Origin of the sequence: Providencia sp. PROV174 (assembly GCF_028480685.1) — a bacterium.
GTDB lineage: Bacteria > Pseudomonadota > Gammaproteobacteria > Enterobacterales > Enterobacteriaceae > Providencia > Providencia rettgeri.
Genome location: NZ_JAMPOT010000002.1, coordinates 57,672 through 166,812 on the forward strand (window position 1 = coordinate 57,672; position 109,141 = coordinate 166,812).

Annotated in this window: 100 protein-coding genes, 1 tRNA gene, 2 pseudogenes and 1 riboswitch (1 of these 104 running past the window's edge); of the genes and pseudogenes, 52 read left to right on the plus strand and 51 right to left on the minus strand. The window is 41.5% G+C overall.

Features of this window, described 5'->3' with window-relative positions; translation table 11 throughout:
• Positions 1-106: riboswitch (FMN riboswitch) on the minus strand; it reaches 46 nt to the left of the window's first position.
• 258 nt (positions 107-364) lie between these two features.
• Entirely contained in the window at positions 365-628 is a 264-nt protein-coding gene (ubiK, locus tag PSE60_RS00480; RefSeq protein ID WP_210835414.1) for a ubiquinone biosynthesis accessory factor UbiK, read from the plus strand.
• A gap of 46 nt (positions 629-674) precedes the next feature.
• On the opposite strand, the gene PSE60_RS00485 is transcribed toward ubiK, so the two are convergent.
• From PSE60_RS00485 to PSE60_RS00505, 5 genes and pseudogenes are all read right to left on the minus strand, one after another.
• On the minus strand, positions 675-1,040 hold the full coding sequence (locus PSE60_RS00485) for a type II toxin-antitoxin system HicB family antitoxin (protein ID WP_272664278.1): 366 nt from the start codon (positions 1,038-1,040) through the stop codon (positions 675-677).
• Positions 1,033-1,310, minus strand: a pseudogene (locus PSE60_RS00490) (type II toxin-antitoxin system HicA family toxin). Before PSE60_RS00490 ends, PSE60_RS00485 begins: the two are co-directional and overlap by 8 nt.
• Positions 1,311-1,455: 145 nt before the next feature.
• On the minus strand, positions 1,456-2,883 hold the full coding sequence (gene hldE, locus PSE60_RS00495; RefSeq protein WP_272664280.1) for a bifunctional D-glycero-beta-D-manno-heptose-7-phosphate kinase/D-glycero-beta-D-manno-heptose 1-phosphate adenylyltransferase HldE: 1,428 nt from the start codon (positions 2,881-2,883) through the stop codon (positions 1,456-1,458).
• Positions 2,884-2,975: 92 nt separating this feature from the next.
• On the minus strand, positions 2,976-5,822 hold the full coding sequence (glnE, locus tag PSE60_RS00500; protein ID WP_272664281.1) for a bifunctional [glutamate--ammonia ligase]-adenylyl-L-tyrosine phosphorylase/[glutamate--ammonia-ligase] adenylyltransferase: 2,847 nt from the start codon (positions 5,820-5,822) through the stop codon (positions 2,976-2,978).
• A 12-nt stretch (positions 5,823-5,834) separates the two neighbouring features.
• Positions 5,835-6,797 (minus strand): CYTH domain-containing protein, encoded by a 963-nt coding sequence (locus tag PSE60_RS00505; protein WP_272664282.1) that lies wholly within the window; start codon positions 6,795-6,797, stop codon positions 5,835-5,837.
• 280 nt (positions 6,798-7,077) lie between these two features.
• On the opposite strand from PSE60_RS00505, the gene PSE60_RS00510 reads away from it, so the two are divergent.
• The gene (locus tag PSE60_RS00510) at positions 7,078-7,692 is read left to right on the plus strand and encodes a TIGR04211 family SH3 domain-containing protein (RefSeq protein WP_272664283.1); all 615 of its coding nucleotides are present in this window, start codon (positions 7,078-7,080) and stop codon (positions 7,690-7,692) included.
• Positions 7,693-7,706: 14 nt separating this feature from the next.
• Positions 7,707-8,948, plus strand: a complete 1,242-nt coding sequence (locus PSE60_RS00515; RefSeq protein ID WP_272664284.1) for a multifunctional CCA addition/repair protein — start codon at positions 7,707-7,709, stop codon at positions 8,946-8,948.
• A gap of 46 nt (positions 8,949-8,994) precedes the next feature.
• On the opposite strand, the gene folB is transcribed toward PSE60_RS00515, so the two are convergent.
• Positions 8,995-9,354: a bifunctional dihydroneopterin aldolase/7,8-dihydroneopterin epimerase gene (folB, locus tag PSE60_RS00520; RefSeq protein ID WP_272664328.1), complete on the minus strand. Its 360-nt coding sequence runs from the start codon at positions 9,352-9,354 to the stop codon at positions 8,995-8,997.
• 108 nt (positions 9,355-9,462) lie between these two features.
• On the opposite strand from folB, the gene plsY reads away from it, so the two are divergent.
• A complete protein-coding gene (gene plsY / locus PSE60_RS00525) occupies positions 9,463-10,119 on the plus strand; it encodes a glycerol-3-phosphate 1-O-acyltransferase PlsY (protein WP_004908566.1) in 657 nt (218 codons plus the stop codon).
• A 275-nt stretch (positions 10,120-10,394) separates the two neighbouring features.
• Positions 10,395-11,927 carry a methyl-accepting chemotaxis protein gene (locus tag PSE60_RS00530; protein ID WP_272664285.1) on the plus strand — a complete coding sequence of 511 codons (1,533 nt, stop codon included), beginning with the start codon at positions 10,395-10,397 and terminating at the stop codon, positions 11,925-11,927.
• Positions 11,928-11,994: 67 nt separating this feature from the next.
• Here PSE60_RS00530 and tsaD read toward each other — a convergent pair whose 3' ends face one another.
• Complete coding sequence (gene tsaD / locus PSE60_RS00535) at positions 11,995-13,014, minus strand: tRNA (adenosine(37)-N6)-threonylcarbamoyltransferase complex transferase subunit TsaD (protein WP_210835442.1); 1,020 nt, start codon at positions 13,012-13,014, stop codon at positions 11,995-11,997.
• A gap of 330 nt (positions 13,015-13,344) precedes the next feature.
• Between tsaD and rpsU the strand changes: the two genes are divergently transcribed.
• From rpsU to rpoD, 3 genes are all read left to right on the plus strand, one after another.
• The gene (gene rpsU, locus PSE60_RS00540; protein WP_001144069.1) at positions 13,345-13,560 is read left to right on the plus strand and encodes a 30S ribosomal protein S21; all 216 of its coding nucleotides are present in this window, start codon (positions 13,345-13,347) and stop codon (positions 13,558-13,560) included.
• A gap of 171 nt (positions 13,561-13,731) precedes the next feature.
• Positions 13,732-15,477, plus strand: a complete 1,746-nt coding sequence (gene dnaG, locus PSE60_RS00545) for a DNA primase (RefSeq protein WP_272664286.1) — start codon at positions 13,732-13,734, stop codon at positions 15,475-15,477.
• Between the two features lie 102 nt (positions 15,478-15,579).
• Positions 15,580-17,508 carry an RNA polymerase sigma factor RpoD gene (gene rpoD / locus PSE60_RS00550; protein ID WP_272664329.1) on the plus strand — a complete coding sequence of 643 codons (1,929 nt, stop codon included), beginning with the start codon at positions 15,580-15,582 and terminating at the stop codon, positions 17,506-17,508.
• 69 nt (positions 17,509-17,577) lie between these two features.
• Here the strand turns inward: rpoD and PSE60_RS00555 are convergent, their stop codons facing one another.
• The 3 genes from PSE60_RS00555 to PSE60_RS00565 all read right to left on the minus strand — a co-directional run bounded on the left by PSE60_RS00555 (position 17,578) and on the right by PSE60_RS00565 (position 20,917).
• Positions 17,578-19,038, minus strand: a complete 1,461-nt coding sequence (locus PSE60_RS00555; protein ID WP_272664287.1) for an MFS transporter — start codon at positions 19,036-19,038, stop codon at positions 17,578-17,580.
• Between the two features lie 148 nt (positions 19,039-19,186).
• Positions 19,187-19,585, minus strand: coding sequence for a hypothetical protein (locus PSE60_RS00560; RefSeq protein WP_272664288.1), 399 nt, complete (start codon positions 19,583-19,585; stop codon positions 19,187-19,189).
• Positions 19,586-20,917: an MFS transporter gene (locus PSE60_RS00565; RefSeq protein WP_272664289.1), complete on the minus strand. Its 1,332-nt coding sequence runs from the start codon at positions 20,915-20,917 to the stop codon at positions 19,586-19,588.
• Positions 20,918-21,016: 99 nt separating this feature from the next.
• Here PSE60_RS00565 and PSE60_RS00570 point away from each other — a divergent pair, with 99 nt between their 5' ends.
• Positions 21,017-21,916 (plus strand): LysR family transcriptional regulator, encoded by a 900-nt coding sequence (locus tag PSE60_RS00570; RefSeq protein ID WP_210840067.1) that lies wholly within the window; start codon positions 21,017-21,019, stop codon positions 21,914-21,916.
• Positions 21,917-22,027: 111 nt separating this feature from the next.
• On the opposite strand, the gene PSE60_RS00575 is transcribed toward PSE60_RS00570, so the two are convergent.
• The 13 genes and pseudogenes from PSE60_RS00575 to PSE60_RS00635 form a co-directional block, all read right to left on the minus strand.
• Complete coding sequence (locus PSE60_RS00575; protein ID WP_210840066.1) at positions 22,028-22,327, minus strand: HdeA/HdeB family chaperone; 300 nt, start codon at positions 22,325-22,327, stop codon at positions 22,028-22,030.
• A gap of 235 nt (positions 22,328-22,562) precedes the next feature.
• On the minus strand, positions 22,563-23,858 hold the full coding sequence (locus tag PSE60_RS00580) for an MFS transporter (protein ID WP_210840065.1): 1,296 nt from the start codon (positions 23,856-23,858) through the stop codon (positions 22,563-22,565).
• A 93-nt stretch (positions 23,859-23,951) separates the two neighbouring features.
• On the minus strand, positions 23,952-24,413 hold the full coding sequence (locus PSE60_RS00585; RefSeq protein ID WP_272664290.1) for a RidA family protein: 462 nt from the start codon (positions 24,411-24,413) through the stop codon (positions 23,952-23,954).
• Between the two features lie 9 nt (positions 24,414-24,422).
• Entirely contained in the window at positions 24,423-25,583 is a 1,161-nt protein-coding gene (locus PSE60_RS00590) for a M20 family metallopeptidase (RefSeq protein WP_272664291.1), read from the minus strand.
• Between the two features lie 15 nt (positions 25,584-25,598).
• On the minus strand, positions 25,599-26,666 hold the full coding sequence (locus PSE60_RS00595) for an alanine racemase (protein ID WP_210840062.1): 1,068 nt from the start codon (positions 26,664-26,666) through the stop codon (positions 25,599-25,601).
• Between the two features lie 11 nt (positions 26,667-26,677).
• Positions 26,678-27,337 (minus strand): helix-turn-helix transcriptional regulator, encoded by a 660-nt coding sequence (locus PSE60_RS00600; RefSeq protein WP_210840061.1) that lies wholly within the window; start codon positions 27,335-27,337, stop codon positions 26,678-26,680.
• 284 nt (positions 27,338-27,621) lie between these two features.
• Positions 27,622-28,722 carry an ABC transporter substrate-binding protein gene (locus tag PSE60_RS00605; RefSeq protein ID WP_272664292.1) on the minus strand — a complete coding sequence of 367 codons (1,101 nt, stop codon included), beginning with the start codon at positions 28,720-28,722 and terminating at the stop codon, positions 27,622-27,624.
• 78 nt (positions 28,723-28,800) lie between these two features.
• Positions 28,801-31,002, minus strand: coding sequence for a TonB-dependent siderophore receptor (locus PSE60_RS00610; protein WP_272664293.1), 2,202 nt, complete (start codon positions 31,000-31,002; stop codon positions 28,801-28,803).
• Positions 31,003-31,225: 223 nt separating this feature from the next.
• Positions 31,226-31,996, minus strand: a complete 771-nt coding sequence (locus PSE60_RS00615; protein ID WP_140171562.1) for a class I SAM-dependent methyltransferase — start codon at positions 31,994-31,996, stop codon at positions 31,226-31,228.
• 13 nt (positions 31,997-32,009) lie between these two features.
• Positions 32,010-32,360, minus strand: coding sequence for a cupin domain-containing protein (locus tag PSE60_RS00620; RefSeq protein WP_272664294.1), 351 nt, complete (start codon positions 32,358-32,360; stop codon positions 32,010-32,012).
• Between the two features lie 35 nt (positions 32,361-32,395).
• On the minus strand, positions 32,396-33,136 hold the full coding sequence (locus PSE60_RS00625) for an ABC transporter ATP-binding protein (protein WP_272664295.1): 741 nt from the start codon (positions 33,134-33,136) through the stop codon (positions 32,396-32,398).
• A pseudogene (locus tag PSE60_RS00630) lies at positions 33,133-34,151 on the minus strand (FecCD family ABC transporter permease). Before PSE60_RS00630 ends, PSE60_RS00625 begins: the two are co-directional and overlap by 4 nt.
• Positions 34,144-35,232, minus strand: coding sequence for an ABC transporter substrate-binding protein (locus tag PSE60_RS00635; protein WP_272664296.1), 1,089 nt, complete (start codon positions 35,230-35,232; stop codon positions 34,144-34,146). Before PSE60_RS00635 ends, PSE60_RS00630 begins: the two are co-directional and overlap by 8 nt.
• 95 nt (positions 35,233-35,327) lie before the next feature.
• On the opposite strand from PSE60_RS00635, the gene PSE60_RS00640 reads away from it, so the two are divergent.
• The gene (locus PSE60_RS00640) at positions 35,328-36,044 is read left to right on the plus strand and encodes a Crp/Fnr family transcriptional regulator (RefSeq protein WP_272664297.1); all 717 of its coding nucleotides are present in this window, start codon (positions 35,328-35,330) and stop codon (positions 36,042-36,044) included.
• A 39-nt stretch (positions 36,045-36,083) separates the two neighbouring features.
• Here PSE60_RS00640 and PSE60_RS00645 read toward each other — a convergent pair whose 3' ends face one another.
• Positions 36,084-38,141 (minus strand): TonB-dependent receptor family protein, encoded by a 2,058-nt coding sequence (locus tag PSE60_RS00645; RefSeq protein ID WP_272664298.1) that lies wholly within the window; start codon positions 38,139-38,141, stop codon positions 36,084-36,086.
• 258 nt (positions 38,142-38,399) lie between these two features.
• Here PSE60_RS00645 and PSE60_RS00650 point away from each other — a divergent pair, with 258 nt between their 5' ends.
• Positions 38,400-39,944 carry a S8 family serine peptidase gene (locus PSE60_RS00650; RefSeq protein ID WP_272664299.1) on the plus strand — a complete coding sequence of 515 codons (1,545 nt, stop codon included), beginning with the start codon at positions 38,400-38,402 and terminating at the stop codon, positions 39,942-39,944.
• Positions 39,945-39,976: 32 nt separating this feature from the next.
• On the opposite strand, the gene PSE60_RS00655 is transcribed toward PSE60_RS00650, so the two are convergent.
• The 6 genes from PSE60_RS00655 to PSE60_RS00680 form a co-directional block, all read right to left on the minus strand.
• A complete protein-coding gene (locus PSE60_RS00655; protein ID WP_272664330.1) occupies positions 39,977-40,570 on the minus strand; it encodes an ATP-binding cassette domain-containing protein in 594 nt (197 codons plus the stop codon).
• A gap of 14 nt (positions 40,571-40,584) precedes the next feature.
• Positions 40,585-41,361, minus strand: coding sequence for an ATP-binding cassette domain-containing protein (locus tag PSE60_RS00660; protein WP_272664300.1), 777 nt, complete (start codon positions 41,359-41,361; stop codon positions 40,585-40,587).
• The gene (locus PSE60_RS00665) at positions 41,355-42,167 is read right to left on the minus strand and encodes an ABC transporter permease (protein WP_210837704.1); all 813 of its coding nucleotides are present in this window, start codon (positions 42,165-42,167) and stop codon (positions 41,355-41,357) included. The genes PSE60_RS00660 and PSE60_RS00665 overlap by 7 nt, the downstream gene beginning before the upstream one ends.
• Positions 42,164-43,132, minus strand: coding sequence for an ABC transporter permease (locus PSE60_RS00670; RefSeq protein WP_210837702.1), 969 nt, complete (start codon positions 43,130-43,132; stop codon positions 42,164-42,166). Before PSE60_RS00670 ends, PSE60_RS00665 begins: the two co-directional genes overlap by 4 nt.
• Positions 43,132-44,685, minus strand: a complete 1,554-nt coding sequence (locus tag PSE60_RS00675; RefSeq protein ID WP_272664331.1) for an ABC transporter substrate-binding protein — start codon at positions 44,683-44,685, stop codon at positions 43,132-43,134. Before PSE60_RS00675 ends, PSE60_RS00670 begins: the two co-directional genes overlap by 1 nt.
• A gap of 240 nt (positions 44,686-44,925) precedes the next feature.
• A complete protein-coding gene (locus tag PSE60_RS00680; RefSeq protein ID WP_042851525.1) occupies positions 44,926-45,816 on the minus strand; it encodes an AraC family transcriptional regulator in 891 nt (296 codons plus the stop codon).
• Between the two features lie 414 nt (positions 45,817-46,230).
• On the opposite strand from PSE60_RS00680, the gene PSE60_RS00685 reads away from it, so the two are divergent.
• The 7 genes from PSE60_RS00685 to ureG are packed head-to-tail and all read left to right on the plus strand — an operon-like array spanning position 46,231 to position 51,242.
• Positions 46,231-47,067: an urease accessory protein UreD gene (locus PSE60_RS00685; protein ID WP_272664301.1), complete on the plus strand. Its 837-nt coding sequence runs from the start codon at positions 46,231-46,233 to the stop codon at positions 47,065-47,067.
• 20 nt (positions 47,068-47,087) lie between these two features.
• Positions 47,088-47,390: an urease subunit gamma gene (locus PSE60_RS00690; protein ID WP_272664302.1), complete on the plus strand. Its 303-nt coding sequence runs from the start codon at positions 47,088-47,090 to the stop codon at positions 47,388-47,390.
• A gap of 8 nt (positions 47,391-47,398) precedes the next feature.
• Complete coding sequence (locus tag PSE60_RS00695; protein ID WP_272664303.1) at positions 47,399-47,725, plus strand: urease subunit beta; 327 nt, start codon at positions 47,399-47,401, stop codon at positions 47,723-47,725.
• Positions 47,725-49,428 (plus strand): urease subunit alpha, encoded by a 1,704-nt coding sequence (gene ureC / locus PSE60_RS00700; protein ID WP_272664304.1) that lies wholly within the window; start codon positions 47,725-47,727, stop codon positions 49,426-49,428. The genes PSE60_RS00695 and ureC overlap by 1 nt, the downstream gene beginning before the upstream one ends.
• 23 nt (positions 49,429-49,451) lie before the next feature.
• A complete protein-coding gene (gene ureE, locus PSE60_RS00705) occupies positions 49,452-49,928 on the plus strand; it encodes an urease accessory protein UreE (protein WP_109911748.1) in 477 nt (158 codons plus the stop codon).
• Positions 49,929-49,949: 21 nt separating this feature from the next.
• Positions 49,950-50,615, plus strand: coding sequence for an urease accessory protein UreF (locus PSE60_RS00710; RefSeq protein ID WP_210837690.1), 666 nt, complete (start codon positions 49,950-49,952; stop codon positions 50,613-50,615).
• Positions 50,616-50,624: 9 nt separating this feature from the next.
• On the plus strand, positions 50,625-51,242 hold the full coding sequence (gene ureG / locus PSE60_RS00715) for an urease accessory protein UreG (protein WP_004908472.1): 618 nt from the start codon (positions 50,625-50,627) through the stop codon (positions 51,240-51,242).
• 44 nt (positions 51,243-51,286) lie between these two features.
• Here ureG and hypE read toward each other — a convergent pair whose 3' ends face one another.
• The 12 genes from hypE to hypF all read right to left on the minus strand — a co-directional run bounded on the left by hypE (position 51,287) and on the right by hypF (position 64,002).
• Positions 51,287-52,312: a hydrogenase expression/formation protein HypE gene (hypE, locus tag PSE60_RS00720; RefSeq protein WP_272664305.1), complete on the minus strand. Its 1,026-nt coding sequence runs from the start codon at positions 52,310-52,312 to the stop codon at positions 51,287-51,289.
• The gene (hypD, locus tag PSE60_RS00725) at positions 52,313-53,425 is read right to left on the minus strand and encodes a hydrogenase formation protein HypD (RefSeq protein WP_272664306.1); all 1,113 of its coding nucleotides are present in this window, start codon (positions 53,423-53,425) and stop codon (positions 52,313-52,315) included. It lies immediately after the preceding gene.
• A complete protein-coding gene (gene hybG, locus PSE60_RS00730; RefSeq protein WP_004908461.1) occupies positions 53,409-53,705 on the minus strand; it encodes a hydrogenase maturation factor HybG in 297 nt (98 codons plus the stop codon). The genes hypD and hybG overlap by 17 nt, the downstream gene beginning before the upstream one ends.
• The gene (hypB, locus tag PSE60_RS00735) at positions 53,696-54,736 is read right to left on the minus strand and encodes a hydrogenase nickel incorporation protein HypB (protein ID WP_272664307.1); all 1,041 of its coding nucleotides are present in this window, start codon (positions 54,734-54,736) and stop codon (positions 53,696-53,698) included. Before hypB ends, hybG begins: the two co-directional genes overlap by 10 nt.
• A gap of 90 nt (positions 54,737-54,826) precedes the next feature.
• A complete protein-coding gene (hypA, locus tag PSE60_RS00740; protein ID WP_210837683.1) occupies positions 54,827-55,168 on the minus strand; it encodes a hydrogenase maturation nickel metallochaperone HypA in 342 nt (113 codons plus the stop codon).
• Positions 55,161-55,652: a hydrogenase-2 assembly chaperone gene (gene hybE, locus PSE60_RS00745; protein ID WP_210837681.1), complete on the minus strand. Its 492-nt coding sequence runs from the start codon at positions 55,650-55,652 to the stop codon at positions 55,161-55,163. The genes hypA and hybE overlap by 8 nt, the downstream gene beginning before the upstream one ends.
• Positions 55,642-56,139 carry a HyaD/HybD family hydrogenase maturation endopeptidase gene (locus PSE60_RS00750; RefSeq protein WP_210837679.1) on the minus strand — a complete coding sequence of 166 codons (498 nt, stop codon included), beginning with the start codon at positions 56,137-56,139 and terminating at the stop codon, positions 55,642-55,644. Before PSE60_RS00750 ends, hybE begins: the two co-directional genes overlap by 11 nt.
• Positions 56,139-57,842, minus strand: a complete 1,704-nt coding sequence (gene hybC, locus PSE60_RS00755) for a hydrogenase 2 large subunit (RefSeq protein ID WP_272664308.1) — start codon at positions 57,840-57,842, stop codon at positions 56,139-56,141. Before hybC ends, PSE60_RS00750 begins: the two co-directional genes overlap by 1 nt.
• Positions 57,839-59,026 (minus strand): Ni/Fe-hydrogenase cytochrome b subunit, encoded by a 1,188-nt coding sequence (gene hybB / locus PSE60_RS00760; RefSeq protein ID WP_210837675.1) that lies wholly within the window; start codon positions 59,024-59,026, stop codon positions 57,839-57,841. The genes hybC and hybB overlap by 4 nt, the downstream gene beginning before the upstream one ends.
• Complete coding sequence (gene hybA / locus PSE60_RS00765; protein WP_272664309.1) at positions 59,010-59,996, minus strand: hydrogenase 2 operon protein HybA; 987 nt, start codon at positions 59,994-59,996, stop codon at positions 59,010-59,012. Before hybA ends, hybB begins: the two co-directional genes overlap by 17 nt.
• A gap of 2 nt (positions 59,997-59,998) precedes the next feature.
• A complete protein-coding gene (gene hybO, locus PSE60_RS00770) occupies positions 59,999-61,117 on the minus strand; it encodes a hydrogenase 2 small subunit (RefSeq protein WP_210837671.1) in 1,119 nt (372 codons plus the stop codon).
• 590 nt (positions 61,118-61,707) lie between these two features.
• Positions 61,708-64,002: a carbamoyltransferase HypF gene (gene hypF / locus PSE60_RS00775; RefSeq protein ID WP_272664310.1), complete on the minus strand. Its 2,295-nt coding sequence runs from the start codon at positions 64,000-64,002 to the stop codon at positions 61,708-61,710.
• Between the two features lie 488 nt (positions 64,003-64,490).
• Between hypF and PSE60_RS00780 the strand changes: the two genes are divergently transcribed.
• The gene (locus PSE60_RS00780) at positions 64,491-65,420 is read left to right on the plus strand and encodes an MBL fold metallo-hydrolase (RefSeq protein WP_196718185.1); all 930 of its coding nucleotides are present in this window, start codon (positions 64,491-64,493) and stop codon (positions 65,418-65,420) included.
• A gap of 90 nt (positions 65,421-65,510) precedes the next feature.
• Here the strand turns inward: PSE60_RS00780 and PSE60_RS00785 are convergent, their stop codons facing one another.
• Positions 65,511-67,229, minus strand: coding sequence for an arylsulfatase (locus tag PSE60_RS00785; protein ID WP_231136910.1), 1,719 nt, complete (start codon positions 67,227-67,229; stop codon positions 65,511-65,513).
• A 660-nt stretch (positions 67,230-67,889) separates the two neighbouring features.
• On the opposite strand from PSE60_RS00785, the gene PSE60_RS00790 reads away from it, so the two are divergent.
• From PSE60_RS00790 to PSE60_RS00800, 3 genes are read left to right on the plus strand one after another with little or no spacing between them, the layout of a single operon-like run.
• A complete protein-coding gene (locus tag PSE60_RS00790; protein WP_196718187.1) occupies positions 67,890-69,242 on the plus strand; it encodes a hypothetical protein in 1,353 nt (450 codons plus the stop codon).
• Positions 69,243-69,270: 28 nt separating this feature from the next.
• Positions 69,271-70,152, plus strand: coding sequence for a 5'/3'-nucleotidase SurE (gene surE, locus PSE60_RS00795; protein WP_272664311.1), 882 nt, complete (start codon positions 69,271-69,273; stop codon positions 70,150-70,152).
• Between the two features lie 31 nt (positions 70,153-70,183).
• Positions 70,184-71,362, plus strand: coding sequence for an anaerobic sulfatase maturase (locus PSE60_RS00800; protein WP_196718189.1), 1,179 nt, complete (start codon positions 70,184-70,186; stop codon positions 71,360-71,362).
• Between the two features lie 80 nt (positions 71,363-71,442).
• Here PSE60_RS00800 and yidA read toward each other — a convergent pair whose 3' ends face one another.
• Together yidA and PSE60_RS00810 are read right to left on the minus strand one after the other, a co-directional pair.
• On the minus strand, positions 71,443-72,252 hold the full coding sequence (gene yidA, locus PSE60_RS00805) for a sugar-phosphatase (RefSeq protein WP_036958009.1): 810 nt from the start codon (positions 72,250-72,252) through the stop codon (positions 71,443-71,445).
• 126 nt (positions 72,253-72,378) lie between these two features.
• Positions 72,379-73,206 (minus strand): PRD domain-containing protein, encoded by an 828-nt coding sequence (locus PSE60_RS00810; RefSeq protein ID WP_196718190.1) that lies wholly within the window; start codon positions 73,204-73,206, stop codon positions 72,379-72,381.
• A 734-nt stretch (positions 73,207-73,940) separates the two neighbouring features.
• On the opposite strand from PSE60_RS00810, the gene PSE60_RS00815 reads away from it, so the two are divergent.
• The 16 genes from PSE60_RS00815 to PSE60_RS00890 all read left to right on the plus strand — a co-directional run bounded on the left by PSE60_RS00815 (position 73,941) and on the right by PSE60_RS00890 (position 90,684).
• Positions 73,941-75,857 (plus strand): beta-glucoside-specific PTS transporter subunit IIABC, encoded by a 1,917-nt coding sequence (locus tag PSE60_RS00815; protein ID WP_272664312.1) that lies wholly within the window; start codon positions 73,941-73,943, stop codon positions 75,855-75,857.
• A 17-nt stretch (positions 75,858-75,874) separates the two neighbouring features.
• Positions 75,875-77,356, plus strand: a complete 1,482-nt coding sequence (locus PSE60_RS00820) for a glycoside hydrolase family 1 protein (RefSeq protein WP_272664313.1) — start codon at positions 75,875-75,877, stop codon at positions 77,354-77,356.
• Between the two features lie 328 nt (positions 77,357-77,684).
• Positions 77,685-77,999, plus strand: coding sequence for a nitrite reductase small subunit NirD (nirD, locus tag PSE60_RS00825; RefSeq protein ID WP_210835855.1), 315 nt, complete (start codon positions 77,685-77,687; stop codon positions 77,997-77,999).
• A gap of 2 nt (positions 78,000-78,001) precedes the next feature.
• On the plus strand, positions 78,002-78,310 hold the full coding sequence (locus tag PSE60_RS00830) for a recombinase-like helix-turn-helix domain-containing protein (RefSeq protein ID WP_210835857.1): 309 nt from the start codon (positions 78,002-78,004) through the stop codon (positions 78,308-78,310).
• Between the two features lie 57 nt (positions 78,311-78,367).
• Entirely contained in the window at positions 78,368-79,408 is a 1,041-nt protein-coding gene (locus tag PSE60_RS00835; RefSeq protein ID WP_272664332.1) for an aromatic ring-hydroxylating oxygenase subunit alpha, read from the plus strand.
• Positions 79,401-80,156, plus strand: coding sequence for an SDR family oxidoreductase (locus PSE60_RS00840; RefSeq protein WP_210835859.1), 756 nt, complete (start codon positions 79,401-79,403; stop codon positions 80,154-80,156). Before PSE60_RS00835 ends, PSE60_RS00840 begins: the two co-directional genes overlap by 8 nt.
• A gap of 33 nt (positions 80,157-80,189) precedes the next feature.
• Positions 80,190-80,966, plus strand: a complete 777-nt coding sequence (locus PSE60_RS00845; RefSeq protein WP_004908423.1) for an IclR family transcriptional regulator — start codon at positions 80,190-80,192, stop codon at positions 80,964-80,966.
• 108 nt (positions 80,967-81,074) lie between these two features.
• Positions 81,075-81,992: a VOC family protein gene (locus tag PSE60_RS00850; RefSeq protein ID WP_198635220.1), complete on the plus strand. Its 918-nt coding sequence runs from the start codon at positions 81,075-81,077 to the stop codon at positions 81,990-81,992.
• Positions 81,993-81,996: 4 nt separating this feature from the next.
• Positions 81,997-83,214 carry an NAD(P)/FAD-dependent oxidoreductase gene (locus tag PSE60_RS00855; protein ID WP_272664314.1) on the plus strand — a complete coding sequence of 406 codons (1,218 nt, stop codon included), beginning with the start codon at positions 81,997-81,999 and terminating at the stop codon, positions 83,212-83,214.
• 20 nt (positions 83,215-83,234) lie between these two features.
• Complete coding sequence (locus PSE60_RS00860; protein ID WP_272664315.1) at positions 83,235-84,515, plus strand: MFS transporter; 1,281 nt, start codon at positions 83,235-83,237, stop codon at positions 84,513-84,515.
• Positions 84,516-84,540: 25 nt separating this feature from the next.
• Positions 84,541-85,053, plus strand: a complete 513-nt coding sequence (locus PSE60_RS00865) for a cupin domain-containing protein (protein ID WP_004257990.1) — start codon at positions 84,541-84,543, stop codon at positions 85,051-85,053.
• A gap of 15 nt (positions 85,054-85,068) precedes the next feature.
• Positions 85,069-85,908 (plus strand): alpha/beta fold hydrolase, encoded by an 840-nt coding sequence (locus PSE60_RS00870; RefSeq protein ID WP_272664333.1) that lies wholly within the window; start codon positions 85,069-85,071, stop codon positions 85,906-85,908.
• A 10-nt stretch (positions 85,909-85,918) separates the two neighbouring features.
• Positions 85,919-86,713: an SDR family oxidoreductase gene (locus tag PSE60_RS00875; RefSeq protein ID WP_272664316.1), complete on the plus strand. Its 795-nt coding sequence runs from the start codon at positions 85,919-85,921 to the stop codon at positions 86,711-86,713.
• An 11-nt stretch (positions 86,714-86,724) separates the two neighbouring features.
• Positions 86,725-87,516: an aspartate dehydrogenase gene (locus tag PSE60_RS00880; RefSeq protein ID WP_272664317.1), complete on the plus strand. Its 792-nt coding sequence runs from the start codon at positions 86,725-86,727 to the stop codon at positions 87,514-87,516.
• A 13-nt stretch (positions 87,517-87,529) separates the two neighbouring features.
• The gene (locus tag PSE60_RS00885; RefSeq protein ID WP_272664318.1) at positions 87,530-88,999 is read left to right on the plus strand and encodes an aldehyde dehydrogenase; all 1,470 of its coding nucleotides are present in this window, start codon (positions 87,530-87,532) and stop codon (positions 88,997-88,999) included.
• 41 nt (positions 89,000-89,040) lie between these two features.
• A complete protein-coding gene (locus PSE60_RS00890) occupies positions 89,041-90,684 on the plus strand; it encodes a thiamine pyrophosphate-binding protein (protein ID WP_272664319.1) in 1,644 nt (547 codons plus the stop codon).
• Between the two features lie 120 nt (positions 90,685-90,804).
• Here PSE60_RS00890 and PSE60_RS00895 read toward each other — a convergent pair whose 3' ends face one another.
• Together PSE60_RS00895 and PSE60_RS00900 are read right to left on the minus strand one after the other, a co-directional pair.
• Positions 90,805-91,299, minus strand: coding sequence for a nucleoside deaminase (locus tag PSE60_RS00895; RefSeq protein ID WP_210835867.1), 495 nt, complete (start codon positions 91,297-91,299; stop codon positions 90,805-90,807).
• 400 nt (positions 91,300-91,699) lie between these two features.
• Positions 91,700-91,776, minus strand: a tRNA-Ile gene (locus PSE60_RS00900).
• A gap of 359 nt (positions 91,777-92,135) precedes the next feature.
• Between PSE60_RS00900 and PSE60_RS00905 the strand changes: the two genes are divergently transcribed.
• Positions 92,136-93,209 (plus strand): NAD(P)H-dependent amine dehydrogenase family protein, encoded by a 1,074-nt coding sequence (locus PSE60_RS00905; protein WP_272664320.1) that lies wholly within the window; start codon positions 92,136-92,138, stop codon positions 93,207-93,209.
• 45 nt (positions 93,210-93,254) lie between these two features.
• Here PSE60_RS00905 and PSE60_RS00910 read toward each other — a convergent pair whose 3' ends face one another.
• The gene (locus PSE60_RS00910) at positions 93,255-93,851 is read right to left on the minus strand and encodes a GNAT family N-acetyltransferase (RefSeq protein WP_272664334.1); all 597 of its coding nucleotides are present in this window, start codon (positions 93,849-93,851) and stop codon (positions 93,255-93,257) included.
• A 223-nt stretch (positions 93,852-94,074) separates the two neighbouring features.
• Between PSE60_RS00910 and PSE60_RS00915 the strand changes: the two genes are divergently transcribed.
• On the plus strand, positions 94,075-96,096 hold the full coding sequence (locus tag PSE60_RS00915) for an NADPH-dependent 2,4-dienoyl-CoA reductase (protein ID WP_272664321.1): 2,022 nt from the start codon (positions 94,075-94,077) through the stop codon (positions 96,094-96,096).
• 108 nt (positions 96,097-96,204) lie between these two features.
• On the opposite strand, the gene sstT is transcribed toward PSE60_RS00915, so the two are convergent.
• Complete coding sequence (gene sstT / locus PSE60_RS00920) at positions 96,205-97,458, minus strand: serine/threonine transporter SstT (protein WP_272664322.1); 1,254 nt, start codon at positions 97,456-97,458, stop codon at positions 96,205-96,207.
• Between the two features lie 263 nt (positions 97,459-97,721).
• Positions 97,722-98,681 carry a TerC family protein gene (locus PSE60_RS00925; protein WP_272664323.1) on the minus strand — a complete coding sequence of 320 codons (960 nt, stop codon included), beginning with the start codon at positions 98,679-98,681 and terminating at the stop codon, positions 97,722-97,724.
• A gap of 613 nt (positions 98,682-99,294) precedes the next feature.
• On the opposite strand from PSE60_RS00925, the gene PSE60_RS00930 reads away from it, so the two are divergent.
• The 5 genes from PSE60_RS00930 to PSE60_RS00950 all read left to right on the plus strand — a co-directional run bounded on the left by PSE60_RS00930 (position 99,295) and on the right by PSE60_RS00950 (position 101,837).
• On the plus strand, positions 99,295-99,963 hold the full coding sequence (locus PSE60_RS00930) for a DedA family protein (RefSeq protein WP_272664324.1): 669 nt from the start codon (positions 99,295-99,297) through the stop codon (positions 99,961-99,963).
• Positions 99,964-100,199: 236 nt separating this feature from the next.
• Positions 100,200-100,505 (plus strand): DUF883 family protein, encoded by a 306-nt coding sequence (locus PSE60_RS00935; protein WP_210835876.1) that lies wholly within the window; start codon positions 100,200-100,202, stop codon positions 100,503-100,505.
• 6 nt (positions 100,506-100,511) lie between these two features.
• Positions 100,512-100,919 (plus strand): phage holin family protein, encoded by a 408-nt coding sequence (locus PSE60_RS00940; protein WP_272664325.1) that lies wholly within the window; start codon positions 100,512-100,514, stop codon positions 100,917-100,919.
• Positions 100,906-101,205 carry a YqjK-like family protein gene (locus PSE60_RS00945; protein WP_210835879.1) on the plus strand — a complete coding sequence of 100 codons (300 nt, stop codon included), beginning with the start codon at positions 100,906-100,908 and terminating at the stop codon, positions 101,203-101,205. The genes PSE60_RS00940 and PSE60_RS00945 overlap by 14 nt, the downstream gene beginning before the upstream one ends.
• A gap of 236 nt (positions 101,206-101,441) precedes the next feature.
• Positions 101,442-101,837, plus strand: a complete 396-nt coding sequence (locus tag PSE60_RS00950) for a DoxX family protein (RefSeq protein WP_210835881.1) — start codon at positions 101,442-101,444, stop codon at positions 101,835-101,837.
• Between the two features lie 382 nt (positions 101,838-102,219).
• Here the strand turns inward: PSE60_RS00950 and PSE60_RS00955 are convergent, their stop codons facing one another.
• The gene (locus tag PSE60_RS00955; RefSeq protein WP_210835883.1) at positions 102,220-103,113 is read right to left on the minus strand and encodes a LysR family transcriptional regulator; all 894 of its coding nucleotides are present in this window, start codon (positions 103,111-103,113) and stop codon (positions 102,220-102,222) included.
• Between the two features lie 123 nt (positions 103,114-103,236).
• On the opposite strand from PSE60_RS00955, the gene PSE60_RS00960 reads away from it, so the two are divergent.
• The 7 genes from PSE60_RS00960 to PSE60_RS00990 all read left to right on the plus strand — a co-directional run bounded on the left by PSE60_RS00960 (position 103,237) and on the right by PSE60_RS00990 (position 109,036).
• A complete protein-coding gene (locus PSE60_RS00960) occupies positions 103,237-103,944 on the plus strand; it encodes a pirin family protein (RefSeq protein ID WP_272664326.1) in 708 nt (235 codons plus the stop codon).
• A gap of 135 nt (positions 103,945-104,079) precedes the next feature.
• A complete protein-coding gene (locus PSE60_RS00965) occupies positions 104,080-106,050 on the plus strand; it encodes a BglG family transcription antiterminator (protein WP_336298599.1) in 1,971 nt (656 codons plus the stop codon).
• A 482-nt stretch (positions 106,051-106,532) separates the two neighbouring features.
• Complete coding sequence (locus PSE60_RS00970) at positions 106,533-106,871, plus strand: PRD domain-containing protein (RefSeq protein ID WP_004908366.1); 339 nt, start codon at positions 106,533-106,535, stop codon at positions 106,869-106,871.
• A gap of 32 nt (positions 106,872-106,903) precedes the next feature.
• Positions 106,904-107,269, plus strand: coding sequence for an SFCGS family glycine-rich protein (locus tag PSE60_RS00975; protein ID WP_004908363.1), 366 nt, complete (start codon positions 106,904-106,906; stop codon positions 107,267-107,269).
• A complete protein-coding gene (locus PSE60_RS00980) occupies positions 107,269-107,565 on the plus strand; it encodes a DUF4312 family protein (protein ID WP_004258180.1) in 297 nt (98 codons plus the stop codon). Before PSE60_RS00975 ends, PSE60_RS00980 begins: the two co-directional genes overlap by 1 nt.
• 26 nt (positions 107,566-107,591) lie before the next feature.
• Positions 107,592-108,383 carry a DUF4311 domain-containing protein gene (locus PSE60_RS00985; protein WP_102137903.1) on the plus strand — a complete coding sequence of 264 codons (792 nt, stop codon included), beginning with the start codon at positions 107,592-107,594 and terminating at the stop codon, positions 108,381-108,383.
• Positions 108,384-108,385: 2 nt separating this feature from the next.
• Positions 108,386-109,036 (plus strand): DUF4310 family protein, encoded by a 651-nt coding sequence (locus PSE60_RS00990; protein WP_004908356.1) that lies wholly within the window; start codon positions 108,386-108,388, stop codon positions 109,034-109,036.
• Positions 109,037-109,141: the final 105 nt, after the last annotated feature.

Sequence of the window (109,141 nt, forward strand, 5' to 3'; positions counted from 1 at the left end):
ACTGGGTCTGCTGACCTTTACCACAAAATGGTAAAGCGCTCGCGGGCTTCATGCGTGATGCATGTTTACCGCCGGTGGGGACTTTCACCCCGCCCTGAGATATACGCAATTAATATAACGCCAATAATTCAAGTTCGCAACGTTGATAATCAAAATTGGCGAATGACTCACACTTTTAGTCAAAAAACATGAATAAAAACTTAGAGTTATCACGGTTAATTTCACTACCTTAGACGAATAGCAAGCTGCTTTCGTCACAGATAATACAACGAGGCCTTTTCACTAACTAATTCGAGCTAGCACAAGGCGAAAAGAGGTATTACACTACACTTAATATTATCTTGATTAACTGAAGGACCCGCGAATGCTCGATCCGAAAAAAATTGAACAAGTTGCCCGCCAAATTCAAGGCGCTTTACCGCAAGGCGTACGTGATTTAGGTGAAGATTTCGATAAAAAACTGCGTTCACTATTACAATCACAACTGGGTAAATTAGACTTAGTCAGCCGTGAAGAATTTGATATTCAAACTCAAGTTTTATTACGTACCCGCGAAAAATTAGCGAAAATGGAACAACGTGTTAGCGCACTCGAAGCTCACTTTAGCGAAGAAAAAAACACACAGTAACCTAAAAATTAAAAGTGACGCCTAATCATAAGGGTCACTTTTGACGTTATTTTACCACCGAGTCAGACAACAATTCTCGTTCAATCAATTCGACAATATACTGATTTTTCGAAATATTATAAGCTGCTGTCGCTGCATTTAAATATGCTTCTAAACGGCTCGGGTAACGTAACGTAAATGATTTTACTGTTTCTTGTTCTTTGAACGGATCAATTCCTTCTTCTTTGCAAACTGCAATATATTCCGCCAAAGAAATACGAGCTTCTTTTTTTAACCCTTCAATGCTATCAGCTACAAAATCACAGTAACCACTGACATCTAAAAATTTGCCACGAAAGGCTTTAATTTCAGCATCATAGATAACTGATGCAGGGTGACCGTCTATCGTCATCACATTACTGCTTTTAATCATATTCCACCCCTATCGTATTTTCTAGCCACTCACGTAAACCATTCACAGCGCCTTTATCCAATGTATTCCCTGGATGAGGCTGATGTGTCAGAAATAAAGAACCTTGTAAAACAAACCTGCGACGTGAACCACTTCCATACTTTATAGCACCGCCGAAATGCTCAACTAGACTTGTTACATCACCCCATTTGATCCCTGACTTTGGTGGAATTGTGAGTATATCCACCATCGTTTACGGTGCTTGGAACTCAGTTCCCTCATTTTTATCATCGTCTATTCCATGACGTCATATTGTGATATCACAATTTAAAAAAAATATGACGTCAACAATTGACGTCAAACTAATTCTAGACAAATAAAAACCTCACTTGGCTTGAAGTTCCATAGTGAGGTTTTTTTTATAGCTAATAATAAATTAGCTGGTTTTCATAATATTTTTGATAATATTGGTTGTTGAGATACCATCTTCAAAGTTAAGTACTTTGACCTCGCCTCCCGCGGCCCACACTTCCGCACTGCCCGCTATCTCTTCAGGGCGGTAATCCCCCCCTTTAACTAAGATGTCTGGCAGTACTTCTGCGATTAAGCGTTGCGGCGTGTCTTCTTCAAAAGCCACGACCCAATCCACCGCGCCTAACGCCCCTAGAACGGTCATACGTTGCTCCAGTGGGTTGACGGGACGTGTTTCACCTTTTAAGCGGCGTGTCGATGCGTCGCTATTTACAGCCACAATCAGACGGTCTCCCAATTTACGTGCATTGGCTAAATACGACACATGACCTGCATGGAGAATATCAAAACAACCATTCGTCATCACCACACGCTCACCGCGCTGCCTTGCATTCGCAACGGCTTGTTTCAATTCACTTTCGGTCATCACACCAAACCCGGTGTCAGCACGGCCACGAATGGCATTTTCCAATTCAATTGGCGAAACCGTGGAGGTCCCTAATTTACCCACGACCACGCCTGCTGCGGCATTAGCCAATGCGCAGGCTTCATGTAATGGCCGGCCAGATGCAATAGATGCTGCAAGTACGCCGATTACGGTGTCCCCGGCTCCTGTTACGTCAAACACTTCTTGCGCCTGAGTCGGTAAATGCAATGGCGCTTCATCACGACGAATTAAGCTCATACCTTGTTCTGAGCGCGTAATTAACAGTGCCTTAAGCTCCAATGACTGAAGCAGCTTCATGCCTTTTTCTTCAACGTCTTGATTGTTTTTACATGGCCCAACAATCGCTTCAAACTCAGACATATTTGGCGTTAGTAATGTTGCCCCGCGGTAACGTTCGAAATTGTTGCCTTTCGGGTCAATCAAGACGGGAACATTGGCCTTGTTGGCAAGCGCTATCATCTTCTCAACATGAGTTAATGCCCCTTTCGCGTAATCAGATAACACCAGAGCACCAATATGAGGTAACGCCTGTTCAATGCGTTCCAACACAGGTGCGACATCAACATTGTCAAAACCTTCTTCAAAATCAAGACGGATAAGTTGCTGATTACGTGAAAGTACACGTAATTTAGTAATCGTTGGATGGGTTGGAATAGCGACAAAATCACAACGCACCTGCACCGCATTTAAGTTTTCAGTCAGTGCTTTTGCCGCGTCATCAATCCCAGTTAACCCGACAAGACGTGAATTTGCCCCTAACGAGGCAATGTTCATCGCGACGTTAGCCGCACCACCGGGACGCTCTTCTACCATCGTGACTTTAACGACCGGAACAGGGGCCTCTGGCGAAATACGGTTTGCAGGACCATGCCAATAACGGTCTAACATAACATCACCAACCACCAGCACACCGGCTTGTTTATAATCCGGAAGAGTTACTTTCATCCTGCACTCCAGTTTTAAAAAGGAAATCTGATAATAATTAGCAACAATACTAGCATATTGCGCTATTTAGCTAAATAAAATGCGTTTATTCCTTATTCCTCAAGCCATTTTTGCCAACTCGCTAAAACTTGTTCACGTTGTTGAGTAAATTGGGTCATTTCAACACGGCTTGGCAATGATTGTAATGCTAAGTGATGAAGTTCATTACGCATCGTAACATACGCTTGAGTTAAGACATTCGCTTCATCTTCTGGCATAAAGCCATATTGCGCCATCAACTCGAAAATACGCACATTATCGGACCAACGGGTTAACACATTATTTACTGTGGCAAAACGTAAAACTAAGTATTGTGCGATAAATTCAATATCAGTGATCCCACCGGGATCGGCTTTTAAATCGAACTCATTGGCTTGATGGCTTCCTAAGTGCTGATGCATTTTCAACCGCATATCACGCACTTGCTGCTGCAAAGTGTGAGGGTCTCTTGGCATACACAGAGTTTCGTGGCGAGTCTGTATAAATTGCCGTTGTAAATCCTCATCACCAAATACCATTCGGGCTCGTATGAGCGCTTGATGCTCCCATGTCCAAGCCTCATTTTTTTGGTAATCATCAAATGATTGTATCGTACTGACTAACATCCCTGACTCACCGGAAGGCCTGAGCCGCGCATCAACTTCATACAACACGCCTGAAGGTGTTCGAGTGCTAAACAAGTGGATAATGCGCTGAGCAACACGTAAGTAAAATTGGCGTGCATCAATGGAGCGTTCACCATTGGTAACCACATCTAAAGGGCAATCAAAAAGAAAAACGAGATCTAAGTCAGAGCCATAGCCCAATTCCCAGCCGCCTAGCTTTCCATAACCTAATACCGCAAACCCATATTGTTTTTTGTCACTTTGCGCTAGATGTGCTGGCTCACCATAACGTTTTACCATTTTTTGCCATGCTTGGTGTACTACCGCATCAATAATCGCCTCGGCGAGATAAGTCAGATGATCACTGACTTTCATTACGGGTAAAACACCTGAAATATCTTCAGCAGCGATACGCAATAACTGGGCTTGTTTGAATTGACGTAATGCTTCCAGTTGTTGTTCTTCGTCATCTTCAGGAACGCGCATTAAATATTGGCGCAACTCGTCACGGTAAGCGGTTAATGGTAGAGGTTGGTATAACGATTGAGGATCGAGCAATTCATCAAGTAACAATGGGTGACGGGCTAACTGCTCTGCTATCATTGGTGAAGCCGCACATAGGCGAATAACGTGCGTCAAAACTTCATCAAATTCAAGCATTAGCTCTAGGTAAGTTGTGCGGCTAACAATGCTCAATAACAGTGGTGTGATACGCTCAATAACTTGTCCTGCATCATCACGCTCACCGACTTTAGCCAATAATTTAGGCATTAATTCATCAAGTACATCCCGTCCACGAGGGCCAATTGTGCGTTTATTGAGGTCATGACGGAACATCACTATGCCATGAATAATGCGTTGTGCAATCTCTTCATTTTTAGACGGTAAATAGGTGGCTAATTCTTCTTTTGATAATTCACTTTGCCATAATGTGATGTAGATTTCATCAAATACATCATTGTTCTCAGTGTCATCTTCCTGGCCTATTTGCTCAGTAAATATTTGATGCACTGCCGCCATTTTCTGACTCAAAACCTGATAAAATGCAGGCCAATCAGCAAACCCCATTCCCCACGCTAAACGCGCTTGGTTTAAAGCATCTTCAGGGAGAGTTTGTGTCTGTTGGTCATCGATACTTTGCAGTAAATTTTCGGCTCTACGCAAGAAAAGGTAGCTATCTTGCAGAATATTAACTTGATCTTCGGTTAATAATGCGAGTTCTCGGATGCCTTGTAACGTTGAAAATAAGGATTGTGACTGTAAAACAGGTTCCCGTCCCCCTCTAATTAACTGGAAAACCTGTGAAACAAATTCAACTTCACGAATGCCTCCAGCCCCTAATTTGATGTTATTGACCAAACCACGGCGCCGAACCTCCCGCTCAATCATATTTTTCATATTGCGTAAGGATTGGATCACGCTAAAGTCAATATAGCGACGATAGACGAAAGGACGCAAAAGTTTTCGCAAACACTCCTCATAATGGAGGCTATCAGCGCCCATAATACGAGCTTTAACCATCGCGTAGCGTTCCCAATCGCGCCCTTGTTCTTGGTAATAGTCCTCAAGCGCGGAAAAGCTAAAAACCAGCGGCCCGCTATCACCAAATGGCCGCAAACGCATATCGACCCGATAGACAAAACCATACTCAGTCACTTGATCAAGTACACGAATTAATTTTTGCCCTAAACGGGTAAAAAATTGCGCGTTATCTAACTCTTTTTTGCCACCTTGGGTAACCCCATTTTCTGGGTATGCAAAAATCAGATCAATATCTGAAGAAAAATTGAGCTCTCTGCCCCCTAATTTTCCCATTCCTAAAATCAATAGCGGCTGAGGTTTTCCTTCTACATTACAAGGCGTTCCCCATAACTGACGATATTCTTGATACAACCAGTCGCGCGCCGCAACAACCAAGGTTTCCGCCAATACACTGAGCTGATAAATCGTTTCTTTTTGCGAGCTTATTTCCAGTACTTGCATCCATGCGCAGCGCACTAACATATGATGACGAAATGAGCGCAGCACTTGCATCAAGTGCTCTTCGTTGTTAACAGATGACAAGTCTTGAGCTAACCATGACGCATAACTTTTCCATTCATCGGCTTTGGGTGGTTGAGAGCGAATTTCAAGTAAAAACCGAGAATGTGCCAATACCTGCTTTAACACAAAATCACTAAAAGTAAGCACTTGAATTTCTTGTTCATTTAACGGTAATAATTCATTCGCTTGTTCTGCTAATTGGCTTAAAACGCGTTCACCTTGGCTTTGCAATAATTCAGGAAAAGCATGCATGTTATCAGTACCTTAATGGGCTTCTTGATAGGTTAAAGCACTTAACCATTGGATAAAGGCTAATTTACATTTTAACCACTGGCTGCTATAGCAAAAATCGTCAGCGCTAACCGCTTCATCGGCAATATCTGAACGTAATTGCTCTAGCGGAGTGTCATGAATAAAATGAGGCGCTGAATTTTGGTAATGAACTAAAAATGCCTGAACAAAGCGTAAAAACTCACTAAAGCCTTGGCGCGCATTGCTGCCATTGGCTAGCCAATAGGCTTCATGCTGTTGACAAAGTAATTGCATATGAGTTAATGACTTTTCGAGAGGTTGCTCTTCATAGTCAAACAACGAGTCTGGGCGAGTTAATGGTTCTGTTGGCGGCGATAACAATGAATATCCGCGCGCAGCTTTGCTAAGTGATGACAAATGCAGACCATCGATATCTGCAAATTTCTTTGCTAAATTAAGTACATCAGCAATAAAGCCTTTTTTGAGCTCTAATTCAAACTCTTGAATAGGCAAATCCTTTGCGCCTGAGGAAATTTCGCCTTGATCAAAAACCACTTCTATTTCGCTATCTTCAAAAGTCACTAACCATTTTTCACGGGTAAAATTAGTGCTAAAGAGGATATTCAATTCAGGCTGAAGCTGAGAAATATCAGTTCCTTCGGGCCAAATTTCAGCGGGTAATGCAGCTAAATCAAGCTCTGGCGAATCAATGTCAACATTATATTCAGGCCGTTGGTGTAAACCGCCAATCGCCTGCCCTGCTGTTTTCATGGTCATTTCATAACGACCATCACAACCTCGGATGCGTAAGCCCATATCCCACTGACGTAGCTGCTTATTTGCCGTATCAAAGTAGATATTAGTTAACTTCATCGGCTCACTGTATTGGTGAGACAATGTCGATAGACACTGCCGTACAGCCTCTATTGCGGAACTCTTAGCGGCAAGTTTGAGTTCAACCTCTACGTGGCTCATACATATCCTTATTTAATTATTTCACTTCTCTCATATTACCCCAATCGAGCTAAGCTGAGAAAAGAATCTGTATGGGAATCAAAAATTCTACCTGTCATATTTCTTTCAGTGAGTTATATTGAAAATAGAGTAAAAATAAGGGTAATTTAGACAGTTAGGATAGTTCTCATTCTCCTTTAGAGTGTAGAGACATCTGCGTTTAGGGTTTGCACCCTTACACTTTACTCATTAATATTCAAATAATATAAAACTCACTCACCATCAAAAGACTGTAAATACCATGCGAAAAATTCCATTATTATTAATTTCAATCATGGGGCTAGGCCTTTCCTTAAATTCACATGCAGCAGAAAAACGTTATGTGTCAGATGATTTATCCACATACGTTCATAGTGGACCTGGCACAAAATATCGTATTGTAGGCACGCTCAATGCCGGGGAAGCGGTTGAATTGCTCTCCACAGATAACAAGTTCGCACAAGTCCGTGATGAAAAAGGCAAAACGGTCTGGTTACCCGTTGACCAACTCAGCAATACGCCAAGTATGAAAACCCGAATTCCAGAACTTGAAGCTGAGAACCAAAAACTACGCCAACAGCTCGACAATATTGACAGCACGTGGAATACACGAACGGCTGATATGCAGCAAAAAGTCGCTGATAATGACAATATCGTCAGCCAACTGAAAGCTGAAAATGAAAAATTAAAAAACGAGTTGATCAAGTCAGGTAAGAAGCTGGAAATTGCAGAAGTTAACTTAGACGATCGCCGTCGCGAATTGATCTTACAATGGTTTATGTATGGTGGTGGTGTTGCTGGTGTTGGCTTAATTTTAGGCCTAATTTTACCGCACATTATTCCACGTCGTAAAAAACGTAATGACGGCTGGATGTAATTGAGGCCATTCAAATGAAAGTATATCTCGTGGGTGGAGCAGTACGTGACCAACTGCTTGGGCTGCCTATTTCAGACAGAGACTACGTGGTGGTTGGCGCAACCCCCGAGGCAATGCTATCGCAAGGTTTTCAACAAGTCGGAAAAGATTTTCCTGTTTTTTTGCACCCAAAAACCCATGAAGAATACGCTTTAGCCCGAACAGAACGTAAAATTGGTGCAGGCTATACCGGTTTTAGCTGCTATAGCGCACCGGATGTCACTATCGAAGATGATTTACTGCGTCGTGATTTAACGATTAATGCGATAGCACAAAGTGAGTCAGGTGAAATTATTGACCCATACCACGGTGTCATTGATCTCGATAAGCGCATTTTACGCCATGTTTCCGATGCGTTTTCTGAAGACCCTCTACGGGTCTTACGGGTTGCACGTTTTGCCGCTCGCTACTTTGAGCATGGTTTTACTATCGCACCAGAAACACTCGCCTTAATGCAAACGATGGCCGCTACAGGGGAGTTATCTCATCTCACCGCCGAGCGAGTTTGGACGGAAACAGAAAAAGCGCTGAAATCAAATTCTCCCCAGGTGTATTTTGACGTCTTACGCCAATGCGGTGCTTTAACTGTACTTTTTCCTGAAATTGATGCGCTATTTGGCATTCCGGCCCCTGAAAAATGGCACCCTGAAATTGATACAGGTATCCACACTCTAATGGTACTGAAAGTGATTTCCCGCTTATCTAAGGATGTGGATATTCGCTTTGCCGCATTGTGCCATGATTTAGGCAAGGCTCTGACACCACCCGATATTTGGCCAAGCCATCCAAACCACGGTGAAGCGGGTATTCCATTAATAGAAGCACTCTGTGCAAGATTAAAAGTACCAACCACGGCTCGTGACTTAGCTCGTCTAGCGGCACGATATCATGATAAAATCCATGTTATCAATAAATTATATGCTAATGATCTAGTTGCGATTTTTGATGGACTTGATAGTTGGCGTAAACCAGAACGTATTGAACAACTGAGTTTAATCAGCGAAGCGGATGCTAGAGGTCGATTAGGCCTTGAGCAGCAGGCTTACCCACAAGGGCAGTATTTCAGACAAGCTTTTTCCATTGCACAATCAGTTGAGGTCAAACCTATTGTTGAGCAAGGTTTTCAAGGCCCTGAAATTCGCCAAGAACTCACCCGACAACGTATTGAGGCTATCGCCAACTGGCAGCAACAACAAATAATCGTGCCTCATGTATAAATACGTATTGCTGGCGATTCAATACCGCCAGCAATTATTTAAACAGTTAAACGGTTTTTGTGCCTCTTTCTATCAAGACACCCATATTGTGTGCTCTGGCGACAGCCCCCGGCTTAGATACTCTTAGCCTTACCCATGGCATTTTGAATCTTCCCATCAATAATTGGGCAACTTCTTCCGCCACTCGCTCAACTAACGCAAATTTATTGTTCTCTAGGTGCTCAACAATACAATTAGTCACTTTTTCGTAATCTAAGCAAAATTCAACATTATCGCTCATCGCGGCCTGTTTATTGTCCCATCCCATTTCGATATCGAGCACGAGTTTTTGTTCAATACCTTGTTCCCAGTCATATACACCAATCGTGGTGATGACTGATAATTGCTCAATAAATACGATATCCATCACGTCATTTTCTCATTTATGTACTGAATTGATACCACTTCAGCAAAAATATGCGTATTATCCAAGACTGAAGTGAATTTATGGCCTTAACCGTTTTTGGAGCTAGCTATGAGTGCAACCGCGCTTGGCATGATAATCTTCGCCTATCTTTGCGGCTCAGTTTCGAGTGCGATACTGATCTGTCGTTTGGCGAGACTACCCGACCCCCGTCAACACGGCTCTGGTAACCCTGGTGCAACTAACGTATTACGTGTAGGCGGTAAAGCAGCCGCTGCCGGAGTACTCATTTGTGACGTATTAAAAGGGATGATCCCAGTTTGGCTTGCTTATTATTTAAATGTGCAACCATTCTATCTTGGCTTTGTTGCAATTGCAGCCTGTCTTGGCCACATATATCCCATTTTCTTTCGCTTCAAAGGCGGAAAAGGGGTAGCAACCGCATTTGGTTCAATTGCTGCTATTGGTTGGGATCTTTCTGGTTTAGTCGCAGGAACATGGTTACTGACGGTGTTGCTTAGTGGTTATTCGTCACTAGGAGCGATTGTCAGCGCCTTACTTGCCCCCTTTTATGTTTGGTGGTTTAAACCTGAATTCACCTTCCCGGTCGCTATGCTATCTTGTTTAGTGTTAGTTCGCCATCACGGTAATATACAGCGCCTTTGGCGTGGTCAAGAAAGTCGTATTTGGCAAAAACTGAAAAATAAAAAACGAAAAACCAATAAAGAAATAGCCCAAGAAGCTAAAGAACAAGAACTCGACGACTAATGGTGACATTTGATTTTCCCTAAGAAGAGCTGATTTCAGCTCTTTTTTATGCTATTTACCTTGTTTAAAATTTCCTAAAAAACTCCATTGATAACAACAGCGTGATATCCCTCCTTAAAACTGTACTGGTAGCAATTTGTGCTACGTTACATTTTTGCCATAACTAGCGCACACTTTTAAAAAAAAGTTAAATTATTGCAAATTTATTACTAAGGAATATTTAAAAACTGTCGACTATATAAAAGGAAAATTAAACAATAATAATGGTATTTATAATGAGCAGAACTCCTTATATCACTCAAAATGAATATGTGTTAGATGAAAATATCACATTAATGACAACCAGCGATTTGCAAGGAAACATTGTTCACGCTAATGATTTCTTTGTGCAGGTTAGTGGCTATGAATTAGATGAATTATTAACACGTCCACACAATATTATCCGCCATCCGGATATGCCCAAAGAAGCTTTTGCCGACATGTGGGCAACACTTAAAAAAGGAGAACCCTGGACTGGCATTGTGAAAAATCGGCGGAAAAATGGTGACCACTACTGGGTTCGAGCCAATATTGTCCCAGTGGAGCGCAAAGGTGTTATTACAGGCTATATGTCCATTCGAACTCGAGCAACACGCCAAGAAATTGCAACGGTAGAACCGCTCTATGCAGCAATGAATGAAAATAAAAGCCAACAAAAAATTTTTAAGGGGATTGTGCTTTCTAAAAAATTACCATTTCACTTTTCAACATATTCAACACGTTCACGTATCCGACTCATCATGAGTCTTTTATTTATTCTTTGGCTCATTACGGCTAGCTTTATTTTGCAGCCAAACGCACCTCTACTGCTGATGAGTGCCTGTACATTTATCATACTATTGGCAGGTAATGTGATACTTGAAAAAATGCTAGCAACTCCACTGGAAAACATGACCAAACAGGCACTTGGTATTGCACGAGGAAATCGACATAGCGTTAACCATATGCAGCGCACAGACGAAATTGGCTTAATATTACGTTCTATCGGGCAACTTGGGCTAATTTGCCGTTGGTTAATCAAAGATGTCTCCGAACAAGTTGATAACGTTCGCAAAGGCAGTGAATCTTTAGTCTCCGATTGTCGCGAATTAGAAACTCACACTCAGCAAACCGTCGGCTATATGCAACAAACCGTTGCAACAATGAACCAAATGGCCGTTTCCGTAAAAATGAATGCTGATAACACGATTCAAGTTGACCAACTTTCGAATACAACGAGCAAAACAGCAGTGAATGGGGGCGCCATGATGGAAGCCGTTGTAGATACCATGGATGAAATTGTCAGCAGCACCAGCAAAATTAACTCCATCACTGACGTGATTAAAGACATCGCATTTCAAACCAATATACTTGCGTTAAATGCCGCGGTAGAAGCCGCACGAGCAGGTGAACAAGGCAAAGGCTTTGCCGTTGTCGCAAATGAAGTTCGTAGCCTAGCAAGCCGCAGTGCAAGCGCGGTGAATGATATTCGCGAATTAATTAATGATTGTGAAAAGAAAGTCAATTCAGGGAAAAATCAAGTCCATACGGCAGGGGATACCATGAAGGAGATTGTTGACCAAATACAAAACGTCACGCAATTGATCACCCATATTAGCCAAGCGACCTCTGAACAAGCGGCAGGGATAGCCGATATTACCCAAGCAGTCAGTGAGCTCGAAACTATCACACAACAAAGCACATTACTGGTAGAACAAAGCACAGAGACATCGAAGATGGTAAAAGAACGGTCAAGCCGGCTGGAAGATGCGGTCGTTATTTTACATTAGTACTTAACTGAATAACAAAGGGCTGTTATCCCAGCCCTTTTACAAAAATAGGAGTACACCAACAACACTATTTTTCTAACGGTGGCAATTCTGCCAAAGGCCAACGTGGGCGAACCGTCACCCCAAGCCCTGTCGAGGTTCCACCTTTAAGGCGAATAAGCCCCGCCAACGCGATCATTGCGCCGTTATCCGTACAAAATTCAGGGCGTGCATAAAAAACTTCACCGCCACGCTGTTTGAGAACGTCTTCCATTTTAGCTCTAAGTGCGCGATTAGCACTAACGCCCCCCGCCATCACCAAACGTTTAAAACCAGTTTGTTCTAAAGCACGTTTGCATTTAATTGCCAAGGTATCTACCACAGCATCTTCAAAGGCTCTCGCAATATCCGCACGGGTTTGGTCGTCATCCGCATTTTCACGGATGGTATTGGCTGCAAAGGTTTTTAGTCCTGAGAAGCTGAAATCCAGCCCTGGTCTGTCGGTCATTGGGCGAGGAAACACAAAACGACCCGCAGTACCCTGCTCCGCCATGCGAGATAACACTGGGCCACCAGGGTAGTCTAAACCTAATAGTTTTGCTGTTTTATCAAACGCTTCGCCTGCTGCGTCATCGATGGATTCGCCTAGCAGCTCATACTCACCAATTCCCGTCACACTGATAAGCTGAGTATGCCCACCAGAAACCAGTAACGCGACAAAAGGAAATTCAGGGCTTTTCTCTTCTAACATCGGTGCCAATAAATGGCCTTCCATATGGTGAACGGCCACGGCGGGAACATTCCATGCAAAAGCTAATGAACGCCCTACTGTTGCGCCAACCATTAAAGCCCCAACCAAACCTGGACCCGCAGTATAGGCCACTGCGTCGATGTCTTGGCTTGTTAAATTGGCTTCTTTCAATGCTGCTTGAATTAACGGCACTGTTTTACGAATATGATCGCGTGAAGCCAATTCAGGCACGACACCACCGTAGTCTGCATGAACTTTAATTTGGCTGTATAATTGATTGGCTAATAAGCCATGCTCATCATCATAGATTGCGATACCAGTTTCATCGCAAGAGGTTTCGATACCTAAAACACGCATTGCACTACCCTTGTTTATTGCATAACCGCAAGTCTATCACTATTTTCGTTCAATCGCGTAATTAATGTTGTCAAAAGGCTGACTTTCCTGACTGTATAGTCTATAATCAGTCCCCTGTAATAAAAAATTTCGTGTGGCTAATTCTCATTATTATCTGGTTTTGTTTGCTTTTTCATCAAATGAACTGCAAATCAGGTAATCTTGTGTGATTCAATTTTATACGGCACTTTACAAACCCGTACTCATTGAAGTAAAATTCCGCACCATTTTAAATGAAGGCTGGTGAATCAGTACCAGCAACAAACCGATTTCTATTGAGGTGAGAGGCACATGCCGGTAATTAAAGTACGTGAAAACGAGCCATTCGACGTTGCACTGCGTCGTTTCAAACGTTCCTGTGAAAAAGCAGGTGTTTTAGCTGAAGTTCGTCGTCGTGAATTCTATGAAAAACCAACGACTGAACGTAAACGCGCTAAAGCATCAGCTGTAAAGCGTCACGCTAAGAAACTGGCTCGCGAAAACGCACGCCGTACTCGTCTGTACTAATTGTTTGCGGTGAAAGCCGCATTCATTGTAGACGATAGCTAATACAAAACTTTAGTTTCTCTTGTAGTCACTCCAGTTTTTGTAGTAGTAAATAGCTAAGCAGTTAAAGGCCGTGCTTTCCTAAAGGAAGCGCGGCTTATTATCGTTCATCAACAGGCGAAAAAGAGGCTTATGGCTGGACGAATTCCGCGTTCATTTATCAATGACTTGTTAGCAAGAACCGACATCATTGATTTAGTCGATGCAAAAGTCCCGTTAAAAAAACAGGGTAAAAATCATCACGCTTGTTGCCCGTTCCATAATGAAAAAACACCTTCTTTTACCGTAAATGGTGAAAGACAATTTTATTACTGTTTTGGTTGTGGTGCTCATGGCAACGCTATCGATTTTTTGATGAACTATGACAAACTCGATTTTGTTGAAGCCATTGAAGAATTATCTGCACTACATGGCCTTGATGTCCCTTACGAAAAAGGAACAGGTTCAAGCCAAATAGAACTTCATCAACGGCAAAATTTATATCAGTTGATGGAAAGAATTAATCAATTTTACTGTGCTGCCTTAAGTCATTCTTCGGCTAATAAAGCGAAAGAGTATTTAAGCCAACGTGGTTTAACTGCCGAAATTATTGAGCATTTTTCGATTGGTTTTGCCCCTGCGGGCTGGGACAATTTGCTCAAAAAATTCGCTGTAAACCCAGAAAGTCGCAAACAGCTTGATGATGCAGGCATGTTAGTGACAAATGATAATGGCCGAGTCTATGACCGCTTTAGAGAGCGTGTCATGTTCCCAATTCGGGATAGACGCGGTCGTGTGATTGCCTTCGGTGGGCGCGTATTAGGAGATGCTCTCCCTAAATACTTAAACTCCCCCGAAACAGATATTTTCCATAAAGGCCGTCAGTTATTTGGCCTCTATGAAGCAACACAAAACAGTAATGAATTATCAAAATTACTGGTAGTTGAAGGTTATATGGACGTTGTTGCACTTGCTCAATACGATATCCGCTATGCGGTTGCTTCACTTGGCACATCAACAACCTCAGAACATATTCAGTTACTTTATCGTTCAACAGATACGGTTATTTGCTGTTATGATGGCGACCGCGCTGGCCGAGAAGCGGCATGGCGAGCACTTGAAACAGCACTGCCTTATCTGACTGACGGTCGTCAATTGCGCTTTATGTTTTTACCAGACGGTGAAGACCCTGATTCATTAGTTCGAAAAGAAGGCAAAGACGCTTTTGAGCAACGCATGAAAGATGCTCAAACCCTTTCTGCTTTTTTATTTGATTCACTTGTGCCGCAGGTAGATTTAAAAACGCAAGAAGGGAAAGCAAAATTTAGTAAACTGGCTATCCCTTTGATTAAACAAATACCTGGTGAAACACTGCGCCTTTATATGGCACAAGAGCTAGGAAATTTTATTGGTATACCGGATATTTCTCAAGTTCTTGCTATGATTGATAGAGAGAGTACAGAACAAGTTAACTATCAGGCACCCAAATTAAAACCAACCACAATGCGAATACTTATCGCGCTGTTGGTACAGAATCCGAACTTTTCGGAACTTGTTCCCTCATTAGAGGGAATTGCCCATATTCAAATGCCGGGGCTTTCTCTATTTCAGGAATTGGTCGATGTCTGCCGTTCCACCCCCGGAATGTCAACTGGGCAGTTGCTAGAGCGTTATCGTGATAATAAATTTGCGAAACAGCTTGAAAAACTAGCAACGTGGAACGATATAGAAATAGAGGAGATAGCGGAAAATACTTTTATAGATGCCTTAAACCATCTATTTAACAGCGCACTCGACGAACGTTTTGACTACTTGATAGCAAAAGAACGAACTGAAGGGCTGACCCCAGAAGAGCGCGAAGAAGTCCGCTTAATCACTCTCTCTAGAGTGAAAACATAGTATCAACCCAAAACAGAATTAGTATTTTAAACGGCTTAAGTGCCGATAAACACAAGGCAGATGCCTGTAAAATGCTACGAAAAATAAAGGGCGTAGCAAATAATAAATGTTCCCTTTGTATGTTCTTGTTGGCCGAATGTTTCGCCGACCGACACCAATCTAAATACTCAGAAGTGTGGATACCGTCTTATGGAGCAAAACCCGCAGTCGCAGCTTAAGCTACTCGTAACCAAGGGTAAAGAGCAAGGTTACTTAACCTATGCTGAGGTCAACGACCATCTGCCGGAAGATATCGTCGATTCAGATCAAATCGAAGATATCATTCAGATGATTAATGACATGGGCATCCAGGTCATGGAAGAAGCACCTGATGCCGATGATTTAATTTTGGCTGAAAATACTTCCGATACTGATGAAGATGCAGCAGAAGCCGCTGCACAAGTGCTGTCCAGTGTTGAAAGTGAAATCGGCCGTACAACCGACCCTGTCCGCATGTATATGCGTGAAATGGGAACCGTCGAACTTCTCACCCGTGAAGGTGAAATCGACATAGCTAAACGTATCGAAGATGGTATCAATCAGGTTCAGTGTTCTGTCGCTGAATACCCTGAAGCGATTACCTATCTTCTGGAACAATATGACCGTGTTGAAGCAGGTGAAAGCCGTTTATCTGATTTAATCACTGGTTTCGTTGATCCCAACGCAGAAGAAGATCTCGCACCAACTGCAACTCACGTCGGCTCTGAATTACCACAAGAAGAGCTTGATAAAGATGATGACGAAGAAGATGAGGAAGAGGAAGAAGAAGAGGACGATAACAGCATCGATCCTGAATTAGCGCGCCAGAAATTCTCTGATCTTCGTGAGCAGTACGAGAAAACACGTCAACATATTAAACAATATGGTCGCAGTGATGCAAAAACAGCTGCGGCAATTGAACAACTTTCAGAAGTGTTCAAAGAGTTCCGTTTAGTCCCTAAACAGTTTGACTATCTGGTCAACAACATGCGTGAAATGATGGATAGAGTTCGCTTGCAAGAGCGTACCATCATGAAATTGTGTGTTGAGCAGTGCAAAATGCCGAAGAAAAACTTCATCACGTTATTCAGCGGTAATGAAACCAGCGAGACTTGGTTAACTGCTGCAAAGGCAATGAACAAGCCTTGGTCAGAAAAATTACTTGAAGTTGAAGAAGAAATTCTGCGTTGCCTACAAAGACTGCGTCAAATTGAAGAAGAAACTGGCCTGACAATTGAGCAGGTTAAAGACATCAACCGTCGTATGTCTATCGGTGAAGCGAAAGCTCGTCGTGCGAAAAAAGAGATGGTTGAAGCAAACTTACGTCTGGTAATTTCTATCGCTAAGAAATATACCAACCGTGGCTTGCAGTTCCTTGACCTGATTCAAGAAGGTAACATCGGTCTGATGAAAGCCGTTGATAAGTTTGAATATCGCCGTGGCTATAAGTTCTCAACTTATGCAACTTGGTGGATCCGTCAGGCTATCACTCGCTCAATCGCTGACCAAGCACGTACTATTCGTATTCCGGTTCACATGATTGAAACTATCAATAAACTGAACCGTATCTCTCGTCAAATGCTGCAAGAAATGGGCCGTGAGCCATCGCCAGAAGAACTGGCTGAACGCATGCTGATGCCGGAAGATAAAATCCGTAAAGTACTGAAAATTGCTAAAGAACCGATTTCAATGGAAACCCCTATTGGTGATGATGAAGATTCACATTTAGGCGATTTCATTGAAGATACGACTTTAGAGTTGCCTTTAGATTCTGCAACTTCAGAAAGCTTACGCTCTGCAACTCACGAAGTATTAGCGGGTTTAACCGCTCGTGAAGCGAAAGTGCTACGTATGCGTTTTGGTATCGACATGAATACTGACCACACCCTTGAGGAAGTTGGTAAACAGTTTGATGTTACCCGTGAACGTATCCGTCAGATTGAAGCGAAAGCACTGCGTAAATTACGTCACCCAAGCCGCTCAGAAGTGCTACGCAGCTTCCTTGACGAATAATTGATTCATTTATATCTAAAAACACCTGCTTTGGCAGGTGTTTTTTTATGCCCGCTAATCCAATATTCACTAATTTTCTGATTTATGCCTTGCCATTAGGCATAACGTCATCATTATTGCTATCGCACTACCTAACATCGCCAGATTAAAACCAGAAACAAAAGCGGACCGTGTGACTTGCTCAATAAAGTTAGATGGCATCACCGAGGAAGTTTGAATCAAACGTTCGATTTCCTGTGCCGACAACATCGTGGCCAGCTTGTCGTCCTGTAATAGCCGCTCTACAGCGCGATGTGTCATCAATGTCCCTAAAAGAGCAATGCCAAGAGTCATACCTGTTTGCCTCAATGCATTCATGACCGCAGAAGCAATGCCAGAGTAAGCCTTATCAACACTCGCCATAACGAGTGCCCCAATTGCTGGAGTAGACATCCCCATTCCGGCTCCCAAAATAAATAAGGTTATCGCAATAGGAATATAAGGTGTTTCAGCATTCACACGGGTTAATAATAATGAAGCCAGTGCAATTAAAATAAAGCCCAAAATCATGAGGTTTCGCACGCTTAAACGGCGAGACAGTTTACCAAAAGAAAATGAAAAAATAGCCATGGCAATAAACTCAGGAGCCATGCGGATCCCTGCTTCAAATGCCCCCCACCCTTGGCCTTTTTGCAAAAATAGTGCAATGAAGAATATATTACTGTAAGTTGCAAAACCTAAAGCAAAAGACGCCATATTATATTGAAAGAAAAAAGGATTTTTTCTGAATAAAAAAAGCGGTAATAGTGGTCGAGTTACGTGAAGTTCAACCCAAATAAACCCTATGCATGCAATAATCGCAATGACTAACCCACTCAATGTTAGGTAACTGCCCCAGCCGTGTTCTCCAGCTTCGATTAAAGCAAAGGTTAACCCACCTAACGCAATGATACTTAAAACTTGTCCCATTGGATCTAATGCGGCTTTATCTGGATCCGCACTTTCTTGTATACCTAACCAGCCTAGCAGCAATGTTAGTAATCCAATCGGGATATTAATTAAGAATATCGTTGTCCAATTGAAGCTATCGACTAAAAACCCCCCTAAAATAGGGCCAATAATTAAGGAAAGTGCGCTCACCGCTGACCAAATACCAATAATTCTGATGCGCTCGATATCATTAGAGAAAGCTTGCGTAATAATAGAAAGAGCCCCAGGTATTAAGGCGGCAGCAGCGATCCCTTGGATAACCCGCCCCGCTATCAACATATGTGGCGAAGTAGAAAATGCACAAATTGCAGATCCTAGAGTAAAAATAACAATTCCTGTTAACCAAATTTTTTTACGCCCATAACGGTCGCTTATCGGACCAACAGATAGGATCAACGCTGACAGACATAACGCATAGGCGTCAATAATCCATTGTAGCATTGACATATTCGCCTTGAGGTCACGCCCAATAGCAGGTAGTGCAACATTTACAATACTGATATCTAACGTTGCCATAAAGGTACCCAAGCAAACCGCTAGGATCAAAAAAAGCCGTCTCATTTTTTATGCCTCATCATCGATCATAGTAATATGATAATACTCGACCGACCGACGGTCAATGAAAATGAGAATAAATATCATCTATTAAATTATGTATTTTTGTCGGTGATAAAACAGTCATCACGCTGTTTTATCACCACTACAATATCTAGTTTTGCATTACTGGAGTTTCATGTAAGTAAACCCACTCGCATTTTTCCGCTTCTACTCTAATACAGGCAACTGACGTTCTTAGCGTTTCCCCCCCTACAACCAACTGTTTTTCTTGGTATTGAACCCAGCAATAACCATTGTCTTCGCGTAATGGCATCAGATTAACACACTCTATTGTAAGGGCTTTTCGAGCTCCTACATTCTGGCTAAATAACTTGATGACGTCATTTAAACCAATGCAATGACCTTGTATTGTGACCATTTTGAAGTTGTCATCAAAACTGCTTAATAAAAGAGATAGGCTTTTATCGTCATTTCGTCCCGTAAAAACATCTTCAATTAAAACATGTAAATCCACTACGCTTTGCAGCGCTTTTTTCATTGTTTCACTCATTTATTTTTCCTTGATCACTGAAATTAATGCAAGCAACCCGAGTATTGATGCAATAAGGAAGGTGTATTGATAGCGTAATAAATCACTAGAGAAAGTCGTTAAGCTAAATATAGAAATAAATACGACTGCGCCAACACTAAATGCCACTTGTCGATTAATATTCCACAATACGCTACCTTGAAGTAAATCTTTGTCTTTGAAATCCATTAACGAGCTAATTTGTGCGGTATTGGCGCTCAATCCTCCCCCCATTCCCATCAATAAATAAGCGATTATCAATAAACTGAGCTGGTTTGAAGATGAAACCCAATAAAGCAGAAAAATACCAAAACTATGCAGTGTAATACCAATAATAAATAATCGTTTTTTTCCTATCTGCAAATAAAGGCGCCCACCGGTTAGCATTGATATTACTGCCCCCAATGCATATAGCACCATAAATAGCCCGGTTTGTGCCGCACTGAACCCCATATTTTCTTGTAGATTAAAAATATTGAGTAAATTAACCCCCGTAAAAATACCGGGAACAGCATAGTAAACAATAAAAGCGTTGCGTAGATTGGCGTTCTTTAATAACTGAAAATTTAAAATAGGTTCTCGACATTTTTTAGCGTATTTAAGATAAACAATAAATACGAGGGCTGAAGTAAAAAAGCTCACCAAAGCCAATAATAAATTGTGATAATCATTATAAAAAGAGAATGATAATAATAGGCTTAACAAACTTAAACTCACCATTATTAACCCCAAAATATCTGGTTTTTCTCTTATTTTTTTCTCATCATTTTTTATCCATAATAAGGCTAGTGCGGCCGTTAGTAATGAGAAAGGCAAATTAGAATAAAAAACCCAATGCCAAGATAAAGAATCAATAATTAGACCGCCAATTGCAGGCGAAAATGCGGGAGCAATTAATGCTACAGTCATAATTAATGTTGATATACGTTGGCGATCATTATTGGGAAATAATGCGAAAACTAATGCCTGACCTACCGGAATTAATAACCCTCCTGCAGCCCCTTGGATAAAGCGCCAAAAAATTAAGCTATAAATTGAATCACTACTCCCACTGAACCAAGCAGCAACAGAAAAAAGTAGCATGGAATAACACAGTAATTTTTGGTTACCTAACCTACCTGCTAGCCATAAGCTGATTGGCATCACCAAAACTAAACCTAAAATATAGGCATTGGCAACCCATGCAACTTGAGATTGACTTGCTGAGAATAACGATGCAATGTCAGGTAACGCTATCGCTGACATAAAAATGTTAATACAATCAATAAAGAAACCAAGTAAAAATACTGTGGCAATTTTGTATCGATAAGTCATGGACTTCCTCCGGTGGCAAAGAATAAGTTTTAGTCCTTTCTTTGTCGATACAAGGGAGGTAACATGATTGTTTAATAAAAAAGAACAATCATTGTTATTATGCAAAAAAATCTCAAAAAGATTATCAGTTTTCTACAAGTTGTTGATTCGGGCTCATTCACTAAAGCCGCAGATATTTTAGGGCTAAGCCGTTCTATGGTGAGTGTCGATATCAAACAATTAGAAGCTCAGCTTAATGTAAGCTTGCTAACACGAAATACGCGAAATATTGCATTAACAGAGGTGGGAAAACATTTTTATGACGACTTTAAACGTATTCAAAGTCAAATAGATGAAGCCTTCGAAAAAAGCCAAAATTTAGGAACTAATATTGTAGGTTTGCTGCGTTTTTCATCAACAAGTGAATTTGGCCAACGTTTTATTTTGCCACTACTTCCTGAATTTTGCCGCCTTTATCCTAAGCTAAGATTACAGTACTCATTTAACTCATCCTTAGATGATCTCATCACAGAGAAACTCGATTTATCCGTTCGGTTAGGTAATTTAAAAAATTCATCCCATAAAATGAAAAAACTGGGTGAATATGAGATTTACTTAGTCGCTACCTCTGAATTTCTAAAAAAACACCCAATCAAACAACTCACTGATTTAGCAAATGTTCCATGGATTAACCATGCGCTATTAAACTGGCAAGATCCTCAATATTTTTTACAGAATTCAAAAAATGAAAAATATTACTTACCTTTAATTAAAAACCAATATGAGTCTAATTCTGCCGCCGTTATTCACCATATGGTGTTAGCCTCATTAGGTATTGCAATATGCCCAGCTTGGATGGTTGATGATGACTTGCGGTATGAACGCTTAGTTCATGTATTACCTGAATACCGTTTACCGAAACAAAATATTCAATTACTTTACCCAAATACTTTTGTTTTACCGGCTAAGACACGTGCATTTATCGATTTCTTAACCGATAAATTAGCGGTAAAAAAATAAAGATAGGTCGGTTCAATGTTTCTAAAATAGAGTTTCTAACCTACCACAGTATAATAGCCATTTTCCTAGTCGGAAATGGCTATTATGCCCTCCATGGCATAATAGTTTGCTTTATTTCTTAGATGCTAAATAATCTTGTAGAGTGCCTTCCGGCTTTTTCTTACAAAACTCAACAATCTGAGGGGCTTCGGCAATACTTTGCTCTGTCAGCGCAACATAATCTCCACCTTTAAATTGTGTTTCTTGATTTGTTACCCATAACGCAATAGGTGCCCAGCTCTGAGGGTCTAAATTAATAAATTGCTGGCAAGTCATATTTTCAGGTGTAACCGTATTTTTGTCTGCTGCCATTGAGTTAAATGAAATTGTAGATACAGCAAGTAATACGCTAGATATAATAACCTTTCTCATTTTGAACTCCTTTGAAAAATTAAAAATACAGAATCATGTACCGGAATATTATTAGCATATTATTTATGGAACTTACATATTCTAATTTTGATGATTAAATTTATACTGAGACAAAAATTCGAATAATAAATAATAAAAACAACTAACTATGAATAATTGCTTAATTAGACCATCAATATACGATTTGTTTTTTTATAAAAAAGCCACTGATACAAAGTGGCCATGAATATTTAATTTAGACTGTTTTTGCTTCCATCTCTGCAGGGTCTCTAATTGGTTCATTAACAAAGAAGAAATAAACCAATGATGCTAGGAATGCGACAGTTGCACAAACCACAAGCGCTAAGGTAAATGAGTGTGTTTGGTCAATAATAATACCGGTAATAATCGGAGCAAACGACCCTCCAATAAAACCACCGAAATTTTGAATACCACTTACAGAAGTGATTAAGCGAGAAGGCACTGAAACTAAAATCAATCCCCAAGCAGAAGTCCCCGCAAAGTGAATAGAAAATAGTGCCATACTAATACACGCAACGGCTGAAAAGGTACTGTCAGTATAAGCGGCAGGCAATGTAAACATCGCAGCAAACAGCAAGCCTAAGCAGATCATCCACTTACGGCTTTTCATTTTGTCTGCACCACGTTTCACCACATAGTCTGCAACAACACCATTTACCAGCATTCCCAGCGCACCAAATAAAAAGGGTATTGCTGCAACCCAGCCGGTTTTTTCTAGACTTAAGCCTCGGGAGTTTTCAAGATAAGCAGGCAACCATGTTAGGTATAGCCAAACCATATAACCCACACCATTAAACCCAATGATCATTCCCCACAAAGAACGTTGTTTAAATAATGACGCCCATTCTTTGAAAGAAACTTTATTCGTTGAAGATGGTGGAGCACCGTCATTTAAATAGTTTAATTCATCATCTGTTAATTCTAATTGTTCACGATTACGATAGAAAATAAACCAAAGTATAGACAGAATAATCCCACTAATACCGATAATAATAAACATTGTACGCCAGCCAAAAGCTAACATTAATGCAATGAGCAAAGGTGGAGCTAATGCTTGAGCTAGCGTAGAGGACATATTTACAATCCCCATTGGCAGACCACGCTCACGGATATTATACCAATCATTAACGACTTTAACGCCTGTCGGTAAATGCGGTGCTTCACCAATACCTAAAATAACCCGTGCAATAATTAAATGGGTAAATGAAGATAATAGCCCTGTCACGGTTTGAGCTAACGACCATAAGAACAAACCGAAGCCATAGATCTTTTTAACCCCAAAGCGTTCCATTACCATACCTATAGGTAGTTGGCATAACGCATAGCCAAATGAAAATACCGATAACAGTAATCCCATTTGAGTTGCACTAAATCCTAATTCTTTACTTATTGTAGAGTTAGCAATAGAGAGTGATGCTCTATCTAAAAAATTAATGATACCTGCTATCAACAAAAATGTAAGCGCAATAAGCTGCCAGCGCTTTAGCCTTTTACTCGCATGTAGTGACATAATTAAGTACCTTTAAGACGTAACAGGATCCCGCGGAATAAAATTTACTCCGCAGATTTATTTTATTAATAATCTTTATTTTTTATCTATTATTTACGACTTTAGCTTTAATATTAATTCTATTTCCACTGGCGTATCAAAAGGTAATGTATTCGTACCTATTGCTGAACGTGCATGCTTACCTTTATCACCGAGTATTTCAATTAAAAAATCTGAAGCTCCATTCATGACTTGTGGCTGGTTTTTAAAATCATCAGTACTTTGCACAAAACCTAATAATTTTATACATTCATCAATTCTATCTAAATCTCCTAAATACGCTTTCAATGAAGAAAATATATTAACAATACATTGCTTTGCTGCTTCTTGACCTTGCTCGACTGTTAATTCTTTACCTAATGTACCACTATAAATTAAGACACCATCTTTTTGGCAGTCATGGCCTGATGTATATAATAAATCCCCATACTGCTTAATGGATACATATGAAAATTTTGGTGCCCCTGGTGTGGCAAGTTTAATCCCTTTATCTTCTAATTTTTTTTCAATATTCATTCAATTTTCCTATTTATTGAGCAAGATATTAGCCATGTCATAATAAATTTCCGCAGCAAGGTATAATTCTTTTATTTCAACAAACTCATCTTTAACATGAGCTTGAGCTAATCCCCCTGGCCCCATAATAAGTGTAGGGATCTCACTAGTAACCGAGAAAAAAGGCGCCTCACATGTCGCTTCAAATATTTCTGGTAGCGCTGGTTTTTCTGTAAAACGGCTCACTGTATCTAATGCAACTTTAGTTAGCTCATGATCCGCAGGGATATCTGAAGCAGGAATAAATAAGTAATTATCTAAGTGATAATCTATCTCTTCACCTTTATTATATTGCGCAATAGCTTGATGCAATCTCGCCTCTATTTCTTGCCTTTCTTCCCCTGGAACGAGTCTTCTATCTATTTCAATATCACAATGCTGTGGAACGATATTCGGAGCTGTACCACCATTTATGGTGGTAATAATCATTGAAGCATTTCCTAATAGTGGGTGACTAATTTCCTCAACAGAAGTGCGGTGTTGCTCTATCGCAGGTAGTATTTTGGCCATCTTAGAAATGGCACTATCAGGATAACGAGTTTTTGCTGCATGACCCGCGGTGCCTTTAGTACTTAAGTTATAACGGCTAACGCCTTTATGTGCGATGCAAACACCAAGAGACGTTGGCTCACCAATAATGGCATAATCTGCAGAAATTCCATCTTTAATGTAATGCAGCATGCCAAGATTAATTCTCTCTTCATCCACATTAAATACTAATGTTAAATTACCTGAAAATGCATCTTTATTACGCTTTAATAATGTTGCCGCATACATCATTGCAGCAACACCAGACTTCATATCTGCGGCTCCTCGCCCAAAAACTTTGCCATCTTTAATCACTGGGTCGAATGGCTCGGTACTCCAACCACAACCACAAGGCACAACATCTATATGACCGTTAAATAATAAATGTTTACCTTTTCCTGAACCTTTTAAATAGGCAATAATATTTGGGCGTCCAGGAGCAACCTCTTGCATTTCAACATCAATATTTTCTTGTTTAAAGTAGTGATATATAAATTCAGCAACTTGTTGTTCTTCCCCTGGTGGGTTTTCAGATTTATGCCGAATTAAGGCACAAAGAAGCTCTAGCAACTCATATTGTTGCTGTTCATTTAATTTATACATTTTATTCTCCGATATTTAATATCGTGCGTCTGGTATAATAATATGGTCTATTTCATTATTATTTAATGCATATATCTTGTTTGTTAAATTAGGAATAACACAACTGTGATTCGGTATAATATTTAATACATCACCAATATTTAATTTAATTTTTTTTGGGTCATAGCGAAGATAGCCATGCTCTTCATTTAATTTAACTAGTTTTATATTTGGGTCTTCCACTATATAACCAAACCCTGGTTCTGCGGATTGATCAGAAGTTAATGTTTTGGTCCCTGCATCTACTGTTGCATACCCCTCAATAGGAATACTTACAACAGTTGTTCTTATTGTTAAAGCGCAATCTTCAGGAGTATAAATACCACCATAGATAGCATTCATATCGCCAAAAATAAAGTTCCCAGCCCGTGACTCTGTAATCCCTTTTAATTCATCAGCATAGAATGAAGATAATGTTGAGCCGCCAGATGTCCGAGGCGCTTCGATACCCAATTTTTCTAACCGTTTTTGGCAAGATAATAAAAGCTCTGCTTCTGCTTTTGCCGCTTTACGTATTTCAGGCTCTGTACGGTATTGGTATATTGTTCCAGCATAAGTAAACACACCAATAATTTTCAGATTAGGTAATTTTTGTATTGCCAGTGCAAATGGCTCTAAATCATCTAATTGAATTCCTTCCCGGTGAGCACCATAATCAACAGCAATATAGACCTCAATAATTTGGCTCTCTTGCTTTGCCGCTGCTGATAATTGTTCAGCTCCTTGTAGGCTATCAATAATCGTTCTTAATTTAATTTTTTTAGCTAATTCAATAAATTGCTGACACTTTTGTTCACCAATCATTGGGTAAGCAAGCAGAATATGACCAATTCCGCCTTTTGCCATAACTGCCGCTTCTTGCAATGTGGCACACGTAATTCCTTTTGCGCCACAGGCAATCTCAAATTTTGCTAATTCTACTGATTTATGTGTTTTTATATGTGGCCAGTGTTCAATACCTTGCTGTGTTAGCTTGCCTGTCATGCCTCTGACATTTTTTTCAAGTTGCTGTAAATCTAAAGCAACGTAAGGCGTTATTGGCATAAAAACCTCTCTTATTCTTCATTATTTTCTTCCCCTTTTAATTCCGCTAAATAGGTATAAAGGGTATATTTGGAAATATTTAAAAATTCACAGATTTTCTCACCTGCTTTTTTGATTAAGAAAGCACCTCTATCATCAAAGAATTTAATTGCATCCATTTTATCTTTTTTGCCCATATTGATGACGGGGACTTTAATAACCTGCATACATTCTTGAATAAGGTGATCTAAAATTTCATTAACGTCCGTAACAAAAACTTCCTTAACCGTATCTTGCTCAATGCTATTGCGCTGTGTAATGCCTTGAATAGCTTTTTCTGCAGCAATAAATTCTGAAATATCTTGATTAATACAAAGTGCCCCAGAAACTTTGCCAGTTTCATCACGTAAATAAATTGAAGTTGAACGCAACATTTTCCCATCTTTGGTTTGGGTAAAATAATTGTATTTGTCGCCATCAACATCAGTGCCGCGCAATACCTCAAGCCCTAAATTACTACTTGGGTCTCCCACCTTTCGTTTCGTTACATGACCATTAATAATTGCAACAATACTGCTTTCTAGCCCTTTACTATGGTCATGTAATACCACTTCACAAGTGTCGCCAAATTGGCCCGCAATCCCTTTCATAACTGCCAATAACATTTCAAAGTTGTCTTGGATAATTTTCATTTTCTACCAAACTTATTTTAAGCCTAACTAAATATTAGTTAGATCATAATGGAGACTCAATCAAGATTTGAGCAATTTGTGATCTATATCTTGATTCTAGCTAACAATTTTTTAGCTGCTATAACTAACATAGCAATAATCCCAGTTTATAAAAAAACTGGGAGATAAGATAGAACAAGGGATTTCAGAGAGTTTATTAATGAATGGAAAGCTATATGGAGATAAACTGACAGCCTAACTTTTTGTTAGTTTCTATTACCAACAAAAAGTTAGCGACCCTATTTTTATAAATTCACCCAGAACACCCCTGTTTCTCGGATTTCTGTAAACTGCTTTTGAAAGTCAATTAAGTTTTGTTCTGGATTTAATGTACTAAATCGCTCTGGATGCATAAATTTAGCCATCGCTTCAATGGCAAATATGTTCATCGGATTGTTGTAGAAATTATGGTAAATCGCCATAACCCGTTTTTCTTTAACTGCCGTTAATGATGAAATCCCTTGCCTATCCATTAATACTGATAACTGCTTCTGAACATTAGCTTTATTTGCATTATATCCTAAGCTTACTGCAAGCGAGCGCCGATTAAAATTGTGCCAATCGGCGCCAGTCAGTAAATAAAATTCTGGGTTTAATGTAATAATATTCTCAATGGAGCTTTCAGCCCCTTTTGCAGGAAAGCTATCTGCAACAAGGTTATTTCCACCTGCCAAGGATGCTAAAACACCATAACCTGAACGCCCATAAAGCTGACAGCAATTATCCGCAAATAACCCTGCATTCGCTTCAATCAGAACAGTTGGAAATGGCTGAGCTAATTGGCTTTCAATGGCATCTAATTTCTCTTGGTACAGCGTTGCAAACTGTCCCGCTCTTTCTTGTGTTCCGAATAATTCACCTAATAATAAAATGCTTTTCGGCGTGTTTTTCGCAATATCCATTCGAAAATCAATAAAAATGACTTGGATACCTGCGGCTTCGAGTTGCGGTAAAATTTGGCTATCACGCATCGCACCATAATTAGCCTTATGCATAACTACCACATCAGGCATTAACTCGATCAACTTTTCAACTTGGAGACCGGCTTCGCGTGTTTTCTTTAACGTTGGAATTTTGCCTAATTCAGGCAATACACTGAAATAAGCTTGTTTTAAATCTGGTGCGTATTGCGTAAGCGAATCACTCCAACCCACAATGCGTGATATCCCCGCTTTACCAGCAGCAATATCCACTGGCAAAATATCACGACTATCTACCAAAAATAATTTTTCGACAGGAAGATTAACTGTAACTTCACGACCTTGTAAGTCAGTGATCACCGTTGATGTTTTTGCCTGTGCCCAAAAACTAAGCAAGCACAATAACCCTATAAGAAATGATTTCATGGAATATCTCATTACTTTTTATTGCTAATAATCTGCTAGAAATAAGTCACTAATACATAGTGACTTATTTTCAATTAATTAAAATGTCACACTGTAATTAAGAGCAAAGGTTCGGCCACGGCCTTTATAATCGTACAGGTTGGCAGCTCCGTATTTCGGGCTATATAAACTTTGTGCCCGCTGTCCCCAAATTGTGGAGTAATTTTTATCCAGTAGGTTTTCAACTGCAAAGCTGACTTTACCCACTGGCAGCATATAACTTCCTAATAAATCAACGGTATTATAGCCATCAAGTTTCTTACCCGCCGCATCCGTTAAATTGAATGTTTGTTGGCTTTGTAAGCGTAGTGCCCAATCATTCGGTTCCCAACCAATATAAGCATTCACTTTTGACGGGCTCGCGAAGTCAACGCTCCATTTTTCCCAGCTACCATCAACTTTAGTTTCTGATTTTTGCAGATTGAAATTACTTCCAACACTCCAATCTGAGTCAGCAAAGAAGTAATCCACCGCGCCTTCAACCCCATAGATACGGCGTTTATCGGTTTTCATATAGATAGTCATGTCATCTTTATTAATGCCATAACTTCTATCAGACAGCGAATAATAGGTGGCAACTTGTGTGCGCAGGTTTTCCCCTGTGTAACGCCATCCTAACTCAAACGAGTTAACCTTAATTCCTTTTACCTTGGTATCATTAATGTTAACACTTTTATTGAGATGGTAGTGGCCATTGGCATCTGGGGTCTTCGCATAGTCACCTGTTCCGTAATACTTAGCAATATCAGGAATTTCAAAGCCTTGAGAGAAATTAAACCATGTTTGTTGCTCTTCGGTTAGGTTAACCAGCAACCCTGCATTAAACAGTAAGTTGTTGTAATCCGTTTTCCCACCCGGTACTGCATCCGCTGATTTACCTTTACCATTAGCAATCGCTTCTTGCTGCGCATAACCAATAAAATCATCCACTTTATTTTCAGTATATTGGTAACGCACACCACCGCTTAACGTGAACATCGGCGTAATGTCATAACTACTTTGTAAAAATGTCGCCATATTGGTGGTGGTATAACTTGGATAGCGGCCGATTTGGAAAGCTTTAGTTAAATCCATTCCCCCTGATTCTTTCGCTTTATCTAAATCAAAAAACATTTGGTTAGCACGAAATTGCTCATGCTCTGCATCCACACCATAAGTTAACGTTAATTCATCAATGGGTTGGCTATTGAATGTCAGCTTGGTTCCATAAAAATTGGTTTTTTGATCCGATGAGCTGATACTTGTAACATCCTTGCCAGTCAGGGTTGGAAAGGGATAAAACTTTTGTGATTCATCACGATAATAAACTTGTGCAACAAAATCTTGCCCGAATACATCTGCATTTGAATATTGTAAATTGAGCAAATTGCGCTCAGTTCCAGGTAAACGGTCAGAGCTTAATTTACTGCTGTTATAAGCTTCACCTTGCCCTTTAACCGCAGAGAAATCTTTTCCTAAATAGAGCCCGTGTTTACCATCCGACTCACTTTTATAATGCTGATAAACGGCTTGAAGCTGTTGTTTTTCATCGATTTTGATAGTGCCTGATGCCATCACATCTAGGCGATCAGAAAATTGCAGCCCTGTTTGGGTATTATCAATATTAATCGCATTACCTTTGCCATCATACCAACCGCCATAGCGTTGATAAGCAACAGACACTCGTCCGTGAGCGTTCTCATTACCACCACTTACTGCTGCGGCAACATTTTCATCGTGCTCTTTACCATTGTTAAAGCCTGTTTTTCCACCTAATTGCAGAGAAACCTGTTTTTCTTCTTGGCCTTTTTTCGTCACGATATTAATCAAACCACCACTACTACCACCGCCGTACATCGCCGTTGCACCTGAAATAACTTCGATATGATTGATATTAAAAGGATCGATGGAATCTAATTGGCGACTATCACTACGAGAAGAGTTAAGGCGTACCCCGTCCACCATCACAATCATTGAACGGCCACGCATATTCATGCCATAGTTTGTCCGCCCTTGACCACTGACACTCATTCCTGGAATAAGCTGCGCTAAAATATCTTTTAACTCTTTTCCACCTTCAGCTTGCTGTTCAATTTCAGCATTATCAATCACCCATGTGGTTTGCGCCATTTCTGAAACGGTTTTATAACCACGTGTAGCGGATACGGTTATGGATTCTTCTTTTTTATCCACAGCAAATACAGAGGGAGAAACTAAAGGGAGAAAGCAAGGAGAGATAATAAAAAAATACTTTATTTTCATTAAATTAAACCTTTATTTTATTAAAATTGCTGTTATTGAATCTAAAAAATAAATCACAATTCTTGATTAAATTACTGTTTATTATTTTATCAAATAATTATTATTAACAGTAACTAAGAATCAAGATAAATATAAGAATTATTATTATTAGCAATGTAAAATATAAGGTTATTCAACATAAAAATACATAATCACGCATCCTTGCGTAAGATCTTCCTATAGATTACTTCACGCTAACGACTGCAATATAATTCAATTTCCCACGATTTTGCCGAAAATGGCGGAACATACGCAAAAATTGAGGCCGGTTTTCTTTCTTCAATGCATTACGGATAATCTTTAGCGTACCGAATACACCTTCATCGTAAATTAACCCTTTTGGCGATAACAGTGTCATTGGGCCAGTATGGGATACCACTTGCTGGAAACCCGCTTGTTGAAATAATTCCACCCACTGTGTTTCCGGTAATGGTTGCGCTTTGACATTAATCGCTTGTTGCATTTGAGAAACCACATTTTGCACAGCTTGGGCATCTTTAAATGCAATATCATGAGTTAATAAACAGCCACCTGGCTTTAGTACTCGATAATACTCCTGCAATAGCTTTGCTTTCGCTTTATCGCCGTACATGGTTAGCATGGCTTCATTAATGACCACATCAAAACTGTTGTCCTCAAAAGGTAATTTTGATGCATCTGCCATTTGAATAGTCACTAAATCTGTTAACCCTTTATTCGCAACGTTTTTTTGTGCTTGGGCGAGCGCCTGCTTGTCCATATCAATACCCGTAATATGGCAATGAAATTGAGAGGCGATTTCAATGGCGGTGGTTCCCATATTACACGCCACTTCAAGAACTTGGCTGTTCTTATGTAACCCTGATTGGCTAAGTAACCACTCGGTTGCTTCTTTCCCCCCTGGGCGTAAGCGTTTTTTCCCTAAACGTGCTAGAAATTTGTGCCCTGCTTCATGGGCAGTAAATGATTGGTCCATTTACACCTCCAAGTTAGTGTGTACAAGCCATTTCTGGCTCACGTAACATAACTAACAGCATTTTTGCGGGTTCAAGTGCATCTACCGCATGAGGGATATTAGCCGGCATTCTGACAATTTCCCCAGGTTTAGCCGTCACTGGCTTACCTTCGATGGTGAGTTGTAAACTCCCTTCAACAACCATCACAATGGCGTCAAAAGGAGCACTGTGTTCAGATAGCGCTTGGCCTTTATCAAAAGCAAATAAGGTGATATTCCCCCCACCATTTTTCGCTAATACACGGCTTGCAATACCTTGTTCGGTATTATTAATTAACTGGTTGATAATCAGCGCTTCTGCGGGTGTTATTGTGTTATTGCTCATCGTTTATATTCCTTAATTCAATCATTTTCATTCAATTATCTAAATAGCGGAATGACCCCTTGGGTCTGCCGGCCTTGATAGTCCATTGGCGTAATTGCAACAGGTAATTGGTACAGCTGTGTCAGGTTTTCTTCCGTTAAAATTCGTTCAGTTTCACCAAATAAACAGCCGCCACTGTTAAACAGCAACAATGAATAGTCAGCGATATGCAGCGCATGCTGTGGATAATGGCTCGTAAATAAGATCGTCATTCCGCGATGTATGGCTAAATCACGTAAAACGCTGAGCACACTGTCTTGGTTGGCAAGGTCCAACGCGGATGTCGGTTCGTCCAGAATCAAAATTTCTGGTTCACTGGCTAATGCTCTCGCAATCATAACCATTTGTTTTTCCCCTCCACTGAGACAGTTAAAGGGTTGGTCCGCAAAATTACTTATGCCTAAGTACGCTAAACACTGCTCTACAATTTGGTTATCTTTTTCATTGGGTGAGGCATACCACGGCAAATGACGAATACGCCCGAGACTCACCATGGTGCGAACAGAATAATGAAATAGTGAACCACTAAGTTGTGGAACATAAGCGACGGGTGCATTTAGTGAAATATTGCCAGTGGCTCCTTTTTGTAAACCGAGCAAGAGTTTTAATAAGGTGGTTTTTCCACGGCCATTCGGCCCTAAAATTGCGCCAATACTGCCTTTTGGCTGCTGAAAAGTTAAATTCGTAAATAACTGACGCTGTGCAATTTTGAAATTAAGGTGCTCAACTTGGATCATAAATCGGCCACCTTTTTATTTAATGTATGGATCAGTAGAGCAAAAATGGGGGCACCGATGAGTGCAGTGATCACACTTAATGGAATTTCTGCATTCGTCATACTGCGGGCAAAAGTGTCGACAGCCACCATATAAATCCCACCAATAACTGCACTAGCAGGCAGTAATATCCGGTGATCATGACCTACCACTAGCCGTGCAATATGCGGAACAATCAGCCCTACCCAGCCGATGGTGCCGGATACCGCCACTGTCGCACTAGTGATCAAGGTCACGCTGAGTAACACGGCCCAACGGGTTCTATTAATTTTCATCCCTAAGGCTTGTGCATTTTCATCCCCTAAGGAGAGCACATTGATACGAAAACGCAGTGCAAAAATGACTAAAACACAGACCATAACAACAGGAAAAACAATATTAAGTTTAAGATAAGACGCACTGGCAAAGCTGCCCATAAGCCAAAAAACAATGGTTTGCAAAGTATTATTAGGGTCTGCAAAATAGGTAATTAACGAAATTAATGCAGCAAAAAAAGCATTAATAATCACCCCGCAAGAATTAACATTAATAGCTGGCTACCTTGGCGATTCAAGCCTAGCAAAAAAACCAGCACGATAGCTAACAACCCACCGACAAAAGCCAATGAAATGGTGATCAACAATGAAGAAAATAACAAAATAGCTAGTGCGCCCCCCAATGCAGCTCCTGATGAGACGCCAATAATTTGCGGCCCAACTAATGGGTTACGGAAAATGCCTTGCAAAGCCGCCCCAGCCACCGCTAGCCCTGCCCCTGCTGTACCTGCTATCAGAACACGTGGTAAACGCACATTTAACACGACATTTTGTTCCGTACGACTATAGTTCCCCATCATTTCGTTGCCCAAAATGGTGTCATAGAGAATATGCCAAACCGCAGAAAACGAAACCGGGTAGCGGCCACAACTTAGTGCCAAAACAAAGGTCAACACTAGGCAAATGGCGAAAACGAGCCAAAGATATTGGGGCTTACGCATGCGGTTTCCCCATTAAAGAGATGTAGTGCTGGCTATTTTTGTTCATCTCCATTTGCAAAATACCGTCAATTTGCTCATCTGACACGTCATAACCATAAAGTTGCTGATATCTCAGGCGAATTTCTTCACGCAATGGCATTTTCATCGTTTCTGGATGAAAAATCATTGATAACCATTGCCAGTACAGCGGTGTTTCTTGGTTTGGCGCATCCCAGATAAAACCACCAATAGGAAGCTTATATACGCGCTGGTTTTTCACTGCAGTGACTTCGCTTAACATGGGATTGCGATAAACGTCAGCTGGCGATAACCCCTCTTCGAAATTACCCAATAGAATAATGTCAGGGTCCCAAACAAGGATCTGCTCAATATTGAGCGTTCTTGGCCCAGTGAGGTCGCGGTTTAAACTCACTCCGCCCGCCAATGCAAAATCGGCGTTGTTGTGTGATGTTGAGCCAAATGTTTGAATACTCTGGTTAAAATGAGAGAGATACAGAACACGAGGCTGCTGTGCTTCTGGAATTTTAGCGGTGGTAGCTGAGAGTGTATCGACAACTTGTTGGCGCCACTGGATCATCTTCTGTGCTTTATCATTGTGGCCAAGTGTTTGCCCCATTAGGTGAACCCACTCTTGCGTATAGCGCTCTTGCCCATAATCTAACGTAGCAACAGTCAGCCCTGCATCACGCATAGGGGAAATAATATCATCCCCTCGATGACCCCATTGCCATACCAGGTCGGGCTCCACATTAAGCAATACTTCAATATTTGGTGTAAAATTGTTACCCACGACATTTGAATTCACCTGTAAAACAGGAGAAAACATTTGGCTTAGCATGCCATCTCGCGCAGCAACCTTTGCAAAAGGGTGCATTCCAACTAATTTTTCACTGCTTTCATCCATACCAACTAACATCGAAGCGGCAGGGATTGGGATCACGACAATACGTTTTGCAGGGGCTGATAAATGAATTTTATCCCCTGACATATCTGTGAAATCAACGGCTTGTGATGCATATACGTTACCCATCCCTCCCAAGGTCAGAAAAACGGCGGTGAGTCTAAAAGCATTATTTATCATAGGGTTATTCAGCTCTCTGCTAAGATCTCAATTGATAATGTGTATGATTATCATTTATACTTATGCCATTCTAAGACGGCGTAAGAGGATGACCTATGACATTTGTCAAAAACGTTTTCCCCCATACACAATCACTCAATGCCATAAAATCGTGCTTACTGTTTAATGGGATAGAAGATGAAAAACTGGCATTACTGCTGGAAAATTGTGGCCATATTCGCTTTAAAAGTGGTGAAATCCTGAACCATGAAGGGGAACCATTTAAGCACTGTCCTTTGATGATAAGCGGGCAAATCGAGGTGTATCGCCATACTTATTTGGGCGAGGAAAAAATTTTTGGTTTATTTTGTACAGGGGAAATTGTTGCCATCGCAGCCGTTTTTATGCCACATAACCGCTATCCTATGAGTTTACGGGCAAAAACCGACGGTGAAGCCTTGCTACTCGATAAACGTGATATTTTACGGCTTTGCCATGCCTGCCCACAGATTATGGAAAAGCTACTCATGCGTTTTAGTAGCAAACTGTATGAAAACATTAACCATATTGATTGGCTAACTTCAAGTTCTGCTGAACAACGCTTGGCTGCTTATATTCTTGATTTAAAACATAAACAACTCACTTCAAATATTGTTTTACCTTTATCACGGGGCCAGCTCGCCGCTAAATTAGGCATACGCTACGAAACACTCAGCCGGTTAGTTTCAGGGTGGCGGCAAAAAGGGTTTATTGATATTGAGAAAGACACTGTGCATATCCATAATGAAAACTACTTAACGCAATTATCTATTTCTGCACAGCGCCCATTTTAACAACCACGCATTAACCAATATTAATGCGTTTATTCATTATTAGAAATTATAGGTTACGCCACCATTCACATTAAACCCCATACCGGGGAATAAAGTGCTGTCTTTTGCTGTGACGGTTTGGTTGGCAACCGATGTTGTTGCATAGCGCTCATCGGTTAAATTATCCATCGATAAATACACAGACCACTGCTCTGTAGGCTTATAACTGCCTTTCAGCCCCAGTACGGCATAATGTTTACGTTTTTGAATATCAAGGTTGTTTTGGTGGTCAACTGCCATATCCGTAGGTGCCCAATGAATATTAGGCCCAACACTCCAATCCCCAATTTCATATAACACCTCGGCAGCAACAATATTACGTGGAATACCCGCGATATAGTTGCCATTATATTCACCGCCCATGAAACGGAAATCGTTATAAGTCCAAGAAACTCGGTAATTGATATCCCCCGGCCCTGCGCCAACACGTCCTGTAAGCCCAGCTTCTAAGCCTTGATGGCGAGTTTTCGCGGCATAATTAAATACGCCAACCACCGTCCCTGCACTGTCATAAGTGGTAATATACTCATCTTTAATTTGGCTACGGTACAGCGCAAGGCTCCATTTCAACCCATCGGTGACATCGCCTTCTCCCCCAATTTCATAAGTAATGGCTTTTTGTGGTGAGAGTTTCGTTAATTTTCCATTGCTGGAGTTAATAATTTCCCAAAATGTTGCAGGTTCTTCACTCGCACTGATATTGGCAAAGTAACGCTGGCTTTCCGTTGGGCGCCAAATCACTCCCGCTTTTGGTGTCCAAAATGTCCAACTTTGGTCTAACGACAAATGACTCTGTCGCTTTTCTACATCGCGGCGCGCATGCGTACCTTTGACATCTAAATTAACAGCCACTGTTGGCGTAATATGTAAGTCTCCCCCAACACTGCCATAGAGGTTTTCCGCTCGGCCATCATATTTACCTATTTTAGTTTTGTCTGCGGGTGTCCCTTTACGATTTTGCATTAATTCAGTCTGCAAGGTCATTTGGTCCCATGCCAGTGCCGTACGATATGTCACGGGCTCAGTTTCAATATTATAGGTAAATTGCAGCCCTTCACTGTGGCTGCGGCTAAAGCGGTAGTAAGCGGGAGTGGTAAAATTATCATGGGTACGAATATGCCAAACTCCTGCACCAATTGCTTGGTTATCCACTTGCCAGTCAGAGCGGTTAGCCACTCGGAATTGTTCAACATTACGGTGAGGATCACGCAACCAAACCATTGGGTACACCTCTGTTGGGTTATTATTTAATACCTCTTCAGAAACTGGCCCCGCAACGTCAAAGCGCAAATCTGTCCAACTCAACCATGTTCGGTTTTCAAAGTTATCAGTCACATAACCAAAGTTGCTGCGTAACGTTTTACGTTGGGAAGCAGAGTGTTTGCGATAACCATCAAAATGGTCATAAGTGAAATTCACACGCCCATCAAATAACCCATCATCAGAAACACCACCGAAGGCGGTTTGTAACCCTTCGCGCCCATGGGAGCCGTACTCATAACGTAGGCGCCCTTGCTCAGTTCCTCCAGTGTAAGAGAGCACATCCAATTCACCGCCCAAGCTATTACTTTGTGGGTTAAGGCTATTTGCACCACGGCGTACGCTCACCATCCGCGCATCACGCATTTCTAAGGTACTGATATGAAAACTGCCGTCTGCATCCGTTGCGGGTAAGCCATCTTGCAACAGCAATACACCACGAGCAAGCGGTGCACTTTGCACGCCAGAGCCGCGAATATTCAAACGTGGCTGGTCAATCCCCCCAAAGAAATTTTGGATAACCAACCCAGGCTGGTAATCCAGGGCGTCTTGTAAGGTAGCAAGGCGAGTATCTTTTTCGATAACAACTAAATTTGTTCCACCAGCCACTTTTTCAAGTTTATCTTTTTCTTGCTGCTCACTCGGTGACAAACGGCTTTGGCCTGTTGAAGACGTAACGATCAGTTTGTCTGGTGTGCCTACTGGTGCAGCGAATCCAATTGGTATCGCCAAAGTTCCTATGCCTAAAGTTAGAGCAATACAATGGGCCAATTGGTGCCGCTTTAAACGATAAGACATATATTCACCCCAATAATAGTAATGGTTATCATTTTCATTTAAGGAGTTTAAAATAGAGGATGGGTATAGATATCCCTATGACATTTGTCAAAACCAAAATAAATTAATTTATTATTTATATTAAAATTATAGTTTCCATTAAATTCTATTAAATTATCAATCTTGTCGTAAATTCATTTTCAATTTTAAATAACGTACCCAACCTAATACTTAAATAACTAAAAGCATATCAACATATGCTATATAAAAAGAGAATATATGAATATAAAAACCTTTAAATTTATCGATAAGGATTCAAATGGCATTGTCGTTAATTTTGATAATAGAAACAAAAAAACAGTCACCATTAGCTTATTTTTAGATAATGAAAATATAGAAACCATATCAACTAATAATGATCATTATCTTTTCAAGGTAGGTAAATCGGGGAACTACCATGTAACTATCTCATTTGTTGATAGTAATAAAAATATTTTACACTTAATTGATAGCCCTGTTAGCTATCGTCTTCCCCATCAGGAAATCAATAAAAAAATTAAAGCAGAAATAAAATCGAAAACCATCAACCATAAAATAGATGGGATTAATAAATATTTTTTAGAAATTAAATCTAAAATAAAAAGTTCGCATTTTATTATGGATGCTTTATCAAATGAATTAGTTAATTCAAAATTAATTTTGATTAAATTAAATATTCGCTCTTCCGTTACGCAATGTGAATATTTTAACCTTTATGGAGAAAATAATTATGACGATTTGCTTGAAATATCGCAACGGATTGAAAAATTAGATTGTGTCAGCTACTGCTGCATCTGCCCCAACACAACAGGCTACCAGCCTCCCAAACTCCCTATCAATAGCCAAACTATTGAAGAAGAGATCAGTAGTGATGAGATAACCCCCGATTTCACCGAGTTACAAAAATATTTAGATGCCCCAATGGGTATGAATGTGAGAGAGGCATGGGCAAAAAATATTGATGGCTCACTAGCGGTTGTTCGCCATATGGATTTTGGTGTATACCAAAACCATGAAGATTTTAAAGATGCAAACCTTGCTGTGGTAAGTAGCCGACCTGAAACGCAAGATTGTAACCATGGTACCGCTTCAACAGGTTGCATAATTGCGACTAAAAATGAATTTGGTGTCACTGGCATTGCACATGGTTGCCAATTTTATTTCTATGATACTGACGACTTAGATCAACTTACGGATGATACTCAGCCGGGTGACATTGTTAGTTTCGACCTCCAATTTCGCATTGAGAATAAATTGCTTCCTATCACATCCATCCGTAATTGGTGGGAAAGAATTAAAATTATGGTCGATAAAGGTGCAACCGTTCTTCTAGCAGCAGGGAATGGTGGCTTGGATTTAAGCAAACCCGAGGTTATGGATGATTTCGGTGACAATGGCAGCATGTTAGTAGGCGCTTGTTACCACCACACTGGGAAACGTGCGCTTTTTTCAAATTATAATCAAACAAGCTCACTGATTAATTCATGGGGAGATTGGAGTGTGACCACCACAGGCTATGGAAAACTACAAAAACACCCCGGCAATGAACGCAATTATACCGACCGTTATTCAGGAACATCGAGTGCAACACCACTATGTTCAGGTGCACTCGCATTAATTCAAGGCTATGCTAAACAGCATCAAATTATTCTGTCAGCGTGGGGAATGCGCGAATTGATAAGTAAATCGACCTATACGGAAGGTGTTAACGATGGGATAGGCTATCGGCCCAATGTAAATCAGTTATTAAAAGAAATTGATAAGCTCGCCCAAATTACTGAATAATTCAGCTATCGTTAAGCCATAATATCGGCCTATTATTTGACTAGTGAGATAACCCGGCTACACACTTTCTCTAATAACGCTTTGTTATGGCTAAAAATAATCATCGCCAATGGCCGCTCTTCTGATAATCTCACTAACAACTGCCAAATCTCTTTTTGCAAATTAGCGTCTAACTGTGCGGTGATTTCATCAGCAATCAAAATTTTCGTTCGCGGGTCAAGGGCCCGCAATAAGGCGATACGAGCAAGCTCACCACCGGATAACTCATTGGGAAGCCTTTCTAGCCATGCAGGTTTAATTGAAAAACGTGCTAACCAGTGAGAATCTGGCTGCCAAGCATCAAATACACTCGCACCGACCTTACGGTATGGGTTAAAACTTTTTTCTGGATGCTGAGGGACTAATTGAATCGGGCAATAACCATGTTGAGCCAATGGTTGGCCTTCAAATAAAATGGTTCCTTTGAATGCCGTTTGCCACTGAGCTAATACTCGGCCTAACGTAGTTTTACCAAAACCACTAGGCGCAGATATTCCAAGGCGTTCACCGCTAGCCAGTGACAAATTAAAGTCATCCCACAGCCGTTGCCCACCTTGATCAATACATAAATTATTTACTTGTAAAATAGGTTCAGTGATACTCATTTACTTGCCATAAATTGATGTTCAGGTAACGCATTCCATAATGATTGCAGCCACGGCCCACCTCCGCCTTGTTGCAGTTGTTGGCTGCTTAGCACGTCTTCCAACTCTCCATTACGCAATAAGGCGATACGGTCGGCAAAACGCACAGCCATGGATAAATCATGGGTGACCCATAAAACACCTCGGCCATCGTGACACAGTGATTTAAGATTTTCGAGCAGTTGTATGGCATGGTCATCATCCAGCCATGATGAGATTTCATCCGCTAAAATATATTGCGCGCGGGAAAGTGTCGCACTGCTGGCGAGTACCCGTTTTGCCATTCCACCGGATAACTGGTTTGGGTAGCTATCCACTAGTGAGCTTTGCAAATTATATTGCTGTAAGTGCCGCGCAACATCGTGCATTTTAATATGCTGCCCGCTTAACACTGCGGCACGTTCTAATTGTGGACCGATACGAATTAGCGGATTAAGTGCACTAACCCCTTGAGGGATATAGCATAATGCATTGCCACGGTGCTGCGCTTTGTTTTGTTCAGTCAGCTTTTTACCATTAAGGTGAATACCGCCACGACAGCGCATATTATGGGGAAGTAACCCCAAAACACTTTGTAATAACAAGCTCTTACCTTCCCCGCTCCCACCCACCAGTGCAACCATCTCACCGGGCTGAATATCCAAGGAAATTCCTTGTAGTAACGGAGCCCAACGTTTACGCCCTAACCAATGAAACTGCGCGACATCCACGGTGAGATTATCAAGACTCAACATACGGCCCCCTTCAACCATAGCTGCTGCAAGGCCTTAGCAAATTGGTCAAATAATAACACTAACCCGACTAATGCAACGCCTGGGAAAACCACCAGCCACCAAGCTCCTGTGCTGAGGTAGCGCAATGCATCAGACAATAAAATACCCAGTGAGGGTTCATGAGGCGATAAACCAAAACCTAAGAAACTTAATGCCGCACTGTGTAAAACCGCGTGGGGAAACATTAACAACGTTCCTACCATCCATTGCGGCAAAATCATGGGTAAATAATGATAACGCCAACGGTAAAAGGCACTGTTACCAATACGTTGAGACAACATAATGTAATCTGACTGGCTAACTCGTTGTAACTCCGAACGTAAAATTAAGGCTAATTTTGGCCAATGTGTCAGTGCAACGGCCCAAATCACCCCCATTTTTCCGCCACCCAGCGTAAAACAAATCAATACCAGTAATAAGAGATGTGGCAATGCCAACATAGCATCAATAATGCCGCGCACCACGTAGTCCATAACTTTGCTTATTGAAGATAACCCCGCCATGACAAGTGCAATGAAACCACTGGTAATGGCAGCCATAAGGCCGATTTGCAAACTTGTTGCCACACCTTGAAAGGTTCTAGCAAATAAATCACGTCCTAAATTATCTGTACCAAATAGGTGCGCCCACGAAGGTGGCAAACGCCTATCGAGTAAATTCATTTCAATATCATTGAAGGAGAGGCCAAACGCATAAATACTGACGATGACCAATAAAAGCAACGAAAGAGCTAACTTAAATAAAGCGCGATTAGGGTTATAGGTCATGATTCTCTCATCACTCCCTTATTCACTTTTTTTAGCAGGCTATCGGCTACCGTATTGCTTAAAAATATTAGCGCAGCACATAACATGACGATCCCCATCAACAAGGGAATATCTCCACGTAGCCCCGCATCAATCGTCGCCTGACCAAGGCCTGGATAGGCAAATACTTTTTCAGCTAGCAAAGCTCCGCTCAATAATTCACCAACAGAAGCAAACTGCAAACAAATTGCAGGGGTGATAGCATGTTTTAGTACATGAAACCTCATCATCGGCCAGCCATTATCTCCTTGAGCCTGTGCGTAATGAATAAATTCACTGCTCATCACTTCTACAACTTTGGTACGTGTATGCAATGCGATATTGCCCACACCTAGCATACCCAACGCAATGACAGGCAAAATCAGGTGATGAAGTTTCTGTGAAAAAGTTGCCGTTTGCTCATCCAAGCCTATCGGCCAAGCACAGCATATTGGAGCCCACTGTAATGTCACCGCGAACAAAGACAACAACAGCAAACCGACCCAAAAAACAGGAATTGAAGCAAGTAAATAGCATAATGTGGAGATAAGCTTGTCTGGCCAGCGGTTTAAATAACGCCCAGAGACCAACCCCAGTGCAAAACCAACAACACCGGAGAACAGCCAAGCACAAATAAGCAGAGCTAAAGAAGGTACAAGGCGGTCTGCAATCACTTGAATTACTGGGGTGTTATAGAGCATGGAATAGCCCAAATCCCCCTGTAATACTTGTGAAAACCAACGCCAAAACTGTACCCATAATGGCTGATCAAGCCCCCATCGTGCAGCAATTAGCGCATATTGCTCAGGGGGCACGTGCAGTAAGTCATTGCCAATATAGGCTTTTATTGGGTCGATTGGCGAGTAACTCAGCAGGATAAAAATCCCCGCTGCCGTTACGGTTAATAAACAAATAAATCGCAATAAAAGCCCAAGTGCGGTTCGCATTACTGACAGGTCCACGCCCATTCATCGACATTATTTAACACCGACCAAGAGCCGTGAATTTCAGGAGCACTGGTACCTAAATCAACACAATTATTCAGTAAATAAATATGTTGTAGGTTCATCAACCAAGCCCACGGAGCATCACCTTTAATACCAACACCCGTGGTACCGTTCCAATCTACTTGCTGCCATAACGGAATCGCCGCGTCTTGGTCAGCTTTCGCTAACGCTTTTTCGATTAGCTCATCAACGGCTGCATTTTTATAATAACCGGGGTTATAAAAGCCAACACCTGCTGCTTTGCTGCTGTAATTATGGACAATTTCCATCGGGTCTAAGCTTCCCCAACCAAACAGTGTTGGGTTAGCATGCATGTGTAGCTCAACGGTTTCCCAGCTCCCCGATTTTAAATCCATCTCGATGCCAATCGGTTTTAAGCTAGAACGGATTGCCTGCGCAAGGTCACGACGTGTGGTATCACCACTGGCATACCATAATGTCAGTTTTGCCACTTTGCCATTTTTCTCACGTAAGCCCTCTTTATTCAGCTTCCATCCCGCCTCTTCTAAAATGGATTTCGCTTTTTCAAGATCACCATCTTTAAAAGCTGAATCTGGGCTATTCCATGGCAGCCCTGCAACACCAGTATAAGCCGGTACGGCAAAGCCTTCCAACACGGATTCCGCCAATAATTTACGGTCAAGTGCATAGTTAATGGCTTTACGGACAGCAACATCAGAAGTGATGTCGTTACCGATAGGGTTACCTTGAGCATCTTTCTCACCCGCAGGTGGAATTGGGAAAGAAATACCGCGGTTTTCCACGCTATAGCGCTCAACCAGTTTCATGTTTTTCACATCATTAGCATTCGCCGCTACCGCAGCTGGGATACGAACAATTTCCAGTTGATTGCTTTGTGCCGCAGCAAAGGCCGCATCTTCATCAAGGAAAACAAAGACCATTTTATCAAAGTCATTTTTTGGCCCTGCATAATACGGATTTTGCTCGACAATCAGTTGCTGCCCCGGCTGGAATGCAACTAAACGATAAGGGCCTGCGCCAATTGGGTTATGTGCATAAGTTTTCGCATCATATTTATCGGCACAAACAATCCCTAACGAACCAAGTACATTAATAAAGGTACTTTGTGGGGAAGATAAGGTGATTTTTACGGTGAGAGGGTCAATTTCCTCTGCTTTGGCAAAATTCCCCATATCCACCTTACCGCCACTTGCCGCAGCATTGTTATAGGTAAATACGACATCTTTCGCCGTCAACGGTGAGCCATCGGAAAATTTTAAGCCTTTTTTCAGCTTGAGTGTCCACTGTTTACCATCTGCATTGTGTTGATAACTTTCAAGCATATAGCTATGCCATGAAAGGTCAGCTTTTTGCTTCAGTAATGGGCTATGCAACAGTAGGTAGCTGCCGTGGCTCCACCCGAGCATGGGGTCAAAACCTTCAGTCGGCTCTGAGCCAATCGCTAAACGTAAAGTTTGTGATTGAGCGGGTTCAACTGCTTGTACTTGCAGTGTGAGCCCCATCAGGCACATTGCGGCAACGATATTTTTAATCATACATCCCTCTATAGACAAATTTTATTTTTTATTTCATATAATTAATGAAGTTATTTTCATTAATGTCGCTATTGGTGAGATATTCACTATGTGTAGAGTAACCAATATGAGTTATATTAAATTTAACGCCCTAATTGCTAGGCGCTACATCAATAGAACAGCGAATTTATTCGAGAAACCGTCAAAATTAAGTCGTTATTTGACCTATCTTAACAACTACTCATCAATTTCTTTGTCAAATTCAATTGGGTTAGAGTGCAAGGACAAATTGGTAATAAAATTCGGGTCGTTCGACTGCCTTGATTGCAACCGAAATTGAGAAGGCGTCATATTATATTTTCGCTTAAAGACATCGCAAAAATAAGCATTACTGCCAAAACCGCAGCGATGACTAATTTGAAAAACAGAATAATTCGAAAATGTTAAATAATTCAATGCCATTCCCATTCGAACATCTAGCAGTAATTGACGAAATGACACCCCTTCACGGTTTAAATGGCGACGCAAAGTTGAAGGTGTTGTAAATAACGCTTTCGCAACATCGTCTAAATGCCATTTTTTTTGCGGTTCTTGAGTTATCAAATGGGTAATTGCTTGGTTTTTCGGTTCATCATAATTAAAACGAAACAGGTTAAGAATATCGATACCTTCTTGATATACTGCCATTAAAATAAAATATAGGCTCTGTTTCATTAACAATGCTTCTTGGGATTCACTCTGTTTTTTTAATGGTAAGCATTGTTTTAATAAACTAAAGTTATCTCTCACTGTTTCAGGGGGAGAAACATGGTAAATGGGTTGGTGGCTAGTCAGTGGCGCACCCGACTTCATCAGTGTTTTTAGTAATAAAAATACCGATTGTAATTCTTCTTCTGACATCGATAAGGTGTGTAATTCAAGCGGCTGATTCACGGTGTTACACACAATATTGCAAGAAACTTGGCTATATTTAGGAATAATTAAGGTGACATCGGTTTCAATTTCAATGGATTGACCGTTGATCACAACATTTCCTTTCGCGCCAGTTAACATGGCTATCATCGCGTTTTCAATATAAAACGCTTTTAGCACCATTTGGCTTTCCGAAAGAAAGAATTTATATTCCATAATCTCTATAAACTGCAGTTAATGTCAGAATGACTTCCCAAGAAAAGGGATTGTTGAATAGATATAAAGTCACGTAGCAAAACATATCAACCCCATACCTGTGCGGCTGAGAATATAGTCCTGTTACGCTGAAATCGCAATATAGATATACGCTCATTTTTTACTGTTATTTTGACGGTTGTTACATTTTCTAAATAAAATGCTATTTAATTGAAAGGCAATTTTCGATATAAGGTGTAGAATCGCGCGGCAGACACATGCAGCCGACAACACTGCATAATAATAATGATTTTGGTATTCACTCACACCCTACCCTACTTGCATTAGCTTTTACATCATAACTACCCAATTTTTGTTAGGCGTATAGCTAAACATGTTCGCGTATTTTTAGTTGACTGAGTTGCAGGAGAAAGTATGTCTGATTTTTCAGGATCAGGCTGGTTAGCTGAAATCTTTTTACGGTATGAACTAAAACGTGGCGTCACCCGCTTAACGGACAAACAACATATCGGCCCTTTAATGGTTCAGCGGCCATTCTACCCCGAGCAAGGAATTGCACACACGTATTTACTTCATCCACCCGGTGGCGTTGTCGGGGGGGATAAACTCCTTATCAATATTGATGTTCAACCACATGCCCATGCGTTATTGACCACGCCTGGTGCAACAAAATTTTATCGTAGTGCGGGCGGCGTTGCACGACAAGTACAAAGCTTAACCGTCGCGCCCAATGGGTTCTTAGAATGGTTACCTCAAGAAAATATTTTTTTCCCTGAGGCTCAAGTTCGCTTAGAGACTCATATTCGAATCGCAAGTTCATCAAAATTTATCGGCTGGGAAATCCAATGTTTAGGCCGACCCGTATTAAACGAGCAATTCGACAACGGTGATATTCGGGGCCGCTTGCAGTTTTATATTGATGACAAACTCACCTTGGCAGAATCCATATTTATCGAGGGTTCGCAAAAACAATCTGCCGTCATGCGTGAATTTCCTATGGTGGGTTCCTTGTATATCTACCCCGCCAGCGATGAATTAAAAGCTGAACTTCACGAGAGTTTGGCGGTGTTTTTCTCTACGGAAGTGAGGCCGCTTGAGTATGGACTGACTGATGTAGAAGGTATTTTAGTATTGCGGTTATTAGGTTCTCAAACCGAGCCCATGATGGCTTGCTTCGCCCATATTTGGCAGGCAACAAGACAATACTGGTTAGGTTATTGTCCAGAACCGCCGCGTATTTGGGCAACTTAAACGTTTTTTAGGAGCAAAAAATGGAATTAACCCCCAGAGAAAAAGATAAATTATTGCTTTTTACGACAGGCCTCGTTGCTGAAAGGCGTTTAGCCCGTGGATTAAAGCTTAATTACCCTGAGGCGGTCGCATTGATCAGTTGTGCGATTATGGAAGGCGCCCGTGATGGCAAGACGGTTGCTCAATTAATGAGCGAAGGTCGAACCGTGTTAACCGCAGAGCAGGTAATGGAAGGCGTGCCGGAAATGATCAAAGACATTCAGGTGGAATGTACATTTCCTGATGGCACAAAACTGGTTTCTATTCACGACCCGATTGTATAGGTAACAACATGATCCCCGGTGAAATTAAAGTCAACCACGCTTTAGGCGATATCGAACTCAATGCAGGTCGAGAAACCCAAACGATACAAGTTGCCAACCATGGTGACCGCCCGATTCAAATTGGCTCTCACTATCATTTTTATGAAGTCAATGAGGCCCTAAAATTTGAACGTGAAGGCACGCTGGGTTTTCGTTTGAATATCCCAGCAGGTATGGCGGTGCGTTTTGAACCTGGACAAAGTCGTACTGTTGAACTCGTCGCTTTTAGCGGCAAGCGAGAAATTTATGGTTTCCATGGCAAAGTCATGGGCAAGTTAGAGAGTGAGAATAAATAATGAAAACAATCTCTCGTCAAGCGTATGCGGATATGTTTGGCCCCACAACTGGTGACCGCTTACGCTTAGCTGATACAGCATTATTTTTAGAGATCGAAAAGGATTTCACCACCTATGGTGAAGAGGTCAAATTTGGTGGCGGTAAAGTTATTCGTGACGGCATGGGTCAAAGCCAAGTCACCAGTGACCAGTGTGTCGATGTGTTAATCACTAATGCCATTATTTTAGACCACTGGGGCATTGTTAAAGCGGATATCGGAATTAAAAACGGCCGTATTGCGGGGATTGGTAAAGCTGGTAACCCTGATGTTCAACCCAATGTTGATATCGTTATCGGCCCCGGCACAGAAGTGGTTGCTGGTGAAGGTAAAATTATCACCGCGGGTGGCGTTGATACTCACATTCATTTTATATGCCCACAACAGGCAGAAGAAGGTCTTGTTTCCGGTGTTACCACCTTTATAGGCGGTGGAACAGGCCCTGTTGCTGGTACTAATGCCACGACCGTCACCCCCGGTATTTGGAATATGTACCGCATGTTAGAAGCCGTTGATGAACTGCCGATCAACGTCGGGCTATTTGGTAAAGGCTGCGTCAGTCAACCCGAAGCTATTCGCGAACAAATCGAAGCGGGGGCAATAGGCTTAAAAATTCACGAAGATTGGGGCGCTACCCCAATGGCTATTCACAATTGCTTGAATGTGGCCGATGAAATGGATGTGCAAGTGGCTATCCATTCAGATACGCTGAATGAAGGTGGTTTTTATGAAGAAACCGTGAAAGCTATTGCAGGGCGAGTGATCCACGTATTCCATACTGAAGGTGCTGGCGGTGGCCATGCCCCTGACGTCATCAAATCTGTTGGAGAACCGAATATTCTGCCTGCATCGACCAACCCTACAATGCCATACACCATCAATACCGTTGATGAGCACTTGGATATGTTAATGGTTTGCCACCATTTAGACCCATCGATTCCAGAAGATGTGGCTTTTGCTGAGTCTCGAATTCGCCGTGAAACCATTGCTGCGGAGGATATTTTACACGATATGGGTGCAATTTCTGTGATGTCCTCAGACTCACAAGCCATGGGACGCGTTGGCGAAGTGATTACTCGTACTTGGCAATGTGCTCATAAAATGAAATTACAGCGTGGGACGTTAGAAGGCGACACTCTCGATAGCGATAATAACCGTATCAAACGCTATGTGGCGAAATACACCATTAACCCCGCTATCGCTCACGGTATCGCCCATGAAGTCGGTTCGGTAGAAATCGGTAAGTTAGCGGATATCGTATTATGGGATCCTGCATTTTTTGGTATCAAACCCGCCCTTATCATGAAAGGGGGAATGGTTGCGTATGCACCAATGGGCGATGTTAACGCTGCTATTCCGACACCACAGCCAGTACATTACCGCCCGATGTTTGGGGCGTTAGGTAAAGCAAAATACCATACCTCGATGATTTTTATGTCAAAAGCCGGTATTGAAGCAGGTGTTCCTGAAAAATTAGGCCTACAGAGCCAAATAGGCCGAGTTGAAGGCTGCCGAAGCATTAGCAAAGCTTCAATGGTACACAACAGTTATGTGCCCCACATCGAACTTGATCCACAAACCTATATCGTCAAAGCCGATGGTATCCCACTGGTGTGTGAACCAGCGACTGAGTTACCGATGGCACAACGTTACTTTTTATTCTGACCCCTAATTAAAAGAGCCAGAGAATGAAAAAATTTATTAAAGTGGTTGCTCCACAACCGCATTCACCAACAGCGTTAACCCTATGCTTAACTATGGATGAGCGTACCAAAAGCCGTTTAAAAGTCACTTTAAGCGATGGGCAAGAAGCGGGGCTATTTTTGCCGCGCGGAACCATCCTGAAGGAAGGCGATGTTTTATCCACTGAAGACGGTGAGTTAGTCACCATCGAAGCCGCGAAAGAGCAAGTTTCTACGGTTTACAGTGATGACGCTCTGTTACTTGCTCGCGTTTGCTATCACTTAGGTAACCGCCATGTTCCATTGCAAATTGAAGCGGGCTGGTGCCGTTATTTTCATGACCATGTGCTAGATGATATGGCCCGTGGATTAGGCGCTACCGTCAGTGTCGGTTTAGAAAAGTACCAACCGGAACCAGGGGCCTATGGCGGCTCATCAGGTGGTCATCACCACCATCACGGCCACGATGATCACCACCACTAATCGGGTTCAGGGAGTTTGCCTATGTTAGCAGATCTGCGCTTATACCAGTTAGTTAGCCCTTCTTTGCCTGTTGGGTCATTTACCTATTCACAAGGCCTAGAATGGGCGATTGAAAAAGGCTGGGTAACAACACCTGATACCCTTGCTGGCTGGCTAACCGCACAAATGACACATGCCATTGCAACATTAGAGCTTCCTGTTTTACGGCAAATTCATACTTCCCTTTCCCTTGGTGATATTGAAACGGTGAAATATTGGTGTGAATTTATGATTGCCAGCCGTGAAACCAAAGAATTGCGTCAAGAAGAACGGCAACGAGGAATTGCTTTTGCCCGACTACTTCCTCAGCTAGGTATTGAACTGGATGCTAACCTGCAAACCTGCGTGAAACAAACCCAGCTAATGGCTTTCGCTCTCGCCGCCGTAAATTGGCAGATTGACGTTGAAAAATTGTGCACCGCGTATGCATGGGGTTGGCTAGAAAACACTGTGATGTCAGGTGTTAAGCTTATCCCTTTAGGGCAAAGCGCAGGGCAAAATATTTTATTTACCCTTGCTGAGCGCATACCCGAAGTGGTTACGCAATCAGCGATCTGGCCAATAGACGATATTGGCAGTTTTACACCTGCACAAATTATTGCCAGTAGTCGGCATGAAACCCAATACACACGACTTTTTCGTTCATGAGAAAATGCTATGCAAGAATATAATCAACCCTTAAGAATTGGTGTCGGTGGGCCGGTCGGCTCAGGAAAAACCGCATTATTAGAAGTGTTATGTAAAGCCATGCGCGACACTTACCAAATTGCCGTTGTCACCAATGATATTTACACCCAAGAAGATGCCAAAATTTTAACCCGAGCCGAAGCATTAGATGCGGATCGCATTATTGGCGTTGAAACTGGCGGCTGCCCTCACACGGCGATTCGTGAAGATGCATCAATGAATTTAGCGGCAGTTGAAGAGTTAGCCATGCGCCATAAAAACCTTGATATCGTGTTTGTGGAAAGCGGCGGTGATAACCTCAGCGCGACGTTTAGCCCAGAACTGGCAGACTTAACTATTTATGTTATCGATGTTGCTGAAGGCGAAAAAATTCCACGTAAAGGCGGCCCGGGGATCACCCATTCCGATTTATTGGTGATTAACAAAATTGACCTTGCACCCTATGTCGGTGCTTCATTAGAAGTAATGGAAGCCGATACCGCAAGAATGCGCCCAGTAAAGCCCTATGTGTTTACTAACTTAAAGAAAAAAGTCGGCTTAGAAACCATTATCGAGTTTATTATCGATAAAGGTATGTTAAGGCGTTAATAGATTTGAACGGCCTATAGATTCTATCTATAGGCCGTTTTCAATTAGCAAATACGGGGTAAAGGCTCACTGTGGGGTAAATCTAATAATCTTGATGTACCGAAGATCCCAACTAATTTGACTTGTTTTTGCTCAGTCACACAACCAATCGTGGCTGCATTTTTCCCTAATGGGTGCTGGTGTAGTGCAGCAAGCACCGCATTTTCCACTTCAGGTTTCACCACAATCACTAATTTGCCTTCATTCGCAAAGTTTAACGGCTCTAAGCCCAATAGCTCACACACGCCCCTAACCGCAGAAGAGATAGGTAAATCACCTTCATTAACCGCAATTCCACAGCCGCTGGCTTGGGCAAATTCATGTAGGATTGCCGTTACGCCACCACGAGTTGCGTCTCGTAATGCCCGAACGCCATCAATTTCACGTAGCGGTGCTATCAATGGCGTTAATACTGCACAATCACTGCAAAGCTCCGCTTCTAACCCAAGTTGTTCGCGTAGGTTTAAAATAGTGGCGCCGTGGTCACCCAGCGTACCACTAACAATCACTTTATCCCCCGCTTGAATATGCTGAGCTCCCCACTGGATATTGCTCGGGATCACACCAATACCGGCCGTATTGATAAAAATTTTGTCTGCCGCCCCGCGCTGCACGACTTTGGTATCGCCGGTCACAATATCCACACCCGCAGCCGCTGCCGTTGCCGCCATGGATTCCACAATTGAGGTAAGTTCAGAAAGTGGAAAGCCTTCTTCCAAAATAAAACCGCAAGAAAGGTATTTGGGAATAGCACCACTGACTGCGACGTCATTCACTGTGCCGCAAACGGCTAATTTACCAATATTGCCCCCGGGAAAGAAAATCGGGTCGACGACATAGCTATCAGTACTAAATGCCAACCGGTCGCCTAATGCGGTCATTTCTGCCAATGCTAGCCGAGCTTGGTCTTCCCGCTCATTCAACGCTTGGTTAGCAAATGCCTGCAAGAACAGTTGTTCAATCAATTGCTGCATCGCCTGCCCACCACTACCGTGGGCCATCGTCACCACATTGTTAGCATCACGACTCATTTATGCCTCCCGACGATATTGGTAATAAGCTGCACAGGCACCTTCAGAAGAAACCATTAATGCACCAAAAGCAGTTTGTGGCGTACAACGACGCCCAAATAACGTACATTCGCTGGGTTTACAGCGCCCTGTCAACACCTCACCACAGCGTGCTTGCGGGTCATCAGCCACCTTATGAGGTTGTACCTGAAAGCGCCTCTCAGCATCAAAAAATTGGTAAGCTTGAGTTAATTGAACCCCAGAATCGGCAATTTCCCCCAATCCGCGCCATTCGCTGGTTTGTTTGAGTTCAAAAACGTCCTCTAATGCTTTAAGTGCTAACAGGTTGCCCTCATCAGCCACAACACGTTTATATTGGTTTTCTACTTCACAACGGCCATCGGCGATTTGGTCAACTAACATGGCTAATGACTGCAAAATATCTAAGGGTTCGAAGCCTGTAACCACTAAGGGTTTATGAAAGTCTTCAGTGATAAACTGGTAGGGATGCGCGCCAATCACCATGCTCACGTGCCCCGGCGCTAAAAAGCCATCAATACGCACATCCGGTTGTTCGAGTAAGCTACGCAAGGTGGGAATAATCGTAATATGCTGGCAGAACACACTAAAATTGGCTAGTTGGCGGCGTTTTGCTTGCTGCAAGGTGATTGCAGTACTCGGCATGGTGGTTTCAAAACCTAAGCCAAAGAAAACCACTTGGCGATGGGGATGCTGCTCTGCTAATGCCAAAGCATCTAGCGGTGAATAAACGATGCGGACATCCGCTCCATTACGCTTGGCGTCAAGTAAAGAGCCCTTTTCGCCCGGCACTCGCATTGCATCACCATAAGTACAAAAGATAACCTCTGGGTGCTGTGCAATTTCAATACAGCCATCAATTCGTCCCATTGGTAAAACGCACACAGGGCAACCTGGCCCATGAACAAATTCAATTTCAGCGGGTAATAACTGGTCAATACCAAACTTAAAAATCGCGTGGGTATGGCCTCCACAGACTTCCATGAGTTGTAATGGACGTCGTTTCGCTTGAGGTATTTCATTCACCCGTTGATGAATATGCGCCAATAGCGCTTTTGCAAGAACAGGGTCGCGAAATTCATCGACGTACTGCATCTGTTGCTCCTGCATTTAAACCGCTAAAATCACCAACTTCATGGTCTAATTGACTCATCGCGGTTAAGGCATCCAAGGTAGATTGCGCTTCTTCTTCATTGATGATACTCATGGCAAACCCGACGTGTACCAATACCCATTGGCCTAATAAATCAGTGGTTTCACCTTCACAAATTAGGCCAATATTAACATCGCGTTTTACCCCACAAACATCCACTTGAGCGAGTTGGTGAATATCTTCACCAACTGCAACTATTTTGCCCGGAATACCTAAGCACATAGCTGTGTCTCCAACCATGCCAGCCATGCATCCATCCCTTCGCCGCGTATTGCAGACACTTGAATAACTTGGATATTGGGGTTCACCTGCTTGGCATTGGCGATACACGCATCAACATCAAAATTCAGGTATGGCAATAAGTCAATTTTATTCAATAACATAATATCTGCTGCCGCAAACATATGTGGATATTTGAGAGGTTTATCTTCCCCTTCCGTGACCGACAGCACCGCCACTTTATGGCGCTCCCCTAGGTCAAAACTGGCAGGGCACACGAGATTCCCAACATTTTCGATAAATAACAAGCTGTTATCTGCTAAATCTAAACGTGCCGTTGCATCGTGCACCATTTGTGCATCTAAGTGACAACCTTTTCCTGTATTCACTTGAATCGCAGATACACCCGTTTCGCGGATCCGTTGTGCATCATTAGTGGTTTGTTGGTCACCTTCAATCACTGCACAATTGATTTTGTCACGCAGTCTTAATAAGGTTTCTGTGAGTAAGGTCGTTTTTCCAGAACCCGGGCTAGAAACGAGGTTTAGCGCTAAAATATTCTTCTGGTTAAAATCCTCGCGGTTATGTTCTGCCAGATGGTTATTCTTGTCTAACACATCCATTTCAATTTGTAGCATACGTTTTTGGCTAATTCCCGGTGCATGGGTACCTGCTTCACCGTGTCCATAATCAAGGTCATGGTGTTCCCCAGCTGGTTTAAAACTTGCCTCAGCCGTTTGATAAATATGTTTATGCTTATGTTTGTGTTTATGCTTTTTAGATTTATTTTCAGCAGGTGCGGGCTCATATTGGTGATAATGGTTATGCACATCACCTTGATGATAGTAATGGTGATGAATGATCACTGTTTGCCCGTGAGATTCATGATCATGCTGGTGGTCATGATGGTCGTGATCGTGGTGGTGGTCGTGACCATGATGGTGGTCATGGTCGTGGTGATGATCGTGACCATGATGATGGTCATCCCCCTCAATTTTGCGCTCTCCCGATGCACATCCACAAGTACTACACATAAATTTCACTCCCAACCGCTAAATTGTTAAATTAGATTAATACATAATCTATTGAGTCTGGTTGATACACCTCAAAGTCAGTTCAAAAAGCTATTCCACTTCCAACTCTTTGATACGCAAACTCTCCCCACTCTCAACTTTCAGGTTCAGCCCCTGACAGCGTGGACAAACCGATTGGTGGCTGTCTACTTCCACCGTTTCACTACAATCCCAACACCATGCTTGTGCGGGCGAGTAAATGATGTGGAGCTGGCAGCCTTCTGCAACCGTACCACGGCAAACGACATCAAAACTGAAGCGAAATGCACTCTCTTCAACACAAGAGAGCGCACCAATTTCAAGCCAAACACCAGTGACTCGGTTAACTGCATTTTTTTTCGCCTGCTGTTCAATAATTTCTATCGTACTTTGACATAACGAAATCTCATGCATCCTGCCCCCTTAAGTGACGGGTAAACAATGCCCTGCGTTCAGGTGCTTGAGGAATATTTGGGTCACTCACTGGAAGCGATAACAAAATTCGCTGACAATCATCCACCAAGTGAATACCTTGCTCCGGTGTCATTTTCTTTTCTAATGGCGACATTAATGAGCAAGCAACATATTGAGTTAAACCGTCTAATTCACCCACGGTATACGTCATTTCACCATAAGGGAGGATTAACCCAACCTTGTCACCGACCACGCGGCGAGGCCAATATTGTTCAGGCCCCGGTAGAATAATCGCACTGAGCATCCATGGCGTGATCACCACGCCCACCCATTGCCCGTCAAACAGTGTAAATTCACTGGCATGCACTGGCATCGTCGGATGCAAAAATGACAAATCATGCATTGATTGTTCAGCAACCCGCGTAAATGCGGCCTCCACCAGAGGCCGAGGGTTAGTGTCATAACCTAAGATTTCATCCGGCATGCAAACTCTCTTCTTTTGCTATGATTTCCAAGCCTTCGCTTCGCAAAACCTCAATGACCTTTTGTAAGGCTGGCTCTAAAGCGGCCTGCCCAGTTGCAGTCAAACCAATATGCGGTTCGAGAGATTCAGGCACAACGCCAACTAATGTTAGCCTCTGTGGAAATTCATCGGTTAAATGCAAAGCTGATAGCACATCTGATAAACCGAGTTGATGCGGGGAAATTTTACGCGTAAATAGCGCAGGAACTTCGTCATCGCGCAAGACTAAAATCGAGCCAGCCTGCTGGCTCGATAACACGACGTCGGCAATAATTAAATGGTCTCTATCCGCCATTGGGCCAATCAATTCCATTCCTGCCGTTCCACCATCAAGTACTTCTACGCATTCAGGTAGATGATAGCGCTGTTCTAAAGCCTCAACGATGCGTACCCCAATTCCTTCATCACTGAGCAGTATATTGCCAACACCTAAGACTAAAATACGCATTACAGCACCTTAACCTTAGTGACTTCGCCACCTTCAGGGTCAACAATATGTACAGCACAAGACATACAAGGGTCAAATGAGTGGATGGTTCGCACCACCTCAAGGGGTTTAGATGGGTCAGCAACGGGAGTTCCTACCAATGCTTGCTCGTAAGGACCCGGCTCATCATTGAAATTACGTGGGCCGGAGTTCCAAGTAGAAGGTACTACCGCTTGGTAATTTTCAATTTTACCGTCTTTGATCACCACCCAATGGGATAACAAACCTCGAGGTACTTCACCAAAACCAACACCTTTAATGGTGGCATTTTCTGGGAAGATTGGTTTTACAAAGGTGGTGTGATCCCCTTTTGCGATGTTGTCCACCAGCGCTTGCCATTGAATTGACAAGGTTTCATTCAGTACACAACAACGAACACTACGTCCGATAATCCGCCCCAATGTTGAATGCAGTTGATCCACACTAATACTGTTACCTGTCAATGTTTGATACAGGTTTACCACATCATTAAAGTGTTTTTCCGTTGGCTCGTGTTTTGCCGCTAGTTTGCACAGTAAGTCTGCTAATGGCCCCACTTCGACGGTTTTATCATAGAAAGTCGGTGCTTTTACCCATGAATATTTACCGTCATCATCCCAGCCAGTGTAATCAGGGTTGGTGGTGCCTTCCCACGGTGCTTGAGGTTCATTTTCTTTGTACCATGCATGTTTGCTACTTTCTTTGATGCCGTTGATCAAATACTCATCTGTATGGCTAGTAATGGGGCGATAAGTACTAAAATCGCTGTTTTCCAGATAACCCCCCGGTAATAAGAAGCTCCCATTTTTACCATCCATTGGCATTTCAGGCATGCACATGTAATGTTTCGCGCCTTGACCGACTTCGAGCCATTCAGGGTAGCCTGCTGCAATCACCGCTGCGTCAATTTTATACACTTGCTCAATAAAATCCCCTAAACGATCAATAAAGGATTTCACATACATCAAACGTTCAAGGTTCAGAACCCCGACACCATCAAGATTGATAGGGTTTGCAACACCACCAACTGCAAGGTTTTGAATATGTGGTGTTTTCCCCCCTAATAACGCCACAATACGGTTAGCATCTCGCTGACATTCAAGGGCTTGTAAATAGTGGGCTACGGCAATTAAGTTCACCTCAGGCGACAGCTTCATCGCTGGGTGCCCCCAATACCCATTAGCAAAAATACCCAATTGCCCACTGGCAACCAGTTTTTTAATTTTATCTTGAACTCGTGTGAACTCTTCTGGGCTATTCAGTGGCCACGTCGAAACACCTTTCAATATTTCGGCCGCTTTATTTGGGTCTGCGTTCAGCGCAGAGGTGATATCCACCCAGTCTAACGCAGATAATTGATAGAAATGAACAATATGGTCTTGAATGGTATGCGCGGCTAGAATCATATTACGGATATACTGTGCATTCACTGGGACATCAATATTTAAGGCACTTTCAATGGTACGCACCGACACAATACCGTGCACTGTGGTACAAACACCACAAATACGCTGCATAATCATCCAGGCATCACGGGGATCTTTCCCTTTGACTATCTCTTCCATACCACGCCACATCGTGCCTGAAGCCCAAGCCTTGGTGACTTTTCCATCTTCAATTTCACAATCAATGCGTAAATGACCTTCAATACGAGTGACTGGGTCTATTGTTATACGTTGGCTCATGCTTTACCTCGGGCCTCTGAATGGCTCATCGTTGTTTTTTTCAATGCTGGAATAACAGGTAATAAGCGGATCAATAAGATATAAGCGCATACCTCTATTGCCACGAAACCTATTGAAATTAAAAGTTCTTCTGTTGTTGGGAAGTAGTCGTATCCGCCTCCGGGGTTGAATGCAACGAGGGAATAGCTCATCCGCCACATAGCAGCGCCAATCAACATGCTTAAACCGCTTGCATATAACCACCGCGAATCATTTCTTAGTGATGACATGCGGAAAATAATCAATGGGAAAACCATTAATGCGGTTTCTATCCAGAACATCATGGCGTAGAAATCGGTATTGAAGATATGGTGCAATTTATCTCGATAAATCAGCTCACCAAAACGACAGACTAAAAACAGCACTAACAGTACCTGCAAGATACGAGTGATACGAACAAACAGTGGCCGTTCATCTGCGCCCTGCCCACGTAATGCGGCTTGGAGTAATGACCCTTCAAAAATGACAATCGAAAAGCCCATAATGAATGCGGTCAGTAATGAGAGTAATGGCAGCATTTCATAACTTTGCCAAATAGGATGAACTTTATACCCTGCCGAAATCATCAATGAACCCATTGATGATTGGTGCATCATCGGCAATAACGCTCCTAGTGCAATAATGAAAAACATCACTTTATTTAAGCGTTTTAACGAAACTTTCCAACCAAAACGTTCACACAGTGCAGGAGCAAATTCCAATGCCATCACACCAATATAAATCGTCATACAAACCGCAGTTTCAAATAGCACCGAATTGGTGTTAAAGAAACCAGGAATGTAAAAGTAAGGCAAGTTCCAGTAGCGACCTACGTCAATAGTGATGGACAAACCACCAAGAGAGTAACCGAACAAACTGGCTAATAGTGCGGGACGCACTAACGGATGATATTCACCGCGGTTAAATACATATACCGCCCAAGCCAGCGCCCAACCGCCACAAGCAAAACCGGTTCCAATCAGTAAGTCAAAAGCAATCCAAATTCCCCAAGGATATCCACCATTTAGGTCAGAAACTGAGCCCAGGCCGAAGACTAAACGTTTAACTATCAAAATGACACAAATCAGCACTAAGGGCCCAAAGACCATGATTGGCCAACTGACTAAACGCCCGCCTAGCGGCTGTTCTTTATGATGCGTCGTCATTTGAGTCATCTCCTTCGTGTTTGTCATTCTTGGTATTGCGATACACCAAGAAACTCAACCCAGCCAACGCAGCCAATGGCAGTACCATGCCTTTATAAAGGGTATGCTGCACATACTCAGAGCGGGCTCCGGTGGACAACTGTTCTAACTCCGGTAGTCCTAGATTTTGATAGGGTACACCTGAAAGAACAATGACTTGTGTGCCGCCGCCTTCGAGCTCGCCATAAACATGAGTCTCATATTTCGGCACTTTAATAACATTCGGGTCATTGCTGTGTAAGGTTTGTCGTGGGTAACCGTACTCATCCCCCACTTTGAGTGTTAAGCGTTTTTTGGCTTCCGCGAGCAATTCTTCTCGTGTTCCGAAAATCACCGCACCCGTTGGGCAAACTTCCACACAACCGGGTAAGCCGCCTTTATCTAAACGTTCGACACCTTTTTGGTTACATAACTCGCATTTATGAATTGCGCCAAATTTGTCATCGTAGGCATATTTCGGAATATTAAATGGACACGCTACCATGCAATAACGGCAACCAGTACATACGCTGGCGTCGTAATGAACAATGCCGGTTTTTGGGTCTTTCTTCAGGGCTTGAACTGGACAAACCGACACACAGTTCGGGTCAACACAATGCATGCATTGTTTTTTAATGTAGGCGTAACCATCTTTTTCTTGGTCTTTATGAACGCCGGTTCCACTACTCCAAACCTGAATAATATTGTTGGTATAAGGGGTTAGTTTGTCATTATTTGACCAAGTTTGTTCTCCAACCGGGTTACGTTCTGGATGGTTAATATCTTGGCATTTTGTCACGCACGCCTGACACCCAATACACAGAGTCGAGTCATATAGCATCCCCAAAGAATTGGGAATCGGCGGGCGGTTTTCGGGCCCCGCCAAACTGGGTGAACTTCCCGCAAGTAATGCTCCCCCCGCGGAGAGTTTCAGAAAATTTCGTCTATTCACGGTTATTCTCCCCGTGAGTCAGTATCTTGTTGGCGTTTTTGACGGCCTAGTTCACGTACCGCCATCACACTGACTCCAGCCACTAACCCAACAACACCGCCGATTAACCCCACAGCAGTAGATGAAATTTGGCCACCTTCACGGTTATTGACATCCGGTTTATCCGCCCTTGGTGTTGGGTTTTCCACGCTCGCCAACTGATGGATCGCTTTGTGAAAGCCGACATTTTCCTCATTACAACCATAACAAGGATGACCAATTGCCACAGGCCAGACACCGCCAACATCACAGAATTGCAATGTGGAACAATTCCCGTAAGTTTCAGGCCCCTTACAACCTAAATGGTATAAACACCAACCTTCACGATGACCATCATCACCGAATTCTTTTGCGAAGCGGCCTGCATCAAAATGAGGGCGACGTTCACAGTGTTCATGAATTAAACGACCGTACGCGAACATTGGACGATTTTTGCTATCCAATTTTGGTGGGCGATTAAACGTAATTAAATGCGCGACTGTCGCAAGAAAATTATGAGGATTCGGCGGACAGCCTGGAATATTGATAACTGTTTTATCTTTAATCACTTGGTTTAAACCCACAGCGCCGGTTGGGTTATCACCTGCCGCAGCAACACCGCCCCATGAAGCGCAAGAACCAATCGCAATCACGGCTGCGGCGTGTTCAGCCACTTCACGAATATGCTCAACAATCGGCTTACCCGCTACCATGCAATAAATACCGTTATCTTTGAGTGGGATAGAACCATCGACCACTAAAACATATTTTCCTTTGTACTTTTCAATTGCGTTATGTTTGTTTTGCTCAACTTGCTCACCAAAGGCAGCAGACAGCACCTCGTGGTATTCCAATGAAATGGTATCGAGAATTAAATTTTCCAAAGTAGGATGGGTGGAACACAGCAAAGATTCCGTACACCCCGTACACTCTTGGGCACCAATCCAAATGACTGGTGGCCGTGCTGGGTCACTAATAGATTCCGCAATTTGGGCAGCAGCCTTCCCGCTTAATCCCATTGTCGCGGCCAGTGCTGTACATAACTTCATAAAATCACGGCGGTTAATGCCATGCGAAGAAATAATAGAGTTGTCTCCTATCATTCTTTTTTCCTATTATTATGGGTGGCTTAGAACCTATTCATTAGGCAATTTTTGTTTATTATCTTGAGGTTATAGATACCACAAAGCCCTGTGTACAAATGATATACACACGTTTGGCTTGTGTTTATCTATTTAAGAAGCCAACAAAACCAAGTCTAATGAAATAAATTCTTATTTAAGTAACCTGATGCATAAATATAAAATAAGATCCTATTCCTACCGTGCCTAAATCATTTGATCTTCATCAAGAGGCAATAAGAAATTTTATTTTTTTTATATATTTGCTAGAAAAATCGATTCAGTAAACTGTATTGAAAAAAGAAAAGAAATATAAATAAATGAATTTAATTTTCAATAATGCGTTATATATCACATCATTTTAAATATAAAATTCTTTTATTTTCATTACGATATTGAAATTTATTATTGAAACTTAATTAATTAAACGGAATGAGTGTATTAATAATAAACAATCTATTAATATAAACATGAACATGCTAAATAAGAATCAATATCAAAAAATCAATATAATCTATTAATATAATAAACCGTAAAATTATAGGTAGATATACAATCTTTTAAATATAATACTACCCATCAATAATAGATTCATGTTTCAATATTGCAGAAGCGATAGCTACCTGCCCAAGTGATAACCCCCCATCCCCCATGGGAAATTGTTTTGCATATAACACATCGAACTCAGATAGATTATTCACTAATAGCTCTCGCAGTAGTTGGTTATGAATCACACCACCCGACAAAACAATTTGTTTGCTACCATATTGGTTCGCTGATTTCCTAGCAAGCTCGGCAAAACCTTGCGCTAATGCCACATGGAATGCATGTGCCCGTTGTGGTTTAGGCGCACAATACGCCATCCATTGTTGCCAAAATGTGTGTAGATCCAATTGTTGACCAACTAATGGCATAGTGACCGGATGCGAGATCACGGGTGACTTCATTGCAATCGCCTCAAGTTGGCAAGCGGCTTCCCCTTCCCAACTAGTTTGCGCCGTACAAATACCTAATGCTGCAGCAACCGCATCAAAAAGCCGCCCAGTGGATGAAGCCATTGGGCTATTAATTCCTTTTTCAATTGCTTTTTGTAAGCCCTGCCAAGGAAATGACATTAAATAAGCAGCGCTTTCTTGCTTTTGCCACTGGGGAACAAACTGTAAACAATGAGCAAGGAAATTACGCCAAGGCTGGCGAGAAGCTAATTCCCCTCCCGGTAGTGCTACTGGAGGTAACCCCCCTAGATATTGGCTGGACTTATAATCCACCAGTAAGCATTCACCTCCCCATAAGCGGTCGTTATCACCATACCCCAACCCATCGAGAGCTAACCCAATAACTTTATTACTGTTTAATGGTAAGCCATGTTCGGCCATTACCGCAGCAATATGCGCATGATGGTGCTGCACTTTTAGTAATGGAATTTGTAATTGCTGTGATAACGCCTCCCCATAGCGCGTACTCACATAACTAGGATGCCTATCACTGACTATCGCTGCTGGCGTGAAACGATAAATAGATTCAAATAATACAATCGCAGACTGATATTGTTCGAAAATGTCCATGTCATCAAGATCGCCAAAATGTTGGCTCATTACTGCACTTTTGTCTCGCAATAAACAAAAGGTATTTTTAAGATCCGCCCCTAAGGCCAGTATTGATGGCGAATTTTCAAACCCTTCAGGTAAATCAATGGCATCAGGAACATAGCCCCGCGCACGGCGGAGCATTTCCGCTTTCCCATCATGATAACGCACCAATGAGTCATCTGCGCGTTGGACAATATCGCGGTTATGAGTGAGGTAAAAGTCAGCGATATTGGCTAAATCAGCCAGAGCAGCTTGCTCACTCAACACAGGGGGTTTTCCTGATACATTTCCTGACGTCATCACTAGTGGGCGATTAACTTGTGCCATCAATAGGTGTTGCAACGGATTAGACGGCAACATGACACCGACTTCCGCTAGGTTTGGTGCAATATATTGGCTTAGTTCAGAATTTTTCCAATTTTTAATCAATACAATCGGGGCTGCTGGACTTTTTAATAATGCACGTAGCCCATCACTAGGCGGAATATTGTGCAACTCTAACCAATTCAGTGATGGGATCATTACCGCCAGTGGCTTAGTTGGGCGGCATTTACGAACGCGTAAAGCCTCGACAGCCTTATCATGACTCGCATCACAAGCAAGGTGAAAGCCCCCGATCCCTTTAATAGCAACAATTTTCCCTGCCAATAGCTGCTGAGCTGCCAAGAGTAATGCGTTCTCTTTATTTGCAGTCGTTTTTCCTGATGAGTCGCATAATTTAATTTCAGGACCACACACCGCGCACGCATTGGGTTGTGCATGAAATCGTCTATCTGCTGGGGATTGATATTCCTCTAAACAATTTGGGCACAAGGGAAAATCAGCCATTGCGGTATTGGGCCTATCATAAGGCATATGACGAATAATCGTAAAACGCGGGCCGCAATGCGTGCAGTTTGTGAATGGGTAATGAAAGCGCCTATTCGATGGGGTGAAAAGCTCTTGTTGGCATGCATCGCAAGTGGCGGCATCAGGGATCACTTGGGTATCCATTTTGCCTTCACCACTACGGCGAATAGTAAATGCGTTGGGTAATTTATCCCATTGAAATGGTTGCGGTTCAATACTTTCTATGTGGGCTAACGGTGGGCAGTGTTGGTACAATAACTGGGTAAATTCAGTGATATCCGAATCAAGACATAAGCGCACTAGCACCCCTTCGCCATCATTACAGACATCACCTAATAGTTTGCATTGGTGGGCTAATTGCCAAACATAGGGGCGAAACCCTACCCCCTGAACTTTCCCTTTGATGCGTAACTGTATACCACTTTTCACTGAGATATCCTCTTACCACTGTAAGGATATTTTCGCGCTAAAACATAAAAAAAACTTCACTTGAGATCAAAAAAAATCGTGTAAATACAATTGGCAGGTTCGTTTTTTAAAAAAAACCGATTCAGTTATTTAGTAATACAATAATGATTACATTAAAAAATAGAGCCTATCATTTATTCATTAAGAATTCTAAACAGTCTTAAATATAAACTTAAAATCCAATTTAACTTGAATGTGTAAACAATATAACTTTCTCTATTAAATAATATTAGAATTATAGCCAATTTGATTAATTATTTTCAGAATTATTCTCTATAATCAACATAAATAACCTTTCTAAATCATTCACCTAGTCCATAAGAACGATAGTATCCCGTCATACATAAACGTAGACTCATTCATATATTAACAATATAGCAACATCTTGGGATAAATGAATATTATTCATAAAAAAACTCAATCTATTAATAATATAAATAGGTGATATTTTGAAATTAAAACAACTTTTCGTTTCTCTTTCTATCGGTGCTGCGCTGTTTGGTGCTAGCCATCTAGCTAGTGCAGATGAAATTATTACGCTTGGAACAAAAGGCGGTCCTTCCTTATTAAATGAAAAACGTTTGCCGCAATCTACAGCATTTATCAAGAACGATAAAATATACCTATTTGATGCAGGATACGGAGCAAGTTTGCGATTAGTTCAATCAAAAGCCCCATTAAAAAACCTTGATTCTATCTTTATTACCCACCTTCACAGTGACCATGTTGCCGATTATCCAGCCCTACTGTTAAATGCCTGGAACAGCGGTTTAAACCATAATATCGCTGTTTATGGCCCTGTTGGAACGGAAAGTATGACAAAAGGTGTTTGGGATACTTTTAGTCGCGATATTGATTTACGCGTTAAAGATGAAGGTAAACCTGATTTGCGTCAAATGGTTACAGCAAAAGATATTCAAGAAGGGCCTGTACTCAAGAATGATGATATCGAAATTAGTGCCTTATTTGTTCCACACCCACCTTTTAACTCAGACGAAGCCCTCGCTTATAAAATACAATCTGGCGGAAAAACTATCGTTATTACCGGTGATATGATTGATAATAGCCAAATCATTGAATTTGCTAAAGATGCTGACTACTTAATCAGTGAAGTTGTCTTAGTTTCTGGGGTGGAAAATTTAGCAAATCGTATCGGCAACGGCTCAACGCTGGCAAAAGCGATTATTTCTCACCATACGACCGCAGAAGATGTTGGCAAAATAGCCCAACAAGCCAATGTAAAACACCTTGTCCTAACTCACTTAGTTCCTGCCGATGACCCATCCATCACCGACGATGTGTGGATTGATGAAGTAAGAAAACAATACTCAGGCCCAGTAACGGTCAGTAAAGACTTACAACGTTTTGAAGTGAAATAAGGTATTTCAATAATAAAAAGGTATTGATATTCAATACCTTTTTATATCTATTTATTCAAATATTAGCGTACAGAATAATAGCAGTGAAATTTAATCACTAATAAATCCATCTTCCATGCGATTAAAGTTGTAGAAGAATTCAGAAGGGTCTACGACAGCTGGGTCGCTATATTTTCTGGCTTCATCCCACCACAATTGCTGTAATTCTTTCAATTTTTCTGGGTATTTCTGTGCTAAATCTGTTGATTCAGAAAAATCTTCTGCTGTATTAAACAGTTGCCATTGGTCATCATTGTAGCTGGTGTTATAACGGTGCAATGCGACCGCTCTCCAGTTACCCTGAGTAATAGCTCGCTGACTACGCAATTGAAAATACTGCACATCACGGGTTTTTGCGTCATCCGAATTTAATGTTTCTAAGAAAGATTTACCGGCCACAGGAATTTGTTTTACGCCATCAACCTCTGTTGCAAATGACGTTCCCGCCGCCTCTAAAATTGTAGGGGCAATATCAATAACACTAACATATTGAGAGCGAATACTATTTGGTTGTTGTATATGACTAGGCCATGACACAATCAGAGGGGTTCTAACACCACCTAAATAAGGCCACAGTTTATAACGCTTAAAGGGTGTTGCCCCCGCATACGCCCAAGGGCGCTGATATAGCATGTCCGTTTTTGGTCCACCGGCATCATCAAGGTTATCGTACATTTCTTTAACCGTTGTTTTATCCATATATGCCGTTCTAAAACCACCATTTACCCCGCCTTCTGGCGCGGCGCCGTTATCTGACAATAAAATAATTAACGTATCATCATATTGGCCTGTTTCTTTCAAGTAGTCGACTAAACGGCCAATTTGTTCATCGGTATGAGTCATAAAACCAGCATAGGTTTCCATAAACCTTGCATACACTTTTTTCTGCTCAGTATCGAGTGAATCCCAAGCTGCGTCTCCTTTCTCCCTTACCGGTAAAAGGGTATTTTGTGGAATAATGCCTAACTTCTTCTGTTTTTCAAACCTATCTAAGCGCAGTTGATCCCAGCCTTGATCATATTTGCCACTGTAATTTTTAATATAAGATTGCGGCACATGATAAGGCGAATGAGCTGCGCCTAAAGCCAAATAAATAAATTTCGGTTGTTCTGATTTCTGATCAATACGCTTAATCGCATGGTCGACTAAATCAACCGATAAATGATATTCAGGATGATTAGGCGGGGTAATTTTTTGGTTATTTTCGACTAATGCAGGTTTATATTGGTTGGTATGACCGCTTAAAAAACCATAGAAATAATCAAATCCACGCTGTCTTGGCCAAAAGCTCTGATTACGAGCTAAATCATCTTTATAATTTGGTGCCAAATGCCATTTGCCCAACGCATAAGTATCATAACCTGCAGATTTCAAGGCTTGAGCAATATTTTGTGCATTTTCAGGTATTTCCCCACTCGTTGCTGGCCCTGTACCATGAGGTGTTTCTTTCGATGGCGCATTCACATTATCCGGTGGCAAATCTTCCATATTGACAGTTTGATTGTTTCGTCCTGTAACGATAGCCGCGCGAGTTGGCGCACTAATCGCACTTGTATCAAAGCGGTTATAACGCACCCCGGATTCTGCCAGTGCATCAATATTTGGTGTTTTGATCTCTGAACCAAAAGATCCAAAATCAGCAAAACCAACATCATCAAGCACAATTAAGATCACGTTCGGTGGCTTTATATTCGACGCAGTATTTTCAGCTGCGGCATGTGTAGCAAAAGATGCCGATAGCATCAATGCGCCACTTAATGCTGTACTCATACACTGTCTAAGCGGGTTTGGCTTGTGTGGTAATTGTAAAAAATACCGTTTTTTAGTTTTTCTTGTTTCTTTATTCGACCGCTCTTTATTAGACATAGTGCCTCACTTATAAAATACGAGTTAGTAAAAAACAACTCACATTCGGATTAAAAGGACAAAAACAAAAAAACCTGAGACCTATAACATCCAATGCTATAAGTCTCAGGTTTTTGCCTAGTCAAACTAGTAACACACCCAGAATGCCACTATCTAATCAAAATAAATTAAATTCACAATCTATTATTTATATATTTGTGAACAGCATCAAAACTATTACATCCATTAAATTCTTATAATTAAATAAATTCATAGAGTTGTAATTAATTTAACTCATATCTATTTTATTTACTTCAGGAGCTCTATTTATTAAAATCAGTGGTAGCTCACAATTTCAATCATTATATATTGTAATAAAAAATAAACCCGTTTTAAATATGTAGCAATTGGTGTGTTACTAGCTTGACTAGGCAAGAACCTGAATTTTTATACGTTTTATCAAATCGTATAAAAATTCAGGTTTTTTTTTGCCTAATCTTCTTGCTCAGTAACCCAATAAAATTAAAACCATAAAAAGTAACAATTAAAATAATATTGCTAATAATCAAGAATAAAGGTTGGTATATGAAAAAAGTTAGACTACTAAAATATCTGAAAGGGTCAATGCTCATCCCAATATTATTCTCTTCTATTGTAGATGCTAGAGAATATAAATTTATTGATAGCCTAAGTAATGAATCGTTAATCAAAGACAGTAAAATGGATTTATTTCTCAGAAATAGATTAAAATATTTAAACGAAAATGAAGTTGGGCCAACCTATATCCATACTGCATGGGCACAAACGATTGGATTAAATTATCAATCAGGTTTATGGAAAGAAACTCTGGGTTTTGACGTTTCTTATACTTATGTAGCTAAATTAGGAGCCAGTGATTACTTTGCAAGTAGGGATTTATTATGGAACGATGGTTCTGGATTTAAATCTTCAAATGCTGAAAGCTTCAAAAAATTTAATAAACGTAATATTAAATTACAATTAGGTGACGATAAAGAATTAAGCTTTAAAGCTAAATATGGCTGGCAAGCACCGGGGAAATATACTGTATTAAAAAACTCTTATGAATCATCGGAAAATAGCTATTTAGGCTATACAGGTACGTTAAAATATTATGATATCTCAATTGATACATTATATATTGATAGTGTAATGGAGCGAGCTTCCCCTAACAAAGAAAAGCTACGCAGTAAGAGCAATGAAGCAGTTGAATATATAGCAGCAGGGGGGCTTAATTATAAAACAAAAACCTTAAATGCAACCTACAATTACGGATATGCAAAAGATTATATCGATCGCCATTTCATTGATTTTAACTACATGCCACGTTCAGATATTACACTCGGTTTTCGAGCCGTTGGTAATATTCCTCAGGAAATGTATAAAAATATGCCTTCCTCACGGCAGGCTGCAAATGGCAGCTCATGGGTATATGAAGGTACGGCCAAATGGCAATATGATGCCCTAGGAATGAAAGTGGGTATTGGGTACACCGATGCCGCTAAAAATGATGGGTCACTCGGTTACTTTGACCGACATCCTGTTAAAAACGTTCGCTGGCGTTTAGACCCAATGTCTTCCGCAGCCTATCATTATCAACGTGACGGAGAGCTCGCTCTCACAGGATTGATTGACTATAAATATGCTGAAGACTTTTATTCCGCAATACAATTAAATTATGGCCAGTTCGATTTTAAAAATAACAAAATTAAAACAGGAGAAATTAACCTTATCAATGCATGGCAACCAAGTGATCCACGGTTAAAAAATTTCACAATGTTTACTAAATTAACCAAAGCTTGGTTATATCAAACAGAAGGGAATCGAATACAACCCGCCTTTGATAATAATGGTCATTATATTAAAAGAAATTCCATCGCAGTAGATATTATTTTTGACTATAAATTCAATATATTTTAATACCACTAATCATGTGTAGAGATGAAAAATGAAAAAAACTATTTTAGCTGTCAGTTTACTCGCACTATTTGGACTTCAAGCCCAAGCATCCACAGAAAAAATGCGAATTTTATTGGTTAATGATGATGGTTGTGATGCATTTGGTATCACTGAATTAAAGTCACAATTAGATTCTAAAGGCTATGATGTTTGGCTTGTCGGCCCAGCAACAAATCAAAGTGGAATAGGGACGGCTATTACATTCAAAGCAGGGAAAGAATTCGATGTTAAAAAAGTCGATGAGCGTACTTATTGTTTTCCTGGTACACCGGCTGATTCTCTCGATTTCGGTTTACAGGGGTTATTACGGGAAACACCACCAGACCTTGTCATTTCAGGGGTCAACGATGGTCCAAACACCGGAACGTCACAACTTAATTCAGGAACAGTTTCAGCTGCTGCACGTGCTGTACGTCTTGGCTACCCAGCGATAGCCGCCAGTATTGGCTATATTATGACTGAAGAGGAAATGAAATCTGGCTGGCCAAGTACCCATAAGTATTGGCCTGATTCTGTTACTTATGTTGTTGAGCTAGTTGATGACCTAAATAAAAATTGGGTTTCAGGGCAAGCCATACTTCCGGCAAAATCAGGGCTCAGTATAAATTATCCCGCTTTAGCTAAAGATAAAATTAAAGGTATTAAATTTGTGGAGAATGAATATGCCGTATCCCCACAAATTTTATATGAAATAACACCGGAAGGAAAAGCAAAACAAATTATTAATCCAGAAGCATTAAAAATAAGAAATGATGATTCTGATACAGGATACCTTGATAAAGGTTACATTACTTATACTATATTTGATGGTAACTGGAATGCCCCAGATGAAAAAGTTAAAGAGTATCAAAAAATCCTTAATATAAAATAGGATTACAATTCTAATAAATAGAGGCATAAGTATGAGCAATACAAACCCAAATTTTCAATTGATGGCAAAGCCTTCAGGTTCAGTATGCAATATTGATTGTACTTATTGCTTCTATTTAGAGAAATCGAAACTGTACCCAAATAGAAAAAATCAATGGCGAATGAGTGACGAGGTTTTAGAACAGTATATTCACACCAATATAGAGCAACAACCTGCTGATGTTGTTGAATTTGTTTGGCAAGGTGGAGAACCCACTCTCCTCGGGTTAGGCTTCTATAAAAATGCCGTCGCACTGCAGCAAAAATATGCAGGCAAGAAAAAGATTACTAATTCATTTCAAACTAATGCACTCAACCTTGATGATGATTGGTGCCAATTTTTTAAAAGGCATCATTTTCTATTAGGGGTGTCAATCGATGGTGACCGTTCTTTTAACGACGAATATCGTTTAACTCGTTCAGGAAAAAGCACCTTTGACCGCTTACTTGCCAGTATTGAACTGCTTAAAAAATACCAAGTTGATTTTAATACACTAACGGTCGTCAATAATTTCAATGTAGATAAGCCGATTGAAATTTATGAATTTTTAAAAAGTATTGGTAGTTATTATATGCAGTTTATTCCTGTCGTTGAACGTCAAGCACAGCAAGCAACAACGGAGGGGTTATCATTAATTTCCCCTGAATTTAATGGAACAGCAAAGGTCACGGACTGGTCCGTCGATGCAATAAAATATGGCCAATTTCTTAATGATATTTTTGACCATTGGCAAGAGAACGATATTGGTAAGGTATTTGTCATGAATTTTGAGCAGACCATGAGCCAAAGCCTTGGTTTGCCGAGTAGCTGTGTAACCAGTGAAAGCTGTGGAGCTAATTTAGTTTTAGAAGCAAATGGCGATCTATATTCTTGTGACCACTTTGTTTACCCTGAGAATAAAATCGGCAATTTAATGGTAGATGCAGTCTCTAATATGTTGAAATCAGATAATCATCAACGCTTTTCATCACTTAAAAAAGAAAAGATTAGCGCAGACTGCCTACCCTGTGAATTTAAACCGTTATGTCACGGCGGCTGCCCAAAACATCGTTTTTTACTTGATTCAAAAAGGTTACCAAAGAAAAATTATTTTTGTGATTCCTATAAAATTCACCTTTCTCACTCTTTAGGAAAAATGAAAGCTATTTTAGAAGGATTACAAAAAAACTAATCCCCTCGTTCTATGTATTAGACAAAAAACCCAGTAAGCGTTACTGGGTTTTTTAACGACTTACTTATCTTTAGGCGCTCTTATAATGCGTATTTCTCAATCGCCTTAGCGACGCCATCAGAATCATTACAACTCGTAACCCCCGTAGCACGCTGCCTTAATTCTTCCGTTGCATTCTCCATTGCAATACAAATTCCTGAGACATCAAACATAGGCAAATCATTATTTTGGTCACCAATGCACATGATTTCGTGTTTATATAAATCTAATTGTTGTGCAAGTGCTTGGATTGCTAGCCCTTTATTTGCATTTTTATTTAAAACTTCTAAAAAATAAGGCGTGCTTCTAACTAATGTATATTGCTGAAAATAATTGGATGGTATCTTTTTGATAACACTAGATAAATAGTTTTCTTCAGAAGAAATCATTAATTTCGTAAATAAAATATCTGAGGGCATCTCATTCATTGGTACATAATGGATTAATGTATTCGAAAGATAAGCTTCATGTGTCGTATAAAAACCAATAATTTTATTTGCAGTAAAAATTTTATTATCACCGAGAGCATGTAAAGAAAGGGCTAATTCTTCCGTTTGAGCATAAATTTTCTTATAGTCATCAATATCTAATAAAAAATCGATAAGATGATTACCATTTGAAGCATCATGAATAACGCTACCATTATTACTAATGCAGTAGTTTCCTGGCTTATCCAAGCCCAACTGTTGTAAATAGGGTTGAATACCTGAATAAGGTCGGCCAGAAGCTAGAATGATCTGTATGTTGTTTTTCTGTGCTTGTTGAAGAACTGATTTAATATTATCGCTGATTTGATGATGAGTATTTAATAGCGTGCCATCAAGGTCGATAGCAATTAATTTTACAGCCATACGATTTTCCTTTTCTATTCCCATTTAAAATAGCAACACAGTATTTTACAGTGGGAGAATATGACGTAGGTTAATGCCTAGCCTTGCCAGTTACACACCTATACTAAAAAAATGTTAAAGTAACGTTCAAACTGAATGTAGCAGCCTTTCTATGTGTAATGCTAAATAGATAATTTCCTCACGAGAGACAGGAATAGCATATTCAGACTGTATCAATGCAGCTATTTTTTTTGCACAGGCAAAATTTTTCAGTAATTCCTTTTCAACGAGTTCCTCAAGTACCGAATTAAATTGGCTACTTTTGTCATGATTTGCTTGGCAGCGGATCAATAAATACTTTAGATGGTTAATAAACCGAGAAAAGCTATCGGCATCGGTATTAACTTGAATATGAAAAGAATAATTTATGATATTAACAATCTTATAAACCGTTTGCGTGAATTTTAACGTATCCCCTACGCTTTTATTATTTAACTTCGCATTGACAAAATGTAGCGCAATTAACGATGCTTCACCCGGTGGTAGGCTAACCCCTAGCTTTTCATTAATATAATCAACGGCCACTTTCCCTGCAATAAATTCAAGGTGATAAAGATAGGGAACTTCATAGAGAGAAATACTCATTTCTCTATTTTTACTTCGCTCAATAGCAAATGTAATATGTTCAGATAATGTAATGACTAAACTGTCACTTAATTTTGCATTTAAAATCGGTTTACATTTATTAATCACTTCAAGTGTTAGCTTTATTATCCCAATCGGAATATTATCGACAAAATTATGAATATCATAGTCATGGGGCTTACTAAAAAGCTCATCCCCCTCAGTACAGTGGTAGTTTTGACCTGCCTTTGAATTAAATCCAATTCCTTTACCAATTATAACGAATTCTTGTTGGGCATCATTATCCACAAGTATCACATTATTATTTATAACTTTTTTTATTATATACATATAGAGTACTTCCATTTTTATAAGTTATAAATGCAAAAAACCTGAAATGACATGAAGTAAACTTCAGCCTCTTCAGGTTTTTGCCTAGTCGAGCTAGTAACACACCAATTACCTGTAGATATATCTTTTCTCCTTTTAAAAAGCAAGATACATCGGTGCTTTTTGTGATCAATAGCTGAGTAGAAACTCCTAATTATTTTAGAGGAATGCTTTTAGTTTAGAGGAATGGTTTTAGTCATCGACTCGTTGTAAATAATACCTTCACAATTAAATTGTAAGAGAAATTTAAGCTTAGATATAAGCGCATCTCTGTCGCACGGATCACAAATTTATTAATCAACGATTGTCTTTCATTCATAAAAATCTTATAACGTAATGGTAGGTCTGTAACTAGCTAGACTAGGCAATAACCTGAAACAGATTGAATTTAATTAATTCAATGGTTTCAGGTTTTTTTATTCCTAAATTTTGAGGTGCAGACAACGACTTTATAAATAGTAATGATTATAAATAATAATGTTTTTTCAGAACGAACGATAAAATTCATTATTATTTGTAAAAAATGATAGAAATTAGCATTACTCATTAGGTTGTTTGTAAAAATAAAATGAGTCAGGCATAAACTTAAGCTTGAAATATAACAGGTGTGTAACTGGCAAGACTAGGCATTAACCTGAACAATACTTCCAATTAATTTCGGGGGGCATTGTTCAGGTTTTTTTATAGGTATACTTATGGAAAGTAGACAAGTTGCAGAACAGATCATCACGCTTATTGGTGGTCAAAAAAATATTAGTCAGCATTGGCATTGTATTACACGCTTGCGGTTTAACCTGCACAATAATGATCTTGTCGAGGTTGAAAAATTACGTGATATCCCTTGGGTATTGGGCGTTAACTTCCAAGGTAATCAACTGCAAGTCATATTGGGAAGCCACGTCACCCACGTCTTTACCGAGCTACATAAAATCGTTGAGCCAAATGGCTCTCCGCTCGAAGAAACTCAGCAAGAAGAAATAGTAGAACCGAAACAAAATATTATTAATACCTTTTTTGATTTTCTTTCAGGCATTTTTACCCCTATTTTACCCGCTATTATTGGAACCGGGTTATTGAAGGGATTACTTGCGCTTTTTGATATTTTTGGCTTTATACCTAATGGTAGTTCAGAATACCGAATTCTCTATACAATTTCTGATTCAGCATTTTACTTTTTACCTATTTTACTTGCATTTTCTGTCGCTAAAAAATTTAAAACTAATGAGTATATCGCCGTCACATTGGCATTCATCCTTGTTTACCCGATGTTTCAAGGCGAGCCCACAATGTCTTTCTTTGGCATTAATATCCCTAACATTACTTATAACTTCACCGTTATTCCGATTATTTTAGGTGTATGGTTATTAAGCTATATTAGCAAATGGGTTGAAAAAATAATCCCTGCTAGTGTAAAAATTATTTTTGCGCCACTACTTGTTTTAATTATCTCTTCGATTATCACTTTGTCATTATTAGCACCGTTGGGCTACTACGTTGGCGAATATTTACAACAAACATTCTCATATTTATTTGATGTTGCAGGCCCTATCGCTGGTTTCATCATGGGAGGATGCCTATCACTGCTAGTGATCACAGGGATGCATTATGCCTTTTTCCCTGCCACATTTTCTAATTTTAAAACATTGGGTTATGACTTTGTCTTATTACCAATTAGTTTATCCAGCAACCTCGCACAAGCAGGAGCAACATTAGCTGTCGCGATTAAGAGCAAAAATACTAAATTAAAGTCCATCGCTTACTCCTCATCCCTTTCTGCGGTTTTTGGTATTACAGAGCCTGCAATTTATGGCGTTACCATGCGTTTGAAAAAACCATTTTATGCGGCATTAATTGGAGGAGCCGTGGGAGGCGGAATTATCGGTACATTTGCAGTCAAAGCGTTTGCTTTTAGTATTCCTGGAATTACGGCCTTACCCACTTATGTTGAAGCGGGAACCAATAACTTCCTGTTTGTTTGTCTCGCTGTCATCGTCAGTTTTTCTTTAGCATTTATTATTACACTTTCATTAAAACTTGATGAAACGGGACTCTCTCCAAATAAAGAGCCGACTTCACCTCATAACCTAGTTTCGTCAAATAAGAATAATAGCGAAGAAAATACTCTATCAACACACGCTCAAAACGATAAAAAATTAATCAATCTTAATTTATTCGCGCCAATTTCAGGGGAAACACTGGCACTAGAACAAGTCCCAGATACTGTTTTTGCCAATAAAATCATTGGAGATGGTATTGCCATCCTTCCTTCAGATAACAAAGTTTATGCTCCCACGGATGGCATTATTTCCATGGTCACCCCGAGCAAACATGCCATCGGTCTAACTACCCATGAGGGGTTAGACATCCTAATTCATGTAGGTATCGATACCGTTTCATTAAATGGTGAAGGTTTCATTCTCCATGTTAATGAAAAAGACAGCGTTAAAGCTGGAGACCTACTCATCGAGTTCGATATTGAAAATATAACTAAACATTCATTATCAACAATCACCCCAGTTTTGATAACCAACTTTGACGAGTTCAGTGAATTACAGGTGACAAATCAGAAACATGTCACAAGTAATACCACAACACTGCTCACCGTTAATTGATTCAGTAAGAGGATATTATGAAATTAGATACCAAAAACATTAGCACAATCGGTTTTCCCAAAGGTTTCTTATGGGGCGGCGCAACAGCGGCTAACCAAATCGAAGGCGCTTTTGACCAAGGTGGTAAAGGATTATCAACTTCAGACGTTGCCGCCTATAAAGACCCTTATGCAGATGGTTCCGTCAATAACTTTACGTTTAACGTTACCTCAAAAGAGTTGGAAGAATATTTAAAACCCGAGTGTAAAGCATTATTCCCGAAACGCTGGGGAATCGACTTTTATCACCGTTATGAAGAAGATATCGCATTATTTGCTGAAATGGGTTTCAAAGTATTCCGTTTATCTATTTCTTGGGCACGCATTTTTCCAAATGGAATTGATGAGCAGCCAAATGAAGACGGTTTAGCCTTTTACGACCGCGTATTTGATGAGTTAGCAAAATATGGCATTGAACCACTGGTGACACTTTCTCACTATGAAATGCCATTAACACTGACACAAAAATTCAATGGCTGGCAAGATCGCCGCCTAATTGATTTATTCGTAAAATTCGCAACTACTTGTTATAAGCGATATGAATCAAAAGTAAAATATTGGATCACGTTCAATGAAATGAACATGAACCTGAACAGCTTATATACGGGTGCAGGTACATTACCTGATACCGTTAAAAATGTTGAAGAAGCCGCATACCAAGCGTCGCATAACCAGTTTGTTGCCAGTGCAATTTCTATCAAACTGGGTAAACAAATGATGCCTAACGCCAAAATTGGCTGCATGATTTGCCGCTTAGAAACTTACGCTGAAAGTTGCAACCCAGAAGACCAGCTACAGGCGTTAAAAGAAGACCAAATCAACCTATTCTACCCTGATGTTAGTGTTCGTGGGGAATATCCTGCTTACATGCTACGTTATTTCGAAGAAAATAATATTAATATTCAAGTTGAACCGGAAGATTTTAAAGTATTAAAAGAAGGAATTGCAGATTTTATTTCGCTCAGCTATTACATGACCTATGTCACTAAAGGTGGGCCAGACGCGAAAGAGTTATCAGGTCACTTAGTCAGTAAAATCAAAAACCCATTCTTAACACAATCCGAGTGGGGTTGGCCGATTGACCCAACAGGCCTTCGCATTACCCTGAATAAACTGTGGGATCGCTACGGTGTTCCTCTGTTTGTCGTCGAAAATGGCTTAGGCGCACGTGACACGCTAAACCCAGATGGCACTGTTTCTGACCCATATCGTATTGAGTATATTAAAGAACACGTTATTGCCATGAAAGAAGCCATTCGTGATGGTGTGGATTTAATAGGATATACCACTTGGGGCTGTATTGACCTGATCAGCTGCGGTACCTCACAAATGACCAAACGTTATGGCTTTATCTATGTAGAACAAGATGATGAGGGTAATGGTTCTTTAAAACGTATACCGAAAGACTCTTTCTATTGGTATCAGCGAGTCATCGCTTCTAATGGTGAAAACCTCGAGTAAACCTTAAATTTAACTTATTTAACCGAATACGCCCTCGATAGCTTATCCGCTCTTGAGGGCTATTTTATTGGTATGACTAGCCTTCAACTGTTTTTATTTTCTACACCAAATATGAGTGACGAACTTAATACCTCACGTTAACTGGTTTCTCATATGAAACCAAACTCCATCATAACCTCGACACACCCCACATTTTGAAACGAATATTTTACATATAGTCAACATTCGATTGACTAATAATCATCCATACAATTAATCTGGTTTTAAATAAAAAACAATGTTTCACCTATGAAACAAAATGTTACAACACATTCAAAAGGAGAAAACCATGAGCTGGGTTGCTGTCTGCGATATCTCACAAGTTCAAGAAGAATTTCCTTTTTCCGCCAAAGTTGATGATGCCGAAATTGGGATCTTCTTAGTTGAAGACCAATATTATGCCTTAGAAGATGTTTGTCCACATGCCTACGCTCTGTTAAGCCAAGGTTTTGTTGAAGATGGCAAAGTGGAATGCCCATTACATGAAGCCGTTTTTGATATTAAAACAGGTAAATGTTTACGCGAACCTGGTGGGCGAGATCTCAAAACCTACCAAACACGCATTCACGACAACCAAATCGAAATCAGTTTGATTGAGGAGTAGGAATGGAACCCATTCAAAATTTTAATCCGTATTTGCCGGCGAATAACCAAATCATCCCGGCGCGAGAAGGCGGTAAAGGCAGTATTCAAGCACCGGGAAGTGCACCGAATATCGTTTGGCAAACACGTTCACGCATCCCTGATGAATATGAAAATAAGCTTATTTTTGCACTGGAAACGCTATTCGCCGCAGGCACTGAATCACTTGAAGAATTAGTTAGCGCATTAAATCAACAACAATTATATGACCGACAAGGGCAACCTTGGTCTACCAGCAGTTTCCGCGAATTTCTTCTTGTCAATGGTTACTAACACATTGTCATAAAAAGAAAATAAAACAAAAACACTTTTGATAAACGGAAGCAAATGATGACAACGAATACACAAATTCAAAACTATCAAGATTATCTCGATGTCGGGTTACGAGGGCAATGGTACCCCGTATTATCCAGTTGGGAAGTGAGTAGCGACCCCATCGGTATTACCCGTTTAGAAGAACAAATTGTCCTTTGGCGTGACGATAAAGGACAAATTCACGCACTAGAAGACAGATGCCCTCACCGCGGAGCCCGTTTATCAATGGGTTGGAACCTAGGTGAACGTATTGCCTGCTGGTACCACGGTGTCGAAGTCGGTGGTGATGGTGTCGTTAAAGATGTCCCAGCGGTCAGCCAATGCCCTCTTGAAGGTCAAAAATGTTTAAAAACCTATCCCGTTCAAGAAATTCATGGCGCTATCTTCCTCTATTTTGCGGTAGTTGACGGTGAAACACCCCCAGCCCTTGAGTTTCCTGAAGAGTTAGCTGATGACGAAAACCACAGCAATTTCCTCTGCACCGCATCGTGGAAATGCAATTACCAATATGCATTAGAAAACGTGATGGACCCAATGCATGGCACCTATCTCCATTCATCATCACACTCAATGGCAGAAGGTGATAAACAATCAGAAATGATCCTAGAAGCAACAAAAAGTGGGTTTATTTTCCGTAAAAATGACCAAATTGGTGTCAACTTTGACTGGGTGGAATTCGCGAGCACGGGTGCAAATTGGCTACGTTTATCTATCCCATATCAAAAACGCTTCGGTCCTGGTGGGCACTTTTGGATTATCGGCATGGTCGTTCCTGAAGACCGTCACCACACGCGTGTTTTCTTTTGGCGTATTCGCAAAGTAAAAGACTGGCAACGTGATTTATGGCGCTTTATGTACCGCAACCGCCTAGAAGGGCTACATTGGGATGTCCTAGAGCAAGATCGCATTATTTTGGAAAACCTCACACCAAATGCACGGGATAAAGAGTTTCTTTATCAACACGATGTGGGGTTATCTCGCCTACGTCGCATTATGCAACGTGAAGCGAAGAAACAGTTTGACTTAATCCACAATAAGGAAACTGAAAATGCGTGATGTTTTGGCAGGAAAACGCCTTGTGATCACTGGTGCCGCAAGGGGACTGGGCTTTAGCTTTGCACAAGCCGCCGCAGAGCAAGGCGCTCAAGTTATCTTGTGTGACATCCTCGAACAGCGATTACAAGAAAGTGTCGAGTCCCTACAACAACAAGGGTTTGAAGCCCAAGGTGTTTCTCTCGACTTAGCGGATCCTGACTCAATCACTCATGCATTCGACAGTATTGGTCAACAAGGTGCAATTGATGGGCTGATTAATAATGCGGCTCTGGCAACCGGAGTGGGTGGAAAGCTGCTCGATGAATATGACTTGGCGCTATGGGATAAGGTTATGACCGTCAATGTCAGAGGAACGTGGCTAGTCACCAAAGCCGCCCTCCCCTTTTTAAAACAGAGCTCCCGCGGGAAAATTATCAATATTGCTTCTGACACCGCGCTTTGGGGAGCTCCCAAGCTGATGGCCTATGTCGCCAGTAAAGGGGCGATCATCAGTATGACCCGCTCAATGGCGCGTGAACTTGGCACTCATCGAATTTGCGTCAATGCGATTGCCCCCGGGCTCACAAAAGTCGAAGCGACCGAATACGTTCCAACCGAGCGCCACCAGCTATATGAAAATGGCAGAGCATTACAAGGGGAGCAAATGCCCGAAGACGTTACAGGAACCGCTTTGTACTTGCTTTCTCCTATGGCTGATTTTGTTACAGGACAGCTAATCCCAGTTAATGGTGGCTTTATTTTTAACTAATTTCACCATTCAGTAGGTAAAGAGGTGAGGACCATGAATTCAACATGTAAATATCTGGTACCCGGTTTGGAAAAAGGGCTACAGCTTCTTCTGCTACTTGCAGAACAGCACCGTGAGCTCACATTTGCAGAGATCCTTCGCTTAGTCGATATGCCCAAAGCAACGGCTTACCGTGCGATCCAAACCTTAGTGCACTTGGATTTCCTCGTCCAACACCCACGTACTGGGGCATTTTCATTAGGCCGCAAAGTACTCAGCCTTGGTCTTGGCTATATTGCATCACTCGATTTAACCCAGTTAGGCCAGCCCATTATCGAGCAACTCAGAGACCGAAGCCAATGTAACAGCCATTTAGTCATTCGAGATGGCCGTGACATTATTTACATCGCCAGAGTCAGTGGCGCAGAATCAAAAATTAACCATGTTAGCGTAGGCACGCGTTTATTAGCCCATCGAACCTCACTCGGTCGCATGCTGCTCAGTGGGTTAACTCGCGCTGAATTCGATGCGCTTTACCCAGACGATGAGCTCCCCGACAACGCAGGCAGCAAGCAGGAGTTTTGGCAAATGATCCAAGCTGACAAACTGCGAGGCTATGTGATTGGTGAATCATTTTATCGTCGAGGAATATCATCCATTGTTTACCCTGTTTATAACCAAGCGAATGGCGTCGAAGCGGTGATTAGCATCATGGTGCCAATGAATAGCATCCCTGCACAAGAGTGCCGGCGACTACAAAATGAAGTGAGCTATGCAGCCCAAAAACTCACTGAATTTATAGGTGGCATGAGCCAAGCAAAAGCCGTTTAGCGTTAACCGAATATCATCCACACATTTTTAGGTTTATTGCCATAAGCCTCAGGTTCTTTTTGTCCAAAAAACCTTTGGCAATAACACCAATCGATAGAGGACTTTATAATGTCAGTGATTGGAATAGAAAAATTAGAATTTGGTGTTGAAGATATCCCTAGCAGCCAGAAATTTTTACATGATTTTGGCCTCCAAGCAGCCTCTGATAACGCCTCGTTATTCACCACTTTATCGGGTGCTGAAATACAGTTATTTTCCCACCAAGACCCAAATTTACCCGCACCTTTTGAAGCCGGTTCAACACTGCGCCGCATCACATGGGGAGTTGAAAGCCCGGATAAACTCAAGGAAATCATTGAGAAAATTAGGCCTTGTGATGGTTTTCAACTGACGTCAGATGGCGCACAGTGCCGTGACCCAAATGGCATGACAGTCGCTTTCACCATTAGTAAACAAAAAACAGTTGAATTAGATGTCACCGCTATCAACCAATGGGGAGATATTCGCCGCATTGATAAACCCAGCCCAGTTTACGAAAAAGCCACGCCAATTAACGTCGGTCACGTGGTGTTCTTTGTGGATGACTTACCTTCTACAGAAGCGTTCTATTGCCAAAAACTGGGTTTTCAAGTTTCTGACCGTTATATCGACCGTGCCGTCTTTTTACGGACACAAATAAACGGTTGCCACCATAACCTGTTTTTGCTGAAACTTCCTCATCGTGGCAGCGGCCTCAACCATGTCGCTTTTACGGTTCGTGATATCCATGAAGTGATTGGCGGCGGTCTGGCAATGAACCGCCACCAATGGAGCACCTTTATTGGCCCAGGCCGCCACCCTATCTCATCCGCTTACTTTTGGTATGTCAACAGCCCAACAGGTGGAGCTTTCGAATATTACACCAATGATGATTACCTTACCGATAAATGGCAACCACGCGAACTGGAACATTCCTTGGTTTCATTTACCGAATGGGCTGTAGAAGGCGGTCTCGATTATGAAACTCGTCGCCAAGTTAAGGAGTAGCACCATGAGCTCATTAATCCAAGGCGGTATTGTCATTATCGGTGGGGGTCAGGCTGGTGGTTGGGCGGCAAAAACCCTACGCGATGAAGGCTATCAAGGTATTATTTCGGTGATCAGCGATGAAAACCATGATTTTTATGAGCGCCCACCGCTGTCTAAAGCCGCATTGACACAGGAGAGTTTTTCATTATCACGCTTATTCAGCGAACAAGAAACTCACGCCTTAAATTTACAGTGGTTTCGCCCACTACGTGCCACCAAAATTGATAGCCAAACCCAATGTATTTATTTAAGTGATGGTCGTGTCATTACGTTTGACAAATTACTGCTCGCGACAGGCGGTCGGCCTCGCTACCTGTCGAATCGTTGGCAGCAACATCCACAAGTATTTGCCTTACGTTCATGGGATGACGCTCAGAAATTGCGCATTGCGCTGCTCTCTGCACAAAAAATTGCCATTATTGGTGGTGGTTGGATTGGCTTAGAAGTCGCCGCTTCTGCTCGAAAAATGGGGATTGATGTCACGATTTTTGAGCGGCAAAGCCGCTTATGCGAACGAAGTGTACCGCAGAATGTTTCAGAGGCTCTTGCATTACGCCACACACAAGCAGGTGTTCATGTCATAACCGATTGTGGAGATATCGAACTTGGCGAGCCGACACCAAGCGGATTACAAATTAGTTGCCAAAAACAGCCTTCGCAAAACTTCGATCTCGCTGTTATGGGGATTGGTGTTGAATTAAATCTCGAACTGGCCAAAGAAGCGGGGCTTGATGTCACCCACGGTATTGTGATTAATCATCAAGGGCAAACTTCTCACCCAAATATTTACGCTGCGGGCGACATCGCTTGCCATCCAACACTATCCTTATGTTTACAGTCATGGGCTTATGCGCAAAACCAAGCCATTACCACAGCAAAAGCCATGCTAAACCCGCAGTCTGAAGGGTTCAATGAACTCGCTTGGTTATGGTCAGATCAATACCAGGACAACATCCAAATTTTAGGCGTCCCAACCTCACAAAAATTAAAACATATTCAACGGTATACCCCTAATTCAGAGGTTCATTTTGCTTTAAATGAAAGCAATGAATTGGTGCAAATGATTGCATTTAATGATGCACGAGCCATCAAGCTAGGTAAACGTTGGATACAAGGCCACCGCAAATTGGACCCATCACAACTTGCTGATCCCACATTTTCATTAATGTCACTGAAATAGTGCCCAGCAGGAGAAATCTCATGGCTAATCAGACTATAACCTTACAAAACTCAGAACATGATCAAGTCGAGCAAGATGTTCCTGAAAAGATCAATTGGTTGATCCCTATCGGGTTGTTTTCCTGTGTACTACTGGCTTTCTTCGATAAAATCAGTATTGCAGCTCTATTTTCTGACGAAAAATTTCAGCAAGCTCTGGGGATTGATTTTGACCCAACCCGTTTAGGGTTACTGATGAGCGCATTTTTATTCGCTTATGGTGTTTCTTCCATGCTGCTAAGCGGTATTGGCGATAAATTTCACCCCACCAAAATGCTGTTATTTATGATCAGTAGCTGGTGTTTTCTCATGATTTTTATGGGATTCACACACCACTATGGCACGATGGTTTTTCTGCGTGTATTGCTAGGAATTGCCGAAGGGCCTTTGCTGGCAATCGCTTACGCCATTGTGCGCCGTACCTTTCCGCCAAAAATGCAAGCGCGTGCCACCATGATGTGGTTATTAGGCACACCGTTAGGCGCAGCATTAGGCTTTCCTATCTCATTGTATTTACTCAATAATTATGGTTGGCAAAGAACATTTTTTGTCATGGCCGCCTTTACTGTTCCTGTTTGGTGGCTTGTGGTGATTGGTATTCGCCATCCCAACTTAGTCAATCGCCAAGCTCAGACTAAAAACACAGCAGGTGAAACACTTCCAGCGGAGCAATTGGCCGTGATGCGAGCCCATAAAAAACGCTTATTCCAAAATAGCCATTTTTGGATTATCTGCATGTTTAATATCGCTTTTCTTGTCTACCTTTGGGGAATGAATGGTTGGTTACCCAGCTATTTAATTAAAGGTAAGTCTATTCACTTAGAACATGCAGGAATTCTGTCATCCCTTCCCTTTATCGCCATGTTATTTGGTGAAGCCATCGGAGCGTGGTTATCAGATCGCTACGATCGCCGTGCACTCGTTTGTTTTATTTCACTACTTGGTGCCGTTTTAGGCCTTGCTGGTGTGTTATTTCTCACTGGCACCTACAGCATCATTCTTATGATGGCGTTTAGCATGTTCATGTGGGGGGCGGGCGCACCAAATATCTTTGCTCTACTCGCAAAAGCCACACAAAAGCAAGTCAGTGCATTAGCAGGCGGTATTTTCAATGGGTTAGGAAACCTTGCTGGCGCTGCTGCACCGCTGGCAATGGGAGTTCTTATTACTGTCACTCACACTATGGATAGCGGGCTGTTATTTATCGTCGTCATAGGTTTATTCGGCAGCTTGTTACTAGTGCCTTTACTGAAAAAATATTAATTCATTTTTTATTGGAGATAACACCATGTCACAACCGCAAATCAAACCACAAGATATTCCAATGGCACAATGGATTGAGTCGCGTATTGCTCGCCTTGAAGGGCGTAAATATGACTGGAATGCACTGAAATTCCAAGCGGATTACGACCCTAAATATCGCCGCGCACAAATGCGCTATATCGGCACGGGTGCGACTGGCGTTGCTAATGATGTCAACACCGTTCCCGCAGAGAACTTTACCTTCTCCACCATGGTTCTCCCTGCCAAATGCGAGGGGCCATTACACCTGCACCCCGATGTTGAAGAAGTGTTCTTTATGTTGAAAGGCACCATCACGTTGTTTGTGAAAGATGGCAATGAAGAGTATGAAACCGTCCTGAAAGAACGTGACCTAATTTCAGTCCCTGCGGGTATTTATCGTGGCTTATTTAACCATGGAGAAGAAGAAGCCTTAATGTGCGTCATGATCGGGACACCAAAACCTGCGATCCCGACATATCCTGAAGATCACCCTTTATCAAAAGTTAAACGTAACTAACAGGAGTCGTCAGTGATGAATTTGCTCAATAAAAAACTCCCGGAACCACAGATAGCAGACTTTGGCCAATATCGCCTCAATTGGCGAGAAGCAGGCCAAGGGCACCCGGTGGTATTGCTGCATGGTATCAGTTCTGGTTCTGCTTCATGGGTAAGCCAACTGACCAGTCCATCACTGACAGAACACTATCATCTCTATAGCTGGGATGCGCCCGGCTATTTAGAAAGCCGTGAGCTAGAGACGACAACGCCTACCGCTATTGATTACGCAAATGCATTGAATACTTTTATTGATAAATTGGCCTTATCACCCGTCGTGTTAGTGGGACACTCTCTTGGCGCCATAATGGCAAGTGCTTTTGCAGCGCAATATCCCAATAAAGTTAAAGGCTTAATCTTAGCGAACCCCGCGCAAGGTTATGCCACAAAAAGCCCTGACCAACAAAAACAAGTTTACCAACAGCGGCAAGATATTGTTTTTAGTTCCGGTATTGAGGCATATGCGCAAAACCGTGCCGCTGCTTTGTTATCCGCCAACGCAACCACTGAAAAAGTCAATTGGGTTCAACAGAACATGAAGAAGCTCAACCCCAAAGGCTTCTTAGCCGCGGCGTGGATGCTAGCCCATGACGATATTAGCCAATATTTAAATCGCTATGGTGGCCCCTTGGAAATACTGGTTGGCACAGAAGATACCATTACGCCACCAGCACAAGTAGAGCAACTCGCACGCCAAAAAAACTGCCCTTATTTCCTGATAAACCAAGCGGGACACGCCAGTTATTTAGATGCGCCAGATGCCTTTAACCACCACTTACAACAATTTTTAGAGACGCTCTATTGCAAAGCCGAATAAAGGAAGACTCATGAATTTACAGTTAAATAACCGTGTTGCTGTCGTAACAGGAGGAAGCTCCGGCATCGGCTTTGCAACCGTCAAACTCTTACTGGATGAAGGATGTAAAGTGGCATTCTGCGGCCGTGATCAAGACAAACTCCAGCAAGCGCTTACAACATTACGAGAACACTACCCTCAAGGGCATTTTATTGCACAAACTTGTGATGTTCTTGATAAAACACAAACCGAAGCCTTCGCAAAACAGGTTCATCAACAATATGGACAAATCGATATATTGATTAACAACGCAGGGCAAGGCTATGTCGCAAGCTATAGCGAGACCCCCGAAGAAGCGTGGTTACACGAAGCTCAGTTAAAACTATTTGGTGTGATTAACCCCGTGAATGCTTTTTTGCCATTCTTGGAGCAATCAAATATAGCTTCTATTACCTGTGTCAATTCACTGCTGGCCTTACAGCCTGAACCACATATGGTCGCCACCTCGGCGGCTCGGGCAGCATTATTAAACATGACGCTAAACTTGTCGAAAACACTGTTACCCAAAGGCATCCGCGTGAACTCTATTTTACTTGGCATGGTGGAATCCGACCAATGGCGACGCCGTTTCGACAATCGCAGTGATAAAAATATCGATTGGGAACAATGGATTGGTGATATCGCTAAAAAACGCGGCATTCCAATGCAACGTTTAGGAAAACCCGAAGAGCCCGCACGTGCCTTAGTCTTTTTAGCCTCCCCCATGGCGTCGTTTACCTCGGGTGCCGCTTTAGACGTTTCTGGTGGCTTTAGCCATCATATTTGAAGGATTTAACGATGAAAACACTCATGTTGATTGGTTATGGTGCAATGGCTCAAGAAGTGATTACTCGCTTACCTAATGAGATAGCACTGCGCTACATTGTTGCCCGGCCCCATCATCATCAAGCCATTTTGGAACGCTTTAAAGGGGCAGTCACCCCCATCGATAACTTTGACGATAATATCGTTCCACCGGATTTAGTGTTGGAGTGTGCGGGTCACCAAGCCGTTAAGCAATATGCACCAACGGTACTCGAGAGAGGCTGGACACTGGCCATTATCTCGACGGGAGCACTTGCAGACACGGAGTTTGAACAACACTTAATCGCCTTAACCCAACGCTACCACAGCCAGTTGATCCCACTGACTGGCGCTGTTGCAGGTCTTGATGGCCTACGTGCCGCAAAAGAGGCGAATATCACCCAAGTGACCTATCAGTCACGTAAAAGCCCTGCAAGTTGGCGCAATGGCGCGGCTGAACGTTATGTCGATTTATCGCAAGTGACACAGCCCACGGTGTTCTTTAGTGGCAGTGCCCGTGAAGCGGCACTGAATTTTCCAGCGAATGCCAATGTGGCTGCCACTGTTGCACTGTATGGCATTGGGATGGATGCCACCCAAGTGCAATTGGTTGTTGACCCGACTACCACACAAAACTCGCACCGCATTGATGTTACTGGTGATTTTGGCCATTTCTGCATTGAACTCAATGGAAATCCACTCCCTTCAAATCCGAAAACATCGATGTTAGCCGCTTTAAGTGCTGTTGAAATTTGTCGTCGTGTCGCTGAGCACCAAGCTATTTAATAGGAGCCCTATTATGAACAAAATGGATATTTTTGTTGGTGGTAAATGGCAGCAAGGTCGCGGGCCTGAAATGCAATCGCGTTTTCCGGGGAATAACCAGGTGATTGCGACCCTTAACAGTGCCAGTCTAGAAGATGTCGAAGATGCGGTAATTGCCGCAGATAAGGCCTGGAGAGCGCCTTCTTGGCGTAATCTTCCCGCTCACCAGCGGGCAACTATCTTGTACAACGTGAGCCGCTTAATTGACGAAAACTGCGAAACATTAACTCAATTACAAACCTTGGATAACGGCAAGCCTTGGGCAGAAACACGAGGCTTAGTGATGAGCGCAGCTGCAACCGCTCGCTACTTTGCGGCGGTTTGTGAAGTCTCAGGCGGTGAGCTTCCTCCTCGCCGCCAGCCAGAGCTGATGACCATAAGTACTTACCAACCTATTGGCGTGATCGCTGCAATCACGCCGTGGAACTCCCCGATTGCCAGTGATATGCAAAAAATTGCCCCAGCGATTGCTGCCGGTAACGCAGTCATCTTAAAACCCGCGGAAGCCACACCTTTAATTTCATTAAAATTGGCTGAGCTATTTGAGCAAGCAGGTTTACCCAGCGGCCTATTGAGCGTGCTACCGGGTAAAGGTTCGATTGTCGGTGATGCACTAGTTCGCCACCCTCTGGTGAAAAAAATCTCCTTTACGGGTGGCACCAATACCGGACGACAATTGGCTCACATTGCGGCAGATAAACTCATCACCACGTCACTCGAGCTTGGAGGAAAATCCCCAACTATCGTGTTGTCAGACGCTGACCTTGATATCGCTGCACATGGTGTTTGTTACGGTATTTTTAGTTCGATGGGGCAAGCATGCATCGCGGGTTCGCGCCTATTTGTGGCTAAGGATATCTACTCATCCTTTATGGAAAAGCTAACGCAATTGACCCACAACCTGATTATTGGTGACCCAAGGCAAGAGCGTGTTCACCTAGGGCCATTAATTTCCCCTTCACACCGAGATAGCGTCAGAAACTATGTCGAGCAAGCTGTTCGGCAAGGGGGGAAGATCCGTATTGGTGGAACCGCTCCCGCTGACCCGGCACTTCAAGATGGCAATTACTTTTTACCGACGATTATCGAAGGCTTAAATAACCAATCTACGGTTTGCCAAGAGGAAATTTTCGGCCCCGTGCTCGTCGTAATGCCATTTGATGATGAAGACGATCTCGTTCAGCAAGCTAATGATTCTGTTTATGGGCTTGCCGCTGGTATTTGGACACAAGATTACATCCGAGCGTTTAAGCTTGCCGATGCACTTGATGTCGGCACTGTTTGGGTCAATACCTACAAAGTTTTTTCTATTTCAACGCCATTTGGCGGCTTTAAAGAAAGTGGCATTGGCCGTGAAAAAGGCCTTGAAAGCCTCAAAGCCTATATGCAACAAAAAAGCCTATTTCTGGCACTTAACCCACAACCAAACCGTTGGTGTGAATAGCAAATCCGTCACCGGATTATGGCAGCATTGAGGAGAATAAAATGTCTGAAATGATTACAGTTGGCGAAGCTATCGCCAGAACACTTGAACAATACCAAGTAACAACGGTTTATGGGGTTATTTCAATTCATAACTTACCCATAGCAGATGCTATCGGGCGCCGGGACGTGATTGATTTTACGCCAAGTCGAGGGGAGGCTGGGGCCGTCACCATGGCGGATGCCCATAGCCGTTTTAGTGGCTTAGGGGTAGCGCTAACCAGTACAGGAGCAGGTGCTGGAAATGCTGTTGGATCAATGATTGAAGCTATGAATGCATGCTCCCCCATGATCCACATTACAGGCCAAGTTGAAAAAGCTTATCTGGATATGGACGCAGGGTTTATTCATGAAACACATGACCAACTCGGCTTTTTACGTTCAAGTTCAAAGCAAGCTTTTCGTGTTCATACGCCCGAACAAGCCATCGCCACGCTGCATAAAGCCATTCAAGTTGCTCAAGCTATACCTTGTGGCCCTGTCTCTATCGAAATCCCAATTGATATTCAAAGTGCGCAGGTGCCATTATCTGTACTGAGTGCGCCACTTCCCCCTTCTAGGTTGCCTGACAGTTGTACATCGTTAGTCAATGCCATTTGGGATAAACTTCAACACGCTGCACAGCCTTTATTGTGGGTTGGCGCAGGAGCCCTACAAGCAAAAGGTGCTGTCAAACGCCTTGCTGATGCAGGTATTGCCGTCATTAGCAGCACCCATGGACGAGGTATTTTATCGGATGACCATCCATTCAGCTTACGCGCTTTTCATAATGCAGATTCCGTTGATGCATTAATGCGTTCATGCGATTTAACTATTGTCGCAGGCTCACGTTTACGCAGTAATGAAACCAAAACATGGTCATTACCTTTGCCACACCCCATCATTCAAATCGATATAAACCCACTCGCCGCCAATCGCAACTATTTAGCTGATTTGTCAGTAACTGGGGATTGTAAAAGTTTACTTGAAGCTCTTGCCGATAAAATCGAACAAGCCAAGCGCCCTATCTCTACTCAGTGGAAGAAACAAGTGCAAGAGGCCGTACAGCAGGCGGAAGAACAACTAAGGCAACAATGTGGCCCTTATAGTCAACTCAGTGATGCCGTAGAGCAAGTCTTACCACGCGACGGTATTTTTGTCCGCGACATCACGGTATCAGGGAGTTTATGGGGAAGCCGTTTACTCAAAGCGACCCAGCCAATGCAAAACATTCACTCTTTAGCAGGCGCAATTGGGCTAGGACTCGCCATGGCAATTGGCAGTGCCAAAGCAAACCCTAATGTACCTGTTATTGGCTTAGTTGGTGATGGTGGGTTAATGTTAGGCGTAGGCGAATTGGCCACCATGGCACAAGAGCAGCTCCCGATTGTATTGATTATTATGAATGACCAAGGTTATGGCGTAATGCGAGGTATTCAGGAAAAATATTTCTCAGGCCGCCAATACTATAATGAGTTACTCACCCCTTCATTTAGTCAATTAGCTCAATCGATGGGGATTCAAGCATTTACGATAGATAAAGCCACCGATTTTCAATCAACGCTCCGCCAAGCTGTCGATTTGAAGCAACCTGTTGTCGTTGAAGTGTTAATGAACCATATTGGTACAATGAATTTCTCCGGTCCACCACAGAAAAAGTTATTTTAACTTTCACCATGGTTAGGGTGGCATGAGCCACCCTATTTCATTGATAGATAATGATACAAGCGATTAAAGCCTTCTGCTTTTTAAATTATTATAGTGAGGAACTCTAGCACCCGACTAAGGTTATGAATTTGGCTTAAAATATTGCGTATAAATAGACATCGCTTGCTCTTTTAAGATGCCTTTAACCACTTCAGGTTTAAAGGGGCTTTTGTCAAAGATTTCATCACTCCCCAGCATAATATTAAAACCAGCAATCTCGGCAAGTTCATCATGAGAAAGGCTATAAACCATCCGGCCTAATTGGCTCCATACCATTGCACCGGAACACATACAACACGGCTCACAACTGGTATACAGCGTATAATCGGACAAATCCATGACTTTATGTTCAGAACAATACTGGCGTATGAGACCCAACTCCGCATGATAGGTTGGGTCACTTTCAGTATGAATATGATTTTCACCTGTCATAACGACTTGGTTATTTTTAACTAATACTGCACCAAAGGGTTCATTGCCATTTTTCGCAGCATCCGTTGCTAAAGCCAAAGCCTGCGTCATAAACTGAATATCTAGCGCATTCTGTTGCTCATTGTTGTTAAGCTTATTTTCCATATACACACCCTTTATGCATAAATTAATTTAATTTAAAAATAACCTAAATAGGTTATATCAAGTCTAGTTATGAATTAATACAAAATAACCTGCATGTACACAATTTCCTTGCACATTTGGGAGATGAAAAACATTTCGCCCATGTTTTGTTAGTACAAGGGTGCTACTGAAACTATCAAGCTTAACTATATGAAAAGGATTTCAATTTTTAGGTCACCAAAAGGATTGCAATATCAATCATATAATTTCAAAAAGCCAGTAAATATCTGAGTTAAAAAGAAATGAAAAGCTGAAATGAATTACAAAAGTATTTGGGGGTAATTAGCGTGATATACTTTAGAAAAACAAAAAAGCCACTTCTTTCAAAGTGGCTTAATGTGCTGATTTAACAGCTAAAATTTGGTGGCCCCTACTGGACTTGAACCAGTGACCAATCGATTATGAGTCGACTGCTCTAACCAACTGAGCTAAGGGGCCAAAGTGGAGAGGATTATACGTGTAGTTTTAGCTTAGGTCTAGTATTTCGAAACCGTATGCTGAAATTATGCTCAACTCAATCACTCTTCTTATAATTCAAGGCGATAGCATAAGCAATTGCTATTATTTGAAAGTCGTTTTCTGCAATTTTAATGAGCCCTACTCTTTTTTATTTAAATCAGTTTCTCACGCCTTATCTATATTTAACGCTTACCAATATCAAATTAATAATAAAAACAACATCATAATTGCAACTAAATTTATTAAAAATTCTTTATTCAAATAATTGATATAAAACAATATTTTTTACATTCAGATCTCACAATATAGTTTATAGATAATTCGCATATAGGACAAAAATGATGAAAAAAGTACGTGCAGTTCAATATGGTTGCGGAAAAATGGGTAAATTTTTGATCCGTTACTTGCAAGAGCATGGCGCTGACGTTGTGGCGGCTTTTGATATCAATGAAGCGGTTATTGGCAAAGATATAGGCGAAATCGCAGGGACGACGCTAACAGGGGTAAAAGTACAACCGCTACATGAAGCAAATAAAACCCTCGAAACATTAAAGCCTGATGTTGGCATCATCGCCACATTGAGCACCATGGCTGATCTAGAAGATGCATTCTCCTTATTTGCTCGCCATGGTGTGAATGCAATTTCAACCGGAGAAGAAGCCCTGTATCCATGGAATTCATCACCAGAAATTACACAAAAACTCGATGCACTAGCCAAAGAAAATAATTGTACCCTTGCAGGTAGTGGCTACCCTGATATGTATTGGGGCGTACTCATTGACACCTTAGCAGGCTCCATGCACAAATTGGTAAAAATCAAAGGTTCTAGCTGCTATAACGTTGAAGATTATGGTATCGCTCTCGCCGTTGGCCACGGTACTGGTTTAACCGTTGATGAGTTCGACAAACAAATTGGTAACTATAACGACTTACCTTACGATGTTATTTCTCAGAAAATCGAAAGTGGTGAATATGCACCTCCCTATATGTGGACACAAAATGGTTGGCTATGTAGCCGGCTTGGTCTGACGATCATCAACCAAACTCAGCGCTGTGTACCGCAAATTGCTCAACAAGATATTTACTCCGACACCCTCAAAATGACCGTCAAAAAAGGAGATGTACTGGGCTTATCTGCCGTGGTGATCACCGAAACAGCAGAAGGTATTACCCTTGAAACAGAGTGTATTGGAAAAATCTTAACGGCGGATGAGTGTGATAAAAACAGCTGGCAATTCATTGGTGAACCCAACACCTCAATTGAAGTGAATAACCCAGCAACTGTAGAATTAACTTGTGCAAATTTGGTGAACCGTATTCCGGCATTGATTAATAGCCCTGCAGGCTATACCACCACAGAAAAAATGCCAAACAATGTGTTTATGACCAAACCTATGCATGAGTATTTATAGCGAACGCCGCCCACCTTTCGGTGGGCGACTTACCGGCACCTAGCCTCAGCGCGGTTTCACCATCTGCCATTCTAAGTGATGTTTTATCGACGGCCATTCTGACTCGATAATACTATATACACAGCTATCACGTAGCTCACCTGTTTTAGTTTTCATATGGTTGCGCAAAATACCATCGAGCTTGGCCCCTAAACGTTCAATAGCTCGACGACTTTGGCTATTTAAAAAGTGCGTACGGAACTCCACTGCAACACAATTTAATTCCTCAAAAGCATGCTTTAACAGCAAATATTTAGCCTCTGTATTTAATGCGGTGCGTTGTACTTCGACCCCATACCAAGTAGCGCCGATTTCAACCCGTCTTACCGCATGGTCCACACGGTTATAAGAAGTAATACCCACAGGCTGACCACTGCGTTTATCTATTACCACAAAAGGTAAACATTCCTTTTTCTGGAAATTTTCCAGACGCTTTTCCACATCTTGAGAGAAATGCTCAGGCTCAGGGACTAAGGTATACCACAAATTATTCAACCCATCTCGTCGAATGATATCTGCCAGTTCGGCATCATATTGGTGAGATAGAGGCTCAAGGCGAACATATTCACCTTCTAAAGTAATAGCTTGGCAAATCTCTTTCATCATGGTTTTCCTATATTGTTCTTTATGCTCTGTGTCTCTTTTTTTAATCTCTTTTTATGACATAAAAAAAGAAAAACGCCTATTTTTTTATGACACTCAGCTATTTAACCGAAAACATATGATAAAAATCACAAAATTTTAACATCTTTACCAAATTGCGGCTTCATTACGCTACAGTTAACTCATCTGACCTGTTAATGAAATCCCGAATGGGAGTATAATAATGAGCAATTTCCCACACCTTTTTACCCCGCTTGATTTAGGCCATACCGTCCTAAAAAATCGCATTTTGATGGGCTCAATGCATACTGGGCTTGAAGAACACCCACAAGGCAGCGAACGACTGGCGCATTTCTACCGCTTACGCGCTGAAAATGGTGTCAGCCTCATCATTACTGGTGGCATTGCCCCCAATCCTGAAGGGGCACTTACTGCACATGGCGCAGTACTAAATGATGAAAAACAGCTGTTATTTCATCAACAAATCACGGATGCCGTCCACCAAGCTGACGGTAAAATCGCCTTACAAATTTTGCATGCAGGGCGCTATGGGCTACACCCCAAATTAGTTGCCCCAAGCCCTATTCAAGCTGAAATTATTCCATTCGCCCCCAGAGAGCTCGCAACTAATGACGTTGAAAAAACGATTGATGACTTTGTGAAGACAGCCAAACTCGCTCAACAAGCAGGCTATGATGGTGTCGAAATTATGGGCTCCGAAGGTTATTTAATTAACCAATTCATCACCAAACGTACCAACCATAGAACCGATAAATGGGGTGGAAGCTACACAAACCGAATTCGGTTTCCTATTGAAATCGTACGGCGAATACGGGAAGCCGTTGGTGCTAACTTTATTATTATTTATCGACTTTCCATGTTGGATTTAGTCGAAGAAGGTTCAATATGGGAAGAAATCGAATTACTTGCCAAACAAATTGAGAATGCAGGCGCCAGTATGATTAACACGGGTATTGGTTGGCACGAAGCTCGAATACCGACGATAGCAACGCAAGTCCCACGTAGTGCATTTAGTTGGGTTACCCAGAAATTAATGGGAAAAGTGAATATTCCGCTGATAACCACTAACCGCATCAATGACCCTTTTGTTGCAGAACATATTATTGCCAATCATCAAGCCGATATGGTTTCAATGGCTCGGCCGTTTCTTGCTGATGAAGCGTTTGTTCGCAAAGCGGCAGAAAATAGAGCAGACGAAATTAATACCTGTATTGGCTGCAACCAAGCCTGTCTCGACCTCATTTTTAGTGGAAAACTGGCCAGTTGTTTAGTTAACCCACAAGCCGTTAGAGAAATGGATTACCCCAACGAAAAAGCCCCTCTGAGTAAATCTGTTGCAATTGTTGGCGCAGGGCCTGCTGGGTTATCTTGTGCAATATACGCTGCAAAACGGGGGCACCGCGTCACTTTGTTTGAAAAATCTAACCACATTGGTGGGCAATTTAATCTTGCAAAGCAAATACCAGGTAAAGAAGAATTTCATGAAACTATCCGTTACTTCTGCCGACAACTAGAACTATTAAATGTTGATGTGCGCCTTGAACACCAAGCCGATGTTGACTGTTTATCGGGGTTTGATGAGGTCATTATTGCAACGGGTGTCATCCCACGGAAAATCCAGCTTGAAGGGGTTGATCACCATAAAGTCATTTCTTATATCGATGTCATCACCAAACAACGCTCGGTTGGGAAAAGCGCCGCGATTATTGGTGCTGGAGGGATTGGCTTTGACGTTGCTGAATTACTAACCCAAGAAGGGAAAAGTAGCAGTTTAGATGCTTCACTATTTAATAAAGAGTGGAATATTGATACCACAATTCATTCTAAAGGTGGCGTATTCCCCCCACAAAAAGTCCCTATGGCATCAGCCCGTCAATTGTACTTATTACAGCGTAAAAATAGTAAAGTAGGGGCGGGTCTTGGTAAAACGACGGGTTGGGTTCATCGTTTGTCACTGATGAAACGTGGTGTTCATATGCTAAATGGTGTTGAATACATGCGAGTTGATGACGAAGGGCTCCATATTCGCTATCAAGATAAAACCCAATGCCTTCCCGTTGACAATGTGATTTTATGTGCAGGTCAAGAGCCTTACCGCCCATTAAAAATACAATTAGCAGAACGTGGCATTAATGCCCATGTTATTGGTGGCGCTGATGTAGCAGCCGAACTTGATGCTCGCCGCGCCATTGAACAAGGAATGAAAATCGCGTATCAGCTTTGAGTGCTTGTTCTATTGGTGAGGTTTGTCACTGAAATTAATCGTATTTTCAAAAATAAAGGCAGAGATTGTTTTCACGATCCCTGCCTTTTTCTTTAGTTTATTTGCTCGTTAATCACGGTGAGACAACCGCGCTTCCGCGTTCGCCAGTTTCTCATCTTCGGCTAAGCACACCGCCGCAGTAAATAACACGTCAGTTGAAGAGTTAAGCGCCGTTTCTGCTGAATCCTGTAACACGCCAATCATCACACCAACCGCGACGACTTGCATCGCAATCTCATTTGAAATACCAAACATGTTACAAGCTAATGGGATCAGTAATAGAGAGCCCCCAGCAACCCCTGAGGCACCACACGCACATACTGCAGCCACAACACTTAATAACAATGCCGTTGGGATATCAACAGGGATCCCTAACGTATGTACCGCAGCTAACGTCAGAACAGTAATCGTTACCGCTGCGCCTGCCATATTGATGGTTGCGCCTAATGGGATAGAAACAGAATAGGTATCTTCATGCAGATTCATACGACGACACATCCCCATATTCACAGGAATATTCGCTGCAGAACTACGTGTAAAGAATGCCGTTACCCCACTTTCACGTAAACAAGCGAAAACTAATGGATATGGGTTGCGTTTCATTTTCCAATACACAATTAGTGGATTAACAATGAAAGCAACAATCAACATACAGCCAATCAATACGGCGAGAACATGTATATAGCCTTTTAAGGTTGCAAAGCCTGTCGTTGCGATAGTTGAAGCAACCAAACCAAAAATCCCTAAAGGCGCTAAGCGGATCACAACACGTACCAGCTGTGTTACTGCATTAGAAAAGTCATGAACTAAATTTTTTGTGGTTTCATTTGCATGGCGCAGCGCAATACCCAGCCCGATCGCCCACGCTAATATACCAATATAATTACCCTTAATCAGTGCATCGATAGGATTCGCAAATATGTTGATTAGCAAACCTTTTAACACTTCGGCAATATTACCCGGCGGATTTAACTGTGTATCCCCCACTGCTAAAACTAAACTTGACGGGAACAGGAAAGAACCAATAACTGCAACAACCGCGGCAAAAAATGTTCCCAAAATATACAACACCAGTATCGGTTTGATATTGGTTTTTTGCCCTTGACGATGGTTAGCAATGGATGACATCACTAATACCCATACCAATACCGGAGCAACCGCCTTTAACGCACTAACGAATAAATCCCCTAACAACCCGACATTTTTTGCAGCAGATGGCCATAACCATGCAAGCAAAATACCCGCGACCAAGCCAACCAGTATCTGCTTGACTAGACTACCTTGGCTAATAACTCGCCATAACCCTGTTTTATTTGTATCCATAATAGACCTATATTATTTATCTTTATTAGGAATTAAATGTGTTTGCACAGCAAGTATAAGGAATAATAGTCGCCTGAAAAGGCAATTATTCAAAATATACACAATGATTGACTTTGTTTAACAAACATTTTACATAACTGTGATCTCAATAGAGTTTTGTTTCTTATAGTAGAATGAGAGGAGTAAAATGGTTGAGTATTTTCATAGAGTTAAAAAAAATCCCCTACTTTTACAGTAGAGGATTTAAAAGTGAAAAAGTTAAATTAACTTTTTGCTTCGTTACGTTTATTAACAATGGCATTAATGATTAACGTTACGACTAAGATTGACGCAATCACCCCCAACGAAATCGGCGTTGGAATATGAAAAATATCGATTAACAGCATTTTTATACCGATAAAGCTTAAAATCACTGCTAAACCGTATTTTAGCATTGAGAACTTCTCAGCAACCCCAGACAACAAGAAATACATCGCACGTAGGCCTAAAATGGCAAATAAATTCGATGTTAAAATAATGAATGGGTCAGTTGTTACCGCAAAAATAGCGGGTATGCTGTCCACCGCAAATATCACATCGCTAATTTCAACTAAAATCAGTACTAAAATAAGTGGAGTCGCAAACAGGACACCATTACGTTTAATAAAGAATTTTTCACCATGCAATTCATCCGTCATACGTAAATGAGAACGAACCCATTTTACTAACGGTTTATCCGTAATTGGCGAGTCATCTTCTTTAGCAAAAGCCATTTTCAAACCAGTAAATAGCAAGAACAAGCCAAATACATATAAAATCCAGCTAAATTGTGTGACTAACCAACTGCCTGCAAAAATCATAATTGTACGAAGTACGATAGCGCCTAATACTCCATAAACCAGCACACGACGCTGTAAATTTGCAGGGATTGCAAAATAACTAAAGAGCATTAACCAAACAAATACGTTATCAATAGCTAATGCTTTTTCTAATAAATAACCCGTTAAGAACGCTATTGTTTGGCTATCGGCAAACTCACGTCCCACGTTTTCATTAAGATACCACCAAAAGCCCGCCGCAAAGAGAAGCGAAAGCGTTACCCACACGATACTCCAAGCCGCAGCCTGTTTCATCGACATTGCTTGGCCTTTGTGTTTCCCTTGCCAGAACAAATCAATGAGTAGCATAAGTAAAATAATAACGGCAAAACTACCCCATAAAATAGGGTTACCAACTGAGTGCATTTTCCTTTCCCTTAAAAACAAAAAACGGCTGATATCCAGAAGACATCAGCCGCTTAAAATTCATTAACCACAAGTTATTTCTTTTGGTTGTAAATTATGAGCAAACCTCGCCTTCTGGCAAGGTCTCACTTACAACACAAATAACCCGAAAACAGGGAACTGTGGTGCTCGGCTACCGGGTGTAATGAGTACACCGTAATGACGATAAACCGACAAGAAGAAGTTACTCCCCTTTGCTATGGCGATAAGATACGGTAAATAGTCTTAAAATGCAATAATTAGCCATTATTGTTTTATCGTTATTTTTTTACATTAAAAGATAAATTAACCAGTATATTTCGCATACTCTAAGCAAAAAGCAGGCTAATAGCCGTTTTTAAGCAATTTACATCGTTACATGCCACACAGTAATTTGTAAAAATCAGCCGAAACTTAAATGAATTCTAAAAATAAGCTTAAAATTTGCTGTTTAGTTATTTTCTGTTTTGTTAAAGTGAGCGTGCTTTACACTAACAGCCTGAGGAAACACTACTTTCACTTTGGCATTCACTTAATCCATTTCTCCCTGCCCAACAACAAGTTTGTTGCTGTTATTGCCGTTTAGGAAACATTAATGGAATTAGTTAAAGAACTTTTTTTCGCCCTTTGGCACCAAGATTATGTCACCCTATCTAACCCTGCGTTAGTGTGGTCGATTTATTTCATGCTGTTCGCTATCTTGTTTCTTGAAAACGGGGTATTACCTGCAGCGTTTTTACCTGGCGATAGCTTGTTGATTTTAGTTGGTGTACTCATCGCTAAAGGCACATTAAGTTATCCACTCACCATCGTAATTTTAACCGCTGGCGCCAGTTTAGGTTGCTGGGTAGGTTATATACAAGGGCGATGGCTGGGGAACACACGTATTGTTAAAGGCTGGCTAGCACACTTACCCGAACACTACCACCAACGCGCTCATGGCTTATTCCATCGTCATGGCCTCACTGCCTTATTAATTGGCCGTTTTTTAGCTTTTGTTAGAACACTACTTCCAACAATTGCAGGTCTCGCAGGTTTACAGAATGGCCGTTTCCAAGTATTTAATTGGTTAAGTGGTCTGTTGTGGGTGTTAATTTTAACTGCTATCGGTTATGGCTTTGGTAAAAGTCCAATCTTCCTACAATATGAGCATCACATTATGAATGTATTAATGCTAATTCCTGTAGGCTTATTAATCCTTGGGTTAATCGGTAGTATTGCTGTTGTCGTAAAGAAAAAACTGTCTAGCAAAAAAGCAAATTAATCCTACATGCGGGAACCAATTTGTTCCCGCATTATTAATTTTACTTAATTTTACTTCCCTCCTTTCTCATCACATGCTGTATTTCTAATTAATTGATTACACGATATTTTTTAAATCTGTAATTTTTACATTTTTTCTTAATATCGGGTTTATTATTGAATAACTCATTGCACTTAATGCAAAAACAGTTATTGTTAATACAGTGAAGTTTCTTTTCTATTGATAGGAGGTTCTATATGTCATCAAATCATTCATCAGAAGACCTACGCGCGGAACTAAAAGCGTTAGCAGATTCTCTTGAAGCCGTATTGAATGATACAGGCGAGAAGTCGAAAGAAGAGATTGAAAGCTTGAAATCCAAAGCGAAAGACGCACTTTGCTCATCTCGTGCTAGGCTCGGCCAAACCACCGAAAGGATCACTGAACAAACTAAAGAAATTGCGGGTCGCGCAGACAACTATGTCAAAGAAAACCCATGGACTGGTATCGGTATTGGTGCTGCCGTTGGTGTAGTTCTTGGCGTACTTCTCGCGAAACGTTAATTGCTTATGGAACAAAATCAACAACGTCAGGGCCCCGGTAAAGGGGTCCTTGAAATACTGCAACGCATCGCCAGTATTACCGTTAATATTGTTGAAACTCGCCTTCAGCTCATTGCCGTCGAGCTCGAAGAAGAGAAAGTTAATTTTATCCAGCTGCTATTATTAGTTGGGCTAGCACTTCTTTTTACTGCTTTTGGCCTGATGTGTCTAATTGGACTCATTTTTTGGTCTGTAGACCCTATTTACCGATATCAAGCACTGGCTATCACGACAGGGAGTTTGGTTCTACTCGCCGTTATCTTTGCTGTTTGGGCGCTCAAAAAAGCGAAACAGTCTACTTTATTGAGCTCCACACGGGAGCAACTAAGCCAGGATGCAAATGCATTAGCAGGTAAGGATAATGACCAGAAATAAACGCCAATTACTTGCCGAAAGAAAACAACGGTTACTCAACAGAATTGAGCAGCAACGGAATGACCTTGCTGCCAGCTCTGAAGATTGGCTGCATGTGACAGCCCCTTATGACCGTACATGGAAAACCTTCGTTACCTTCCGTCCTTTATTTATTGCAGCAACAGGCCTGCTTTCGATTTATTCACTAAAAAAACCACAACGCATACTTCAATTAGGAAAAAAAGCCTTCACAATGTGGGGCATAGTAAGAACAATTCAAAGTACAATTAATGCAGGAAAGAAATAATTCAACTTAAAATCAATAAGTTAGTCTAACCACGACACTTCAACTCATTTCCCCTCATCACTATTCAAATTTTTTGACCATCTTTGTGAATAAGCTTTGCTTTTTATTGAATAAGCAAATGACTATTATAAGTCCATCGAATGTTTTCTTACCTATTTGTGCTGAAAACAACACTACAAAGCGACATATATCGCAACTAATTTATATTTAATGACTTATTAGTCTGGAGAATCTCAATGAAAAATTTAGAAAGTGGTGCGGTATTATTAGCTCGCATTATGATGCCAATTCTGTTCATTGTCGCTGGGTATGGAAAACTGGGAGATGCATACGCAGGAACACAACAATACATGCAAGCAATGGGCGTTCCAGGCTTTTTATTACCTTTAACCATTTTATTAGAATTTGGCGGCGGCTTAGCAATTCTGTTCGGCTTCTTAACTCGAACTGTCGCTTTATTTACAGCAGGCTTTACGGTATTAACCGCACTCCTGTTCCATATCGATTTTAGCGTTGCACCAAATAGCTTAATGTTTATGAAAAACTTTACTATTGCCGGCGGTTTCTTACTGTTAGCTGTGACTGGCCCAGGGAAATTTAGTATTGACCATTTATTAAACAAAAAATGGTAACTCCGATTTCATTATCACCCTTATTACCTTATTGATTTTGTTTGTCCAACTTATACCTCCCTCGGGAGGTATTTTTTTGCCTAAAAAAGGCGTTGAATCAGTTGGGGGAAAATCACTTAAGTGAGCGATTCTCAGTAGGCAGTAAATTGATGTTGATGGGTTTATTTTTCAATCTCAGGTTAACTTCTAAATAATTTATACGGTAACAGGCCTAAAAATATTTTATATCTATTAAACCGCGAGTCACAAACTACATACGTAAACTCTAAATAGTTTGAGTTGTAGGTAGGCGGCAAATTGAGTCATCCCGTGAGCATACATAAGTATGTGACTCGGGTGACTCAATGAAGCCAACACCCCTACGGCTCAAAATATAACGAGTTTACACCCTGAATAATTTGGGGATTTCTCGGAGACACCACGACTTAGCCTCCCCCATACTATCTCGTCGCCATGCCATAATAATATTCGTCTCATGGCTATACTCTGCGCCAACTACTTTTAAACGCCCTTCACGAATATCTTGTTCAACCATTGGATACGGCATCGTTGCAACACCAAGGCCTGCCAATAAAGCATTGTGTTTATCTTCAATTGTTGACACTGTTAATCGTTGTTGTTTATCCAACAACTGTACCGTGATCACAGGCCGCTCACGTGCGGTATCAGCCACTGCAATTCCACGGTACTTCACTCGAGTCGCATCAGATAATGGTTCAGGTTCTTGATGAATGGGGTGATCCGGGCTCGCTACATAAATATGATTAATGGTGTATAACGATTTAGAGTTAATTTCTGAAGATGACCGAAAATGCATATCAGGAGCAATGACGATATCCGCTTTGCCGCTTTCAAGGCGTTCCCATGCTCCCGCCAATACTTCAGTAATCAAAGATAACTGTGTTTCTGATTTTTCCGCCAATCGTTCCACCAGTGGAAAGAGTGAATGAGCAGGAACTAAAGCCTCGCACACGATGGTTAAATGCGTTTCCCATCCTTTTGCAAGGGCTTCCGCGTCAGATGTTAGCTTATCAGCAGCTTCAAGTAGGATCCTTCCTCTATCAAGTAACATCCTACCGACATTCGTAAATTTAGTTCTATGCCCTGAACGGTCAAATAAAATGACATCGAGCTCTTCTTCTAATTTTTGCATGGTATAGCTTAGCGCAGATGGGACCCGCCCCAACTCTTCAGCAGCTGCAGCAAAACTACCACGGCGATCGATTGCATCCATAACCCTTAATGATTCAAGCGTTAATGCTCTCTCTTTACTCATGAAGTTTCTCTTTCAGGAAATTTGAACAAGGGAAACAGATTAACTGGCTAACAATTCAACGTCCAGCTATTTATTATAACAATAGATTATTAACTTATTTATTTTCGATGGGGGTTAACCATTATGATGACACTGAGACCCGCTAACCATTGCGGAAAAGCTGATTATGGTTGGCTGCAAGCGCGTTATTCCTTTTCATTTGGCCATTATTTTGACCCAGATTTTATGGGTTTTAAAACACTCAGAGTGCTGAATCAAGAGGTTATTGCGCCACAAAATGCGCTACAGCCAAGAACCTACCCACATGTCGATATCTTAAATATCATCCTAAAAGGGCATGCAGAATATCGAGATAGTCTAGGTAATACCATCCAAGCGGATGAAGGTGAATGTGTGCGTTTTTCACCACGCCCAGATCTTAGCTACAGTGAACAAAATGTGTGCCCTAAAACACCACTAACGCGTTTGCAGCTGTGGCTAAATGCTTGCCCACAGCAAGAATCTTTACCCTTGCAAAAAATAGCCATTAGTGAAAATGAGAGTAAGCTTATCGCCTCTCCTGACGGGGAAGATCAAAGCATTCAATTACGTCAACAAATTTGGATCACTCAAATTCACTTAGCAGCCAATGAATCAACAGCGATCACGCTAAAAGGAAAAAATTCATTCCTTCAGTCTATACATGGTGGAGCAACATTACGAACACCAAAAGGCGAACAACTCAGGATGAATTGCAATGATGGGGCATTTATCCAAGATGATAATCAAATCATCATTAGTGCAGATAAACCGTTTAGAGGCCTGCTAATCGACCTTGGGGAACAAAACTAGTCATTTTCCTGCTATAACAGCATGAATTTTGCGAACGGATTCGCAAATTTCATGATTTACATATCCTACATATTGACACGCTTGTGTTAGAGTCCTGCCATTAGCGAGCAAAAAACACGTAATTTTCTTGCTCAAATGCTTTTTCGTTTTGATTTTAAAGGTGTTTCCGTGGCTCTATTCACTCAACAACGACATAATCAAATTTTTGCTCAAATTCTGAATGAGGTTGTTCCTCAGGACGAATTAGCAAAAAATTTTTCCGTTTCTACTCGAACTATTCGTTCTGATATCAATGAAATCAATGAATTGATACAGCCATATCGTGCACATATTGTGTATGAACGAGGTCGTGGTTACCGGTTGAACATTGAAGATGAAGCCCTATTTGCGACCTTTACTCAGCAAAATGACGAAGACAATCATATCCCTCGAACGAGCAAAGAGCGCATTGATGCACTGCTATTAAAGCTCTTAATGCTATCACTTCCCGTAAAGCTTGATGATATCGCTGAGGAATGGTTTATCAGCCGAGGCACTTTACAACAAGATATGGGTGCGGTGAGAGAACAGCTACAAAAATACCAAATTGCATTAGAAAGTATTCCTCACCAAGGTATTCGTTTGAATGGTAGCGAGTGGGCGGTTCGAGCTTGTATGACTGAAACTTTATGGCGTCGTTATTGCGCACAGATAGCACCTGATTTAACCACTTTCCGCCCCGATTGTCTGGATAATTTAGACCTGTCATATATCGATAAAGTATTACATAACAGTTTGAATCGTTTTGATATTCGGATTAGCAATGAAGGCCATTTATACCTAGTTTTTAATTGTGCGGTCACTATTTTGCGTATAACTCGCGGCCATGAGCTCACCACTGCGGTCAAAAACGATGATAGTGAAGAAGTGATCCGTAAAGCGTGCGATGAAATCTCCAACGGTTTGATCTACTTTCTTGGCAATGATCTTTCTGGGGCAGAACTGAGCTATTTGCATGACCAAATTGTTGCCCAACGTATTAGTAACCAAGACTCTAGTGCGCAAAAAAGTGGTACTCATAATGAGCTATGTGAATATATTTTAAATTATATTAATGAATTATATAATTATGACTTACGAAATGATGAAAAGCTCAAAAAAGATCTCAATACGCATCTTGCGGCCTTAATCACGCGCCTGCAGTATCATATTTCCACGCCAAATCCATTATTATCTGATATTAAACAATATTATCCGTTTGCCTATGACGTCACACTCAGTGCATTAACCAGCGCAAGTAAGCAATTACTTCCTCATCCAATCAGTGAAGATGAACTGGGTTACCTTGCAGTTCATATTGGTGTTAGCCTCGAACGTAACTATGGCGCAGGGTCAATTCGCCAAACAGAAGTACTGGTAGTCACCGATGCAGGAAACTCCACGTTTCGCGTGGTTGAATCTAAAATCATGCGTGAGTTTCCACAACTCAAATTTAGCCGAGGGTTAACATTACAAGAGTATGAATCCTTGGATGAAGTCACTGAAGATTTCGTAATTACCACAGTACGAATTTCAGAGAAAAACAAGCCTGTCATTAAAATCGCACCTTTCCCAACGCCCTATCAGTTAGAGCAAGTTGGTCGCCTAGCTATGGTAGATCAAACCCGCCCTTATATTATTGAGCGTTTTTTTGATGAACGGTTCTTCATGGTCATTAATGAAAAAATTAGCCAAGAAGAGCTCTTTCAAATGGTTTGCCATAAATTACAGCAAGAAGGCTGTGTAACCCCTGATTTTTATCCATCACTACAAGAACGTGAATCAATTGTTTCCACATTGCTTGGGGAAGGCATCGCATTACCCCACTCTTTAGGCTTACTTGCTAATAAAACGGTGGTTGCAACCGTTGTGGCCCCGAAAGGCATTGAATGGAATAAAGAAACCAAAGAGAACGCTTATGTCATTTTCTTGTTAGCTATTAGTAAAACAGACTATGAAGAAGCGATGGCTATTTATGATTTATTCGTTACCTTTGTAAAGGAAAAAACGACTCGCCGCTTAGTAAGTGTAAAAAATTTCAATGAATTCCAAGTGATAGCTAAAGATAGCTTAGCACGTATCCTCTAATCTGATAGCAACTTCCACTTCGTAGTGGAAAAGTGGAAATTGCTGACTTTTACGTGATCCTAACCACAACTCTCGCAAATATTTTCCTATCCTAAACGGCCTGTTTTACGCACAGAGTAACTAAGTGGAAGTTATTACAATCAACACAACATAGTTTCCATTTATTGTTTCCACTTTTCTTTCCAGTTCTTTTTTTCAATTCCATTTTTTATGTAAAAAAATAATCAATTGATAAACAACATATTTTATTCGAAGTATTGTTATTTTTATCCTTTTTCGATAGTTGATCGATGTCAATTTTTCCACTTAATTTCCATATAGAACAAAAAACACACCAATCCAGCTAATATTTATTTCCAAATAATTTCCACTTTGAAGTGGAAATTCACTGCCTGCAAAAAATCCCAATAAACGTCTAATGTATAAGACATGAAGGAACAGAGTAGTCTAACTTGCAATATTACTTTGGATTTTAAATAGTTATGAGTGAATCAGTTGTCGTTTTTAAAATGTTAGAACATAACCTTGATATTGATGAGGTGACACAAAAACTGCTAGCAGTGATTACTGACTGGCTCAAGCAGGAGGATTGCTATACCACGGATGTACAACAACAGATGTTGGAGTCTCATTTACGTGCCATGGTCGGTAGAGCAAAAACGGGTGAAGCCTTACCAGAAGTTGATATCAGCCTATTTGATGAAATCTCTGAACATTCGATTACGCTCGCGCAACGGGTTGTTGACACACTTCCCGGTTTAGCACCTGAAGAGACCTATTTACTCTCTGTTCACTTTGAAGTTGCACGTTCAAATGATTAATTACTAATTTGGTAGGATTTGGAGAATATTTTATGAAACAGATAGTTGTTGTTATCGGTGACCGTTTAGGTAAAGGCCAAAAAGTAGCCGCGGGTGTTGAAGCTGCTGGCGGTAAAGCGATTGTTGTTCCAGGTGTCGCCGCTGACATGAAACTTGGCGATGTGATGAACGCAGAACAAGCCGATTTAGGGATCTCATTTTGTGGAAGTGGTGGCGCTGGTGCAATCACGGCTCAAACTAAGTATGGCTATAAAGCTCGCTATGGGATGCGCTCCATTGAAGAGGGAGAAACCGCAATTGCAGACGGTTGCAATGTATTAGGTTTCGGTTTTATGGACAAGGAAGAGTTAGGCGAGCGCTTAGTAAAAGCATTCAATAAAAAATACGGCAACGCTTAATGAAAAAATCTATCGAAACGGTTGTACGGGTTACAGGGCAAGGCGACACTAAGCAAAAAGCGATAGCTGACGCCTTAAATTCAATTCAAAAAACCGTACTGAAAAACAGCACAGACATCATCCTACGAATTGAACCAAAGGATGTTGAAGTGATTAGTGCTCACTCTCATTCGCGGACAGAAAAATTTCTTTTTCTCTTTTTGCCACGCAAACGTGAACATTTTCGTGTTGTACTCGACGTTTCGCTGGATGTCACTTTACTTTCTGTCAACGAAATACCATTTACAGAACAATAATAGCAATCAGGTCTGGAGTTAATTCCATGAGTGAAACTGCATCTTTTCTAGAAATATTGGGCATGTCCCTGATCATCGGTGGGCTCTGCGGCTTTGGCTTAGGCGCAGGGGCTGCGCGTATGTTCCACGCACCAACCATACAAGGCATGGGGGCATTCCGTACATTGGGTGAGCTGAACGCGTGTGAAGGCGACCCAGCATCTCACTTTTCTTTTGGCTTAGGATTTTTCTTTAATGCATGGGCATCATCAGTTGCTGCAGGGGCATTTACACAAGACGTTGACCACCGCATCATCCCAAACTGGGGTGCGGCAGCGCTGTTAACCAAAAACCGTAGTGTTGCTGACACACTGCATAACCCGAAAAAAATGGCGATTGCTTGTGCCATCATCGGGGCATTAGTTGTCGCCTTCTTAAACACAACCGCTTCCGCAGTTCCGGCTGCACTGCAAACAACAGCTATTAACGTACTAGTGCCTGCCGCTAACTTGTTAGTTAACACGGTGATGCCAGTCATCTTCTGGTTAGCCGCCATGGATGCAGGGCGTCGTTCAGGTTTCTGGGCAACATTATTTGGTGGTTGTGCTCAGTTAATCATGGGGAATGCTATCCCTGGTTTAGTTTTAGGTATCTTGATTGGTAAAGGCGTTGATGACAACGGCTGGAACCGTATCACTCGCACAATGATGGTAACCGTGGTTCTCTTGTTCGTTCTCAGCGGCTTCTTCCGTGAATTCGACCTGAAGATGATCACCTCTTTCAACCTAGATAAACCATTGTGGCTTGAATACGTCCACGGTCTGCTGAGCGGGAAATAATCATGACAACTGAAATTAACAAACAAGATTTTTGGTACGCAGAATGGTCCTTTCCGATTTTTGTTGGGTTGCTATCCGCAGGGATCTTCGCAGGTACCCACATGTATGTCGTCTACGGCTTTGGCGCATTTAACGAAGTGGCGTTCGTCGCCATGTTACGTGCAGGCTTAGATACAGGGGTTTACGGTGCAGTCGCCGCATTCGGTGCAAGTTTCTTATTTGCTCGCATTATCGAAGGATCACTAGTCGGTATTTTAGATATTGGTGGAGCGCTGCAAACTGGTATTGGGCTCGGTGTTCCTGCCCTATTCCTCGCTGCGGGGTGGGATATTCTAGTCACTAACTTCTGGCTTTCATTAGTGACGGGTTTATTCCTTGGTGTATTAATCGGTTTACTGATTGTCTTTGCACGTAAATTCACCATTGCCCAAGCCAACTCAACCTTTGGTGCAGACGTCATGATGGGTGCGGGTAATACTTCAGGTCGATTCTTAGGCCCATTGATTATCTTAGCCGCCATGGCAGCTTCTATTCCAATTGGGATTGGTTCTTTAATCGGCGCATTGATTTTCTATGTATGGCAAAAACCGGTTGCCGGTGGCGCTATTTTAGGTGCGATGTTATTCGGTTATTTCTTCCCAATCGTCGCCTAACAAGTATCCTCCCGGAGCATCTGCTCCGGGTTACTGAATAACATGATTAAAAACAGGCTCGAAATAGTTCAAAGAGTTGCGTAAGAGTAACCAACAACGCTGCGA

Excerpts from the sequence above, each read along its gene's own strand:
- ubiK (WP_210835414.1), top strand. The coding sequence starts at position 365 with ATGCTCGATCCGAAAAAAATTGAACAAGTTGCCCGCCAAATTCAAGGC.
- PSE60_RS00485 (WP_272664278.1), bottom strand. The coding sequence starts at position 1,040 with ATGATTAAAAGCAGTAATGTGATGACGATAGACGGTCACCCTGCATCA.
- hldE (WP_272664280.1), bottom strand. The coding sequence starts at position 2,883 with ATGAAAGTAACTCTTCCGGATTATAAACAAGCCGGTGTGCTGGTGGTT.
- glnE (WP_272664281.1), bottom strand. The coding sequence starts at position 5,822 with ATGCATGCTTTTCCTGAATTATTGCAAAGCCAAGGTGAACGCGTTTTA.
- PSE60_RS00505 (WP_272664282.1), bottom strand. The coding sequence starts at position 6,797 with ATGAGCCACGTAGAGGTTGAACTCAAACTTGCCGCTAAGAGTTCCGCA.
- PSE60_RS00510 (WP_272664283.1), top strand. The coding sequence starts at position 7,078 with ATGCGAAAAATTCCATTATTATTAATTTCAATCATGGGGCTAGGCCTT.
- PSE60_RS00515 (WP_272664284.1), top strand. The coding sequence starts at position 7,707 with ATGAAAGTATATCTCGTGGGTGGAGCAGTACGTGACCAACTGCTTGGG.
- folB (WP_272664328.1), bottom strand. The coding sequence starts at position 9,354 with ATGGATATCGTATTTATTGAGCAATTATCAGTCATCACCACGATTGGT.
- plsY (WP_004908566.1), top strand. The coding sequence starts at position 9,463 with ATGAGTGCAACCGCGCTTGGCATGATAATCTTCGCCTATCTTTGCGGC.
- PSE60_RS00530 (WP_272664285.1), top strand. The coding sequence starts at position 10,395 with ATGAGCAGAACTCCTTATATCACTCAAAATGAATATGTGTTAGATGAA.
- tsaD (WP_210835442.1), bottom strand. The coding sequence starts at position 13,014 with ATGCGTGTTTTAGGTATCGAAACCTCTTGCGATGAAACTGGTATCGCA.
- rpsU (WP_001144069.1), top strand. The coding sequence starts at position 13,345 with ATGCCGGTAATTAAAGTACGTGAAAACGAGCCATTCGACGTTGCACTG.
- dnaG (WP_272664286.1), top strand. The coding sequence starts at position 13,732 with ATGGCTGGACGAATTCCGCGTTCATTTATCAATGACTTGTTAGCAAGA.
- PSE60_RS00555 (WP_272664287.1), bottom strand. The coding sequence starts at position 19,038 with ATGAGACGGCTTTTTTTGATCCTAGCGGTTTGCTTGGGTACCTTTATG.
- PSE60_RS00560 (WP_272664288.1), bottom strand. The coding sequence starts at position 19,585 with ATGAGTGAAACAATGAAAAAAGCGCTGCAAAGCGTAGTGGATTTACAT.
- PSE60_RS00565 (WP_272664289.1), bottom strand. The coding sequence starts at position 20,917 with ATGACTTATCGATACAAAATTGCCACAGTATTTTTACTTGGTTTCTTT.
- PSE60_RS00570 (WP_210840067.1), top strand. The coding sequence starts at position 21,017 with ATGCAAAAAAATCTCAAAAAGATTATCAGTTTTCTACAAGTTGTTGAT.
- PSE60_RS00575 (WP_210840066.1), bottom strand. The coding sequence starts at position 22,327 with ATGAGAAAGGTTATTATATCTAGCGTATTACTTGCTGTATCTACAATT.
- PSE60_RS00580 (WP_210840065.1), bottom strand. The coding sequence starts at position 23,858 with ATGTCACTACATGCGAGTAAAAGGCTAAAGCGCTGGCAGCTTATTGCG.
- PSE60_RS00585 (WP_272664290.1), bottom strand. The coding sequence starts at position 24,413 with ATGAATATTGAAAAAAAATTAGAAGATAAAGGGATTAAACTTGCCACA.
- PSE60_RS00590 (WP_272664291.1), bottom strand. The coding sequence starts at position 25,583 with ATGTATAAATTAAATGAACAGCAACAATATGAGTTGCTAGAGCTTCTT.
- PSE60_RS00595 (WP_210840062.1), bottom strand. The coding sequence starts at position 26,666 with ATGCCAATAACGCCTTACGTTGCTTTAGATTTACAGCAACTTGAAAAA.
- PSE60_RS00600 (WP_210840061.1), bottom strand. The coding sequence starts at position 27,337 with ATGAAAATTATCCAAGACAACTTTGAAATGTTATTGGCAGTTATGAAA.
- PSE60_RS00605 (WP_272664292.1), bottom strand. The coding sequence starts at position 28,722 with ATGAAATCATTTCTTATAGGGTTATTGTGCTTGCTTAGTTTTTGGGCA.
- PSE60_RS00610 (WP_272664293.1), bottom strand. The coding sequence starts at position 31,002 with ATGAAAATAAAGTATTTTTTTATTATCTCTCCTTGCTTTCTCCCTTTA.
- PSE60_RS00615 (WP_140171562.1), bottom strand. The coding sequence starts at position 31,996 with ATGGACCAATCATTTACTGCCCATGAAGCAGGGCACAAATTTCTAGCA.
- PSE60_RS00620 (WP_272664294.1), bottom strand. The coding sequence starts at position 32,360 with ATGAGCAATAACACAATAACACCCGCAGAAGCGCTGATTATCAACCAG.
- PSE60_RS00625 (WP_272664295.1), bottom strand. The coding sequence starts at position 33,136 with ATGATCCAAGTTGAGCACCTTAATTTCAAAATTGCACAGCGTCAGTTA.
- PSE60_RS00635 (WP_272664296.1), bottom strand. The coding sequence starts at position 35,232 with ATGATAAATAATGCTTTTAGACTCACCGCCGTTTTTCTGACCTTGGGA.
- PSE60_RS00640 (WP_272664297.1), top strand. The coding sequence starts at position 35,328 with ATGACATTTGTCAAAAACGTTTTCCCCCATACACAATCACTCAATGCC.
- PSE60_RS00645 (WP_272664298.1), bottom strand. The coding sequence starts at position 38,141 with ATGTCTTATCGTTTAAAGCGGCACCAATTGGCCCATTGTATTGCTCTA.
- PSE60_RS00650 (WP_272664299.1), top strand. The coding sequence starts at position 38,400 with ATGAATATAAAAACCTTTAAATTTATCGATAAGGATTCAAATGGCATT.
- PSE60_RS00660 (WP_272664300.1), bottom strand. The coding sequence starts at position 41,361 with ATGTTGAGTCTTGATAATCTCACCGTGGATGTCGCGCAGTTTCATTGG.
- PSE60_RS00665 (WP_210837704.1), bottom strand. The coding sequence starts at position 42,167 with ATGACCTATAACCCTAATCGCGCTTTATTTAAGTTAGCTCTTTCGTTG.
- PSE60_RS00670 (WP_210837702.1), bottom strand. The coding sequence starts at position 43,132 with ATGCGAACCGCACTTGGGCTTTTATTGCGATTTATTTGTTTATTAACC.
- PSE60_RS00675 (WP_272664331.1), bottom strand. The coding sequence starts at position 44,685 with ATGTGCCTGATGGGGCTCACACTGCAAGTACAAGCAGTTGAACCCGCT.
- PSE60_RS00680 (WP_042851525.1), bottom strand. The coding sequence starts at position 45,816 with ATGGAATATAAATTCTTTCTTTCGGAAAGCCAAATGGTGCTAAAAGCG.
- PSE60_RS00685 (WP_272664301.1), top strand. The coding sequence starts at position 46,231 with ATGTCTGATTTTTCAGGATCAGGCTGGTTAGCTGAAATCTTTTTACGG.
- PSE60_RS00690 (WP_272664302.1), top strand. The coding sequence starts at position 47,088 with ATGGAATTAACCCCCAGAGAAAAAGATAAATTATTGCTTTTTACGACA.
- PSE60_RS00695 (WP_272664303.1), top strand. The coding sequence starts at position 47,399 with ATGATCCCCGGTGAAATTAAAGTCAACCACGCTTTAGGCGATATCGAA.
- ureC (WP_272664304.1), top strand. The coding sequence starts at position 47,725 with ATGAAAACAATCTCTCGTCAAGCGTATGCGGATATGTTTGGCCCCACA.
- ureE (WP_109911748.1), top strand. The coding sequence starts at position 49,452 with ATGAAAAAATTTATTAAAGTGGTTGCTCCACAACCGCATTCACCAACA.
- PSE60_RS00710 (WP_210837690.1), top strand. The coding sequence starts at position 49,950 with ATGTTAGCAGATCTGCGCTTATACCAGTTAGTTAGCCCTTCTTTGCCT.
- ureG (WP_004908472.1), top strand. The coding sequence starts at position 50,625 with ATGCAAGAATATAATCAACCCTTAAGAATTGGTGTCGGTGGGCCGGTC.
- hypE (WP_272664305.1), bottom strand. The coding sequence starts at position 52,312 with ATGAGTCGTGATGCTAACAATGTGGTGACGATGGCCCACGGTAGTGGT.
- hypD (WP_272664306.1), bottom strand. The coding sequence starts at position 53,425 with ATGCAGTACGTCGATGAATTTCGCGACCCTGTTCTTGCAAAAGCGCTA.
- hybG (WP_004908461.1), bottom strand. The coding sequence starts at position 53,705 with ATGTGCTTAGGTATTCCGGGCAAAATAGTTGCAGTTGGTGAAGATATT.
- hypB (WP_272664307.1), bottom strand. The coding sequence starts at position 54,736 with ATGTGTAGTACTTGTGGATGTGCATCGGGAGAGCGCAAAATTGAGGGG.
- hypA (WP_210837683.1), bottom strand. The coding sequence starts at position 55,168 with ATGCATGAGATTTCGTTATGTCAAAGTACGATAGAAATTATTGAACAG.
- hybE (WP_210837681.1), bottom strand. The coding sequence starts at position 55,652 with ATGCCGGATGAAATCTTAGGTTATGACACTAACCCTCGGCCTCTGGTG.
- PSE60_RS00750 (WP_210837679.1), bottom strand. The coding sequence starts at position 56,139 with ATGCGTATTTTAGTCTTAGGTGTTGGCAATATACTGCTCAGTGATGAA.
- hybC (WP_272664308.1), bottom strand. The coding sequence starts at position 57,842 with ATGAGCCAACGTATAACAATAGACCCAGTCACTCGTATTGAAGGTCAT.
- hybB (WP_210837675.1), bottom strand. The coding sequence starts at position 59,026 with ATGACGACGCATCATAAAGAACAGCCGCTAGGCGGGCGTTTAGTCAGT.
- hybO (WP_210837671.1), bottom strand. The coding sequence starts at position 61,117 with ATGATAGGAGACAACTCTATTATTTCTTCGCATGGCATTAACCGCCGT.
- PSE60_RS00785 (WP_231136910.1), bottom strand. The coding sequence starts at position 67,229 with ATGAGTACAGCATTAAGTGGCGCATTGATGCTATCGGCATCTTTTGCT.
- PSE60_RS00790 (WP_196718187.1), top strand. The coding sequence starts at position 67,890 with ATGAAAAAAGTTAGACTACTAAAATATCTGAAAGGGTCAATGCTCATC.
- surE (WP_272664311.1), top strand. The coding sequence starts at position 69,271 with ATGAAAAAAACTATTTTAGCTGTCAGTTTACTCGCACTATTTGGACTT.
- PSE60_RS00800 (WP_196718189.1), top strand. The coding sequence starts at position 70,184 with ATGAGCAATACAAACCCAAATTTTCAATTGATGGCAAAGCCTTCAGGT.
- yidA (WP_036958009.1), bottom strand. The coding sequence starts at position 72,252 with ATGGCTGTAAAATTAATTGCTATCGACCTTGATGGCACGCTATTAAAT.
- PSE60_RS00810 (WP_196718190.1), bottom strand. The coding sequence starts at position 73,206 with ATGTATATAATAAAAAAAGTTATAAATAATAATGTGATACTTGTGGAT.
- PSE60_RS00815 (WP_272664312.1), top strand. The coding sequence starts at position 73,941 with ATGGAAAGTAGACAAGTTGCAGAACAGATCATCACGCTTATTGGTGGT.
- PSE60_RS00820 (WP_272664313.1), top strand. The coding sequence starts at position 75,875 with ATGAAATTAGATACCAAAAACATTAGCACAATCGGTTTTCCCAAAGGT.
- nirD (WP_210835855.1), top strand. The coding sequence starts at position 77,685 with ATGAGCTGGGTTGCTGTCTGCGATATCTCACAAGTTCAAGAAGAATTT.
- PSE60_RS00830 (WP_210835857.1), top strand. The coding sequence starts at position 78,002 with ATGGAACCCATTCAAAATTTTAATCCGTATTTGCCGGCGAATAACCAA.
- PSE60_RS00835 (WP_272664332.1), top strand. The coding sequence starts at position 78,368 with ATGACAACGAATACACAAATTCAAAACTATCAAGATTATCTCGATGTC.
- PSE60_RS00840 (WP_210835859.1), top strand. The coding sequence starts at position 79,401 with ATGCGTGATGTTTTGGCAGGAAAACGCCTTGTGATCACTGGTGCCGCA.
- PSE60_RS00845 (WP_004908423.1), top strand. The coding sequence starts at position 80,190 with ATGAATTCAACATGTAAATATCTGGTACCCGGTTTGGAAAAAGGGCTA.
- PSE60_RS00850 (WP_198635220.1), top strand. The coding sequence starts at position 81,075 with ATGTCAGTGATTGGAATAGAAAAATTAGAATTTGGTGTTGAAGATATC.
- PSE60_RS00855 (WP_272664314.1), top strand. The coding sequence starts at position 81,997 with ATGAGCTCATTAATCCAAGGCGGTATTGTCATTATCGGTGGGGGTCAG.
- PSE60_RS00860 (WP_272664315.1), top strand. The coding sequence starts at position 83,235 with ATGGCTAATCAGACTATAACCTTACAAAACTCAGAACATGATCAAGTC.
- PSE60_RS00865 (WP_004257990.1), top strand. The coding sequence starts at position 84,541 with ATGTCACAACCGCAAATCAAACCACAAGATATTCCAATGGCACAATGG.
- PSE60_RS00870 (WP_272664333.1), top strand. The coding sequence starts at position 85,069 with ATGAATTTGCTCAATAAAAAACTCCCGGAACCACAGATAGCAGACTTT.
- PSE60_RS00875 (WP_272664316.1), top strand. The coding sequence starts at position 85,919 with ATGAATTTACAGTTAAATAACCGTGTTGCTGTCGTAACAGGAGGAAGC.
- PSE60_RS00880 (WP_272664317.1), top strand. The coding sequence starts at position 86,725 with ATGAAAACACTCATGTTGATTGGTTATGGTGCAATGGCTCAAGAAGTG.
- PSE60_RS00885 (WP_272664318.1), top strand. The coding sequence starts at position 87,530 with ATGAACAAAATGGATATTTTTGTTGGTGGTAAATGGCAGCAAGGTCGC.
- PSE60_RS00890 (WP_272664319.1), top strand. The coding sequence starts at position 89,041 with ATGTCTGAAATGATTACAGTTGGCGAAGCTATCGCCAGAACACTTGAA.
- PSE60_RS00895 (WP_210835867.1), bottom strand. The coding sequence starts at position 91,299 with ATGGAAAATAAGCTTAACAACAATGAGCAACAGAATGCGCTAGATATT.
- PSE60_RS00905 (WP_272664320.1), top strand. The coding sequence starts at position 92,136 with ATGATGAAAAAAGTACGTGCAGTTCAATATGGTTGCGGAAAAATGGGT.
- PSE60_RS00910 (WP_272664334.1), bottom strand. The coding sequence starts at position 93,851 with ATGAAAGAGATTTGCCAAGCTATTACTTTAGAAGGTGAATATGTTCGC.
- PSE60_RS00915 (WP_272664321.1), top strand. The coding sequence starts at position 94,075 with ATGAGCAATTTCCCACACCTTTTTACCCCGCTTGATTTAGGCCATACC.
- sstT (WP_272664322.1), bottom strand. The coding sequence starts at position 97,458 with ATGGATACAAATAAAACAGGGTTATGGCGAGTTATTAGCCAAGGTAGT.
- PSE60_RS00925 (WP_272664323.1), bottom strand. The coding sequence starts at position 98,681 with ATGCACTCAGTTGGTAACCCTATTTTATGGGGTAGTTTTGCCGTTATT.
- PSE60_RS00930 (WP_272664324.1), top strand. The coding sequence starts at position 99,295 with ATGGAATTAGTTAAAGAACTTTTTTTCGCCCTTTGGCACCAAGATTAT.
- PSE60_RS00935 (WP_210835876.1), top strand. The coding sequence starts at position 100,200 with ATGTCATCAAATCATTCATCAGAAGACCTACGCGCGGAACTAAAAGCG.
- PSE60_RS00940 (WP_272664325.1), top strand. The coding sequence starts at position 100,512 with ATGGAACAAAATCAACAACGTCAGGGCCCCGGTAAAGGGGTCCTTGAA.
- PSE60_RS00945 (WP_210835879.1), top strand. The coding sequence starts at position 100,906 with ATGACCAGAAATAAACGCCAATTACTTGCCGAAAGAAAACAACGGTTA.
- PSE60_RS00950 (WP_210835881.1), top strand. The coding sequence starts at position 101,442 with ATGAAAAATTTAGAAAGTGGTGCGGTATTATTAGCTCGCATTATGATG.
- PSE60_RS00955 (WP_210835883.1), bottom strand. The coding sequence starts at position 103,113 with ATGAGTAAAGAGAGAGCATTAACGCTTGAATCATTAAGGGTTATGGAT.
- PSE60_RS00960 (WP_272664326.1), top strand. The coding sequence starts at position 103,237 with ATGATGACACTGAGACCCGCTAACCATTGCGGAAAAGCTGATTATGGT.
- PSE60_RS00965 (WP_336298599.1), top strand. The coding sequence starts at position 104,080 with ATGCTTTTTCGTTTTGATTTTAAAGGTGTTTCCGTGGCTCTATTCACT.
- PSE60_RS00970 (WP_004908366.1), top strand. The coding sequence starts at position 106,533 with ATGAGTGAATCAGTTGTCGTTTTTAAAATGTTAGAACATAACCTTGAT.
- PSE60_RS00975 (WP_004908363.1), top strand. The coding sequence starts at position 106,904 with ATGAAACAGATAGTTGTTGTTATCGGTGACCGTTTAGGTAAAGGCCAA.
- PSE60_RS00980 (WP_004258180.1), top strand. The coding sequence starts at position 107,269 with ATGAAAAAATCTATCGAAACGGTTGTACGGGTTACAGGGCAAGGCGAC.
- PSE60_RS00985 (WP_102137903.1), top strand. The coding sequence starts at position 107,592 with ATGAGTGAAACTGCATCTTTTCTAGAAATATTGGGCATGTCCCTGATC.
- PSE60_RS00990 (WP_004908356.1), top strand. The coding sequence starts at position 108,386 with ATGACAACTGAAATTAACAAACAAGATTTTTGGTACGCAGAATGGTCC.